This is a genomic window from Gluconobacter sp. Dm-73 (assembly GCF_018256215.1).
Lineage (GTDB): Bacteria > Pseudomonadota > Alphaproteobacteria > Acetobacterales > Acetobacteraceae > Gluconobacter > Gluconobacter cadivus.
In genome coordinates, this window is sequence record NZ_JAERLW010000003.1 from 286,757 (window position 1) to 399,475 (window position 112,719).

The 112,719-nt window shown below is 61.5% G+C and carries 104 protein-coding genes, 2 tRNA genes and 1 pseudogene (1 of these 107 running past the window's edge); 50 read left to right on the forward strand and 57 right to left on the reverse strand.

Annotated elements, in window-relative coordinates:
• A protein-coding gene (locus tag JK176_RS04710; protein ID WP_211586652.1) for a UrcA family protein crosses the window boundary here: on the forward strand, positions 1-61 show its 3' portion. The gene continues 299 nt to the left of window position 1, outside the view; only the last 61 of its 360 coding nucleotides appear in the window; its start codon lies off the left edge, out of view; the stop codon is at positions 59-61.
• Positions 62-195: 134 nt separating this feature from the next.
• On the opposite strand, the gene JK176_RS04715 is transcribed toward JK176_RS04710, so the two are convergent.
• Together JK176_RS04715 and JK176_RS04720 are read right to left on the reverse strand one after the other, a co-directional pair.
• Positions 196-2,046: a stimulus-sensing domain-containing protein gene (locus JK176_RS04715; protein WP_211586655.1), complete on the reverse strand. Its 1,851-nt coding sequence runs from the start codon at positions 2,044-2,046 to the stop codon at positions 196-198.
• Between the two features lie 6 nt (positions 2,047-2,052).
• On the reverse strand, positions 2,053-2,823 hold the full coding sequence (locus JK176_RS04720; RefSeq protein WP_062031216.1) for a response regulator transcription factor: 771 nt from the start codon (positions 2,821-2,823) through the stop codon (positions 2,053-2,055).
• 162 nt (positions 2,824-2,985) lie between these two features.
• Here JK176_RS04720 and JK176_RS04725 point away from each other — a divergent pair, with 162 nt between their 5' ends.
• The 5 genes from JK176_RS04725 (at position 2,986) to infC (ending at position 8,430) form a co-directional block, all read left to right on the forward strand.
• The gene (locus tag JK176_RS04725) at positions 2,986-3,651 is read left to right on the forward strand and encodes a nucleotide exchange factor GrpE (RefSeq protein ID WP_194261172.1); all 666 of its coding nucleotides are present in this window, start codon (positions 2,986-2,988) and stop codon (positions 3,649-3,651) included.
• 80 nt (positions 3,652-3,731) lie between these two features.
• Positions 3,732-4,652: a glycosyltransferase family 9 protein gene (locus JK176_RS04730; RefSeq protein ID WP_211586661.1), complete on the forward strand. Its 921-nt coding sequence runs from the start codon at positions 3,732-3,734 to the stop codon at positions 4,650-4,652.
• Positions 4,649-5,704 (forward strand): glycosyltransferase family 2 protein, encoded by a 1,056-nt coding sequence (locus JK176_RS04735; RefSeq protein ID WP_211586665.1) that lies wholly within the window; start codon positions 4,649-4,651, stop codon positions 5,702-5,704. The genes JK176_RS04730 and JK176_RS04735 overlap by 4 nt, the downstream gene beginning before the upstream one ends.
• A gap of 113 nt (positions 5,705-5,817) precedes the next feature.
• Complete coding sequence (thrS, locus tag JK176_RS04740; protein WP_211586666.1) at positions 5,818-7,755, forward strand: threonine--tRNA ligase; 1,938 nt, start codon at positions 5,818-5,820, stop codon at positions 7,753-7,755.
• Between the two features lie 153 nt (positions 7,756-7,908).
• Positions 7,909-8,430, forward strand: a complete 522-nt coding sequence (gene infC / locus JK176_RS04745) for a translation initiation factor IF-3 (protein ID WP_099285755.1) — start codon at positions 7,909-7,911, stop codon at positions 8,428-8,430.
• Between the two features lie 74 nt (positions 8,431-8,504).
• Here infC and JK176_RS04750 read toward each other — a convergent pair whose 3' ends face one another.
• The 14 genes from JK176_RS04750 to JK176_RS04815 all read right to left on the reverse strand — a co-directional run bounded on the left by JK176_RS04750 (position 8,505) and on the right by JK176_RS04815 (position 21,522).
• Positions 8,505-8,813, reverse strand: a complete 309-nt coding sequence (locus JK176_RS04750) for a hypothetical protein (RefSeq protein WP_211586668.1) — start codon at positions 8,811-8,813, stop codon at positions 8,505-8,507.
• Entirely contained in the window at positions 8,810-10,024 is a 1,215-nt protein-coding gene (locus JK176_RS04755; protein WP_211586670.1) for a tetratricopeptide repeat protein, read from the reverse strand. Before JK176_RS04755 ends, JK176_RS04750 begins: the two co-directional genes overlap by 4 nt.
• 99 nt (positions 10,025-10,123) lie before the next feature.
• Positions 10,124-10,861: an SIMPL domain-containing protein gene (locus tag JK176_RS04760; RefSeq protein ID WP_211575122.1), complete on the reverse strand. Its 738-nt coding sequence runs from the start codon at positions 10,859-10,861 to the stop codon at positions 10,124-10,126.
• A 73-nt stretch (positions 10,862-10,934) separates the two neighbouring features.
• Positions 10,935-11,279, reverse strand: a complete 345-nt coding sequence (locus tag JK176_RS04765; RefSeq protein WP_194261166.1) for a hypothetical protein — start codon at positions 11,277-11,279, stop codon at positions 10,935-10,937.
• Positions 11,280-11,337: 58 nt separating this feature from the next.
• On the reverse strand, positions 11,338-12,756 hold the full coding sequence (locus tag JK176_RS04770) for an ATP-binding protein (RefSeq protein ID WP_211586675.1): 1,419 nt from the start codon (positions 12,754-12,756) through the stop codon (positions 11,338-11,340).
• A 6-nt stretch (positions 12,757-12,762) separates the two neighbouring features.
• Positions 12,763-13,443, reverse strand: a complete 681-nt coding sequence (locus tag JK176_RS04775; protein ID WP_011252400.1) for a response regulator transcription factor — start codon at positions 13,441-13,443, stop codon at positions 12,763-12,765.
• 101 nt (positions 13,444-13,544) lie between these two features.
• Positions 13,545-13,754: a hypothetical protein gene (locus JK176_RS04780; RefSeq protein ID WP_194267035.1), complete on the reverse strand. Its 210-nt coding sequence runs from the start codon at positions 13,752-13,754 to the stop codon at positions 13,545-13,547.
• Positions 13,747-14,991: a S1C family serine protease gene (locus tag JK176_RS04785; protein ID WP_211586678.1), complete on the reverse strand. Its 1,245-nt coding sequence runs from the start codon at positions 14,989-14,991 to the stop codon at positions 13,747-13,749. The genes JK176_RS04780 and JK176_RS04785 overlap by 8 nt, the downstream gene beginning before the upstream one ends.
• A gap of 75 nt (positions 14,992-15,066) precedes the next feature.
• Complete coding sequence (gene hrpB, locus JK176_RS04790; RefSeq protein WP_211586848.1) at positions 15,067-17,565, reverse strand: ATP-dependent helicase HrpB; 2,499 nt, start codon at positions 17,563-17,565, stop codon at positions 15,067-15,069.
• A 130-nt stretch (positions 17,566-17,695) separates the two neighbouring features.
• Positions 17,696-18,526: an NADPH-dependent oxidoreductase gene (locus JK176_RS04795; protein ID WP_211586680.1), complete on the reverse strand. Its 831-nt coding sequence runs from the start codon at positions 18,524-18,526 to the stop codon at positions 17,696-17,698.
• Positions 18,527-18,537: 11 nt separating this feature from the next.
• A complete protein-coding gene (locus JK176_RS04800) occupies positions 18,538-19,077 on the reverse strand; it encodes an adenine phosphoribosyltransferase (RefSeq protein ID WP_146861550.1) in 540 nt (179 codons plus the stop codon).
• A 64-nt stretch (positions 19,078-19,141) separates the two neighbouring features.
• A complete protein-coding gene (locus tag JK176_RS04805; protein WP_211586682.1) occupies positions 19,142-19,492 on the reverse strand; it encodes a response regulator in 351 nt (116 codons plus the stop codon).
• 13 nt (positions 19,493-19,505) lie between these two features.
• Positions 19,506-20,774, reverse strand: a complete 1,269-nt coding sequence (locus JK176_RS04810) for a multidrug effflux MFS transporter (protein WP_211586685.1) — start codon at positions 20,772-20,774, stop codon at positions 19,506-19,508.
• A gap of 52 nt (positions 20,775-20,826) precedes the next feature.
• Complete coding sequence (locus JK176_RS04815) at positions 20,827-21,522, reverse strand: TVP38/TMEM64 family protein (RefSeq protein WP_249194197.1); 696 nt, start codon at positions 21,520-21,522, stop codon at positions 20,827-20,829.
• A 190-nt stretch (positions 21,523-21,712) separates the two neighbouring features.
• On the opposite strand from JK176_RS04815, the gene JK176_RS04820 reads away from it, so the two are divergent.
• The 3 genes from JK176_RS04820 (at position 21,713) to JK176_RS04830 (ending at position 23,335) form a co-directional block, all read left to right on the forward strand.
• Positions 21,713-22,531: a PadR family transcriptional regulator gene (locus tag JK176_RS04820; RefSeq protein ID WP_211586687.1), complete on the forward strand. Its 819-nt coding sequence runs from the start codon at positions 21,713-21,715 to the stop codon at positions 22,529-22,531.
• Positions 22,532-22,582: 51 nt separating this feature from the next.
• Positions 22,583-22,960 carry a hypothetical protein gene (locus JK176_RS04825; protein ID WP_211586690.1) on the forward strand — a complete coding sequence of 126 codons (378 nt, stop codon included), beginning with the start codon at positions 22,583-22,585 and terminating at the stop codon, positions 22,958-22,960.
• An 81-nt stretch (positions 22,961-23,041) separates the two neighbouring features.
• Complete coding sequence (locus JK176_RS04830) at positions 23,042-23,335, forward strand: putative quinol monooxygenase (RefSeq protein WP_194261158.1); 294 nt, start codon at positions 23,042-23,044, stop codon at positions 23,333-23,335.
• 3 nt (positions 23,336-23,338) lie between these two features.
• Here the strand turns inward: JK176_RS04830 and JK176_RS04835 are convergent, their stop codons facing one another.
• Entirely contained in the window at positions 23,339-23,851 is a 513-nt protein-coding gene (locus JK176_RS04835; RefSeq protein ID WP_194261157.1) for a hypothetical protein, read from the reverse strand.
• 78 nt (positions 23,852-23,929) lie between these two features.
• Positions 23,930-24,508, reverse strand: a complete 579-nt coding sequence (locus JK176_RS04840; protein ID WP_211586692.1) for an NUDIX hydrolase — start codon at positions 24,506-24,508, stop codon at positions 23,930-23,932.
• Positions 24,509-24,558: 50 nt separating this feature from the next.
• On the opposite strand from JK176_RS04840, the gene dinB reads away from it, so the two are divergent.
• The 3 genes from dinB to JK176_RS04855 all read left to right on the forward strand — a co-directional run bounded on the left by dinB (position 24,559) and on the right by JK176_RS04855 (position 27,547).
• On the forward strand, positions 24,559-25,650 hold the full coding sequence (gene dinB / locus JK176_RS04845; RefSeq protein WP_249194199.1) for a DNA polymerase IV: 1,092 nt from the start codon (positions 24,559-24,561) through the stop codon (positions 25,648-25,650).
• Positions 25,651-25,766: 116 nt separating this feature from the next.
• Positions 25,767-26,960: an MFS transporter gene (locus tag JK176_RS04850; protein WP_211586850.1), complete on the forward strand. Its 1,194-nt coding sequence runs from the start codon at positions 25,767-25,769 to the stop codon at positions 26,958-26,960.
• 32 nt (positions 26,961-26,992) lie between these two features.
• The gene (locus JK176_RS04855) at positions 26,993-27,547 is read left to right on the forward strand and encodes a TIGR00730 family Rossman fold protein (RefSeq protein ID WP_062107559.1); all 555 of its coding nucleotides are present in this window, start codon (positions 26,993-26,995) and stop codon (positions 27,545-27,547) included.
• A gap of 25 nt (positions 27,548-27,572) precedes the next feature.
• Here JK176_RS04855 and JK176_RS04860 read toward each other — a convergent pair whose 3' ends face one another.
• Positions 27,573-28,049 (reverse strand): GAF domain-containing protein, encoded by a 477-nt coding sequence (locus JK176_RS04860; protein ID WP_211586695.1) that lies wholly within the window; start codon positions 28,047-28,049, stop codon positions 27,573-27,575.
• Positions 28,050-28,270: 221 nt separating this feature from the next.
• On the opposite strand from JK176_RS04860, the gene JK176_RS04865 reads away from it, so the two are divergent.
• Complete coding sequence (locus tag JK176_RS04865; protein WP_211586697.1) at positions 28,271-29,746, forward strand: mannitol dehydrogenase family protein; 1,476 nt, start codon at positions 28,271-28,273, stop codon at positions 29,744-29,746.
• A gap of 85 nt (positions 29,747-29,831) precedes the next feature.
• Here JK176_RS04865 and murA read toward each other — a convergent pair whose 3' ends face one another.
• The 8 genes from murA to JK176_RS04905 all read right to left on the reverse strand — a co-directional run bounded on the left by murA (position 29,832) and on the right by JK176_RS04905 (position 38,140).
• Complete coding sequence (gene murA / locus JK176_RS04870) at positions 29,832-31,088, reverse strand: UDP-N-acetylglucosamine 1-carboxyvinyltransferase (RefSeq protein ID WP_211586702.1); 1,257 nt, start codon at positions 31,086-31,088, stop codon at positions 29,832-29,834.
• Between the two features lie 39 nt (positions 31,089-31,127).
• On the reverse strand, positions 31,128-31,679 hold the full coding sequence (dcd, locus tag JK176_RS04875; protein WP_099285777.1) for a dCTP deaminase: 552 nt from the start codon (positions 31,677-31,679) through the stop codon (positions 31,128-31,130).
• 89 nt (positions 31,680-31,768) lie between these two features.
• Positions 31,769-32,665: a DMT family transporter gene (locus JK176_RS04880; RefSeq protein WP_211586851.1), complete on the reverse strand. Its 897-nt coding sequence runs from the start codon at positions 32,663-32,665 to the stop codon at positions 31,769-31,771.
• 24 nt (positions 32,666-32,689) lie between these two features.
• On the reverse strand, positions 32,690-32,869 hold the full coding sequence (locus JK176_RS04885) for a hypothetical protein (RefSeq protein ID WP_194261151.1): 180 nt from the start codon (positions 32,867-32,869) through the stop codon (positions 32,690-32,692).
• Positions 32,859-34,043, reverse strand: a complete 1,185-nt coding sequence (locus JK176_RS04890; protein ID WP_211586705.1) for a glycosyltransferase family 4 protein — start codon at positions 34,041-34,043, stop codon at positions 32,859-32,861. Before JK176_RS04890 ends, JK176_RS04885 begins: the two co-directional genes overlap by 11 nt.
• A 191-nt stretch (positions 34,044-34,234) precedes the next feature.
• Positions 34,235-36,454, reverse strand: coding sequence for a pyrroloquinoline quinone-dependent dehydrogenase (locus JK176_RS04895; RefSeq protein WP_211575108.1), 2,220 nt, complete (start codon positions 36,452-36,454; stop codon positions 34,235-34,237).
• Positions 36,454-36,834, reverse strand: coding sequence for a glycerol dehydrogenase (locus JK176_RS04900; protein ID WP_194261148.1), 381 nt, complete (start codon positions 36,832-36,834; stop codon positions 36,454-36,456). The genes JK176_RS04895 and JK176_RS04900 overlap by 1 nt, the downstream gene beginning before the upstream one ends.
• 151 nt (positions 36,835-36,985) lie before the next feature.
• Complete coding sequence (locus JK176_RS04905; protein WP_211586707.1) at positions 36,986-38,140, reverse strand: hypothetical protein; 1,155 nt, start codon at positions 38,138-38,140, stop codon at positions 36,986-36,988.
• Between the two features lie 270 nt (positions 38,141-38,410).
• On the opposite strand from JK176_RS04905, the gene dnaK reads away from it, so the two are divergent.
• Together dnaK and dnaJ are read left to right on the forward strand one after the other, a co-directional pair.
• A complete protein-coding gene (gene dnaK, locus JK176_RS04910) occupies positions 38,411-40,315 on the forward strand; it encodes a molecular chaperone DnaK (RefSeq protein ID WP_211586710.1) in 1,905 nt (634 codons plus the stop codon).
• A gap of 145 nt (positions 40,316-40,460) precedes the next feature.
• A complete protein-coding gene (gene dnaJ / locus JK176_RS04915; protein WP_211575106.1) occupies positions 40,461-41,603 on the forward strand; it encodes a molecular chaperone DnaJ in 1,143 nt (380 codons plus the stop codon).
• Between the two features lie 74 nt (positions 41,604-41,677).
• Here the strand turns inward: dnaJ and aroE are convergent, their stop codons facing one another.
• Together aroE and JK176_RS04925 are read right to left on the reverse strand one after the other, a co-directional pair.
• Entirely contained in the window at positions 41,678-42,532 is an 855-nt protein-coding gene (gene aroE / locus JK176_RS04920) for a shikimate dehydrogenase (RefSeq protein ID WP_211586712.1), read from the reverse strand.
• A gap of 99 nt (positions 42,533-42,631) precedes the next feature.
• Positions 42,632-43,099 carry an Rrf2 family transcriptional regulator gene (locus JK176_RS04925; protein WP_194267057.1) on the reverse strand — a complete coding sequence of 156 codons (468 nt, stop codon included), beginning with the start codon at positions 43,097-43,099 and terminating at the stop codon, positions 42,632-42,634.
• Positions 43,100-43,179: 80 nt separating this feature from the next.
• On the opposite strand from JK176_RS04925, the gene hmpA reads away from it, so the two are divergent.
• Positions 43,180-44,361: an NO-inducible flavohemoprotein gene (gene hmpA / locus JK176_RS04930; protein ID WP_211586714.1), complete on the forward strand. Its 1,182-nt coding sequence runs from the start codon at positions 43,180-43,182 to the stop codon at positions 44,359-44,361.
• A gap of 2 nt (positions 44,362-44,363) precedes the next feature.
• Here hmpA and JK176_RS04935 read toward each other — a convergent pair whose 3' ends face one another.
• Complete coding sequence (locus JK176_RS04935; RefSeq protein ID WP_211575103.1) at positions 44,364-44,969, reverse strand: FMN-dependent NADH-azoreductase; 606 nt, start codon at positions 44,967-44,969, stop codon at positions 44,364-44,366.
• 91 nt (positions 44,970-45,060) lie between these two features.
• Between JK176_RS04935 and JK176_RS04940 the strand changes: the two genes are divergently transcribed.
• Positions 45,061-45,498, forward strand: a complete 438-nt coding sequence (locus JK176_RS04940) for a helix-turn-helix domain-containing protein (RefSeq protein ID WP_211586716.1) — start codon at positions 45,061-45,063, stop codon at positions 45,496-45,498.
• Between the two features lie 25 nt (positions 45,499-45,523).
• Positions 45,524-46,270 (forward strand): 4-hydroxy-tetrahydrodipicolinate reductase, encoded by a 747-nt coding sequence (gene dapB, locus JK176_RS04945; protein WP_211586856.1) that lies wholly within the window; start codon positions 45,524-45,526, stop codon positions 46,268-46,270.
• Positions 46,271-46,335: 65 nt separating this feature from the next.
• Here the strand turns inward: dapB and JK176_RS04950 are convergent, their stop codons facing one another.
• Positions 46,336-47,124 carry an SDR family NAD(P)-dependent oxidoreductase gene (locus JK176_RS04950; protein WP_211586717.1) on the reverse strand — a complete coding sequence of 263 codons (789 nt, stop codon included), beginning with the start codon at positions 47,122-47,124 and terminating at the stop codon, positions 46,336-46,338.
• Between the two features lie 337 nt (positions 47,125-47,461).
• Here JK176_RS04950 and metK point away from each other — a divergent pair, with 337 nt between their 5' ends.
• The 7 genes from metK (at position 47,462) to JK176_RS04985 (ending at position 53,791) form a co-directional block, all read left to right on the forward strand.
• Entirely contained in the window at positions 47,462-48,646 is a 1,185-nt protein-coding gene (metK, locus tag JK176_RS04955; protein ID WP_099285788.1) for a methionine adenosyltransferase, read from the forward strand.
• Positions 48,647-48,674: 28 nt separating this feature from the next.
• Positions 48,675-49,370: a tRNA (guanosine(46)-N(7))-methyltransferase TrmB gene (locus JK176_RS04960; protein ID WP_194261330.1), complete on the forward strand. Its 696-nt coding sequence runs from the start codon at positions 48,675-48,677 to the stop codon at positions 49,368-49,370.
• Positions 49,371-49,408: 38 nt separating this feature from the next.
• On the forward strand, positions 49,409-51,049 hold the full coding sequence (locus JK176_RS04965) for an electron transfer flavoprotein-ubiquinone oxidoreductase (protein ID WP_194261137.1): 1,641 nt from the start codon (positions 49,409-49,411) through the stop codon (positions 51,047-51,049).
• 106 nt (positions 51,050-51,155) lie between these two features.
• Entirely contained in the window at positions 51,156-51,905 is a 750-nt protein-coding gene (locus JK176_RS04970; protein WP_211586858.1) for an electron transfer flavoprotein subunit beta/FixA family protein, read from the forward strand.
• On the forward strand, positions 51,905-52,810 hold the full coding sequence (locus tag JK176_RS04975) for an FAD-binding protein (RefSeq protein ID WP_211586718.1): 906 nt from the start codon (positions 51,905-51,907) through the stop codon (positions 52,808-52,810). The genes JK176_RS04970 and JK176_RS04975 overlap by 1 nt, the downstream gene beginning before the upstream one ends.
• A gap of 136 nt (positions 52,811-52,946) precedes the next feature.
• Entirely contained in the window at positions 52,947-53,654 is a 708-nt protein-coding gene (lepB, locus tag JK176_RS04980; RefSeq protein WP_211586719.1) for a signal peptidase I, read from the forward strand.
• 60 nt (positions 53,655-53,714) lie between these two features.
• Positions 53,715-53,791: transfer RNA gene (locus JK176_RS04985), tRNA-Pro, on the forward strand.
• A 129-nt stretch (positions 53,792-53,920) separates the two neighbouring features.
• Here the strand turns inward: JK176_RS04985 and JK176_RS04990 are convergent.
• The gene (locus tag JK176_RS04990) at positions 53,921-55,231 is read right to left on the reverse strand and encodes a glycoside hydrolase family 68 protein (RefSeq protein WP_211586720.1); all 1,311 of its coding nucleotides are present in this window, start codon (positions 55,229-55,231) and stop codon (positions 53,921-53,923) included.
• A gap of 353 nt (positions 55,232-55,584) precedes the next feature.
• Positions 55,585-56,616 (reverse strand): ferrochelatase, encoded by a 1,032-nt coding sequence (gene hemH, locus JK176_RS04995; RefSeq protein ID WP_211586722.1) that lies wholly within the window; start codon positions 56,614-56,616, stop codon positions 55,585-55,587.
• A 458-nt stretch (positions 56,617-57,074) separates the two neighbouring features.
• Between hemH and JK176_RS05000 the strand changes: the two genes are divergently transcribed.
• The gene (locus JK176_RS05000; protein ID WP_211586725.1) at positions 57,075-57,497 is read left to right on the forward strand and encodes a host attachment protein; all 423 of its coding nucleotides are present in this window, start codon (positions 57,075-57,077) and stop codon (positions 57,495-57,497) included.
• Between the two features lie 26 nt (positions 57,498-57,523).
• Here JK176_RS05000 and JK176_RS05005 read toward each other — a convergent pair whose 3' ends face one another.
• From JK176_RS05005 to JK176_RS05025, 5 genes are all read right to left on the reverse strand, one after another.
• A complete protein-coding gene (locus JK176_RS05005) occupies positions 57,524-58,609 on the reverse strand; it encodes an anhydro-N-acetylmuramic acid kinase (RefSeq protein ID WP_211586860.1) in 1,086 nt (361 codons plus the stop codon).
• Positions 58,610-58,638: 29 nt separating this feature from the next.
• Positions 58,639-59,526 carry an N-acetylmuramic acid 6-phosphate etherase gene (locus JK176_RS05010; RefSeq protein ID WP_211586732.1) on the reverse strand — a complete coding sequence of 296 codons (888 nt, stop codon included), beginning with the start codon at positions 59,524-59,526 and terminating at the stop codon, positions 58,639-58,641.
• The gene (locus JK176_RS05015) at positions 59,523-60,590 is read right to left on the reverse strand and encodes an aspartate-semialdehyde dehydrogenase (protein WP_211586734.1); all 1,068 of its coding nucleotides are present in this window, start codon (positions 60,588-60,590) and stop codon (positions 59,523-59,525) included. The genes JK176_RS05010 and JK176_RS05015 overlap by 4 nt, the downstream gene beginning before the upstream one ends.
• A gap of 23 nt (positions 60,591-60,613) precedes the next feature.
• Positions 60,614-61,252 carry a 2OG-Fe(II) oxygenase gene (locus JK176_RS05020; protein WP_086649239.1) on the reverse strand — a complete coding sequence of 213 codons (639 nt, stop codon included), beginning with the start codon at positions 61,250-61,252 and terminating at the stop codon, positions 60,614-60,616.
• An 80-nt stretch (positions 61,253-61,332) separates the two neighbouring features.
• Complete coding sequence (locus JK176_RS05025; protein ID WP_194267084.1) at positions 61,333-61,656, reverse strand: hypothetical protein; 324 nt, start codon at positions 61,654-61,656, stop codon at positions 61,333-61,335.
• A gap of 175 nt (positions 61,657-61,831) precedes the next feature.
• On the opposite strand from JK176_RS05025, the gene JK176_RS05030 reads away from it, so the two are divergent.
• Together JK176_RS05030 and JK176_RS05035 are read left to right on the forward strand one after the other, a co-directional pair.
• On the forward strand, positions 61,832-62,794 hold the full coding sequence (locus JK176_RS05030; RefSeq protein WP_211586735.1) for an alpha/beta hydrolase: 963 nt from the start codon (positions 61,832-61,834) through the stop codon (positions 62,792-62,794).
• Positions 62,795-62,867: 73 nt separating this feature from the next.
• Positions 62,868-65,522, forward strand: coding sequence for a 2-oxoglutarate dehydrogenase E1 component (locus JK176_RS05035; RefSeq protein ID WP_211586738.1), 2,655 nt, complete (start codon positions 62,868-62,870; stop codon positions 65,520-65,522).
• Positions 65,523-65,544: 22 nt separating this feature from the next.
• On the opposite strand, the gene JK176_RS05040 is transcribed toward JK176_RS05035, so the two are convergent.
• Both JK176_RS05040 and JK176_RS05045 read right to left on the reverse strand, forming a co-directional pair.
• The gene (locus tag JK176_RS05040) at positions 65,545-65,706 is read right to left on the reverse strand and encodes a hypothetical protein (RefSeq protein WP_167383417.1); all 162 of its coding nucleotides are present in this window, start codon (positions 65,704-65,706) and stop codon (positions 65,545-65,547) included.
• A gap of 111 nt (positions 65,707-65,817) precedes the next feature.
• Positions 65,818-65,893: transfer RNA gene (locus JK176_RS05045), tRNA-Lys, on the reverse strand.
• Positions 65,894-66,043: 150 nt separating this feature from the next.
• Here JK176_RS05045 and arfB point away from each other — a divergent pair.
• Positions 66,044-66,466, forward strand: a complete 423-nt coding sequence (arfB, locus tag JK176_RS05050) for an alternative ribosome rescue aminoacyl-tRNA hydrolase ArfB (protein ID WP_062031087.1) — start codon at positions 66,044-66,046, stop codon at positions 66,464-66,466.
• Between the two features lie 65 nt (positions 66,467-66,531).
• Here the strand turns inward: arfB and JK176_RS05055 are convergent, their stop codons facing one another.
• Complete coding sequence (locus tag JK176_RS05055; RefSeq protein WP_211586742.1) at positions 66,532-66,714, reverse strand: hypothetical protein; 183 nt, start codon at positions 66,712-66,714, stop codon at positions 66,532-66,534.
• Positions 66,715-66,809: 95 nt separating this feature from the next.
• Here JK176_RS05055 and JK176_RS05060 point away from each other — a divergent pair, with 95 nt between their 5' ends.
• On the forward strand, positions 66,810-69,452 hold the full coding sequence (locus JK176_RS05060; protein WP_211575090.1) for a TonB-dependent siderophore receptor: 2,643 nt from the start codon (positions 66,810-66,812) through the stop codon (positions 69,450-69,452).
• Positions 69,453-69,589: 137 nt separating this feature from the next.
• On the opposite strand, the gene JK176_RS05065 is transcribed toward JK176_RS05060, so the two are convergent.
• From JK176_RS05065 to gyrA, 3 genes are read right to left on the reverse strand one after another with little or no spacing between them, the layout of a single operon-like run.
• Entirely contained in the window at positions 69,590-70,075 is a 486-nt protein-coding gene (locus JK176_RS05065; protein WP_141354517.1) for a peptidylprolyl isomerase, read from the reverse strand.
• Positions 70,076-70,106: 31 nt separating this feature from the next.
• The gene (coaD, locus tag JK176_RS05070) at positions 70,107-70,637 is read right to left on the reverse strand and encodes a pantetheine-phosphate adenylyltransferase (RefSeq protein ID WP_211586862.1); all 531 of its coding nucleotides are present in this window, start codon (positions 70,635-70,637) and stop codon (positions 70,107-70,109) included.
• Positions 70,618-73,407, reverse strand: coding sequence for a DNA gyrase subunit A (gene gyrA, locus JK176_RS05075; RefSeq protein WP_408874181.1), 2,790 nt, complete (start codon positions 73,405-73,407; stop codon positions 70,618-70,620). The genes coaD and gyrA overlap by 20 nt, the downstream gene beginning before the upstream one ends.
• A gap of 293 nt (positions 73,408-73,700) precedes the next feature.
• On the opposite strand from gyrA, the gene JK176_RS05080 reads away from it, so the two are divergent.
• On the forward strand, positions 73,701-76,733 hold the full coding sequence (locus JK176_RS05080; RefSeq protein ID WP_211586748.1) for a Hint domain-containing protein: 3,033 nt from the start codon (positions 73,701-73,703) through the stop codon (positions 76,731-76,733).
• 139 nt (positions 76,734-76,872) lie between these two features.
• Here JK176_RS05080 and ssb read toward each other — a convergent pair whose 3' ends face one another.
• Positions 76,873-77,457, reverse strand: a complete 585-nt coding sequence (ssb, locus tag JK176_RS05085) for a single-stranded DNA-binding protein (protein ID WP_194261122.1) — start codon at positions 77,455-77,457, stop codon at positions 76,873-76,875.
• A gap of 132 nt (positions 77,458-77,589) precedes the next feature.
• Here ssb and uvrA point away from each other — a divergent pair, with 132 nt between their 5' ends.
• The gene (gene uvrA, locus JK176_RS05090) at positions 77,590-80,634 is read left to right on the forward strand and encodes an excinuclease ABC subunit UvrA (protein ID WP_211586753.1); all 3,045 of its coding nucleotides are present in this window, start codon (positions 77,590-77,592) and stop codon (positions 80,632-80,634) included.
• A 151-nt stretch (positions 80,635-80,785) separates the two neighbouring features.
• Positions 80,786-81,436, forward strand: coding sequence for an RNA methyltransferase (locus tag JK176_RS05095; RefSeq protein ID WP_211586757.1), 651 nt, complete (start codon positions 80,786-80,788; stop codon positions 81,434-81,436).
• Between the two features lie 45 nt (positions 81,437-81,481).
• On the opposite strand, the gene JK176_RS05100 is transcribed toward JK176_RS05095, so the two are convergent.
• On the reverse strand, positions 81,482-82,423 hold the full coding sequence (locus tag JK176_RS05100; protein WP_211586759.1) for a rhodanese-related sulfurtransferase: 942 nt from the start codon (positions 82,421-82,423) through the stop codon (positions 81,482-81,484).
• Between the two features lie 167 nt (positions 82,424-82,590).
• Here JK176_RS05100 and JK176_RS05105 point away from each other — a divergent pair, with 167 nt between their 5' ends.
• From JK176_RS05105 to JK176_RS05120, 4 genes are all read left to right on the forward strand, one after another.
• Positions 82,591-83,076: a hypothetical protein gene (locus JK176_RS05105; RefSeq protein WP_211586762.1), complete on the forward strand. Its 486-nt coding sequence runs from the start codon at positions 82,591-82,593 to the stop codon at positions 83,074-83,076.
• Positions 83,060-84,289 (forward strand): DUF6056 family protein, encoded by a 1,230-nt coding sequence (locus tag JK176_RS05110; protein ID WP_211586764.1) that lies wholly within the window; start codon positions 83,060-83,062, stop codon positions 84,287-84,289. The genes JK176_RS05105 and JK176_RS05110 overlap by 17 nt, the downstream gene beginning before the upstream one ends.
• Before the next feature lie 10 nt (positions 84,290-84,299).
• Positions 84,300-85,640 carry a guanine deaminase gene (guaD, locus tag JK176_RS05115; protein ID WP_194267110.1) on the forward strand — a complete coding sequence of 447 codons (1,341 nt, stop codon included), beginning with the start codon at positions 84,300-84,302 and terminating at the stop codon, positions 85,638-85,640.
• Between the two features lie 178 nt (positions 85,641-85,818).
• Positions 85,819-86,796, forward strand: coding sequence for a DUF3034 family protein (locus JK176_RS05120; protein WP_211586766.1), 978 nt, complete (start codon positions 85,819-85,821; stop codon positions 86,794-86,796).
• A gap of 119 nt (positions 86,797-86,915) precedes the next feature.
• Here the strand turns inward: JK176_RS05120 and JK176_RS05125 are convergent, their stop codons facing one another.
• From JK176_RS05125 to JK176_RS05145, 5 genes are read right to left on the reverse strand one after another with little or no spacing between them, the layout of a single operon-like run.
• A complete protein-coding gene (locus JK176_RS05125; protein ID WP_211575070.1) occupies positions 86,916-88,319 on the reverse strand; it encodes a nucleobase:cation symporter-2 family protein in 1,404 nt (467 codons plus the stop codon).
• A gap of 9 nt (positions 88,320-88,328) precedes the next feature.
• Positions 88,329-88,661 (reverse strand): hydroxyisourate hydrolase, encoded by a 333-nt coding sequence (gene uraH, locus JK176_RS05130; RefSeq protein WP_211586768.1) that lies wholly within the window; start codon positions 88,659-88,661, stop codon positions 88,329-88,331.
• On the reverse strand, positions 88,658-89,182 hold the full coding sequence (gene uraD, locus JK176_RS05135; protein ID WP_211586770.1) for a 2-oxo-4-hydroxy-4-carboxy-5-ureidoimidazoline decarboxylase: 525 nt from the start codon (positions 89,180-89,182) through the stop codon (positions 88,658-88,660). Before uraD ends, uraH begins: the two co-directional genes overlap by 4 nt.
• A complete protein-coding gene (puuE, locus tag JK176_RS05140; protein WP_211586772.1) occupies positions 89,179-90,078 on the reverse strand; it encodes an allantoinase PuuE in 900 nt (299 codons plus the stop codon). Before puuE ends, uraD begins: the two co-directional genes overlap by 4 nt.
• Before the next feature lie 14 nt (positions 90,079-90,092).
• Positions 90,093-91,553: a SidA/IucD/PvdA family monooxygenase gene (locus JK176_RS05145; RefSeq protein WP_211586773.1), complete on the reverse strand. Its 1,461-nt coding sequence runs from the start codon at positions 91,551-91,553 to the stop codon at positions 90,093-90,095.
• Between the two features lie 174 nt (positions 91,554-91,727).
• Between JK176_RS05145 and JK176_RS05150 the strand changes: the two genes are divergently transcribed.
• From JK176_RS05150 to JK176_RS05160, 3 genes are all read left to right on the forward strand, one after another.
• Positions 91,728-92,651: a LysR family transcriptional regulator gene (locus JK176_RS05150; protein WP_211586775.1), complete on the forward strand. Its 924-nt coding sequence runs from the start codon at positions 91,728-91,730 to the stop codon at positions 92,649-92,651.
• Positions 92,652-92,844: 193 nt separating this feature from the next.
• On the forward strand, positions 92,845-95,202 hold the full coding sequence (locus JK176_RS05155; RefSeq protein WP_211586777.1) for a TonB-dependent receptor: 2,358 nt from the start codon (positions 92,845-92,847) through the stop codon (positions 95,200-95,202).
• Between the two features lie 101 nt (positions 95,203-95,303).
• On the forward strand, positions 95,304-95,834 hold the full coding sequence (locus JK176_RS05160; protein ID WP_249194201.1) for a cupin domain-containing protein: 531 nt from the start codon (positions 95,304-95,306) through the stop codon (positions 95,832-95,834).
• 30 nt (positions 95,835-95,864) lie between these two features.
• Here JK176_RS05160 and JK176_RS05165 read toward each other — a convergent pair whose 3' ends face one another.
• Together JK176_RS05165 and JK176_RS05170 are read right to left on the reverse strand one after the other, a co-directional pair.
• The gene (locus JK176_RS05165; protein WP_249194203.1) at positions 95,865-97,961 is read right to left on the reverse strand and encodes a protein-disulfide reductase DsbD; all 2,097 of its coding nucleotides are present in this window, start codon (positions 97,959-97,961) and stop codon (positions 95,865-95,867) included.
• Between the two features lie 126 nt (positions 97,962-98,087).
• Positions 98,088-99,185 carry an SDR family oxidoreductase gene (locus tag JK176_RS05170; protein WP_249194204.1) on the reverse strand — a complete coding sequence of 366 codons (1,098 nt, stop codon included), beginning with the start codon at positions 99,183-99,185 and terminating at the stop codon, positions 98,088-98,090.
• Between the two features lie 109 nt (positions 99,186-99,294).
• On the opposite strand from JK176_RS05170, the gene JK176_RS05175 reads away from it, so the two are divergent.
• The 5 genes from JK176_RS05175 (at position 99,295) to JK176_RS05195 (ending at position 103,754) form a co-directional block, all read left to right on the forward strand.
• Entirely contained in the window at positions 99,295-99,684 is a 390-nt protein-coding gene (locus JK176_RS05175) for a helix-turn-helix domain-containing protein (protein ID WP_211586781.1), read from the forward strand.
• Between the two features lie 138 nt (positions 99,685-99,822).
• Complete coding sequence (locus JK176_RS05180; protein ID WP_211586789.1) at positions 99,823-102,231, forward strand: mechanosensitive ion channel family protein; 2,409 nt, start codon at positions 99,823-99,825, stop codon at positions 102,229-102,231.
• 220 nt (positions 102,232-102,451) lie between these two features.
• Positions 102,452-102,757: a hypothetical protein gene (locus JK176_RS05185; RefSeq protein ID WP_211586790.1), complete on the forward strand. Its 306-nt coding sequence runs from the start codon at positions 102,452-102,454 to the stop codon at positions 102,755-102,757.
• Between the two features lie 15 nt (positions 102,758-102,772).
• Positions 102,773-102,997 carry a hypothetical protein gene (locus JK176_RS05190; protein ID WP_211586791.1) on the forward strand — a complete coding sequence of 75 codons (225 nt, stop codon included), beginning with the start codon at positions 102,773-102,775 and terminating at the stop codon, positions 102,995-102,997.
• Between the two features lie 16 nt (positions 102,998-103,013).
• Positions 103,014-103,754 carry an RNase A-like domain-containing protein gene (locus JK176_RS05195; RefSeq protein WP_211586792.1) on the forward strand — a complete coding sequence of 247 codons (741 nt, stop codon included), beginning with the start codon at positions 103,014-103,016 and terminating at the stop codon, positions 103,752-103,754.
• Positions 103,755-103,797: 43 nt separating this feature from the next.
• On the opposite strand, the gene JK176_RS05200 is transcribed toward JK176_RS05195, so the two are convergent.
• A complete protein-coding gene (locus JK176_RS05200) occupies positions 103,798-105,027 on the reverse strand; it encodes a YncE family protein (RefSeq protein ID WP_211563833.1) in 1,230 nt (409 codons plus the stop codon).
• On the reverse strand, positions 105,024-105,881 hold the full coding sequence (locus JK176_RS05205; RefSeq protein ID WP_211586793.1) for a creatininase family protein: 858 nt from the start codon (positions 105,879-105,881) through the stop codon (positions 105,024-105,026). The genes JK176_RS05200 and JK176_RS05205 overlap by 4 nt, the downstream gene beginning before the upstream one ends.
• Positions 105,882-106,019: 138 nt before the next feature.
• On the opposite strand from JK176_RS05205, the gene JK176_RS05210 reads away from it, so the two are divergent.
• On the forward strand, positions 106,020-106,517 hold the full coding sequence (locus JK176_RS05210) for a DUF2721 domain-containing protein (protein WP_194261100.1): 498 nt from the start codon (positions 106,020-106,022) through the stop codon (positions 106,515-106,517).
• Between the two features lie 283 nt (positions 106,518-106,800).
• A complete protein-coding gene (locus JK176_RS05215) occupies positions 106,801-106,938 on the forward strand; it encodes a hypothetical protein (protein WP_156474507.1) in 138 nt (45 codons plus the stop codon).
• Positions 106,939-106,992: 54 nt separating this feature from the next.
• Here the strand turns inward: JK176_RS05215 and JK176_RS05220 are convergent, their stop codons facing one another.
• Complete coding sequence (locus JK176_RS05220) at positions 106,993-108,240, reverse strand: multidrug effflux MFS transporter (RefSeq protein ID WP_211586794.1); 1,248 nt, start codon at positions 108,238-108,240, stop codon at positions 106,993-106,995.
• A 148-nt stretch (positions 108,241-108,388) separates the two neighbouring features.
• Complete coding sequence (gene pstS / locus JK176_RS05225; RefSeq protein WP_194261098.1) at positions 108,389-109,417, reverse strand: phosphate ABC transporter substrate-binding protein PstS; 1,029 nt, start codon at positions 109,415-109,417, stop codon at positions 108,389-108,391.
• A gap of 332 nt (positions 109,418-109,749) precedes the next feature.
• On the opposite strand from pstS, the gene JK176_RS05230 reads away from it, so the two are divergent.
• The 3 genes and pseudogenes from JK176_RS05230 to JK176_RS05240 form a co-directional block, all read left to right on the forward strand.
• On the forward strand, positions 109,750-111,477 hold the full coding sequence (locus JK176_RS05230) for an OprO/OprP family phosphate-selective porin (protein WP_194261097.1): 1,728 nt from the start codon (positions 109,750-109,752) through the stop codon (positions 111,475-111,477).
• A gap of 148 nt (positions 111,478-111,625) precedes the next feature.
• Entirely contained in the window at positions 111,626-112,159 is a 534-nt protein-coding gene (locus JK176_RS05235; RefSeq protein WP_211586795.1) for a heme-binding protein, read from the forward strand.
• A 162-nt stretch (positions 112,160-112,321) separates the two neighbouring features.
• Positions 112,322-112,719: pseudogene (locus JK176_RS05240) on the forward strand (hypothetical protein); the annotation flags it as partial.

The following is a 112,719-nucleotide window of genomic DNA, read 5'->3' on the forward strand; positions in this document are numbered from 1 at the left end:
CCAACAGCGCGCGCGCCACCAGACCGGTCATGTGCTCCTCGCCCTTTCCTCCGGGAAGTGACGGCCATGTCCCGACCCGCTTTTGCGGCCCTGATTCTGGCGCTGCCTGTCGCGGCAGCCCTTGTTCCGGGCGCGATTGCGGGTCTGTCCCCGGAGACCGCCATTACGGTGCAGGGAACAGGCCGGATGGCAGCGTCAGGACGCGCGGGGGAGCCGCACCACGAAACAGGCACCCCGGATCGCGCCGGACGCATCCATCCGGTTCTCGGCAAACAGGTTGCCGCGCAGGGCATGAATGATCTGTCGGCTGATCGCGAGCCCGAGGCCGGAATGCTGGCCGAAGTTCTCGGTTTGGGGGCGTTCTGAATAGAAGCGGTCGAAAATGCTTTCCAGCTTTCCGGGAGGAATGCCGGGGCCCTGATCGGTGATGGTGATTTCCACCACGCTGCCCGTTCCCGGCCCGCTACCCGCGATGTCGCGTGCGCTGGCATGGAGCGCGATGATGCCTTTCGGCGGCGAGAACGAGACTGCATTTCCAATCAGGTTCCGCAGCACCTGAACCAGACGATCCTCCACGGCCAGCGCCTTGAGCGGCGGGTCCTGATCGCGGACATCCAGACGCAGCACGGGATCGTTTTCCCGACGGGTGGTCTGATGCATTTCCGCAAGAATGGCGAGGAGGGCAACGACCGAAACGGGTTCGGGACGCACGCGGGAGAGTTCGGCATCAATCCGGCTGGCATCGGAAATATCGGTAATCAGGCGATCCAGCCGTTTGACGTCGCTGTTGATGATCCCCATCAGCCGTTCGCGCCGCTCGGCAATCTGGATGCGCGGCAGCGTCTCGATGGCGGAGCGGATGGACGAGAGCGGGTTCTTGATTTCATGACTGACATCGGCGGCGAAGCGTTCGATATCGTCCATCCGCGCCCAGAGCGCGAGCGCACTGCCCCGAAGCGAACGGGCCAGAACGCCGATCTCGTCCCGGCGGACCAGTAGCCGTTCAGGCACCAGATCCTTGCGCCCATCCGCCTCGCGCATGTCGTTGGACGCCCGCGCCAGCGTCAGGAGCGGACGGGCAATTGTGAGCGACAGGTACCAGGACAGCAGCACCGTCACGACAAGCGCCGCCAGAACCAGCGACAGGATTGAGGACCGGACGGCAAACAGCGTCCGATCCACTTCCGGCGCATGGCGGGTCAGCTGGATTTCCCCGACCGTCACACCATCGCGCACGACCGGCTCCACCACCGTCACGACAAGCTGATGGTCCTTGGTGCGTCGGATGAAGGGGGGCAGTTCAGCCTGCGACTGGAGCGGCCGGGCATCATGCGGACCGTCCATGGCGGTATCGTTGGTATCGAGCGTGACTTCCTCGCTGGAGGTCAGCGGCAGGAGCGACAGCAGCCAGTCATAGAAACTTTCCAGAATATTGTTGCGCGGCGGCTGCCACGGCGTACCGTCGGCAGGATCGGGGGGCGCATGATCCTGCTTGCGGCGCGAGGCCGTGCGGCTGTCCACCACCAGCTTGCCGTCCGGATCGAACAGCAGGGCGTGAGCATTCGGACTCGGCTCGGTCAGGCTGGCCAGAAGCGGACGGGCCTGCGCGACGTCCAGTTCAAGATTACCACCGGGCGCGGGATGGCCCGACCCATGCGCGTTCACCCGGACGGCGGACTGCCCGAGCGCGCCAGCATAGATATGGGCCTGTTCGCGCAGGGCGTTGACGTCGGTTTCCAGCAGCCCGTTCTGGAACTGGTCCAGAAACAGCAGGGTAACGGCCAGCAGTGCGAGCGGCAGGGCGTTGAGCAGCAGAATCCGCACCAGAAGCGGCGACGCCAGACGCCGCCGCGACAGCGAGATTTCCGTAGCCCGGCGCGGACGCAGGCGCTTCAGGATCTTTGCGCCGATCCTTCGCAGGGACTCGCCCAGCCCCGCTCGCAGAGCAGCCCGGGCCGATTCGGCACGCCGCCGGTCCCGGCCCTGTTCCAGCCGGTCGGCATCGAGAATATGGCCTGTCGGAAAAGCCCCCGAATCATCATCCACGCGCGCTTACTCGTCCCGGTAGCGGTAGCCGATGCCGTACAGCGTCTCGATCTGGTTGAACTCGTCGTCCACCTGCCGGAACTTCTTGCGGACGCGCTTGATATGGCTGTCGATCGTGCGGTCATCGACATAGATGTTGTCGCCATAGGCAGCATCAATGAGCTGATCGCGCGACTTCACCATCCCCGGACGCAGGGCCAGAGCCTTGACCAGCAGGAACTCCGTGACCGTAAGCGCAATATCCTGCCCGTCCCACAGGCACTGATGGCGCGTCTCGTCCAGCGAGAGCTTGCCCCGCACGATGGCGGAGCCGACGGCTGCCACCCCCGTGGCCTCGGCCCGACTGGCATCCTGACGGCGCAGCAAAGCGCGGATGCGCTCGATCAGCAGACGCTGGGAGAAGGGCTTGGTGATGTAATCATCGGCCCCCAGACGCAGGCCCATGAGCTGGTCCAGCTCCTCGTCCTTGGACGTCAGGAAAATGACCGGCAGGTTCGAGCGCGAGCGCAGGCGCTGGAGCAGTTCCATGCCGTCCATGCGCGGCATTTTCACATCCAGAACGGCGAGGCTGACCGGGCGCGACGTGATGCCCTGCAACGCGCTTTCACCGTCGGTATAGGTGTGGACGGTAAATCCTTCGGCTTCGAGCGTCATCTGGACCGACGCGAGAATGTTCCGGTCATCGTCCACCAGCGCGATAATCGGCGCGGCGGAAGCTCCGGGCGGCGTCTGCGAGGCAGGCGCGGGCGGCGCGTAGGGGGTTCGGGGCGTCTCCATAAGGGGTCCGTCTGCTGAGAACTGTTGCGGCTTTTTACCTATAACCCATGATCCATGATGGCGGAAAATAGGCTTTTCAATGACATGATGCGTCGTTATGCGACGGCGCAACCCTTGTCTTTAGGACAATCAGCGTTATCTCCTGAAGAAGAACGGGGCCGCATGATGGCCCGTCCCACCAAAGAAGGTCGTGACATGACAGACCACAACGCCTCGCCGGAAACGGCCCATGACGTGCCTGAACAGGGCGTCGAGACCTCCGGACACGAGACACCGGGCATGAACGAAACCGGCGGTGAAACGCTGGAAGAGACGACTCCCGAAGCCCGCATCGAGGCGCTTGAAGCCGAGGTTGCGGAACTCAAGGACCGCTGGGTTCGGTCCGAAGCCGAAAGCCAGAACATCCGCGCCCGCGCCAAGCGTGACATTGAGGATGCCCGCCAGTACGCCATCCAGAAATTCGCCCGCGATGTGGTGGAAGCCGCTGACAATCTTGAGCGCGGTCTGGCCTCCCTACCCGCCAAGACGGAAGGCGAAGACGTCCTCATCACGAAGCTGCGTGAGGGAATCGAAGGCACGCAGCGCTCGTTCCTCGGCATTCTCGAACGCAACGGCATCACCTGCGAAGACCCGACCGGCAAGCCGTTCGACGCCAACCTGCATCAGGCGATGGCGGAACAGCCATCCGACCAGCACCCGTCTGGCCATGTCATGCAGGCCTGGACGCCGGCATGGCTGCTCAAGGGGCGCCTGCTGAAGCCGGCCATGGTCGTGGTCGCCAAGGGCGAACCGGCTGCGGCACCGCAGGGCGTCGACACCACGGCCTAATCGGCCACAGGGCAGATTTTCTTTGCGGAACGGCAGCCGGGAAAGGTTGGCGTTCCGCAACACCCTGCTAAAGTCGGCTCATGAGTCGCATACTTGTCATAAAACTCGGCGCGCTGGGCGATTTCGTTCAGGCTTTCGGCGCTTTCGCGTCCATTCGGGCCGCCTTCCCCCACGCCACGCTGACCCTTCTGACGACCGCGCCTTTCGTGGATCTGGCCCGCGCCGCGCCGTGGTTTGACCAGATCCTGACGGATGACCGCCCGTCGATGCGGAACCTGCCGGGACTATGGCGCCTGTCGCGCAAGCTGCGCGGCTATGACCGGGTGTTCGATCTTCAGACTTCGGGACGGTCCAAAACCTATTTCCGCCTCGCAGGACAGCCTGCAAACTGGTCGGGCATCTCCGACGGCTGTTGCCATCCGCACGGCAATCCGTCGCGCAACGCCATGCACACGCTGGCCCGGCTGGACGATCAGCTCCATGACGCCGGGGTCACGCCCTTGCCGCGCAGTGTTCCGCGCTGGCTTCAGGGCCATGGGCCGGACATTGCTGCCCCCTATGCCGTTCTGGTACCGGGCGCAGCCCCTCACCGCCCTCAGAAACGCTGGCCCGCGCCCCGCTTTGCCGAAATCGCAAAATCCCTTGCCGCGAAGGGCATCCGTCCGGTCATCGTCGGAACCCGGACCGAAGCCCCACTGGCTCAGGACATCCTGCACGTCTGCCCAACCGCCCTCGACCTGACGGGCCAGACCACGATGGTCGAACTCGCGGGCGTGCTCGACCGTGCCTCCTTCGTGATCGGCAACGACACCGGTCCGATGCATCTGGCGGCCGCGATGGACACACCCTGCCTCACGCTTTTCGGCCCAGACAGCGATCCGCGCCTGACGGCACCCCTCACCCCCACGGCAGGCCGGACGGAGTTGATCGTGGTGCCCGATCTGGCAATGCTGTCCGTAAAACGGGTCGAGGCCTGCATGGACACCCTGCTGTCCCGATGACCCGAATCCGCTGCGTCATGATGCAGAAGAACGAGGCAACCCTTCTGGAGCCTTGGATTCTGTGGCACGCAGCGATTTTCGGCTTTCCCGGCCTGACCGTGATCGACAATGGTTCGACTGACCCCGCCGTTCTGGAGATCCAGACCCGCTATGAGGAAAAAGGCGTACGGATCATCCGCGATCACGCATCGCACAGCGATTTCCTGCATAAAGGCGAGATCATCGCGAACATCATCCGCCAGTGGGATGCAGAAGAGTTCTACGATTTTGCCATCCCGCTGGACTGTGACGAATTCCTGACGGTTTTTCTGGACCAGCTTTCGCTCGACCCTGACGTCATTCGGCGCCAGTTCGACTATCTGAAGCAGGAAAACGCGACCTTCATTACCGAACGCCTGCTACTGAACGTGCCGGAAGCGCCGGATTACTACCGGCCCCAGATCGTCCGGCGTGGTCTGTTCCGGGCGCAGACGATCGTCAGTCTGGACCGGGGCTTTCATAACCCGCAGAGCCTTTACCCCAACCGTTATGTCCGCACGCCTTTCGTGTATCTGCATCTTCACAACCGACCGGACTACGAAGACATCCGCCGTTTCGCCCGCCAGAAACTGACCGCCACGGACACCGGCGCGCAGCCGGAACATCCCAAAGACGGCACGCATCTGCATTATTATTTCAACGCCAGCTATCAGGACTTCCTCGCCAGCTACAGCCTGACGCCGGACCTATATGCCCCCATAATCGCGCAGCGCTTCCGCGATCTTGGCGTCGATCCGGACATCCTGTTGGGCACGGGAGAGAGCGTTCCACACCCTCCACTCAGCATCCCGTCCGGCTTTGTGGCCCATCGGGCACGGAACGACGGGCAGCAGCACGAATATCGGGTTTTCGATCCGCTATATTATGCCCGGAGCAACCCGGATGTGACGCAGGACCCCTATTACGGGATCTGGCCCCTCATCCATTATGTCACGCTCGGATGGGACGAAGGGCGGCAGTCCGATCCTTATGATGGGTCACCTCTGCTGCTCCAGATGGACAAAGCAACCTGAAAACAATCCGTCTGCCTGTCTGGGGGTTGCGGCCTGACGGGGATTGAGGCCATTTACCGGTTCATTTTTCGGCAGAGCGATCTGCCGTTCCCACTCGCACAGGAGCGATCTCCATGCCCGCCATCACACTCCCCGACGGAAGCGTCCGCACATTCGACGGGACGGTGACGGGCACGACGATCGCGGCCTCCATCGGGCCAGGTCTCGCCAAGGCCGCCATGGCGATGGAAGTGGACGGCAACCCCGTCGATATCAGCACCGAAATCAGCACCGATGCGTCCGTGAAGTTCGTCACCCGCAAGGATGAGGACGCGCTGGAAATGATCCGACATGACGCGGCCCATGTTCTGGCCGAAGCCGTGCAGGCCCTGTGGCCTGAAACGCAGGTCACGATCGGGCCGAGCATCAAAGACGGGTTCTACTACGATTTCTCCCGCGAGAAGCCGTTCACGCCTGAAGACTTCCCGGCCATCGAAGAGAAAATGCGCGAGATCGTGGCGGCCAATACGCCGTTCGTCCGCGAAGTGTGGGACCGTGACGAGGCCATCCGCTTCTTCGAAGAGAAGGGCGAGGACTTCAAGGCGCAACTCATTCAGGACCTGCCGGAAACCGAGCAGATCTCGATTTACCGTCAGGGCGAATGGCTTGATCTGTGTCGTGGCCCGCATCTGCGCACCACCGGCGATGTCGGTACGGCGTTCAAGCTGATGCGCGTGGCCGGAGCCTACTGGCGCGGTGACCACCGCAACCCCATGCTGACCCGCATTTACGGCACCGCATGGCGCGACAAGAAGGAGCTGGACGCCCATATCCTGCGCCTTGAGGAAGCTGAAAAACGCGACCATCGCCGCATCGGCCGCGAGATGGACCTCTTTCACATCCAAGAAGAAGCCGTCGGCCAGATCTTCTGGCACCGCAAGGGCTGGCGCCTGTACACGGTCCTGCAGGACTACATGCGCCGCGCGCAGGAGCGGAACGACTACGAGGAAGTCCGCACCCCGCAGCTCGTGGACCGCGCTCTGTGGGAAGCCTCGGGTCACTGGGACAAGTATCGCGAGAACATGTTCATCGCGACCGTCGAGGACGAGGACAAGACCCTCGCGCTGAAGCCCATGAACTGCCCGTGCCATGTGCAGATCTTCCGCCATGGCCTGCGCTCCTATCGCGAGCTGCCGCTGCGGATGGCGGAATTCGGCGCGTGTCACCGTTACGAGCCGTCGGGTGCCCTGCACGGCATCATGCGCGTACGCGGCTTCACGCAGGACGACGCCCATATTTTCTGCACGGACGAGCAGATCGCGGACGAAACCGCGAAGTTCGTGAAAATGCTGGCCGAAGTTTACACGGATCTCGGATTCGAGAGCTTCCGCGTAAAGTTCTCGGACCGCCCGGAAACGCGGGCGGGTTCGGACGAGGTCTGGGATCGGGCGGAAGGCTCGCTCAAGAAAGCCTGTGAGATCGCGGGCGTCGAGTACGAATACAATCCGGGCGAAGGCGCGTTCTACGGTCCGAAGCTCGAATTCGTGCTGACGGATGCCATCGGTCGTGACTGGCAGTGCGGCACGCTTCAGGTGGATTACGTTCTGCCGGAGCGTCTGGACGCCTCTTACATCGGCGAGGACAGCAACCGTCATCGCCCGGTCATGCTGCACCGCGCGATTCTCGGCAGTTTCGAGCGCTTCATCGGCATCCTGATCGAGCAGTATGCCGGCAAGTTCCCACTCTGGCTGGCACCGACGCAGGTTGTTGTGGCGTCCATCGTCTCCGACGCTGGCGATTATGCCAATGAAGTCGCCGCAACGCTGAAAGCTGCGGGACTCCAGGTCGAGACCGACACGAGAAGCGACAAGATCAACGCCAAAATCCGCGAACACAGCCTTGCGCGCGTTCCGGTCATTCTGGTCGTTGGTCGTCGCGAAGCCGAGGAACGCAAGGTCGCCATGCGGCGTCTGGGGGGCGCGACGCAGGAAATCCTGTCGCTCGACGAGGCCGTTGCGGCTCTTGCGAAAGAGGCTCAGGCCCCTGACATCGCGCGTGCGACAAAGGATTGAACGTAATCCCCTTGCACCGCGCGTAAGGCAGGACTATGTGCAGAAGGAACGGGATCGGAAATGGCCGTATCCCGCCTTTCTGCGTGAAGGCGGATACAGGCTGCCGGACCCGAACGAAACTGATGACAGGAGCTGACCATAGCTAGACCGCCGATGCAGGCCGCGCCCACCCGTGAAGGACCGCGCGTCAACGAGGAAATCCGTGTTCCGCAGGTTCGTCTGATTGACGAAGAAGGCGAAATGCAGGGCATCATGACGACCCGGGATGCCATGATGCGCGCTTTTTCGGTGGGTCTCGATCTGCTGGAAATCAGCCCGACCGCTGTTCCTCCTGTCGTGAAGATTCTCGACTACGGCAAGTTCAAGTATGAGCAGCAGAAGAAGAAGAACGAAGCCCGCAAGAAGCAGAAGGTCGTTGAGATCAAGGAAGTGAAGGTCCGTCCGGGTACGGGCGAGCACGACTTCCAGACGAAGCTCAAGGCCATTCACAGCTTTCTTGACGAAGGCGACAAGGTCAAGATTTCCCTGCGCTTCAAGGGTCGCGAAATGGCCCATCAGGAGCTCGGCATCAAGATGCTTGAGCGTATCCGGCTGGAAGTCGAGGAAAAGGCGAAGGTGGAGCAGATGCCCCGCCTTGAAAACCGCCAGATGCTGATGGTGATCGCCCCCCGCTAAGGGAGGGGTCATCCAGAGACTAAAAAACCGGCCTCTCCTGAAAAGGAGGTGGCCGGTTTTTTATGACCTGCGACTTAAGCCGCTTCGGCCGCGAGATTCGTCCGATACAGCGCGACGAACTGCCGCAACAGACCCGCAATTTCGGCCACGGGGGTCTCCCAGTCTCCTGAACGTGGCTGACGGAAAATCCGCATACTGGGATACCACGGCGTCGTGGACGCGGTTTCGCCCCAGCGCCAGCAGGCGTCACTCCGCGAAATCATCCAGACCGGCAAACCGAGTCCACCCGCCAGATGCACCATGGATGTATCGACGCTGATCAGCAGATCCACGCCATAAAGCCGGGCCGCAGTATCGGCGAAATCCACAATCCCGTCCGTCACGTCACGTCAATCACGGGCAGTCCGGTTTCAGCAATCTGGTTTTTCGCGGCACCAAGCTGAAAACTGACGAAGCGGATTCCCTCCACACCCATCAGAGGGGCAAGCTTCTCCAGAGGCACACTTCGGCGGCGGTCCACCTGCGTGGCGACGGAATCATGAGGGCGCGGATCACCATTCCAGACCAGCCCAACGATCAACTCGGGCTGGTCTGGCGTCTGCATCACGCTCTGTCGCAGCGCACCACCAACGCGTTCCTGTTCTTCAAAGGGTACGGACAGATACGGACAGTCTGGAGCCGTGTCTGGTGTCAGGCCCAGACGCATCGGCAGACCGACCAGCGGACAATGCAGATCCAGAGGCAGTGACGGCTCAAGAACCGAGATGACCCCGTCAATGTCGTCCATCCGCTCCAGAAGCCGGACCAGCGTAGGCGGAACCTGCACTATGGTCGTCGCTCCAAGCGCCTTGAGCAGGGGCACGAAACGGATGAACTGAAGCGTATCGCCATAGCCCTGTTCGTGATGGATCAGGATGGTTTTGCCTGTCAGATCCTCTCCTTCCCAATGCGGGATGGAAAGATCCGTGCGCGGCGTCTGGCTGCATCGCCAGCGCCATTCATATTCCCGCCATCCGGCTTCGAAACTGCCGATTTTCAGAAGACTGACAGCCCGTCCGAAACGACAGACGCCATTTTCCGGTGCCAGAGCAATCGCCCGATCATAATAGGGAAGCGACTCTTCACTCCGGCCAAGGCACTGGAGCGCGTGAGCAATATTATTGATGGCCGGGACATGATCCGCACAAAGGGAATCGCCGGTTATGGCGTTCTCCAGAGCCTCGTCGAACACGCCTTTACGAGCCTGAACCAGACTCAGATCGACGTAATAAGGCGCTTCGGACGGTTTTTGCTGAATGGCGACCTTCAGCGCCCGCTCCGCTCCGTCCAGATCGCCCCCTTCCAGACAGACAATTCCCAGACGATGCCAGATCCTCGGAGCGTTGACGTCCAGATGCAGGCTCTGGAGATAGAAGCGCCGCGCCTGCTGCCAGTCCTTGAGGCGTTCATACAGACATCCCGCCAGAAAAGCGGAATGCGGTTCCTCAGGGAGGGTCTGAACACCCTCGTTCAGCTTTTCGAATGCAGCAGATACGTCGCCCGCATCCGCCAGAGCGAGAATATCCTGTGCCAGCAAACGGAAAGAATTGGGCATGAGGGCTCCTTTTTTTCCGTGGTAGCGAAAGCCCCCTAAGAAACCCTTAAAATCCTTCTCTTTTACGCCCTGACAAATGCCCTACCGGCAGACAAGCCATTACTGCGACAGCTCTGCCTTGACGAAAACATTCACACGGACAGTCTGTTCATCAGGGCTGCGCTGCGGGGGCGCGGAATCGGCCATACGGGCCGCCATGAGCATGACAGGGCGCGGACCCGGCTCCTGCGAGGAAATACGGATTTCACTCAGACGCACAAGGTGCAGACCGAGCGTCTGTGCGCTCTGCTCCGCCTGGTCGCGGACCTGTTTGAGAGCCGCCGTCCGGGCATCTTTGAGAAGCTGTTCGCGGGTGGCATCGTCCAAGGACCAGTCCATCCCCTCCAGCATCAGAGACTGCGACTGGAGCTGCCCGGCCAGAGCGAGAAGCTGCACGGAATCCTTGCCGCTTAACTCAAGCTCCTGTTGGGCCGTCCAGCTTTTCGGCGCGTGCTCGGGCGTGTTCTCGTAAATGGAGTATCCCCCCGCCTTTGCTTCGATTCCCGCCTGACCGCCCGCGAGTTTGAGGGCTGCGGCCATCCGGGTGTTTACGTCCTTCTGCGCCGTCGCGGCAGACGGGCTGTCGGCGCGGACGGACAGGCGGATCGTCAGTTCCGTTGGCGCGGCATGGGCAGTACCGGTCACGTTGAAATCAAGCTGGGTTGTGGCTTGGGTTGTCGTCTGGGGCATGTCAGCGGCCTGTGCTGTGGAGAACATCCCGGAAAGGGGAAGCGGAGACACAGCCAGAGCGGCCACCAGAAGCGGGGCTGGCCGGATCAGGGAGGAAAGACGGGTCATCGGATCTCCTGAAGGCAGGTATCGTGTGGAACGCTCCGAAAAGACCGGCAGCCAGACGCGTTAGCGCGGCTCGTCAGCGCGGCTCGGGAGCATGTTTCAGCAGGACCAACGCCCGACGCAGGCGTTCGATCCCTGCCCGGACATGCCCCTGTGTGCACAGCAGGTTTCCCTGCGCACGCAAATGACGCGCATCTTCCATCATCCCCAATGCAATCGCCCCGGAAGGAGCGGCCAGTTCTGCATCCACGCTTTTACGTAGCCGGGCGCAGTATTCCGCCGTTTCGGACGTGACCGAAATCGCATCGTCCGACCGGCCGGACGGCTGGTGCTGCGCCGGATGCAGGACCGGCGACGCGGCCAGACAGCCGAGCAGACAGAAAGCCGGGAGGATCACCGGCGAAGGGAGGGAAAGGCGCATTCAGGACTGTCTAACCCATTCCAGCTAAGCGCAGAGTGGGGCTGGCATGAAACTTCCGTCATCCAGCTTTCAAAGCAGGCGCCACAACCGGCAGAAGCAGTGTCGCGGAAAGACCCTGATCCCCGTTTTTCAGTTCAAGCGCACCGCCATGCAGGCTCATGACAGCCTGGACAAGCGACAGGCCAAGCCCGGCCCCCGGCGTATTGCGAGCCGCTTCGGCACGGAAAAAGCGCTCGGAAGCGCGGCCAAGATCGTCCTCGCTCATTCCCGGCCCCTGATCCGCAACGGTAATGGCCAGCCGATCATCCCGCATGTCCACCGACAGGGTAATGGCCGTGTCGGGCGGTGCGAACTTGATGGCGTTGTCCAGCAGATTGGCGACGGCCTGTTGCAGCAGATGCGGATCGCCATTCACGGGCCGCACGGTCCCGGCCCTGAAGACAAGTCGTAATCCGGCATCCTCGACGGACGCCTCATAAAGCTCGCTCAGCCCTTCCAGAAGGGAGCGCACATCCAGAATCGTGAAAGCCGCCCGTCTCGCCCCCGCCTCAAGCTGTGCGATTCGCAGCAGAGCCTCGAAAATCGACGTCACCCTGTCGAGATCCATAACCGCGCGGTCGATCGCGGCGTGAAGTTCCTCGGCAGAGGTGGCGGTGCGGTTGGCGTCTTCAAGACGGGCGCGAGCACGGGCGATAGGGGTTCGCAGGTCGTGGGCAATGGCGTTGGAAACCTGTTTGACGCCGTCCATCAGGCGGTTGATCCGCTCCAGCATGGTGTTGACGGTCTGGGCCACCAGATCGGTTTCGTTGCCCGTCAAAGGGATGCGCTGGCTCAGATCGCCCTGCGCCACCGCCGCCGTCGTGCGCGCGATGGAGCGGACGACCTGCCGGAAGATCCTGCGGATCGCCAGCGCCCCGCCTGCCGCCAGAAGCGACACCATGACCCAGGCCCAGATCAGCGTATCGGTCAGCACACGCCGGACGAGCGGACGCCCACGGACATCGCGCCCCACGATCATCCGGAAGCCCTGCGTCAGGGCATAGGCGTGCATCTTGGCATTAGTGCGAAAGCCGTCGCGCTTGATGGCCAGCTCATAAAACTGGTCCATCTGGCTGATGACGACCGGCCATCCGGGCAGGTTTCCGGCATATTTACGACCATCAGGACCGACCAGAAGATAGAGCTCGTCATCATCGACATTCTGGTCCAGCCGGTCCTGAATGGCGAGGCTGAGCGCGGGCGGCCCACCCTGCGTCCAGCGATGGGAGAGATCAGCCGCATCGACCTGCACCGCCAGTTCTACCTGACGGTCGAGCTGCCCGGTCGTGTTCCACCAGATGAAGGACAGGAACGCCCCGGCCGAAATCACGAACACCAGTCCATAGGCCAGAGCAAAGTTCAGCCCGGCCGAACGGACCGGCCAGCGCAGGCGCCGTTTCAGGAGCAGCCAGAAACAGCGGACCTTACGCAGGAGCATTCCCAATCAGTCCGCCCGCAGGATGTAGCCCGCATTGCGGATCGTGTGGATCATCGGCTTGTCGAACGGCTTGTCCACCTTCTGGCGCAGGCGCGAGACATGCACGTCGATCACGTTGGTCTGCGGGTCGAAATGATAGTCCCAGACGCGCTCGAGCAGCATGGTGCGGGTCACGACCTGTCCCGCATGGCGGATCAGGAACTCCAGAAGGCGGAACTCGCGCGGCTGAAGATCAATCTTCTCGCCGCCCCGTTTGACGGTCCGCGACAGCAGATCCATCTCCAGATCACCCACGACCAGCCGCGTCTGCGGCGCGCTTTCGGGGCGGCCACGACGGCCCAGCGCCTCGACACGCGCCAAAAGTTCGGAGAAGGCGAAGGGTTTGGTCATGTAGTCGTCGCCGCCGGCCTTGAGGCCCGCAACGCGCTCGTCCACATCCGCCAGCGCCGACAGCAGCAGGACCGGCGTTGCATTCTTCTGACCACGCAGGGTTTCGAGAATCCGCAGACCGTCGATGCCACCCGGCAGCATCCGGTCCAGGATCACGACGTCATAGTTCTCACTGACGGCCAGAAACAGGCCGTCCTTGCCGTTATCCGCCTCGTCAACGACATGCCCGGCTTCCCGAAGCCCCTTGAGCACGAAAGCACGGACCGTCGGATCATCCTCGACCAGCAGGATACGCATCGTTGTCTCTCTTCCTTCCGAACGCAGTCTCGCCGTTCCTTGCCAGAAAGAATACCGGCTTGAAGGGCGCCGTCAAACGCCGTTGTTACAGAACAGACTGCCTAGCGGGGAATTGCGTTGTCAAACGCATCCTGCTGCGCGTCTCGCAGGGATGAGGCGCTGATCGGGCCCCATGAGAATGGGGAAGCCTCCGAAAGCCCGTCGCGATAACCGCTCTGCCCCCGCGACGGCGGCACGGCACTGCACCCGGCAAGCCCGGCCATCAGGACCAGAGCCCACAGACTGACTGAACTGCGAGATGGCTCAGTCATCCGCATCCTGCGGACGCGGACCGATATGGATAGGCAGCGTCAGGGACTGTTTGCCGCGCCGGATGCGGAAACTCAGGACTACACCCGGACGCGCCGCCGCGATACTCCGCAGAAGCATCCGCGCGCTGGTGACGGGAACATTGTCCACCTGCGTCACGATATCGCCCCGCCGAAGGCCGCCTTTCTGGGCCGGGCCACCATTATCGACACCGGCAATCCCGATCGCCGTGTCGCCATCATCGAGCGTAATGCCGAGCCAGCCATGCTCGGCATGGCCCGTCGCCTCGATTTCCGCGACGATCGGGGCCACGATTTCGGACGGAATGCCGAAGCCGATCCCCACAGACCCGCCCGCAGGCGTTACGATGGCGGCATTCACGGCCACGACCTGCCCGCGCATGTTGAAGGCCGGGCCACCTGAATTGCCGGGATTGATCGGAGCATCAAGCTGAATGAAGTCGTCAAGCGACCCGATCCCCAGATCGCGCCCGACCGCCGAGACAATCCCCGCCGTAACGGACGATCCGAACCCGAACGGATTGCCCGCAACAAGAATCCAGTCCCCGATATCGGTCTGCTGGCTGTCGCCCCAAGTGACATGCGGAAGCGGCTCGGGACTATCGACCTTGATGACGGCAATATCCGTCAGTGGATCGGCCCCCAGCAGGCGCGCTGGCATTTCATGCCCGTTGGACAGAGAGACCACGACCTTGTCCGCCCCGCCCACGACATGGCGGTTGGTCACGATGATCCCGGACGGATCGACGATGAAGCCCGATCCCGCGCCGACCATTTCTTCCTGCTGGCGTTTCATCCGGTCCCGGTAGCGCTTTTCCAGCGGGGTGCCGCGGATCTGGGGCGGAATATGATCGTGGCCGTCGGGGCTGTTCTGGGTGATGGCGATGTTGACGACGGCCGGGATCACCTGCCGCACCAGCGGGGCGAAACTTAAGGGGCCATATTTAACCAGAAGCGGCGGCAAAGCGGGGGCCGGAGCCGGGACGACGGCGGGCTGTGTGGGGATGCCATGCGCGTCCGTGTTTTCGCCTGCGACGGTGCGGTCGGGAATGATGGTCGGGAGCAGTTTCGGCGCGGGAGCCGACTTCTGCGGCTGTTCCACGGGATGTGCAACGCTCTGCGGGCTGTTGCCATGACCGCGCAGGGCCAGCATCAGCCCCACCGTCACCACAGTGGCCGTTCCGGCACCGATCGCAGCAGCCTGCAGGGTGCGGTTCATGGGAAACAGGACAAGAACATCGTCATACCGAATCTGCTAACACAGAATTGTTCCACATCCCAAGATCCTGACGATTCAGCGCCCCTGCTGAGATTTCGAACGCGGTTTTGGCGGCTCTGCCGTTGCGGGGTCCTCAGGCCAGTCATGGCGCGGATAACGCCCCCGCATGTCCCGGCGCATATCGGCCCAGCTGCCTTTCCAGAAGCCTTCCAGATCCGCCGTGATCGCCTGCGGACGCCCGGCGGGAGACAGCAGCGCGCATTGCAGGGCCAACTGTCCATCCGCGAGTTCCGGCGTCCGGGCCGTCCCGTAAAAGGCCTGCGCGCGGGCGGAAACCGTAGGAACCGCGCCGGTATAGTCGATGTCGTGCGTGCTGGCCTTCAGCGTCAGACGCGGCGGGAGCTTGCGGTCCAGCGTGGACAAATCGGCATAGTCCAGCCGCGCGCGCAGGATGGACAGCAGGTCCAGCGCCCTGACCTGCGCGAGCCGGTCACATCCCGCAAGATATGGCTCCAGCCATTCCAGAGACGCCGCCAGCCTGCCGTCGGACATATCCGGCAGATGCGGCGCATAGGTCGCGCGGGCATGGGCCACGCGGGCCTGAAACTGACGCCCGGCCTCCGTCCATGTCAGAGCCTGCGCCGGAGTCGCGGCGATCTGCTGCAAGAGAAGGCTCTGCGCCTCCTCGGGGCTAATCTCGCCGTTGCGGTCACGCAGGACCAACGCCCCCAGACGGAGCCTACGACGGGCGATAATGCGGCCGGATGTACCGTCCAGCGTCGTCTCGACCTGCTCGCGGGTCCGGTCCAGAAGGGTCTGGGGCAGGTTTTCAGCATCCAGCGGGGCTGCGAGCGTGATTTCCGTTGAGGTGCGCGTATGGAACGCCGCCCCGGCCAGCAGCTTCTCGCGGGCCAGCGGATCATTGGCTGAGACGCGGGCACTGCCTCCGCCTGCCAGACGGAAACGTCCAAGCTCGCCCGCCGCCTGCGCCACACGATCCGGAAAACCTGCGGCCAGCAGCGCGCCCGCATGATCCGGCAGCGGGATAAGCGGCACGTCCCGCTCTCCCATCCGACGCAGGAAGCGTTTGGCGGACTGACGCATATGGAACAGGCTGGCCCGGTCCGCGCGCGGGTCATCGCGCTCGAACAGGGCGAAGCGAACGCGGATATCAGCGCCCGGCGCAGGGCCAGAAGGGCGGTTCGGGCGTGGACGGAGCGGATCGCGTTCTTCCAGCAACGCCGCCAGACAGGCTGCTGTCACGCGCTCAGGCAGGGTCCGGGCCGCGCACAGCATTGCGGCCAGACGCGGATGCGTGCCGAGGGACGCCATGCGCTTGCCAAGCACCGTAATGCGGTTGGCATCATCCAGCGCGCCGAGTTCCCGCAGCAGTTCGCGCCCGCCCGCCAGAACGCCGGAAGGGGGCGTGTCCAACAGCGGCAGGCTGTCCGGAGCCGTTCCCATGACCTCCTGCCAGGCGGCGGTGACGAGCGCGAAATCCGTCAGATCGGCCACGAGAATTTCCGGCGCGTCCTGCGGGCGCAGGCTGCGCTGCGTCATCTCCGACCACAGGCGGATGGCAATGCCCGGAGACTGCCGCCCCGCACGGCCTGCGCGCTGGGTAGCGGTGGCACGCGATATTTTCAGCGTTTCCAGCCGCGACAGGCCCGTATTCGGATCCAGCCGCGGAGCCCGTCGCAGGCCACCATCCACGACAATCCGCACACCGGAGACCGTGACGGACGTCTCGGCAATGGACGTCGCCAGCACGACGCGACGCGTGTCGGACGGTGCAATGGCGCGATCCTGATCTTCGGTCGTCTGTTCGCCGTGCAGCGGGAAGACCGGAACCGTACCGTCCAGCAGCGCCTGAGTGCGGCGGATTTCACCGACGCCGGGCAGGAACGCGAGAATGTCGCCGTCTTCTTCCGCCAGCGCCTGACGGATCGCGCGGGCACAGGCTTCGGGCAGGTCCCGCATATGGGGAATGTCGCGGGTATGGCGGATGTCGATGGGGAACTGGCGGCCTTCGCTCTCGATCAGCGGGGCGTTCATCAGCGTCGTGAACGCGCGGCCATCCGGTGTGGCCGACATGGCCAGAATCCGCAGATCGGGCCGCATTTCGCGCTGCATGTCCAGACAGAACGCCAATGCCGCATCCAGATCCAGCGAGCGCTCATGCACTTCATCGAACAGCACCGCGCCCACACCATCCAGCAGCGGATCGGTCAGCAGACGGCGCAGGAGCAAACCCTCGGTCACGACTTCGATGCGCGTTCTGACGGACATGGCGGAATCAGTGCGCGTGCGGAACCCCACGATCCCGCCCGGCTTCTCACCCAGCGACGACGCCATGCGCGAGGCCGCCCCACGCACCGCCACGCGACGTGGCTCCACGAGGATCAGACGCTGCGTGCCGAGCCACGGTGCATCCAGAAGGGCGAGCGGCGTCAGCGTCGTCTTGCCCGCACCCGGAGGCGCGACGAGAACGGCGTTGGGCTGCGTCTGCAACGTCGCCAGAAGCTCCGGCAGAATCGCCGTAACGGGAAGTTCGGGAGGAAGAATGAAGGTCAGAACGCAGCCCCCGCACCGGCAACACCAGCCAGCAGTTTAAAAGTTTTTGGTGAAGCTTTTTTCAAAAAGCTTCGACGCTCTCCGCCTTTTTAAAAAAAGGCGGAACCCAAAAACTTTTCTCTGTATCTTCTTACCGCAATGGGAAGCCGAGTTTGTGCAGCACTGTGCGCATGACGTGCCGTCCGCTCAGGCCCTTGAAGCTGTCCACACGTTTGGCGACCGTTTCCGACCAGGCGCGCGACGTCAGGCCCTGTTCTTTCTGGTAGTCGTCCGCGATCCGGTCATAGGCCGCGATGCCTGCGGGTTCGTTTTCGATGCTGTAGCGCTCGCGATGCAGGACCACGTCCTGACCCAGACGCGGTTTGTGGCCGTTCTGGGCTGCGGGATCGGGTTGCCCGACACACAGCCCCACAACCGCAACAGACCGCGGCGGCAGGGACAGGAGGCGTGCAACTTCTTCGGGATGGTTCCGCAAGCCGCCGATATAGACCGTACCCAGTCCGAGGGATTCGAACGCGGTCACGGCATTCTGGGCCGCAATACCGGTATCGAGCGTCGCCATGAGGAAGATTTCTTCATAGTCGAGCGCTTCGTGTCCCGTCCCTGCCCGCTCTGCGATCCGCTCCAGCCGGGACAGATCCACGATCCATGCGAGGAACAGAGGCGCGACTTCGATATGCTTCTGGCCACCGCACAGTTCAGCCAACTTTGCCCGCGTTTCCGGGTTTTCGACGGCAACGACGGACCAGACCTGAAGATTGCTGGAGGTCGCAGCCGAGGACGCCGCCGCAATTCCGGCTTCCAGCGTGCCTTCAGGCAGGGCATCCGGCAGATAGGCCCGGACCGAATGGTGCGACAGCAGCAGGTCGAGCACCGCATTGTCCGGCAGGGTTTCCGGCGCCGACGTGCGGTACCGTGTCTGCCACAGTGCGGAAATCCGTTCGGAAGAGGTGCCCGACATATCGTGTTCCCTTATTCGTCGTACGTCATCAGAGCGTTCAGCGGAACGTCCAGTTTGTCACGGCCTTTCAGATCCGCAAGCTCGATCAGCACGGATGCACCCACGACTTCCGCGCCCACCTTGCGCAGCAGATCGATAGAGGCAGCGAGCGTGCCACCCGTCGCCAGCAGATCGTCCAGCACCACGACGCGCTGGCCCGGCTTGATGGCGTCTGCCTGAATGTGCAGCTCGTCTTCGCCGTATTCGAGGCCGTATTTCAGGGAAATGGTCTTGCCCGGCAGCTTGCCCGGCTTACGCAGCATCGTAAAACCACAGCCCAGACGCAGCGCGAGCGGAGCGGCGGTCAGGAAGCCGCGGCTCTCGATTCCGGCCAGCATATCGGGCTGCCAGGCGGCGATCGCACGGGCCAGACGGGCGGTGGCGACCTGCCAGGCGTCGGGCGAGCGGATCAGCGTCGAGATGTCATAGAACAGGATGCCCGGCTTCGGAAAATCCGGAATTTCGCGGATGTAACTCTTGAGATCGAGCGGCTGGGGATCCTGAAACGACATGGTGGCACGGCTTTCATCTGGTCATGGCAAACAGCGCGGCATGTAGGGGAGTCTCCCCCCCAACTCAAGTCCGGATCACGGCTGCCGCCTGTTCGATGGCAGCCAGAAGCCCGGCCCTGCGGAACGGTTTGGGCAGAACAGCCATACCATGCGGGGCCGTGTCACGGTCTTCATAATCGCCGGACATGAGCACGACGGCCATCTGCGGATGACGCTCGCGCAGCAGATGCGCGATCTCCAGCCCGTTATGCGATCCCGGCAGGTTGAGATCCGTCACCAGAAGATCAGGGGCGTCCTTCCCCTCCAGCGCGGCCTCCCCGTCCAGCACATGCCGGACACTCCAGCCTTCCCGCTGGAGAACCGTCTCGACCACCAGCGCAATGGCGGCGTCATCTTCGACAAGCAGAGCTTTCATGACGGATGTTTCCTCAGGAATGGCGCGGAGGTTCTGCAATGACCGGCAGGCGGGGCCGCAGCAGGGCGAAGCCCATCGCGGCAACGAAAGCAAACGCCATGAAAAGCGCCATCGGAACGGCCGTCCCGGACGGCATCAGCCCGAACAGTGCGCTCGCCACAGCGCCAAAAAGATACTGCATCGTGCCCGCCAATGCCGAGGCCGAACCGGCGCGATCGGACTGTTCGGACAGCGCACCCACCATAGAATTGGGCCCGATAACGCCCGTGGGGGCCATGGTGATGAGAAGGGCGATGATGAGCGGCCACAGGAACATCGCCTTGATATGGCCCTGCGCGTCGAGATCGTAGTTCGACACCAGCGCCAGCAGAAGCAGGACCGCACAGCCCGCCAGACTGACACCCAGCGCGGAAAACAGCATCCTGCCCGTACTGACGCGCCCCACAAGCTGCCCGTTGATGGCAGACGCCCCGATCATGCAGATCGCGAACAGCCCGAACAGCATGCCGTAATGGAAGGGCGACATCCCGAACACGTCCTCGAACAGCATGGGGGCTGCGGTCAGGTAGGTGAAGGTTACGAAGCCTAGAAAACTCCAGACCAGACCATTCGTGATGAAGCTGCGGGTCCGCAGAATATAGGTGTAGCGTTCGATGATGGAGATCGGGCGTAGATCCCGGCGGTCCTGTGGAGCGAGCGTTTCTGGAAAGACCGTCATCAGCAGAAGGGTACAGAGCCCGCCATAGACGGCCGTGGCCCAGAAGATCATGCGCCAGTCCACGAATTTCAGCGCAAAACCGCCCAGCATGGGCGCGAGGATCGGCACGGTGCCCTGAATGACGATCAGCCGGGACATCATTTTTGACGACTCATCCCCTTCCGTCAGATCGCGGATGCACGCATTCGGCACCACGAGCCCGGCGGACGCCATAATGGCGGAAAAGACGCGGCAGATGCACAGAAACGTCATGCTGGGCGCCATCGCGCAGCCGATTTCACCCAGCGTATAGCCCAGCATCCCGATCAGCAGCGGCCAGCGACGACCAAAGCGGTCCGAGATCGGGCCGATGCTGATCTGCCCGATGGCCAGCCCGATCACCCAGGCCGCCATGGTCGCACTGCCCGCACCGGGTGAGGTGTGAAGCTGGCGCTCCATTTCGGGGAGAGCCGGAAGATAGACATCCGTCGAAACCGGCCCGACAGCCGTGAAAATTCCCAGCAGAACCGGAAGCCATGCGGGCAGGGAATCTCCCCGTCTGAATCTCATGGTCTGGTCTGTCATGCGCGTCTGCCTGTTCACTTCAGGTTGCGGATTGATGGTTCTGATAGCGTGGTCAGGGTGCATTATGTTCCCGGCCATGCTGACGCAGCAGGACAGCGCCCAGCACACCCGACACGACGAATAGGATTCCCGCAAGCCCCAACTGAAGGACATGCCCGATCCGCGTCCCGGAGCCGACCAGAACGAAAATCAGCGTCTGCGGTAATCCGCCCAGAAACGTCGCAACCGAGAACGGCAGCAGCGGCAGCTCGAACAGCCCCGCCGCCGTCGAAACCAGCAGGGCGGACCCCACCGGCATCAGCCGCAGCGTCAGCACAGCCCGAAAGGGCTTTGCATGGAGCGTGCGGGCCAGGGCGGCATAATCTGCTTCCAGCCTGTCATGCAGCCGCGCCCGGAACGCCGCCGGGGCCAGAACCCGCGCCCAGCCATACGCCAGAACCGCCCCCAGCATATAGGCCAGCGAACACAGGACAAGCCCGCCCCATAATCCAAAGGCGAGGCCTGCCGCCACGCACAGCGCCTGACGCGGCAGACCGCACGCGCTGTAGGGCACAGCCAGCAACAGAAACCACAGCGGCGCGCCCGGCGTCTCATGCCAGTGCGGAGCGTTTTCCAGCAGATGATGAATGAACGGCAGCCGCTGGAGTGCTGCCACCAGCACCAGCATCGCGCCGATCGTCAGCGCGGCACGCCACGGCACGATCTGCCGCAATGTGCGGCGCAGGTCCGGATCGGGGGGGAGAGACATCGGGCTACCCATTCCTGCCCGATACCAGCAGCAGGCCGCCGCGGCTATGGGCCGGACCGTAAACACGTGTTCATGCTGGCGCACCCACCTTTGAAGAATGGGCATCCGAAAAAATCATCCGGCCACATTTTCCTCTTGAAGATATATCGTAAGATACTATATCGTTCGATATATCGAATAGGAGAACATCATGTTCAGACGTAAAATGGATTTTTTCAACACGGACCGTCATGGCCATCATCACCGCGGCGGTTTCTTCGGCAGGGGCCGCCCCGTCGCGGAAGGCGACGACCAGAAAGAGGGTCGCAACAGTGACAGCCGAGGCGGCGAAAATCGGGGCGCTCGTCACCAGGGCATGGGCCGCGGCGAAGGCGGCTTCGGACACCGGCATGGCGGCCGTGGTGGCGGGATGGGCGGCGGCATGGGAGGTGGACGTTTTGGCGGGCGCTTCGGAAGAGGCTTTGGCGGCGATCTCGGCGGCGAAGACTTCACACGCGGTCGCAAGCTGACGGCCGATGAGCTTCAGCTCGTTATTCTGGCTTTGCTCGCGGAAGCTCCTGCCCACGGCTATGAGCTGATCCGGCGCCTCGAAGAGCGGTCGGGCGGATTCTACAAGCCCAGCCCCGGCGTGATCTATCCCTCTCTCACCTATCTAGAAGAAGCCGGCCTCGCCGCCGTCGCGCAGGAAGGCAACCGCAAGCTCTACAGCCTGACAGACGAGGGAAAAGACCACCACGAGGCCCGCAGTGAGGAAGCAGCCCGCATCCTCGACGTCCTGAGCCGCATCGGCGCCCGCATGGCGGATGTCCGCGAGGCTTTCACTGGCGTCAACGACCTTGATCCCACACTGGGGCAGGCTTTTCACGATGCGCGTTTTGCCCTGAAATCCGCTCTGAAATCCCGCCGAGGCGCGGGTGCAGACGAACTGCGGCGGATCGTGGCGATCCTCAACCGTGCGGCAGCAGAGATCGCAAACCCGGCTTCCGATCAAAAGACATCGGACGAATAAGGCAGGACGCGCCTCTCCCAACGCCTGCACCGATGCCGTAAAGGATGGTCCATGATCGTTCAGGACCATCCCAATTTCTGCAACATGCCCGAGGACATGCGTTATTACCGGCCGGAGCATTTCGGGACGGGATTCATCGAAAAATCGATGGTCTTCCTCCTACCGGAACGACTGAGGAAATTCCGGCGCAATCTGTGGCATGTCCGGCGCAATCCCGGCGACGATGCGGTCTATATGCCGCTGTTCCGCGTCAACTGCGTCCTGCCGTCGGAACCTGCACCCATCGGGCTTCAGGGACCGTTCGACGTCTATCCCTTCTATACCCGCACCACAAAAACCCGCAGCCGCGAGCTGGATTATTACGTCCTGTTCGTCTTCCGGGACCGCATGTCGTGGATGCGCTGCAAGGCGCTGCTGGAAAAGCCCTGACCCTCACGCAGCTTTGCCTTTGCGGAGTGGCTCCGGCGGGTCAATGATGCACCATTCTCAACCACCACAAGGCTCTCCGCCATGCCCAAGACCCTTTACGCCACGCTCAAGGCCCTTCCCGGACAGCGCGAAACCCTGCGCGGCCTGCTGACGGCGCTGGCAAAAGACGTCCGCGCCGAACCCGGCTGCGAGCGCTTCAAGGTCTATACGCTCGCCTCGGACCCCGACCTGTTCCATGTGGAAGAAACCTACCGGGACGACGCGGCCTTCGCCGCCCATATGGCCACCGAACACGGTAAGGTCTTCAACCAGACGATCACGCCGCTGGTCGAAGGCGGCGGATCGGAGGTTGTGTTTCTGGACGCGGTGATCTGACCGCTATTTCAGATACAGATAGAACGGGATGAACCCGAAAATCGCCCAGGCGATCATGAAAATGAACGGGGCCTGATGGGCGAACAGGGCCCCACGCTGGGCGCGGCGCATCATGTCGCGGGTCTCGTCCTCGTTCGGAGCCAACGTAAAATCGGTCAGCCCCGGGCTTCGGGTGTGGAGATGGCGCTGCTTGCCCTCCCATTTTCCGATCGCGGCATAAGCCGCGCGGATGCCCGGCAGAGCCATCAGCGCCAGCACGAATCCCAGTAGCGAAAACAGGGGCGGCAGCAGAAGCACCATGCTGTCGCCCCATCGTTTTGTGGAGCCGGTCATGGCCGTCGCATAAGCGATGACCAGAAACGCCTGCGACCCCAAAAGGGCCTGAAGACGCCCATTCACGACTTCGGTCTCGAACCGGATTTCCGAGCGGTAAAAAGCCAGAAGCTCGTTATCGGTCGGATGTCCCTGCGCGACGATCTGACTGGTATCGGGGGACGGTGATGCGGTGTCGTCCATCGGGACCTTCGTAATATTCTCGGTCTCCGATAGCGCCCCAGAGATGTCTCAAGTTCCGTAATTTCCGGGCAGGTTGCCTCAGATCAGGCCTTTTGCCCGGATCAGAGCAAACGCGGCCAGCGAGACCATGCATTTCAGTTCGCCTTCACGAATCATGGTCTCGAACGCCTCCAGCGTCATGTCGTGGCAGGTGATGTCCTCTTCCGTCGCCTCAAGCTCCGTCTCGCCACGCGTCAGATTGCGGGCCAGAAAGACATGTCCCTTCTGGTTCGAGTACCCGGCGCCCTGATACATCGTACCGACATGGATCATCTCGCCGGCGCGCAGTCCGGTTTCCTCGCGAAGCTCGCCGAGCGCAAGTTCGACCGGATCGACGTTCTCTTTCGTCTCCCACATGCCCATCGGCAGCTCCAGAAGCCGCTCGCCCACCGGGTAGCGGAACTGCTGGATCAGCGTGACCTTCCCGTCAGCATGCAGCGGAAGGATCACGACGAACTCGCCCCGCTCCACGATGCCATACAGGCCCTGCTTTCCGTTGGGATGGACGATGATATCCTCACGCAACGCGGTCCAGGGATTGCTGTAGGCAAGCCGGGTCGAAAGCGTCTGGAAACCGGCGTCCCTGCGGGCGTCTTCGATGGTCTTATCGGTGCTCATGGACGGCTCCTGATCTTGTTTCGTTCTTTCGAATCGGCGACACTCACATCATGGAGCAACGCCGGATCGTGCATATCGACATGGACGCATTTTACGCGTCTGTCGAACAGCGGGACGACCCCTCCCTGCGCGGCCGTCCGCTCGCGGTTGGGCGGGGCGAAGCGCGGGGCGTGGTCGCAGCCGCAAGCTATGAGGCAAGGCGCTTCGGCGTCCGATCGGCCATGCCATCGGTTACGGCCAAACGCCTCTGCCCGGAGCTTGTGTTCGTCCCGGGACGCTTTGATGTCTATCGGGCTGTTTCGGCCCAGATTCATGACATTTTCTCTCGCTACACACCGCTGATCCAGCCGCTGTCGCTCGATGAAGCCTATCTGGACCTGACGGACCATCTGGGCGCTTATGGCTCGGCCACATTGGTCGCGGACCGCATCCGCGCGGATATCCACGCCGAAACCGGCCTGACCGCCTCGGCTGGCGTGTCCTACAACCGGTTTCTGGCCAAGCTGGCCTCGGATTACCGCAAGCCCGACGGGCTGTTCGTGATTACGCCCGCCATGGGGCCGGAGTTCGTCGCAGCGCTGCCCGTGGATGCGTTTCACGGTATCGGTCCGGCCACCGCCCGGAAAATGCGTGCCCTCGGGATCGAGACAGGCGCGGACCTGCGGACACACGACATCGAAACCCTGACCCGGCATTTCGGCAAGGCGGCGGCGTTCTATTACGGCATCTCACGCGGCATTGATCATCGTCCCGTCGTTGTGAACCGGGAGCGCAAATCCCTCGGAACCGAGCAGACCTATCTTCAGGATCTGACCTCCGAACCCGACGCACACATGGCCCTGACGCAGATCGCCGCCAAGCTGTGGGGCAGCCTCCAACGGCGCCAGCTTCAGGCCCGGACCGTAACGCTGAAGGTCAAATACGCCGATTTCCGCCAGATTACCCGCGCCCGCACCCTGCCTGCGCCGGTTCCGTCCGAAGAGGTCCTGCTGCAAACGGGCCAGAGCCTCATGATGCCGCTGTTTCCTTTTGTGCCGGGCGTCCGTCTGCTGGGCCTGACCCTTTCGGGCTTTCATGCCCCCGCCCCCACGTCGTCCGACCAGATGGAACTGCTGTTCCGAGACGCGCCCGACCCCTCATAAGCGCCCTCCACGCGGAATTTATGACCCAAAGACAGGGCCGCCCTCGTGACGGCACCCGTCATCTGGCCTATGCCATGGGGGATCTTTTCACAGACAAGCCTCAGGAGAGCAGAGCCATGACCGCGCAGGAAACGTCGGCGGCCTCACCGACGAAACGCGTTCTTGCCGTCGTCCTGTTCAATCTGCTGGTCTATATCGTGATCGGCCTGCCTAATGCTGTTCTGGCGATTTTCGTCCATCAACGGCTGGGCTACAGTACCACCGTCGCAGGCATCACGTTCTCGCTCCAGTATTTCGCGACCTTCGCCGCACGCCCCTCCGCCGGACGACTGGTGGACCGGATCGGCCCCAAACCCGTCGTCATCGGCGGACTTGTCACCTGCGTTCTGTCGGGCCTGCTGCTTGCAGGGTCCGGGCTGTTGGCCGCAACGCCGCTGCTGTCTCTGGGAGTGCTGCTCTCCAGCCGCCTGATGCTGGGCTGGGCGGAAAGCTGGGCCGCGACCGGGGTGATCGTCTGGAACATTCGCCGCGCCGGGGCCGAAAACACCGCCATCGCCATTTCATGGAACGGCATCTGCTCCTATGGCGGAATCGCGCTGGGCGCACCGGTTGGCGCGAAACTGTCTTTGCTGGCCGCGCCTTATGGCGGGCTGGTCTCGGTCGGTATCCTCTCGGCGGCGCTGCCCCTGTTCGGCCTTGCGATCATCGGATTTTATCCCGCCGTCGAACCCCTTCCCGCGACCAGCAAGCCCATCGCTTTTTCGCGCGCCCTCAGACTCGTTCTGCCGCATGGATCGGCGCTGGCAGCAGGGTCCATCGGATTTGGCGCCATCTCGTCGTTTCTGGCCCTTTATTACTCCGTCCTGCACTGGGAGGGCGCGGCAACCGCACTGGCGGTTTTCGGGTTCATTTTCGTCGTCATCCGGTTTTTCTTCGCCTCACAGATTGCGATCCGTGGCGGCGTGTTCGTAGCGATCGTCTCGCTGCTGGTGGAAGCGCTGGGACTCGCCACGCTCGGCCTGTTCCAGACGCCGTTCGCAGCCCTCGTCGGGGCCGCGCTGACGGGAGCAGGCTTCTCCCTGCTCTTCCCCGCACTCGGCGTTCTGGCCGTCAATAGTGCCGGTCCGGAGAACCGCGGGGCGGCACTGGGCGCCTATTCCATCTTCATTGATCTTGCCATCGCGTTCTCGGGGCTGTTTCTTGGACAGGTCATCGAGTTCGCGGGCTACAGAACGATGTTCGCCACCACCGCAGTCTGCTGTCTGGGCGGTGTGCTGATCAGCCGTTCGCTGGGCCGCCGGATTTCCTGACAGATCCTTGCTTCAACTGACACGGACCCGACATGATCATTCGTTCCTGCGCCGTTTTCTGTGGTTCCCGCTTCGGCAACTCCCCCGCTTACGCTGAAGGGGCAACAGAGATCGGAACGGCTCTGGCGCAACACGGAATCACGCTGGTCTATGGCGGCGGGCATGTCGGGCTGATGGGCACGGTTGCGGATGCAGCACTCAAAGCAGGTGGCAAGGTCATCGGCGTCATCCCCGAATTCCTCCATGCCCGTGAAGTCATGCATAAAGGCGTCACGCAGCTTGAAGTTACACCCGACATGCACACCCGCAAGGCCCGCATGTTCGAACTCTCCGACGCCTACGCCATTATTCCCGGCGGCCTCGGCACCTTCGACGAACTCATGGAAATCATGACCTGGAAGCAGCTCGGCCTGCATCAGGAGCCGATCTATATCGTCAATATCGGCGGCTGGGCCACATCACTGGTCGACACGCTGAATGCGGCCGTCGATCAGGGTTTTGCCGACCCGTCCGCCCGCCGTCTGTTCACGGTTGTGCAGGACGTGCCGGAACTGATGGAACACCTCTCCGTCAACGTCCCGGCCTAAGTTTTGGAGCGGGGCGCGTCCCCGCTCACCCTTCCAGCGTTGCCACCAGCAGCGCGACAACCTCTTCCAGCCGCACACGGTCCGCGTCTGAAAACCGGTCCTTCACTGGGCTGTCGATGTCCAGCACGCCCACAAGCGCGCCACCCACCACGACCGGCAGCACGATTTCCGACTCCGATGCCGCATCACAGGCGATATGGCCGGGAAACGCATGGACGTCCGGAACCACGAGCGTCTCGCGGTTCTGCGCAACCGTCCCGCACACGCCCCGGCCCAGCGGAATCCGCGTGCAGGCCAGCCGCCCCTGAAACGGCCCCAATACAAGCTGCTGTTCCGCCTCTTTCCAGAGATAGAATCCTGACCAGTTGATCTGCGGCAGGGCCTCGAACAGCAGGGCCGCGATATTGGCCATGTTGGCGATCATGTCCGTCTCGGTCGACACGACGGACCGCACCATCGGAACAAGCTCGTCAACGCTCAGGCGATGGATGGGAGCACTCATAAAAAGACAGTCCTGCAAAAACAGAAGATTAGGACCGCCGATCATAGGTCAGATCGGAAAAAACGCGAAAGGACGCCATTTTTAATAGAAAAGCGTTCGTTTCCCGTAATGCTCCCGGGTCTGCGAGAATTATTAGAAATTATTCACAAAATAAAAAACAGTTTCTTCAAATGAAGAGACTTCTAAAAGAAGCCGGTCCTTTCGTCTGAAAGATCCTTTCCATGATCCTGACATCCCAGACCCTTCCGACTCTGCCGGACTCCATCCTGACCTCGCCCTATGATCGGGCAAACGTCACACCCGGAATTGTTCATCTCAGTGTCGGCAACTTCCACCGTGCCCATCAGGCCGTCTATACAGACCGCGCTCTGGCCCTTCCGGGGCAGTCCGACTGGGGCATCGTGGGCATGGGCCTGATGGACCTTCCCGGCGAAGTGGCAAAGGCCGAGGCCCTGCACGCACAGGACGGCCTCTACACCCTGCGCGCCTGCCCGCCGAACCGTCCCGATACGGTCCGCGTCGTCAAGTCGCTGGTCGAATACATCCATGCCCCCGCCGACCGCGAGGCCGCTCTGAAGCGCCTGACGGACCCCGCCATCCGCATCGTCAGCCTGACCATCACCGAAGGCGGCTATTACATGGACGAGGCGGGCCGATTCATGACCGAACACCCCACCATCGCCGAAGACCTGCACCGCCCGGTCCCGCAGACGGCCTTCGGTATGATGACCGAAGCCCTGCGCCAGCGCCGGGACGCCGGAATCGCGCCCTTCACCATCCTGTCCTGCGACAACGTGCCTGCGAATGGCGATGTCGCCCGCAATGCCGTGCTGTCCTTCGCGCGCCTGCGGGACGCGGAATTGGCGGCGTGGATCGAAGCCGAAGTGGCGTTCCCGTCCTGCATGGTCGATCGCATCACCCCGGCCGTTCATCCCGCCGACGTGGCGCGCCTCAATGCCCAGAGCGGCATCGAAGACCGCGTTCCGGTGTTCTGCGAAGACTTCATCCAGTGGGTCGTGGAAGACAACTTCCCCGCCGGACGCCCGGCCTGGGAACAGGTCGGCGTTCTGTTCACGGACGATGTCGAGCCTTACGAACAGGTCAAACTGCGGATGCTGAACGCATCCCATTCCATGCTGGCGCTGCCCGGCGTGCTGATGGGATACCGGCTGGTCGATGAAGCCATGGGCGACGAGCATCTCGCTGCCCTGCTGGAGCAGTTCCTGCGCCACGACGTCGCACCACAACTGACGGCCCCTCCGGGCATCGGCCTGTCGGACTATGCCGCCCAGCTTCTGGAGCGGTTCCGCAACCATGCCGTCAGCGACCAGCTTCTGCGTATCACGTCCGACAGCACATCTAAGCTGCCGGTCTTCCTGCGCGCCACGGCGGAGGACGTTCTGAAAAACGCGCAGGACCCGCGCCGCATCGCCTTTGGCCTCGCCTGCTACTGTGCCTATCTGGTAGGCCGCGATGACGTACAGGCCAGCTTTGCCGTCACCGAACCCCGCCTGAGCGCCGACGACCGTGCTCTGGCGCTGGACCCGAACCCGGCCAAGGCGCTGGAGATGAGCGTGTTCGCCGGATGGGGCCTTGAAGACTCCGCCGAGTTCCTCACGCGCTTCATCCAGACCCGCGAAGACCTGAAAACACGCGGCACAGCAGCCGTCCTGAAGGATCTGGTCACAAACGGATAAAAGTTTTTGGTGAAGCTTTTTTCAAAAAGCTTCAAAGATCTCCGCCTTTTTGAAAAAAGGCGGAACCCAAAAACTTTTATCCAAATCAGTCCGAGACGCGGGCGATATCGGCACCGCAGGCGGCGAGCTTGCGGTCCACGCCTTCATAGCCCCGGTCCAGATGATAGATGCGGCTGAGCTGCGTCTCGCCTTCCGCTGCCAGACCCGCGAGGATCAGCGAGAAGGACGCCCGCAGATCGGTCGCCATCACTGGCGCACCCGACAGCTTCGACACGCCACGGATAATGGCGGAGCGGCCATGCACGTTCACGCGCGCACCCATGCGGTTGAGTTCGGGAACATGCATGAAGCGGTTCTCAAAGATCGTCTCGGTAATCATGGACGCCCCTTCCGCCACGGACAGCATCGCCATGAACTGCGCCTGCATATCCGTCGGGAAACCGGGATACGGCTCGGTCATGATGTCCACACCCTGAAGCGTACCGTTGCGACGCACGCGCAGACCACGCGCCTCTTCAACGACCTCGACGCCCGTTTCCTCAAGCGTGCGGATCACGGCCCCCAGATCATCGGCCCGTCCGCCCACGAGCAGCAGATCACCACCTGTAATGCCAGCCGCGCAGGCATAGGTGCCGCACTCGATGCGGTCCGGCATGACGGCATAATGCGCGCCGTGCAGCTTCTCCACACCGTCAATAACCAGCGTGCCCGAGCCTTCGCCCGTGATCTGCGCGCCCATGGCGTTGAGACAATGCACCAGATCGCTGATTTCCGGCTCACGCGCGGCGTTGACGATATGGGTGCGCCCCTTCGCCAGCGTTGCGGCCATCAGCAGGTTCTCGGTCGCGCCTACGCTGGCGAACGACAGGATGATCCTGTCACCCTTCAGCCCGTCCGGCGCGGTCGCATTGATATAGCCGTTTTCCAGACGGATCACGGCCCCCAGCGTCTCAAGCCCCTTGAGATGCATATCCACAGGACGCGTACCAATGGCGCAGCCACCGGGCAGCGAGACCTTAGCTTCCCGCGCCCGCGCCAGAAGCGGCCCCAGCACCAGAATGGAAGCCCGCATCTTGGAGACGATGTCATACGGCGCCTCGACGGAGCCGATCTCGCCACCAATGGACAGCGTGCGCGGCCCGACGTCTTCAACCGCAATGCCCAGCCCCAGCAGCAGGTCGCGCATCGTCTGGATATCCGCGATGCCCGGAACATTGGACAGCACCAGCCGCTCGGACGTCAGAAGCCCCGCAACCATGAGCTTGAGGCCAGAGTTCTTGGCCCCCCCGATCTCGATTTCGCCTGTCAGGCGGCGGCCACCGCGAATGATGAAACGGTCCATGGTGCGATCCTTGAGAAACGGGCCTTGAGAAGCGGAGGGTTAGAGGCGGGGCGTGGTGACGCCGGACTGGCGCATGTATTTTCCGGCACGGTCGGCATAGCTGACCTCACAGGGGCTGGCGCCCTGAAAGAACAGGAACTGGCAGATGCCTTCGTTCGCATAGATCCGCGCGGGCAGCGGCGTGGTGTTGCTGATCTCGATCGTGACCTGCCCCTCCCATTCCGGCTCCAGCGGCGTGACGTTCACGATGATGCCGCAGCGCGCATAGGTGGACTTGCCGAGACACACCACCAACGTGTCACGCGGGATGCGGAAATACTCGACCGTATGCGCCAGCGCGAAGCTGTTGGGCGGGATGGTGATGTCCCCTGTACGGGTCACGAAACTGTTGGAGGCAAAATTCTTCGGATCGACGATGGCGCTGTCCACATCCGTAAAAATCTTGAATTCATCGGCCACGCGCGCATCATAGCCATAGGATGACAGGCCGTAGGAAATGACGCCCTCGCGCTTCTGGGCCTCCACGAACGGCTCGATCATGCCTTTTTCCCGGGCCATCTGGCGAATCCATGTGTCGGGCATGATGGGCATGAAAGCACTCCTGAGCGGGGCGACAGAAATCGCCGTGCGTCTAACCCACCTGCTCTAGCGAGCGACGCCCAATCACGCAATGTGTCAGATCAGTCATTTTTCGTGAGCACCTGTGACGAACGGCCCAGCAGGGCTTCCAGCCACTGCGGACGCAACTCACTGGTCAGCACGCCACCCACGATCAGCACAGCTCCCAGCAGCGTCGCAGGAGGCAGATGATCGCCTGCCATCCATCCCACAAGCCCGCCCCAGACGGGCTCTCCGGCATAGATCACGGCTGCTTTTGTGGGAGAAACGGATTTCTGCGCCCAGTTCATCACGACCTGCACCAGCGCACTCAACCCACCCAGAGCCAGCGCACAGGCGATCCAGACCCATGAAAAGGCCGGAAGCACTTCCCCTGAAACCGGGACCATCAGCCCGGCAAACAGACTACCCGCGAAAAGCTGCATGACCGTTATGCGCAGACTGTCCACACCTCGCGCATAAAGGCTGATCAGGACAATCTCGATCGCAATCGCAATCGCGGCACACAGTGTCAGCAGATCACCGCGCCCAAAAGACAGCGACAGCGCCGCCGGTCCGGCCAGACAGACCAATCCTGCGAATGCCAGACCGATCCCGAGCCAACTCATGAGATGCGGCGCCCGGCGCAGGAACGCCCATTGAAAGATCGGCACCAGCGGAACGTAGAGCGCCGTAATAAAGGCAGAACGACTGCTGGTGATGTCGTGCAATCCCGCACTTTGCAACACATAGCCGGTCGCCAGAGTAACGCCGATCAAGGTTCCGGCCCAGATTTCCCGCCGGTTGAAATCCAGCAGTTTCCGCCCGGCCAGAAGGCCGACGAAAACTGCGGCCATCATGAACCGGACAAAAACGAAAAACCGCGGTCCGCAATGCTGCATGGCGGTATGCAGCACGAGGAAGGTCCCACCCCACAATACTGTCACGCCCGTCAGCGCCAGCTCCTCTGGGGACGGCATGGGAAACTTGCGTTTCACGGGCTCTCAGCGCTCGTCGGGAGCGGATGAGGGAGCCTCATCCTGCGGACGCGCACGCTGCTGCTGTTTGCGGCGCATCAGATTGGCCCGTAGCGCCTTGGCCTCGCGGCTTTCCCGCTCTTCCTTTGCGGCCGCAGCGCGGTCACGGATGATCTGCTCCGTGGGTTTTGCGTCCTTACCGGTCATGGTTCTGTTCCTCGAATGTCGTCCGCAGACGGGTGCCCAGAAGCTCGTCATACACACCGAGCGTGCGGGACTGCATCAGCGCTGTCGTATAATGGGCGACGGCATGGGTGCGGGCCTTGTCCATCATCCGGTCCTGCATGTCCCAGTCCATGAGCAGGATGGTTTTAAGGGCCTCGGCCAACGCCTCCGCATCACCGGGCGGCACGACCAGACCCGTCTCCCCGGGCAGGATCGTTTCCATCATGGCCCCCTGCGCCGTGCCGATCACCGGACGGCCCATCATCTGCGCTTCCACCAACGTCCGCCCGAACGGTTCTGGCCGAAGCGAGGGCGCTACGACAACAGTCGCCAGATCACAGGCCGCAGGCATGTCCGTACAGGTTCCGGCAAACCGGACACGATCCTCAAGACCAAGTTCCCGCACGCGCTGCTGCAATCGACGCGAGAACTTCCGGTCACCCTCCGGCCCCGCCAGAACGCAGATCCATCCTGTATCCGCCCGATCCCGCAAGAGCGCCAGCGCCTCAATCAGAACGCCCTGCCCTTTCCACTCCGTCAACCGGGCGGGCATGAAAATGACGTCTTCACCATGCAACACACCCCAGGCTTCAGCAAGTTTCTGCACGCGCTCACCGGAAATCACGCCGGGTTCGAACTCCTGCGGGTCTGCCCCACGCGGAATGACACGAAGACGGCTTTCCGGCACGCCGTATTCGCTCCGCAAACGGTTCGCAATGAACTCCGAAATGGCGATGACGCGCACGCCCCGCGCCAGCACGGAATTATAGAGTTTCTTGCCCCACCATGTCGCCTCATGCACGCCGTGCCACGTCGTCACGAGCGGGATATTCTCTCGGCGGCACGCGATCCACGCTGCCCAGGCCGGAATCCGCGAGCGCGCATGGACCAGATCCACGCCTTCACGCCGGATAATCGCCTGAAGATCCCGCGCCCGACGCAGAACGGCGAAAGGGGATTTTTTCTTCAGATCAAGCGCGATATGCCGCCCGCCCGCATGACGGAGCTGCACCAGAAGACGCCCCGGACGCGAAGCCACAATCGCGGTCCCGCCTCCTTGAGTGATGGCGGCGGCAACCTCAACAGCCCCGCGCTCCAGACCGCCGGTGCCCAGCGCCGGAAGAACCTGAAGGATGACGGGAGAGCGGTCGGTCATGAGGGTTCTGCGGAGCCTGTTCCGGAAGGGTATTTTCAGATGAAAACAGCCTGTAGCCGGGTCTGCCTCCCCTTCCCACCCGAAAAATGAAAAACGATCGCCCTGAACGACAAAAGGGGCGGCCTCCGTGCCATTTCCGGCACGAAAACCACCCCTTCCGCCTGTATCGGGAGCCGCAGCTCCCGGTTTTATCAGCCCTTGTGATCGGGCAGGGCGTAAACCACGAGCTGGTCGCTAACCGGCGTCATCATGAAGTGATGTCCACCCGCCATGATGGCGACGTACTGGTGACCATTGGCCTCGTAGGTCATCGGGTTGGCCTGTCCGCCGCCCGGCAGAACCGCGCTCCAGACCACCTTGCCGGTGTGTTCGTCGATGGCGCGGATCTGGTTATCCGTAGCCGCACCGATGAACACCAGACCACCAGCCGTCACGACCGAACCACCATTGTTCGGTGTGCCGATTTCCCATGGCAGACCTGTCGGCAGACCCCAAGGACCATTGGCGCGGGCCGTTCCCAGCGGGTGCTGCCACAGCACCTTCTGACCATGCTTCATGTCGATGGCCGTGATCATGCCGTAGGGCGGACGGTTGCACATCATGCCCGTGTACTGGTTCCAGAACGGGGTCACGACGATGCCATAAGGCGTGCCGTCCATGGCGCCGTTACCTTCGGCTCCACCACCACCCGGCTTGTAGTTCGGGTCGTCGATCGGCATCAGGCCAAGCTGGTCAGCCTTCTTGCGGGTCACGAGCTGGTCGTACATCGGGGTGATGTTCCAGTTCGCGATCAGGATGCCGCTCTGCGGATCATAGGACATGGAGCCCCAGTCACTGCCGCCGTTATAGCCCGGATATTCGATCCACGGCTTGTCGACGCTCGGCGGGGTGAACTCGCCCGTATAGTTCGCACGGCGGAACTTGATACGGCAGAAGAGCTGGTCAAGCGGAGACATGCCCCACATGTCCGTCTCTTTCAGATCCGGCACGCGCAGGGCGGGCATTCCCGTGGACCAGGGCTGCGTCGGCGTACGCGGATCGCCCGGAATCACACCCGGAGACGGAGCAGGACGCTCCTCGACCGGCAGGATGGGTTTGCCGTCACGACGATCGAGCACGAAGGTCTGACCGCGCTTGGTCGGCATGATCAGCGCCGGAACGGTCTGGCCATCCGGGCCAGGCATGTCCATCAGCGTCGCCTGCGAGCCGATGTCATAGTCCCAGACATCTTTGTGAGCCGTCTGGAAGACCCAGCGCGGCGCGCCTGTCTTCACGTCGATGGCAACAACTGCCGAGGACACCTTGTTTTCTTCAGGGCTACGCAGCGCACTGTAATAGTCCGAAGCCGAGTTTCCGGTCGGGACGTAAACGAGGCCGAGCGCATTGTCGCCGGTCATCGCAGCCCAAGAGTTCGGCGTACCACGGCTGTAATGGTTGTTGCCCGTCGGCTGGCTGTGATCGTTGGGATTGTTCACATCCCAGGCCCACAGGAATTTTCCGCTTTCGGCGTCATAGCCACGGATTACACCCGACGGCGCCCAGCGACGCTGACCGTCGAGGACTTCGTGGTTGACCACAACCACACCATTCACAACCGGCGGCGGCGTCGTCATGGACACGAAGCCGGGGACGGACTCGCCCATGCCCTGCATCAGGTTGACCTGACCGCCATGCCCGAAGCCTTCGCACAGATTGCCGGTCGCGGCGTCAACCGCGATCAGACGCATATCGAGCGTGCCTTCGAGAATACGATTGTGGCAGGGCTGGCCTTCCGGCACCTGCGAGGACGTGAAATACGTCACACCCTTACACGCGGCGGTGTAGGGAATGGCTTCATATTTCTCGTTGATGTTGTGACGCCAGATCTCCTTACCCGTCGCCGGGTCGAGCTTCATGATGTCGTTCTGTGCCGAACACATGTAGAGGCCATCACCCACCTTGATCGGCGTGGTTTCGGCAGCCCATTTGTTCGTCTGTCCCGGACGCGGATAGCTGCCCGTGTGATAGACGAAAGCAACCTTGAGCTGGTCGGCGTTCTGCGGCGTGATTTCCGACAGCGGCGAATAGCGCGTCTGGCTGTCATCACGGCCATAGGCAGACCAGTCTCCCTGCGCGGGAGCAGCACTCTGCTGCGGCACCATCTGCGGAACGTCGTTCGGGTCCATGGACCCGATATCCGGCAGATTGGCAGCATTCACGCCCGCAGCCTGCGGCGCATAGGGAGACGGACCGGAGAAGCGGCTCGTACTGGCAGGAGTCGTTGCCGTCGGCTCGTCGGCATTGCCGGGGCCGGGAACGGAAGCCGTGGGCGAACCGCCACTTCCGGCAGGAGCAAACTGGGCGTTGGCAGCCAGGGGAGCACAGGCCAGCGTGACGCAGGCTGCGGTGGCGAGAAGATGGGATCTGCGCATCAGACGGCTCCCCTCAGGGTGCGGCGGGTTTCCAGTCGGCGAAGAACAGGAATGGTGAGAACGACGAGGATACCCAGCAGCGTGGGGCCAAAATCGCGTGGCAGAAGATCAACCGGGCTGAAACCCACTTCCCACAGCGACCAGACCCATGTGTAAGCCAGCGCGCCCAGATAAAGGAAGGCGCCAAGCGTACGGCCCAGAACCATGAACACGCCGCTGGCAACCAGCACGACGCCACAGATCAGATAATAGACGGAGCCGCCCAGCATCGCGAGTTGAGCCCCGCCGATAACAAAGAACAGCCCCACCAGAACGATAACAACCCCGAGCACGAGCGTGAGCCACTCGGTCAGGGTTCTGTTGCCATAAGTATTTGGCATCGGTGAAAGCCTCCTGCACTGATACCCCGGACGGTAATTCCGGACTTTCAGGAAAGCTACGGCTCTTTTGCAATATTCCCCTGTTTTATTCTAACAAAACCGTGTGCGAATACAGTTTCATTATGGTGAATTCAAATAAACGTTATTCCAATTACCCAGCCGGAATCGTGACAACCGCGCCACCCGTATGATTGGTCGCCGCAAGGGCCGCCAGAACCTGCACCATCGTAAAGGCCAGTTTGCTCTGGAAATCCCGGTCACTGATCCAGAACCACGCATTGTGATAACTGACGGCGGCATAAGGGCCGTCCGGCTCGTCCTTGCTCGAATGGATCACGACTTCCGGCCGGTTTTCAATTCCGACCTGCCCGATCGTTGGCGGGGTGCGACCGGCCTTGATATCGCCTTCCGGAACCTCGACCTCATAGGCAAGCTGCGTGAGCATCGCGAGCATCGAACGCGTCAGAATCGCAATCTGGCCCGGATGCTTGGGATAAGGCCCATAAACGATTTCGGCCTCTTCCGCCGTCGGATCGAGATGCAGCAGACGACGCACTTCGGCCTGAATCGCGAGCAGATTGCTTTCCGAGGTGGACGTCAGAACCAGATAGGACCGCTCAGGACCCGGGCCGCCGCCATTACCACCACCATTATTATCTGACTTGCCACCGTTCTTCTTGCTGTCCGTCGGCGTCGCCGGATCGGTCGTGATGCGGATGGTCATGGCCCCCGCAACCTGAAGCTGCCTCAGATCATGCAGCAGCAGATAGAACCGTACGGACCCGCCGCCAAACGGTCCCGCGCCGAGGCCCCGCACATTGGACAGGCCATCAATGGACTGCGCCGTCAGACGCAGCAGCGTGTCGATCGGCAGCCCGCCAAGGCTGAGCGGCATAATGACGGTCGGCGAGATCGGCCGGACCACGTTTTCGGCGTATTGCTGCCCGGTGACGGGCTGATAGGTGAAAGTCGGACTTTCCCCCAGCGACATCGTCCCTGTGCCGAACAGATAGTTCCCAACCGCCGTTGCCGGATAGGCATAGAAACCGCCGCTGACGCTCTTGGAGACGCTGTAGCCCGCAATCACCTGTGTTGTATCGAGGAAGGTCGGCGGATCGGCATAGCGTAGTCGCACGATGTTGAGCAGCATCTCGTGCTTCTGGGTATCCCCCAGCGCGCGGGAGTATTCGAGCTGGTCGTTACGCAGCTTTCCCGGGCCCATCGGACCACAGGCAGAGAGCCCGATTGCGGAAAGACAGGTCAGGGCAGCCAGCAGCGTGGCACGAAAATAGGAAGGATTCGGCATGGCTGTGTGAAGACTGTCCCATTGGCAGGCAAAGCGGAAGGCCCGACCTTACTAAAGGGCGATGCGCATATCTGAAACCGCCATCTTTCCTTTCAGGACCCGGCGAGACAAGATTCTCGACGAAATGTGTCGTCGAAGTGCTTGAAACACCTTCCAGCCTTGCCTAGATCAGTAGTCGAAACACAGGCCCGTGAGGGTCTGGGGACGTCAATAGGGTTCGATCCGGTGCCTGACAGGGCCGGGACGGACCGCTGAGAGGACTGATTTTACATGAGCAAAGTCATTGGCATTGACCTTGGTACCACCAACTCCTGCGTCGCCGTACGCGAGGGTGACGAAACCAAGGTGATCGAAAACAGCGAAGGCGCTCGCACGACGCCGTCCATGGTCGCTTTCACCGACAAGGGTGAGCGTCTCGTCGGACAGGCCGCGAAGCGTCAGGCTGTCACCAACCCCGCCAACACACTGTATGCCGTCAAGCGCCTGATCGGCCGTCGTTACGACGATCCGACCGTCCAGAAGGACAAGGAAATGGTGCCGTACGGCATCGTCCGTGGCGACAATGGCGATGCATGGGTCGAAGCCCGCGGCGAGAAGTATGCCCCGTCGCAGATCGCAGCCTATGTTCTGGGCAAGATGAAGGAAACCGCCGAAAGCTATCTCGGCGAGACCGTCTCGCAGGCCGTCATCACGGTTCCGGCCTACTTCAACGACGCCCAGCGTCAGGCCACCCGTGACGCTGGCAAGATCGCCGGCCTCGAAGTCCTGCGTATCATCAACGAGCCGACCGCAGCAGCCCTCGCCTATGGCCTTGGCAAGCGTGATTCCGGCACGGTGGCCGTTTATGACCTTGGCGGTGGCACGTTCGACGTCTCCATCCTCGAGATCTCCGACGGCGTGATCGAAGTGAAGTCCACGAACGGCGACACGTTCCTGGGCGGTGAAGACTTCGACAACCGCATCATCGGCTTCCTCGCCGACGAGTTCAAGAAAGAGCAGGGCATCGACCTGCGTGGCGACAAACTCGCCCTGCAGCGCCTCAAGGAAGCCGCCGAAAAGGCTAAGATCGAGCTGTCTTCTTCCAAGGAGACCGAGATCAACCTGCCGTTCATCACGGCCGATGCCTCCGGCCCGAAGCACCTCGTCGTCAAGCTGTCCCGCGCCAAGCTGGAAAGCCTCGTCGATGATCTGGTGCAGCGCACACTCGGCCCGTGCCGCGCAGCCATCAAGGATGCGTCCGTCTCCCCGAGCGAGATCGACGAAGTCATTCTCGTTGGCGGCATGACGCGTATGCCGAAGGTCATCGAGACGGTTAAGGAATTCTTCGGTAAGGAACCGGCCCGCAACGTCAATCCTGACGAAGTGGTCGCTATCGGTGCTGCCGTTCAGGGGGCTGTCTTGAAGGGTGACGTCAAGGACGTTCTGCTCCTCGACGTGACGCCGCTGTCGCTGGGTATCGAAACGCTGGGTGGCGTGTTCACCCGTCTGATCGACCGCAACACGACGATCCCGACCAAGAAGAGCCAGACCTTCTCCACGGCCGAAGACAACCAGAACGCCGTGACCATCAAGGTCTATCAGGGCGAGCGTGAGATGGCGGCTGACAACAAGCTGCTGGGCAACTTCGACCTTCAGGGCATTGCGCCTGCGCCGCGTGGCGTGCCGCAGATCGAAGTCACGTTCGACATCGACGCCAACGGCATCGTGAACGTGTCCGCCAAGGACAAGGCCACGAACAAGGAACAGCAGATCAAGATCCAGGCCTCTGGCGGTCTGTCTGACTCCGACATCGACCGCATGGTCAAGGACGCGGAAGCCAACGCAACCGCCGACAAGGCCAAGCGCGAACTGGTCGAGCTGCGCAACAGCACGGAAAGCCTCATTCACCAGACCGAGAAGTCCATCACCGAAGGTGGAGACAAGGTTCCGGCGACTGATAAGTCCGAAGCGGAAGCCGCTATTGCCGAAGCCCGCGACGCTCTGGGTGGCGAAAATCTCGACGCCCTGAAGGCTGCCAGCGAGAAGCTGACGCAGGCTGCCATGAAGGTTGGTCAGGCTGTCTATCAGGCCGGTCAGGGTGCTGAAGGCGCTGCTGCTCCGGAAGCTGAAAAGAAAGACGACAACGTCGTCGATGCCGACTTCGAAGACCTCGAAGACGACCACAAGAAGCACTGATCGGGTGACTTTCCCGGATGGAGCGCAACGCTCCGTCCGGCCCTGTTTTCCGAGGGCGCCCGTTCCCGCAAGGGGGTGGGCGCCATTCTTGTTTTTCCGGCCCATAACAGGGACCGCCTTCCGGAACGCCCCCTAAGGACCGAACATGGCCATCAAAATCGACTATTACGAATCCCTTGAAGTCTCCCGCACAGCCTCGCCGGACGAGCTGAAAAAAGCCTTCCGCAAGCAGGCCATGCGTTACCACCCCGATCGCAATCCGGGTGATGACGCCGCCGAGCAGAAGTTCAAGGAAATCAACGAAGCCTATGATGTCCTGAAGGACTCGCAGAAGCGCGCGGCCTATGACCAGTACGGCCATGATGCCTTCGAAGGTGGCATGGGCGGAATGGGGGGCGGCTTCGGCGGCGGTTTTGCCGGTGCGGGCGGTCTGGGCGACATCTTCGACCAGATGTTCGGAGACATGATGGGCGGCCGTCGGGGTGGTGGACGCCGGACCGGGGCGGATGTCCAGGTTCAGGTCGAAATCACGTTGATGGAAGCCTTCACGGGCGTGAAGAAGGATGTCGAGGTCCGCACCCGCGTGGCCTGTGAATCCTGCCACGGTTCGGGTTCGGCTGATCCCAAGGCGGGCAGCACCACCTGCCCGACCTGTCACGGCGCGGGCAAGGTCCGGGCGCAGCAGGGCTTTTTCCTCGTCGAGCGCCCCTGCCCGACCTGTCATGGTTCGGGACGGACCGTCGCCAATCCGTGCAAGGTCTGTCACGGCACGGGAACGCAGGCGAAGACCGAGACCATCAGCATCGACATCCCGGCCGGTGTCGAGGACGGCACCCGCATCCGCATGGCGGGCAAGGGCGAAGCTGGCGGCGAAGGCGTGCAGCCGGGCGATCTGTATGTCCACATTTCCGTCCTGTCGCATGACATTTTCCAGCGCGACGGTGCGAACATCTATTGCCGCGTTCCGCTGCGCATGACACAGGCGGCTCTGGGTACGGAAGTGGAAGTGCCGGTTGTGGATGGTGGTCGAAGCAAGGTCCGCATTCCTGCCGGAACCCAGACGGGTGAGACATTCCGTCTGCGCGGCAAGGGTTTCTCGGTCCTGCGGTCTTCAGCACGCGGCGACATGTATATTCAGGTCTCGGTCGAAACGCCGAGCCATCTGACGAAGCGCCAGCGCGAACTTCTTGAAGAATTCGAGAAGGAAGCCGGGGACGACCACGCCAAGGGTAGCCCTGAAAGCAGCGGTTTCTTCGCCAAGGTCCGCGACTTCTTCGACGGCCGCTGATCCTCGGCAGGCTTACAAAAAAACCCCGGTGCCCTTCCTGAAGGCACCGGGGTTTTTTATGTCAGTTTTTTATATCAGGCCGCGCCGAAAATATCCTTCAGGGTCTTTTCCATCACCCCGGCATCCAGCGTCTTGCCCAGCCAGTGTTCCACGCAGATCACGCCCTGATTGACCAGCATGCCAAGCCCGTCCAGCGCGGTGCAACCTTTGCCTTCCGCTTCGCGCAGCAGACGCGTTCTGGGCGGGTTCGGGATCACATCCGCGACGATCAGGCCCTTACGCAGAGTTTCGACCTTCAGAGGCGGCATGGTTTCGGAATCGCCCAGACCGATGGATGTCGCATTGATCAGAATGTCCACGTCTTCCGGCACGCTGGCATCACCGTCCCAGGCCTGAACATCCGACTTGGCCGACGTATTGTCCCGGACGAGGGCGGCGATGGTCTCGGCTTTCTTCGGATCGCGGTTCATGACGGTGATATGGGCGGCAGAGGCCAGACCCAGTTCCACGGCAATGGCGCGTGCGGCCCCACCTGCTCCCAGAAGCAGGACCTTCTTGCCGGACGGGTCGGTGACCTTTTTGAGAGAGGCCAGAAAGCCCTTGCCGTCCGTATTGTCGCCGATCAGACGGCCATCGCGGATGGAGACGCAGTTCACGGCCCCGATGATCCGGGCGGATTCGGCCACTTCGTCCAGATGCTCGATCACCTTGACCTTGTGCGGCAGGGAACAATTGAACCCGACCCATTCCATGGCCCGCGCGCCTGCTACGGCCTCCTTCAGACCCTCGGCCTTGACGTCACAGTTGATGTAGCGGGCATCGATGTCGTGGTGCTGATAGGCGGCCTCGATCATGGCGACGGTCGGGTTGTCGTCGCAGGGTGTCGAGAACGATCCCGTCAGGATGCTGCGGAAATTCTGCTGGCTCATGAGAGGCTCCTCGGATCTGTGCAGTCTTGCGTTCACACGACATGACGCACGAGAGCGCAGAAGGTCCATTCACATTCCGGAAATCCCCAATTTTCTGTCTCAGTCGTCGACGGGCACAATCAGACCCAGAAGGGCCGCCTCCCGTCCCGTCAGCAGATCGGCGAGCGTATAGCCGTCCAGAACCGCCAGGAACGCGCCCAGCGCATCGCCCAGTACGCTCCGCAGCACACAGGCCGGAGACAGCACGCAGGGCCGTCCATCCGTGCTGTTACGGCCTTCGCAGTCCACCAGCGCCATGTCGTCTTCGGTAAAGCGCACGACTGCGCCCACGTTGATTTCCGCAGCCGGCCGCGCGAGTTCCAGCCCGCCGCCCCGTCCACGGACGGTGGTGACGAAACCGCCCTGCCCCAGACGATGGACCACCTTCACCAAATGGTTTTCAGAAATACGATAAGCCTGCGCGATCTCACGGATGGAAACACGGCGTGAGGCATGGGCGCCCGGATGGTGAATCCCCAGATGGATCAGCACGCGCAGGGCGTAGTCAGTGTGCAGTGTCAGACGCATGGCGACTCCTCTGCCAGATTGACAGGATCAGGTCACGTTTATAAAGATGTATTTTATATACACCTTTTAGGGGACCGCTCATGTCCACTTCCGCCGACCGCAGCCTCACGCCAGAGGTCATCGCCATCATCAAGGCCACCATCCCGGCACTTGAAGCGCATGGTGTGGCCATCACATCCGAAATGTATCGTCGTCTTCTGGCCGATCCGGCGATTGCGGAAATGTTCGATCCGACCCATCAGTCGACAGGAATGCAGCCCCGCGCGCTGGCCATGGCCGTGCTGGCCTATGCGAAAAATATCGACAATCTGGGCGTGCTGGGCGGGGCGGTCGAACGGATCGCCCAGAAACATGTCAGCCTCGAAATCCAGCCCGAACACTATCCGCATGTCGCAACAGCTCTGCTCGGCGCGATTTCAGCCGTTCTGGGCGATGCCGCAACGCCGGAAATCCTTGATGCCTGGGGCAGGGCCTACTGGGCACTGGCCGATATCCTGATCGGTCGCGAGCATCAGCTTTACGACAGCAGCGCCCATACCGAAGGAGGCTGGACGGGTTGGCGGGCTTTCCGCATCGCGCGCGCCACGGCAGAATGCGCGACCGTCACGTCACTCGAACTTGAGCCTGTGGACGGAAAGCCGGTCATCAGCGCCGTTCCGGGTCAGTATCTGGGTGTTGATCTGGACATTCCGGGCCATGGCCGGACCCGCCGCAATTACAGCATTACTTCCAGTCCCAACCGGACGGGCTATCGCATCAGCGTGCGTCATGTTCAGAACGGCGTTGTTTCAGGCTGGCTGAACAGCAACGCCTGCGTCGGCACGGAACTCCTGCTTTCACCGCCTGCGGGCAATTTCGTCCTGCCGGAAAAAATCGAAGGACCGCTGGGCTTCATCTGCGCCGGGATCGGCATCACACCCATGATCGGAATGCTGGAAACACTGGCCGGACCAGACGTCACGACGCCTGTTCAGGTCGTACAGGTGGCCCACTCCACCGAAACCGCGCCCTTCGCGGCGCGTCTGGCAGAACTGTCCCACAACACGGCAGGGCGCATCCGGGTCGTGACGCGTCTGACTTCAGAAGACGGACACCCGACCGCCGCCTGGGTCGCAGAGCAGCTGCCGGATGGCGTCTCGGCCTATCTCTGCGGCCCGACAGGCTTCATGCGCGACATGGTGCAGGGCCTGCCGGGCGCCGGAGTTCCGGCCAACCGCCTGCGTTACGAGACGTTTGGACCGGATACCGGCGTAACGGACTGACTTTAGAGCGCGCTGGCCTTCTGTTCCGCGTCCGACAGGATGCGGGCACGGTCAGCGCCGCCATTGGTGGCGAGACCTTCGGCTTCAATCACGGTGATGTCCGTAATGCCGATCATGGTGAAAACGGATTTCAGGTAGCTGAGCTGATGCTCGAAGGAGGCTGCGGGCGAGCCTTCACCATACAGGCCGCCACGCGCCACGGCGAGCACGACTGTCTTACCCTTGGCCAGACCTTCAATGCCGGACGGGCCATAGCGGAAGGTCTGGCCCGCCACCATGATACGGTCGACCCAGGATTTGAGCTGGCTGGGAATCGACAGGTTGTACATCGGCACACCGATGACGACGACATCCGCAGCTTTGAAGTCGCTCAGAGCCTTGGCGCTGGCAACCAGTTCGGGACGGGCCGACACATCCGGCGTCAGTTCCTTGCCGAGCCATGACAGGGCTTCGACGTCGAGATGCGGCAGCGGATCGCTGGCGAGATCGAGGGAAATGACCTCGACGGACGGATCTTTCTTGCGAAACTGGGCGACGGCAGCAGCGCTGACCTGACGGCTGGCGGAGCTGTCACCAAGAATGCTGGAATCGATGTGAAGAAGTTTCATTTTGATCTTTCCGGTTCCTGATCGTAACCAGCACCAGATAAGGAACCTTTGAACCCCGCCGCAAGAAGGCACATTCCGGAGCCATAGGCACATGGATGTTCGCGTCAGTGACACCACCCTTCCCCCGAAACTGTCCGTAAAGCCGGGTACGACGCCTCTGGATTGCGCGCAGGACAGCAGTGCCTGTGCCGTCATCCGCTCCATTCTCGCCCGCACGACGGACAAATGGAGCATCCTGATCGTCAAATCGCTCGGACGTGGACCGCACCGTTTCAGCGAACTGCGCCGCGCGATCGACGGAATTTCGCAGCGAATGCTGACGCTCACCCTCCGCAATCTGGAACGCGACGGCCTCGTCCTGCGGACCGTCACCCCCACGACTCCGCCGCGCGTGGATTATGAACTCACGACGCTCGGGGAATCGCTCTGGACGCTGACGGAGGCCTTCGGTCAGTGGGCCATGTCGAACCGCCCCGAAATCGAGGCGGCCCGCGCCCGCTTTGACGCCCGGCTTGACGCCGATCTCTGATATTTTCGCACGCAAGGCCCCCATCATGACCCTGATTTCCACCCCCCGTATCGGTATTGCCGGCATCACGGGCCGACTTGGCACCCTTTGCGCCGAGGAAGCCGGAAACGCCCTCGCAGGCGGCCTCTCCCGCACGGCAGATGCCTCACGCAACATCACGACCGATCCTGCCACGCTCGCCAGAAACTGCGATGTCGTGATTGACGTCAGCCACGCCACCACTGTCCCGGCCCATGCGGCGGCCTTCGCGCAGAGCGGATGTGCGTGGGTTCTGGGAACGACGGGCCTTGATCGTGGCGCGCAGGATGCCGTGAACGCAGCGGCGCAGCATATTCCCGTGCTTCAGGCCGCCAATTTCTCCCCGGCGCTGACGCTGTTTCTGGAACTGGCCCGGCAGCTTGGCGCGGGCCTGCCGGATTATGATGCGGAAATTCTGGAAGTCCATCACCGCCAGAAGCTGGACGCACCCTCCGGCACAGCGCTGGCGATCGGTAAGGCTGTGGCGGAGGGGCGCGGAGTCGCATTCGAGGATGTGGCCCGAACCGACCAGAACGGTCTGCGTCCGGCCGGGGCAATCGGATTCGCGTCCCTGCGCGGCGGGCAGATCGTGGGCGAACATGATCTCGTCCTGATGGCGGCGGACGAACAGATCACCCTGTCTCATCGCGCGCTGGACCGGAGGGTCTTCGCCAGAGGCGCCCTGCTCGCCGCAAAATGGCTCGCCGGACGCCCCGCAGGCCTCTACACAATGGCAGACGCGCTCAAACCCTGAACCTCAATCAGGGTGCAGGGATCAAGATCCCTGCCGGGCCCGGGCAGAGCCCGGACTGCCCCCGTTCAGCCACCGGCAATCGGCAGATTCACACCCGTCATAAAGCTGGAATCATCCCCCAGCAGAAACGCCACGACGCCGGGGATTTCATTGATGTCGCCATAGCGGCGCATCGGCACGCTGCCGATCATCTGCTCGGCGACGATTTTGGGGTCGGTGGAGAAATACTGACTTCCGACCTGAGCCTGAAGCTCGACCTGACGCTCCCACATGAAGCCGGGGCCCATATAACCAGGGCTGATGGCATTCACGCGGATGTTGTAGGGCGCAAGATCCAGCGCCGCCGTTTCGGTCAGGGCGATGATGGCCCCCTTGGACGCACCATAGGCGGCCATGTTCGGCGGCCCCTTCACGCCCGCCATGCTGGCGGTGTTCACCACACGACCGTAATTCTGCGCGATCATATGCCGCACGACGGCCTTGAGGACGTGAAATGCACCTGTGACGTTGATCGTCAGCACACGCGCGAAATCTTCGGACGGGTAATCCTGCACCGGGGCGAAAGCGCCCTGATATCCGGCATTGTTGAACAGGAAGTCGATCTTCCCAAAATCCCGCACCACGGCCTCCACGGTCTCGGTCACGGCCTCTTCGGACGTGACATTACAGACATAGGACCGGGCTTCGACACCCTTTTCCCGCACGGCGGCTTCGGCTTTCTCAAGAGCCTCCCGGTTCATGTCGAGCAGGGCGATGGCCGTCCCTTCCCCGGCCAGACGGAGGGCGGTCGCAAGACCGATATTGCCACCGGCACCAGTGACGAGACAGACTTTACCGCTAAAGTGATTCGACATTTCAAATGCCTCAAATTCTCTGTTTTTCCCGGACTCGACCGTGGGCGGCGCCTTTAACGGGCCATGACGGTCACGGGAACACAAACGCAGCATGACCGGTGTCGTTGAAAAATGAAACGGGGGCCAGCGCTCTCTTTTTCGTAATATCCGTCTGGTTTTTTTTGCAATTTCAGGACGGCTTTCCGGACTTTTCCGCAGAAAACCGCGTTCAGACCTCACACGGCCCCTTGACCCTTGCGCCCAATTCCGCCAAGCCGTCCCCTCCCTGAATGCCACAGACCGCCTGCCAAGGCACACTGTGGCCCTTCTCACCACTCATTCCCTGCGAGGTCCCTGAGTGCGCAATCACGGCGATTTCCTTTTCACATCCGAGTCCGTTTCCGAAGGCCATCCCGACAAGGTGGCGGACCGCATTTCCGATACCGTTCTGGACGCCTATCTGCAGGCCGATCCGGAAGCGCGTGTTGCCTGTGAGACGCTGGTCACCACCAACCGCGTCGTCCTGGCCGGTGAAGTCCGCGGCCCCAAAGAGGTCGAGGACACGCTGATCGACCGCGCCCGTGAAGCGATCAAGGACATCGGCTACGACCAGGAAGGTTTCTCCTGGAAGAAAGCCGAAATCACCTCCTACCTGCACGCACAGTCCGCCGACATCGCTCAGGGCGTCGACAGTGCCGGTGACAAGGACGAAGGTGCTGGCGATCAGGGCATCATGTTCGGCTACGCCACGCGCGAGACCGAACACCTGATGCCTGCGCCGCTGTTCTATGCGCAGACGATCCTCGAGCGCATCCGCGACTACCGCAAGAGCGGCGACGCCCGTGGCGTTGGCCTTCTGCCGGATGCCAAGAGCCAGGTCACACTGCGTTATGTTGACGGCAAGCCCGTTGGCGTCACGTCCGTCGTGATTTCCACGCAGCATGTCGAAGGCATGAGCCAGCACACGATCCGTGAGACGCTGCGCGACGTGGTCAATGGTATCCTGCCCGAAGGCTGGAACTGCCCGGAAGACGAGTTCTATGTGAACCCGACCGGCAACTTCGTCATCGGCGGACCGGACGGCGACGCAGGCCTCACGGGCCGCAAGATCATCGTCGACACCTATGGTGGCGCAGCCCCGCATGGTGGTGGCGCATTCTCCGGCAAGGACCCCACGAAGGTGGACCGTTCGGCAGCCTATGCCGCGCGTTACCTCGCCAAGAACGTCGTGGCCGCCGGTCTGGCCGACCGCTGCACGATCCAGCTCAGCTACGCCATCGGCGTGTCTAAGCCGCTCTCGGTCTATGTTGACCTCGACGGCACGGGCAAGGACGTGGACGAAGCCCGTCTGGGTGCGATCCTCAACGACGTTGTGGACCTCTCCCCGCGCGGCATCCGCAAGCATCTGCGCCTGAACCGTCCGATCTACGTTCCGACCTCCGCTTACGGCCATTTCGGCCGTGCGCCGGATCCGGTTCTGGACAACTTCACCTGGGAACAGACGGATCTGGTCACCACGCTGCGTGGCGCCCTGAACCGCTAAGTCTCACCGGTAATCTGGCAGAAAACCCCTGGTCGAGTCTCTCAAACCCCAGCCGGAGCGGCTTTACGGCCGTCAACGCGGCCATCCGCTCCGGGCCCGGCAGCAGCATCTTCTTGAGAAGGCGCTGCCCCGGCTTTCCTTTACCTCACCGGAAAATCCCGCCGCGGGATTCTCCGATGCGGTCTCGCGCGTCTTTCTCGAAATCGGTTTTGGCGGTGGCGAACATGCCGTTGGCCAGTCCGAACTGAACCCGGATGTCGGCTATATCGCCTCCGAGGTCTTCGAGAACGGCCTATGCTCCCTGCTGTCGCGCCTCGTGCCCGAGGGCGAGGAAGACACGGCCACGCCGCCTCCCCATTTCCGCATCTGGGCCGAAGACGCCCGCCTGCTGCTCAAGGACATGCCCGACGCATGCCTCGACCGGGCCTATCTGATGTTCCCTGACCCGTGGCCCAAGGCCCGGCACGCCAAGCGCCGCTTCGTGCATCCGGAAAACATCAAGCAGATGCACCGCGTCCTGAAACCCGGCGCCATCTGGCGCGTCGCCAGTGACCATCCCGTCTATCAGGAATGGGTCACAGAAGTGATGGGCAAGCAGGACCTGTTCGATGCGCCTCCCCCGGCGAAGGAACGTCCCGAAGGCTGGTCGCCCACACGCTACGAGGCCAAGGCCTTCCGCGAAGGGCGCGTGCCGTTCTACTGGACTTTCACCCGCCGTCCCTGAAACCCTTATCCTAGTTATTCAGCGAGTTTCCTGACATCATGACCCAGATCGAACGCGAAGAAATGGAATTCGATGTCGTGGTGGTCGGTGGTGGTCCCGCCGGTCTGTCCGCCGCGATCCGCCTGAAACAGCTGATGCCGGATGCGGGCGTCTGCCTGATCGAAAAAGGCAGCGAGATCGGCGCCCATATCGTTTCGGGCGCCGTCATCGAGCCCCGCACGCTCGATGAACTTCTGCCGAACTGGCGCGATCTGGACGCCCCGCTGCGGACGCAGGTGACGGAAGAGCGGATGCTGTTCCTGACCGAAACGCGCTCCTTCGCGGTTCCGTATCTGGATCGCGTGATGCCGCAGATGGCCAATCACGGAAATTACGTCGTCTCGCTCGGCGAAGTCTGCCGCTGGCTCGGCGAGCAGGCTGAGGCTCTGGGCGTTGAGATCTATCCGGGCTTCTCGGGTGCGGAACTGTTCATCGAAAATGACCACGTCGCTGGCGTCATCACGGGCGACATGGGCATCGAGCGCAACGGCGAACACGGGCCGAACTTCACGCCCGGCATGATCCTGCGCGCGAAGCAGACCATCCTGACCGAAGGTGCGCGCGGCTCCCTCACCGGCCACGCCATGAAGCGTTTCGGCCTGCGCAAGGGCGTGGAGCCGCAAACCTATGGCCTCGGCATCAAGGAAGTCTGGGAAATACCGGCAGAAAAGCACCGTCCCGGCCTCGTACAACACAGCTTCGGCTGGCCGCTCGACGACAACACTTATGGCGGGGCGTGGCTCTATCATTTCGGGGAAAATCTGGTCAGCTTCGGCTTCGTGACCGGCCTCGATTACGCCAACACCTATCTGTCCCCCTTCGAGGAAATGCAGCGCACCAAGTTGCACCCGGCCTTCCGGGAGCATTTCGAAGGCGGCAAGCGCCTGATTTACGGCGCACGTGCCCTATCGGAAGGCGGATTCCAGTCCATTCCGCGCCTGACTTTCCCCGGCGGCGTTCTGGCTGGCGATTCGGCAGGCTTCCTGAACGTGCCCAAGATCAAGGGCACGCATACGGCCATGAAGTCCGGCATGATCGCGGCTGAGGCCGTGGCCGAGGCTCTGGAAAAGGACAAGAAGGAAGCCGCCAGCATGACGGCGCGCGTCCAGCAGTCCTGGCTGTGGTCCGAACTGCGCGACGTCCGCAACATCCGCCCGGCCTTTGCGAAATGGGGCATGAAGCTCGGCGCGCTCTATTCCGGGATCGACAGCATGATCCTGCGGGGTCGTGCGCCCTGGACGCTGCATCACCCGCACGCCGATAACGAGACGCTGCGTCCGGCCTCGGTATGCACGAAAATCGACTATCCCAAACCCGACGGGAAGATCACCTTCGATCGCGTCAGCTCGGTCTTCCTGAGCAGCACGAATCACGAGGAGAATCAGCCGGTTCACCTCAAACTCCGCAACGAGACCGTCTGGCAGACCGTCAATCACGACGTGTTCGATTCGCCGGAGAGTCGCTACTGCCCGGCAGGCGTGTATGAACAGGAACAGACGGGCGAAAACGCCTGGCAGCTTCGGATCAACGCCCAGAACTGCGTGCATTGCAAAACCTGTGACATCAAGGACCCGACGCAGAACATCGACTGGTGCACGCCCGAAGGCGGCGGCGGTCCGAATTATCCGGTCGGGATGTAATTTTCTTCCCGCAAGAGGGCACCGCCAGAGCGGAATGTGACTTTTCCGGTCAGTCCCGCTACGGTGACGCCCGTTTTTGTGGCGGCGACAGCAGCGAAAGATGACGATGAAAGTTCTGGTCCCAGTCAAACGGGTGGTCGATTACAACGTCAAGGTACGTGTAGCGGCTGATGGCAGCGGTGTCGAAACGCAGGGCGTGAAAATGTCCATGAATCCGTTCGACGAAATCGCAGTCGAAGAAGCAGTGCGCCTGCGTGAAAAAGGCTCGGCCAAGGAAGTCGTGGTCGTGACCGTCGGCGCACAGGCTGCGCAGGACGTGCTGCGTACGGCTATGGCGATGGGTGCGGACCGCGCCATCCTTGTCCGCACGGACGACACGCTTGAGCCGCGCGCCGTGGCCAACGTGCTCAAGGCGATTGCTACGCGCGAAGAAGCCGGTCTGATCTGCATGGGCAAGCAGGCGATCGACGACGACATGAACGCTACGGGCCAGATCCTGGCCGCGAAGCTCGGCTGGCCGCAGGGCACATTCGCCAGCGCTGTGACGGTTGCCGATGGCCGCATCGAAGTTGCCCGCGAGATTGATGGCGGCACGGAAGTTGTATCCCTCACGCTCCCGGCTGTGGTGACGGCGGATCTGCGCCTCAACGAACCGCGCTATGCGTCCCTTCCGAACATCATGAAGGCCCGCAAGAAGCCGCTTGAGACGGTCGAAATCGACAGCCTCGGCGTTGATACGGCGTCGCGCCTGACGGTGGTCTCTGTGGCCGAGCCCGCCGAGCGCAAGGAAGGCGTGAAGGTAAACAGCGCGGCCGAACTGGTCGAGAAGCTCAAGACAGAAGCGAAGGTGATCTGATGACCGCTCTTGTTCTGGTTGAAGTCGAAAACGGCGCGGTCCGTCAGGCTTCCCGTTCGGCTGTTGCCGCTGCCTCCCGCTTTGGTGCGGTCGATGCCATCGTTTTTGGTGAGGGTGCGGAAGCCGCTGCTGCCCTGCCGGGTGTGACGCGCGTCCTCAGCGTTCCGGGTCTGGTCAACGATCTGGCCGAGCCCGCCGCCGACCTGCTGGCTGCCCGCGCGAAAGACTACAGCCACATCGTGGCCGCAGCCTCCGCCACCGGTAAGAACATCCTGCCGCGTCTGGCGGGCCTTCTGGACGTGCAGCCCATCCCCGATGTGGTCGAGATCAAGGACGCCGACACGTTCGTGCGCCCCATCTATGCCGGTAACGCGCTGGCAACGGTCCGTTCCGCCGACAGCATCAAGGTGCTGACGGTCCGCGGCTCCAATTTCGATCCGGTTGCTGCCGAAGGTGGGTCCGCCACGGTTGAGACAATCGAAGCTCCGGCCAGCGAGAAGTCTGTTTTCGTGAAGGTCGAGCTTTCGGCATCCGATCGTCCGGAACTGGAATCCGCCCGCGTGGTGATTTCCGGCGGCAAGGGCCTGAAGGACGCTGCAAACTTCAAGCTGCTCGAACCCATCGCCGACAAGCTGAACGCCGCCATCGGCGCATCCCGTGCGGCCGTGGATTCCGGCTTTGCTCCGAACGAAATGCAGGTCGGCCAGACCGGCAAGATCGTGGCGCCGGAACTCTACATCGCCGTCGGCCTGTCCGGTGCGATCCAGCATCTGGCTGGCATGAAGGACAGCCGCGTCATCGTGGCCATCAACACCGATCCGGAAGCGCCGATTTTCAAGGTCGCCGATTACGGCATCGTAGGCGATCTGTTCGAGGTCCTCCCGACGCTCGAAAAAGCGCTGTAAGGCACCGTTCGCCTGAAACGACATAAAAGGGGCGCCCCATGACGGGACGCCCCTTTTTTCATGACAGGATCTGACGCAGGTTTAACTGGCACTCCGGTCCCCATGAGGCACTCTGTCGGGCACGGAGACCCTCATCATGATCCTGCGCCAATTCATCCGCGACATCCTGTCCTGCCTGCCCGTTCTTTTGGTCTTCCTCACCATTCACAGCGCCCTCGCCGCCGCTTACATCGTGCCGTCGGCCTCCATGGAGCCGACACTGCGGATCGGCGACCAGATCGGCGTTATCGTCCCATCCTATGGTCTCAGCACGGCCAATCTGCCGTTCGGCGATGCCCTGAAACCTTCTTCCGAAACGGAAAGCCGCCTGTTCGGGCATCTGCCCCATCGCGGCGATGTGGTCGTGTTCCGCGCACCCGCCAACCTGCACCAGACCTGGATCAAGCGCGTGATCGGCCTGCCGGGCGACACGGTGGCCCTGGTACATGGTCGGGTCATCCTGAACGGAACGGTGCTTCCATGGAAAGACATGGGGCCAACCCGCGAGGAAAGCCGGAAGAACGTCTGGCGTGCGGCAGAACGCTATGAAGAAACCCTGCCGGGAAACATCCACCACAACATTCTCAAAATGTCGCAGGACGGAGAGCTAGATAATGTCGCGCCCTTCACCATTCCCGCCAACCGTCTGTTCGTTATGGGCGACAACCGGGATAACTCCGCCGACTCGCGCGTCAGCGTCGCGGATGGGGGCGTCGGGCTTCTTCCCGTCTGGAACCTTCAGGGGCAGGCCCGCGCCGTCCTGTGGTCATGGCGGGATATCGGCAGAACGGCGCTCGTTCTCTGATTTTTCGCCCTAACCCTCTTGCAGGAAAGCATTAACCCCTGTAGGAGAAGCGCCGTCGGCCGGAGTGTAGCTCAGCCTGGTAGAGCACTGTGTTCGGGACGCAGGGGCCGGAGGTTCGAATCCTCTCACTCCGACCAGCCGATAATTTTTTCCGAAAATCGCTAAAACAGTTTCAGGCCCACAGGCCAGCGCATTTCTGCGTCTGAAATGCAGACCCTGAAAACGCAAAAAATGCCCTCCCCCTTTCGGGAGAGGGCAAAACGGCTTCAGGAACGCTTGTCAAAGGCCGAAGAGGTCGGCCAGACGCCTTGGGCATAAACCTGCCCGTAAGCGTGGACTTCCGTCAGATAGGTCCGCTCACCTTCGAGGACGATCTTCACGGTCGGGGCCAGCGTACCACCGATGCGATAGGTCGTCGGGTTCTGCGGGTCAGCCGAACCGGGCTGCGGCAGGGTGTCGATGAAGGACTGCACGTAACCGGCAGGATCGACGAAGTGCGAGTAGGTCTCGTACGGCGCAGCAGACGGATTGCCGAGCACGAGGCCCGAACCGTTCAGCGGGGCATACGGACCAAAAATACCGTTTCGGGACACGAAACCATACACACCATCCGGACCCGTGCTATTGCCGGTGAAGGTGGAGTGATGAGAGATCGTGAACAGATAGGTCAGACCATCCTGGAACACGACATGCGGGCGCTCCGTCTGGTCATTGACGCCAAGCGCCGTGACGAGGGCCGGCAGCATTTCCCATTTGGAGAAATCACCCCGCGTGGAGTCGGATGTCAGGCGGGCAATGCCGATGGCCGCAGCGCCATACTGCGCGCCAGCCGGAACGGTCGTGGCGGGCGGAACCGGACCCATCTCGTCGGAACCGATGGTGAAGTTCCCGCGCATGCCCGGAACATTGCCTTCAAACAGGGCATAGATCTGGTTGTCGTCAGGATTACGGAAGATATGCGGATCGCGGAAATCCCAGTAGGCATCTTCGACGATGTTGGCGTAGTTCACGCCGTCTGCCTGGAACATGTCCGTGCAGACATCGAAGCCCTCGAACCAGACACCGGTGGCATCTGCCAGAATGCGGCCCGTCGTGTAGGACGGAACAGACTCGGACGGCGTATCGTTGACGGAAGTATAGAACAGATCGACCGTATTGGCGCTGTTCTCGCGCATGACGGCACAACCGGACCATTCCCAGCTGCGGGAGTTGGCACCTGCCTTGATGACGCGGCCACCGAACTTCCAGTCCGCGCCATTGCCGGTGCGGCTGTAGTAGTAGCCGATATAGGAATAGTTGTTGCGGCTGTGCCAGCCCTCGGTCGTATCGCCCGTGGCGGCACGATCGGCAACGAGGGCGAACATGACGTACCAGCCCTTGAAGGTGACGGTCTTGCCGTGAATATCGCGCAGCAACCAGGTGTCCCACTGCCACACATCGGAATCGATGACGGGGAACGCATAGTCGATGACCGGCATGGTTGTGGTCGGATCATCGGTACGGATCTTCATCGCATCAGCGATCGTCCAACGCGAACCCGACTGGACTGCGCTCTGCGTGCTGGAAACAGCGTTCATGAGTTTTCCTGTAGCTGAAAAGAGAAAAGCCAGACGCACGCCAGCATCCGAACCCTTATTTCAGGCCCGGATGCTAGAGAAACGTCCGAATAAAAAGATCAAGTCCTGTACTGAGCCGTAATTTTCACGCAGAAAAACATGTCTTGTTTCTGAAATGCGCAACAAAAAAGGCCGCTTCTTGTGGAAGCAGCCTTTCTAAAATTTTTTGACCTGAAATTATTTTTTGAACCAGTAATCAATAACGTTTAATGGCTCAGTGCCACAGTTATAGGAAAAAGCTGCGTGCGATGCAAGCAAAAAAAAACCCACCCGTCATCGGGTGGGTTTTCAGAAGGTTCAGAAGTCCGCAAGCCTCAACGGCGCTGAAAACCCGCCAAAGCAGAACGCGAGAGCTCTTCCAGAAGATCAATCGCGCCTTTCGAGTCGTTCAGGCAGGGCACGAGAGCAAACTCTTCACCCCCTGCTTCCATGAATTCTTCCCGAAGCTCATTCCCGATTTCATCCAGCGTTTCGATGCAGTCCGTCATGAAACCCGGCATGATGACGGCAATCTTCGTAATGCCCTGTGACGGAAGAGCTTTGACGAAGGGCGCCGTATAGGGCTGGATCCATTCAAGCGGCCCAAAGCGGGACTGGAACGTTAGAGGCATTTCCGCCTCACTCAACCCAAGAGCCTTACGCAGTCCAGCGATCGTCCGCTCACATTCGTCGCGGTACGTATCACCCTTTTCGATGCAGGTTTTGGGAAGGCCATGAAACGACGCAACAATCTGCTGCGGCTTGAAGGACAGTTCCGCCAGAGTATCCTGGACAGACGTTTCAAGCGCGCGGATGAAAGCCGGATGATCTGGAAAAGACGGGACCGTCAGGACGGCCGGTTGGCGTCGTAGGCGCATGAGCGCACGGAAAAGCTGGTCATTGGCCGTGGCGGTCGTGGTTGCGGAATACTGCGGATAAAGCGCAATGCTGACGATCCGGTCACAGCCCTGATCCATCAGGCTTTCCAGCGCTTTTGCAACGGAAGGGCGACCGTAACGCATCCCCCATTCCACCGGCACACCATCAGCCCTCAGCCGCTCAGCAAGCCCTTCGGCCTGCCTGCGCGTATAAACACGCAACGGAGAAGCATTTTCGTCCCGATCCCAGATCCGCGCATAATTCGCGCCGCTGGCGAAAGGACGTTTTGTGAGGATGATGCCCTGAAGAATGGGCTGCCAGATCAGAGGAGGACTCTCGATGACGCGACGGTCAGAGAGAAATTCGCTGAGATATCTTCTGACTGAGAAATAGCCTGTATCGTCAGGCGTCCCCAGATTGATCAGAAGGACACCCGCCCTGCCTTCTGGCGGAGGGGTGATGCGGGGGGTTTTATGTAAAAAAGCCATGGTGCCCTCTACTGTGGAACCGGGCACGCATTCAGGTAAAGAGGGAAAACGTCTGGAGATACGCGTCCCTTGCGGGACGCTATCGTCGGTGCCTTACTTTCGCATAGGAAACATCCGGTTTCCGCACCTCGTGCAGGAGAGTATAGGCACACACCGCAACTGCGGCAGCCATCGGACCAACATACGGCAGAAGAGTATTCGTCAGAGCCATACTTGCCTCCTTTGAGCCTTTGGAAAAGATTTTCCGGTAAGCTCAATTCAGAGATTGAGCACATCTCTTCTGCATTTCAAGAAAAAAATCGAAATTCTTCAAAAAACATTCAAAAAAATGAAATAATCTCCTTTTTTCAATACCTTAAGCGCATACGACTCTGCATCACCTTGGCAGCTTTACGCAACCATCCCATCTCAGAGGGGTTACAGACGCATCGTCCGATTTTGATTAAGGATTTCCAGACATGGCTACACAGGACCCCGTCATTTACGTTGTTGCTGACGGCGAAAAAGCCCGTTTTCTGCGCCTTGAAGGCTCACAGCTCCGGACCATCGAAACCTTTGACCTGCATAAAGGCTCCAGTGCGGAAAAGGACGTTGCGTCCATCAAAGCTCCGCATGAAAACCCGCGGGAGCAGCTCAAGGTGCATTTCACCCGCGATCTGGCCGCCCATATCAACAAGGCCGCACAGAGCAACGATGTCGAAGGTATTCTACTTGTCGCTCCTCCGCAGGCTTCACACGAGATCAGCGAACATCTCGACAAGCCGACCACCAAGAAGCTCTTCAAGACGCTGGTCAAGGATCTCGTCAATACGCCGGACCACGACCTGCTGAAGCACCTCGACCGCCCGGAAACAGGCTGGTCCGAACTCGCTTCCGTCTGATTGCCATCAGACCGTGGGAAGGGCCGTCAGACAGTCCTTCCTGCAAGACAGGGCTGCCTCACCCCGGTCGTCCCCGGCCACGATGACGGCAGCCCGCGCAGACAGCGCACGGCCAAAAGCCCGAAACATTGTGCTTCCAGAGCATCCCCGTCCCACCCCAGATTGTCCACGGATGCCACAGGCCCTAGCCGCCGGTTCAGTCCATCCATCAGGACCGGATTGTGACGGCCGCCTCCCGCCACAAACCACAGTTCCGGCCTCACCGGAAACGCCGTTCGGGCCACGGATTCGACCGTAAACTCCGCCAGAGTCGCTGCACCATCTTCCGCGGAAAGATCTCGCACAAGCGCCATGGCTTCGGGATGAAAACTCAACCTGTCGAGTGATTTTGGCATAGGACGCGCAAAATATGGCATCGCCAGAAGCGCCTCCAGAACATCCTGACAGACCGTTCCCGCAGCCGCCAGTGCGCCACCAAAATCACAGGGTCGGCCCGTATGCTGGAGCGCCCAGTCATCCAGAAGCGCGTTTCCCGGCCCGGTATCACAGGCCCACACGCCTCGCTCCCCGGCCGGGTCCTGCGCTCCCAGAGCCGTCACATTGGCGACGCCACCAATATTGAGAACCGCAACAGGACGACTTTCCTGCTCAAGCAGAGCGACGTGAAACACCGGAACCAGCGGCGCGCCCTCCCCGCCATTTTCCAGATCCCGCGTCCGGAAATCATACACGACCGGAACGTTGCACCGCTCCTGAAGGAGCCGAGCATCCCCAATCTGCCAGCTTCGGCCCAGTTCAGGCTGATGCAGGATGGTTTGACCATGAAACCCGATCACCGCAGGTTCCAGATTCGGTGCCTGCTCCCGCAGCAGACGCACCGCCTCCACATGCTGCACCGTCAGGTCCCGGGCGATCGCCAGAACGTCGGGATCATCCTCCGCCAGACCCGCCGCACGATCCAGCAGAGCCCGCGTTTTGGCCCGGAGTTCCGGGCTGTAGGGCAATGTCAAAGACGGCCCGGTGCGCCAGATTCGCACGCCATCCGTTTCGATCAGAGCGGCATCCACCCCGTCCAGAGACGTCCCGCTCATCAATCCAAGCGCCCAGACCATTCCGGTCGCGCCCGCGTTGGCCGCAGCGTTCAAAGCCCGGCGAGGGCCAGATGCAGATTGCCCTGACACCGCTCCAGAAGCGGCTCGATCTCCGCCAGAGCCACACCATTCCGCAGCAGAACGGCCCGTTTCGTGTTTCCTTGCACGAGTTTCAGAGCCTCACGCGCCTCTTCGGCTGTTCCTCCGGCCAGTTCCATGACCATACGTTCCGCGCGCACCTGAAGCTTGTCGTTGCTAATGCGCATATCCACCATGCGCCCACGATAGACATGCCCCAGACGCGTCATCAACGCGGTGGAAAACAGGTTCAGCGTCACTTTCTGCGCCGTTCCAGCGGCCATCCGTGTCGAACCCGCCAGAACCTCAGCTCCGGTCGGAATGCAGATCCCGAACTCCGCTTCCCGCAACAGACGCGACTCCGGATTGCCACTCACACCGATCGTCAGGGCTCCGACTTCCCGTCCGAGTTGGACAACCGCACAGGTGTAAGGCGTGTTGCCGCTGGCCGCGACACCGATCACTACGTCATGTTCGGTCGGGTGATAATCCAGCAGATCAAGCCGCGCCTGATCCTCCCGGTCTTCCGCACCTTCCGCCGCCTGTGTCGTCGCCCCGGCGCCACCCGCCAGCAGCAGAACCAGCTTTTCGGGCGCGACACCAAAGGTCGGCGTCAACTCCACGCCATCCTGCAAGCCGATCCGCCCCGACGTCCCGGCTCCCGCATAAACCAACCGCCCCCCGGCCTGAAGCCGGGGCACAGCCGCCTCGACGGCGCGTTCGATGGACGGCAATGCCTCACCAACCCGATCCAGCGCCGCCTTCTGCGACGTCAGAAGCCGGTCCAGAAGAGCATCGAGCGGCAGACGCTCGATATCCTCATTGATCGCAAGAACCGTCTCTGTGCGGGACGTTGTCATTCGGCTTCGTCTTCGTCCGGAATTTCATTGCGACGGAAAAGCTGCCCGTCCTTCAAAAGCCCCTGCTCCACAATGCTTTCCGCAATCTGAACCGCATTGAGGGCTGCACCCTTGCGCAGATTGTCGGACACACACCACAGCGCCAGACCGTTCTCGACCGACGGATCAATCCGCAGGCGGGACACATACGTCGCATCCTCGCCCACACATTCCATCGGCGTGACGTAACCGCCGTCTTCGCGCTCGTCCCGCAGAATCACACCCGGCGCCTTACGCAGTGCCTCACGCGCCTTCTTCAGATCGACCGGCTTTTCGCACTCGATGCTGATGGCTTCCGAATGCCCGATAAACACCGGAACGCGCACGCAGGTCGCCAGAACCTTGATGTCCGGGTCCATGATCTTGCGGGTTTCGACGGCCATCTTCCATTCTTCCTTGGTCGCACCGTCGTCCATGAAACGGTCGATATGGGGAATGACATTGAAGGCAATCTGCTTGGTGAACTGAGCGACCGTCGGCGGATCGTTGACGAAAGTGCCCTTGGTCTGGGCGAACAGCTCGTCCATCCCGTCCTTGCCCGCGCCTGAAACGGCCTGATAGGTCGAGACCACGATACGCTTGATCCGGAACAGGTCATGCAGCGGCTTGAGCGCAACGAGCATCTGCGCGGTGGAGCAGTTCGGATTGGCGATGATGCCCCGGCTCGCCTTGCCGATGGCGGCGGCGTTCACTTCCGGCACGATCAACGGGATCCCCGGCTCCATACGGAAATGGGACGTGTTGTCGATCACCACGCATCCGGCAGCCGCAGCCTTGGGCGCATAAACGGCCGAAACCGAACCGCCCGGCGAGAACAGCGCAATATCCCAGCCCTTGAAATCGAACGTCTCAAGGTTCTGAACCTTCAGGACCGTCTTGTCCCCGAAGGAAATCTCGCGCCCTGCCGAACGCGGCGAGGCCAGCGCCACAACCTCATCGACCGGAAATTCCCGCTCCGCCAGAATTCGCAGCAGTTCACGCCCCACCGCACCCGTGGCGCCAACAACCGCAACCCGATAACCCATGATCTTTTCCCGTTCCCTGAAAATCAGCCCGAAAAGGGCAGACGCTTTAAAAGCGCCGACAGACGGTGCCGCCGCAGTTCGTAGCGGGCCTTGCGCCCCGTCGCCATATAGTTGAGCTGGATCGCATAGCGCGTTCCGACAAACTGCCGATGTCCGTGCCAGGTGGCCGGACCGTTCGGAAACACCAGAAGCGTCCCTTCCGCGGGTGTCACCTCAACATCGAAATCCTCGACATCATCCGGCCCGTTCAGCAACCGCAAACAGCCATCGCGCGAGGCCCAGTCCTCGCCGCGCGGATTGAGATACAGCAGGATCGTGACCAGCTTGGCCTCCGAATCCCGATGGATCCGCCCGTCCTTTTCCCGCGTGCGCCCGCGCACCGTCAGCATGGTCGGCGCATCCGCCAGATCCAGCCCGAATTTCTCCGCCACCAGCGCCTTGAGCTTCGGCCCCTGCAATTCCGCAATCATGCCCGCAACACGCGGCGTCAGCTTCAGGGCTTCCGGCGGAAAGGAGCCACCGGATTTCATTTCCGGCAGATCGGAGACAACCGCCTTCAGATCATCGTTACCGATGAAATGCGGCACCACCAGATGCGGAAACGGTTTTTCCGCAACGGGTGCGCTCTCGAACGCATCATAATCAAGAGAAATCCTGCTCATGGCGCGGAAGGCTAGACGCGGCCCACGCCGGCGACAAGGCCTATTCCACACATGTGAGACCTGCCTTTTACGAAAGAATATTACCCCCGCAGCGGCTTATGCGCCCTTACCATCCGGCTCGTCGCAAGATAGCGGACATATCCTGCCCCCAGACGGTTCGCCCCGCCCGTGCAGACATGTGGTCCCGGCAGAGACGAAATCCTCCCGTCCCACACGGTATGAAGCAGACGCGGATCCGTTCGGCATTCCAACGTCCGGTGATCCACTCCCGACTGCCCCACATCATCCGCCAGAACAGAGTGCGCGGAAAGATCATTCCGACGCGGCTCCTGTGCTCCCGCCGACAGATCCGTCAGCGCCAGACCACTTCCCGTCAGAACTGCAAGCAACAGCAGAGCACGCATCAGCGAAACTCCCATCCAACAAGGCCGGCTCAGGACCGGTCGGTTAACAAGACGACTCTCGGGCATTAAAAGTTGCGGCAACTTTGTGGCGGGGCGAACAGATTTTTGCCTTCAAGCCGTCCGACCACTGGGCGTACAGATGGTTTTCCTGCCTCCCCAGTGCAAGGTGACACTCATGAACACCCGGCCCCTCGTCCTCCCTGAACTCCTCCCGCTCCTTGAAGAGATCCCCACCGTCGATCTCTCGCCCGACTCCCTCCCCGCCTTTCGCGACGGGCTGGAACAGGCCGCCGGACAGTCTTTCCTTCAGGCCGAAGACTATCCCGTCATCCTTGAGCGACTCACCATTCCCGCCACGGACACCGCGCCCGCCCTCCGCCTCCTGAGCGTCCGCCCTCGTAAGAACGCCGCTGCCCCACGCCCGGTCCTTCTGCACCTGCATGGCGGCGGCTATTTCGCAGGCCAGCCCGAACTCACAGCCACCCAGCTCTGCCAGTTCGCACAGGATCTGGACTGCGTGGTCATTTCCCCGGATTACCGCCTCACGCCGGAACATCCCTTCCCGGCAGCGATCGAGGATGCCTACACGACACTCTGCTGGATCACGCGCAACGCCGACACACTCGGAATCGACGCCTCCCGCATCGGCCTGACCGGTGAAAGCGCGGGCGGCGGGCTCGCAGCCGGACTGGCCCTCCTGACCCGTGACCGCGAAGGCCCGACCCTCCTGTTCCAGAATCTCGTCTACCCCGTGCTCGACGACCGCACGACGACAGGTCAGCCCGATGCCTCCCCGGTCGGGGGCGAGTTCCTGTGGACCCGCACCAGCAACACCTTCATGTGGACTTCCCTCCTCAACCCCGTAGCGCCCGGCTCGGCTGACGTCTCGCCCTACGCCGCGCCCGCCCGCGCCACCGACCTGTCCGATCTGCCCCCGACCTATCTGTCCGTGGGCGCGCTGGACCTGTTTCTGGACGAAGACCTCGCCTACGCGCGGCGCCTGATCCATCAGGGCGTTTCGGTAGAACTGGAAATCGTGCCCGGCGCCTGCCATATCTTCGACCAGACAGACACCCCGGTCGCCACCCGCTCCATCGCACGCCGTATCGACGCCATGAAACGCGGATTCGGTCTCTGAAGAGTGCGCGGCCAAAAGACAGGCCCCGGTTCCCATCACGTCACAGGAGCCGGGGAGACAGGAGAACGAGTTCATGGGCGACCATCGCGATGACCGGGACGCCATCAACGGCGAGAACACCGTCTATCTGGCGGAGCTGCACACACGCTGGCAGCACGACCCGTCATCCGTGGACACGGCTTTCGCTGCCCTGTTCGAAACCCTCGGCTCCGACCGCCTGCCCACAGACGCCGCCGAACAGACCGACGCCAGCACCGAGAGCCTGAAATTCGCCTATCGCCTGCGCGGCCATACCATCGCAAAGCTGGACCCGCTCGGTCTTGCCCCCGTCCCCGACATTGCCGAACTGAGCCCGCCCGGAGCCGACCGGGACCTGATCGCCCGCCTGCGCCGTGCCTATTGCGGCACCACAGCCGCCGAGTTCATGCATCTTCAGGACCCCGCCCAGCGCCAGTGGTGGATCGACCGTCTTGAAAACTCTGTTCCCGGCCCGTCGCTGGACCAGAAGCGCCTCCTCCTCGCCCTCACCCGCGCCGAAGCCTTCGAGCAGTTCTGCCAGAAGCGCTTCATGGGTATGCGCCGCTTCGGCCTTGAAGGCGGCGAGAGTGTCATCGTCGCCCTGCGCACCCTGATTGATGCTGCCGCACAGGACGACGTGCGCTCTGTCTCGCTCGGCATGCCCCATCGCGGCCGTCTGAACGTAATGGCCAACATCCTGCGCAAGCCGTTTGCCGCCATTTTCAGCGAATTCGCAGGCACCGCCTTCAAGCCCGACACCATTCAGGGTTCGGGCGATGTCAAATACCATCTCGGCACCGCCACAACGCTCGAACATGCGGGCCATACCGTCCGCATTTCGCTCCTGCCCAACCCCTCGCATCTGGAAGCGGTGGACCCTGTTGTGCTGGGCCGCGTCCGCGCCGATCAGGACCGTGAAAAAGACCACGACCGCCAGCACCATCTGGGCATTCTCGTCCACGGAGACGCCGCCTTCGCCGGTCAGGGCGTCGTGTACGAAACCCTGAGCCTGTCCAAGCTGGAAGGCTACCGGACAGGCGGCACGGTTCACGTCATCATCAACAACCAGATCGGCTTCACCACCGTCCAGTCCGACGCCCATTCGGGCATCCACAATACCGACATCGCCAAATCCGTTCAGGCCCCGATCCTACACGTCAATGGCGATGACCCCGAAGCCGTCTCCCGCTGCGCTTTTCTGGCGCATGAATGGCGCCGCACCTTCCAGTCGGACATCGTGCTGGATGTGGTCTGCTATCGCCGTCACGGCCATAACGAAGCCGACGAACCCGCCTTCACACAGCCAGCGATGGTCCACGCCATCCAGTCCCGCGCCACGACACGCAGCCTCTACGCCCAGCACCTGATCCGCACGGGCGTCATGACCGAGGCCGAGGTCGAGGAGATGTGGAACCACTTCCAGAACCGTCTGGAAGAACAGTTCGAAAAATCCAAGACCTATCACCCCGACGGCACGGACTGGCTGGACGGCCCCGAAGACCCCACGCGCCTGCAGGACGAGCAGGATCGTATCCAGCCCATGACCGGCGTGCCTCTCCGGCGCCTGCGAGATGTCGGAGAGGCCATCGGGACGATCCCCGAAAGTCTGGCCGTCCACCCCCGTCTGGCCCGTCAGATCACCGCGCGCGGCAAGGCGGTGGCTGATAGTGGTCCACTCGACTGGGCCACGGCGGAAGCCCTCGCTTTCGGCACCCTGTCCATGGACGGCCACCCCGTCCGCCTGTCAGGTCAGGATAGCCGTCGCGGCACGTTCAGCCAGCGTCACGCCGTGCTGTTCGATCAGGACACAGGCCGCGAAGACACGCCCCTGACCCATATCGCCCCCCATCAGGCCCCGCTGAATATCTGGAATTCGCCGCTCTCGGAATATGCCGTTCTCGGCTTCGAATACGGCTATTCCCTCGGCGATCCGGAAGCCCTGGTTCTGTGGGAAGCGCAGTTCGGCGATTTCGCCAACGGCGCGCAGATCATCCTCGACCAGTTCATCGCCTCGGGCGAAACCAAATGGCTGCGGACCTCCGGCCTGACCCTGCTTCTGCCGCACGGCTATGAAGGCGGCGGCCCGGAACATTCTTCCGCCCGCCCCGAGCGCATTCTTCAGCTCTGCGCCGAAAACAACATGCGCGTGTGCAACATCACCACACCCGCCAACTACTTCCACGCCCTGCGCCGCCAGATCGCGCGACGCTGCCGCAAGCCGCTGGTCGTTTTCACACCCAAATCCCTGCTTCGTAACAAGGATGCGGTGTCCATGCTGGACGACATGGGACCGCACACCCGTTTCCAGCCTGTCATCGCGGACCCGGCCAAAGAAGAAGGCGCACGCCGCGTCATTCTGTGTACTGGCAAGGTCTATTACGATCTGGTTGCCGAACGCGCGCGCCAGAGCCGCAACGACGTCGCCATCATCCGTATAGAACAGCTCTATCCCTTCCCACACCATGCACTCATGGAACAGCTCGCCCGCCACCCGGACGCAGAACAGGTCGTGTGGTGTCAGGAAGAACCCCTCAATAACGGGGCCTGGATTTTCGTAGACCGTCGCATCGAACGCGCCCTGCGCGCCTGCGATCATCGGGTCCAGCGCCCGAATTATGCAGGCCGCGACAGTGCCGCCTCTCCCGCAACCGGACTACCGGGCGTTCACGCCGCCCAGCAGGAAAAACTGGTTCAGGACGCTCTGTCCTGAACCACCCCGAACAGAAAAAACCTCAGGTCGGGCCGCCCTGATAGCCATAGCTGCTGCGGCCCGCGCCCACATTGCCATAATCATCGCCCCGAAATTGCCGAGACCCCTGCCCGCCATAATCCGGCCCGCATGCCGCCAGCGCCGCCAGAAGTCCAAGCGCTATCCCAATCCGAACCCGCGTCATCAGTATTTTCCTTGCGTATCAGCCTGTTGCGACATCATAGGCCGCAAAATCCCGGCAGACCACCAGCAGGTCGCTGTTGGATATAGGGGCATCTGCTCTTTTCGGAAAAAATGGTGAACCGGCTGGGACTCGAACCCAGGACCATTCGATTAAAAGTCGAATGCTCTACCAACTGAGCTACCGGTTCATCCGCACGCTGGCTACCCCACAACCTATAGGGCGTCAACCTCACAACCGCGAAAAACAGGCCCAGCGCCTCTCCAGACATGGTCTCTCCTCTCAAAAGAGGCTATGGGCGCCACACACTTCGTCTTTCAGACCCGAAAGGAAGAAACAGATGCCCATCCAGATTCTTCCCGGTCTCGCACTCGAAGACGACGAACTGAAGGTGACCTATATTCTGGCGTCAGGCCCCGGCGGTCAGAACGTCAACAAGGTGGCGACGGCCGCACAGCTCCGCTTCGACGCCGCACGATCTCCCGCCCTGCCAGACCGGATCAGAACCCGCCTGATCGAACTGGCAGGGAGCCGGGCCACGCAGAATGGCGAAATCATCATCACTGCACGTCGCTTCCGGACACAACAGCGCAACCGCGAAGACGCCATCGAGCGTCTGGCCGAACTGATCCGGAAAGCGGCCCATCGTCCGGCGTTCCGCGTCGCCACACGCCCCGGAAAAGCCGCCAGACAGCGGCGTCTGGATGGGAAGTCCCACCGGGCGGGAATCAAGCGCAACCGGACAGTACGTCTGGACGACTGATTGAGGCCATCGGCGATATCCATGCCGAACAGGACCGGCCACAGCTTTTTTCTTCCCCCATGATCTCATCCGATACGGTCAAATAACATAAATTCGGACCCAAAACCGGTCCCTATAAACACCACCGAAACGAACAATTCTATATTTCTCCAGAAAACACCAATCTGGAATTTAATTTCCCCAACTCGAACCGTAAAATCTTTTTGTTGCCAACCTGCAACAGGAAGAAAAACAGTTTCAAAAATCATTTTTGCTACTTTCCCGTAACAAGTTTTTGTCATTACTCTTTCTAACCCCCCGCTGAACCCAAGGGCGGTGTCTTATGGAGGTACAAAGAGTAATAATGAAATCCCGGCACCGCATCTCCCTGCTCGTGACAACAGCCTTTTCTGTCATGCCGTGTCTGTCCGCTTTCGCCGCGACGACAACCCCTCATCCTGTCCGTCACCACAGCACCAAGACCGGCAGCAGCACGCACGCAACTGCACATCCCGCCAATACTCCAGTCGCGAAGACTGCAACTGCCGCACCGCGCAAGAAAAAGACCGACGTCAACTTCGCGGGTGAAGCCGAGACGATCAACGTCACCACCGGCACCCACGCGACGAACCGCAAGGCCCGTGAAAGCACGTCCCCCGTCACGGTGGTCTCTGCCGCGACCCTCCGCCGCTCTGGCATGCTGAACCTCTCGGACGCCCTGACCCGGACCTATGCTTCCATCAACGTGGTGGCGATGGGCGCGGATTCCGCAGCTCTGACATCCTCCATCCAGATGCGCGGCCTCGGCCCGAACGAAGTGCTGGTTCTGGTGGACGGCAAGCGCCGCCACAATACGGCGAACATCACCGCCGATGCAGGCCCGCAGTTCGGCTCCACGGGCGCCGATCTGAACACAATCCCCGCAAACGCCATCGACCATATCGAAGTGCTCGAAGACGGCGCGGCTGCGATGTACGGCTCGGACGCCATTGCCGGTGTGGTGAACATCATCACCAAAAAGCAGGCCCACGGCATGCAGACCTCCGTGCAGACCGGCGCAAATGCCTATAACGGCGACGGCTGGCAGTACAAGGTCGGCGCCGATGGCGGTGTAAAATGGGGCAGCGACGGCTACCTGCATCTCAGCGGCGAAGTCTATCACACAGATCACATGGTCGTCGGCGCGCGGGACCACCGCCTGATTGGTAGTTGGCCCACAAACGCCACAACCACGGGATACTATAACGGTATCGTTCCGAATGCGATGAACGTACCGACCAATTCCAACAAGATCATGAGCACGCCCGAAGAAACCCGCGAAAGCCTCGCCATCGACTTCGGCAAAACCATTACCGAAGGCGTGAATTTCTACGGCCTCATCACCTATATGCACCGCCACGGCGAAGCGTATGAAAACTACCGCACGCCCGTCATCGCGCCCACCATGTATCCGGCCGGTTTCTCTCCGCTCGAAACATCGGAAGAGAACGACTACGCCGCCACGCTGGGCCTCAAGGGCGACAACTTTCTGGGCTTCGATTGGGATCTGAGCACCACATACGGCGCCGATGGCAACAAAATCGGCAACAAAAACACCGTCAATACCGGTATGCTGGCCAGCACATGCTCCACAGTTCCGGGCTCGGCCTATTATTCCACCGATGGTTGCGGCTGGTCCCCCAACACGACGCGTGCTGAAACCTATCGTATGGCGCAGTGGACCAACAATCTGGACTTCCGCCGCCACTTCAATATCGCCAACGTCGTGCCCATGACGCTGGCCTTCGGTGGCGAACACCGCCTCGAAACCTATGAGATCAAGGCAGGCACCCCGCCCTCCTATGAACTGGGCGGCACGCAGGGCTATGCCGGTCTCGGCCCCAACAGCGCCGGCAACTGGAGCCGTGACATCTGGGCCGCCTATGTCGATGGCGACTTTCACCCGCTCCCGCACTGGGATCTCGATTTCGCAGGGCGCTTCGAGCACTACACGGATGTCGGCAACACGGAAAACGGCAAGGTCTCGACCCGCTACGACGTGAGCAAACGCATCGCGATCCGTGGCACGATCAGCACCGGCTTCCGCGCGCCGACGCTGGCCGAACAGCACTATAGCGCCATGAACGTGGACCCGACCGGCGCCTCCGGCCTGCTGCCCGTCAACTCAACAGCCGCCCGCATTCTGGGTGCGAGCGCCCTGAAGCCGGAACGTTCCGTCAGCGCAAGCGGCGGCATCGTCCTGGAGCCCGTAAAGAACTTCCACGTCGAGACAGATGTCTATCAGATCAATCTGCGTGACCGCATCGTGGGCGGTGGTACCGTCAACGGTCAACCCGCCGTCGATGCCATCGAAGCCATGGGATATTCCCTGCCTCTGAACAGCATCACGCTCGACAACGTCTCCGCCTACTACATGACCAACGGCGCCAGCACCCGCACGCAAGGCCTCGACATCAAGGCGGACTACATGTTCCGCTTCCACAATGCCGGCAACCTGAACCTCAGTATGGCGCTGGACCTGAACCGGACGCGTCTGCACCACAACGGAACAGATACCAACGGCAATCCGTTGCTGAACGCGCAGAACATCGGCTACATCACGACCGCCTATCCGCGCAGCAAGATCATCCTGAACGCGTTTTATACGATCGGAAAATGGGACCTCAACGTGCGTCAGACCCGTTACGGTGAGACCACGGACATGCTGACCTACTCTGACTGGACGGACAAGACGCTCACCTGCCCGAGCGGCGGCAAGCTGGCCTATTCCAACAGCTGCTTTGCGCAGTTCAAGAATACGCCGCGCTGGCTGACCGATATCGAAGTCGGCTACCGCTTCAACAGCCACTGGCATCTGGCGATCGGTGCGAACAACGTCTTCAACGTCCGCCCCCGTCGTGTTCCGCAGATCAACAACTCCCGCGGCGCCCAGATCTACGACCAGTTCTCGCTGCAGGTTCCCATCACCGGCGGCTACTATTACGGCCGTATCAACGCCAGCTTCTGAAATCGTCCTACAGGAAAGGCGCCCCGTTACAGGGCGTCTTTTTCTTTAGAAAACACCCCCTGCACACCGAAGATCGCAACAAAAAAAGCCGGCGCATCACTGCACCGGCTTTCGTAAAATCCGCTTTCAGGCAGGATTCAGGCTTCGACATAGGCCTTGACGATGATGTCGGGGTCCTTGACCACGCCACCTGCGCCGGAACCGCGCTTGAGCTGGTCCACATATTCCATGCCTTCCGTGACCTGACCGACGATCGTGTACTGACCGTTCAGATGCGGGCTGGCGGCGAACATGATAAAGAACTGGCTATTGGCGGAGTTCGGGGCCATCGTGCGGGCCATACCGACCGTGCCACGCTCGAACTTGGCGGCATTCGTGAACTCGGCCTTGAGGTCCGGATAGGAGCTGCCGCTCGTGCCGGTTCCCGTCGGATCGCCGCCCTGCGCCATGAAGCCTTCGATCACGCGATGGAACTTTACGCCATCATAGAAGCCTTCGGTAGCCAGCAGCTTGAGGCGCTCGGCAGCCAGAGGCGCCAGATCGGGGCGCAGCTCGATGACCACCTTGCCAGTCTTGAGTTCGAAAACCAGCTTGTTGCCGTCGGGCACTGCAGTATCGGACATCTTGGAACCTTCCAGAAATCGTTGAAGGTTCCTATGTCGGCCCTCGGCCCAGTTTCGACAAGACGATATGTGCAACATCTTCGCTGACGAAGGGGGAAATATCGCCTCCCAGCCGCGCGATTTCCTTCACGATGCGACTGGCCGTGCTGCGATGTTCTTCGGAAGAGAGCAAGAAAACCGTCTCGATTTCCGGGGCCAGACGACGCAAAGCGCCAGAGAGCTGGCTTTCGTAATCGAAATCCCCGCCGGATCGAAGGCCGCGTACAACCGTACCAGCGCCCGCCTGACGCACGGCATCCACCAAAAGCGTATCGAAACCAACAACCCCGATCCGCTCCCCATGCGGCAGCTTGTCCACCTCATGCCGCAGAGCCGAGAGCCGCGCTTCCAGATCCAGAAGTGGTTGTTTGCCTTCATTGACCGCCACCCCGACCAGCAGCCGGTCGAATAGCGCAGACGCCCGGTGGATGATGTCCAGATGCCCGAACGTGACCGGATCGAACGTGCCGGGATAAAACCCGACACGCGGATCCGTCCGCGCCTCAGGCGTCAGGTGCAGCATCATCACCTGCGGCGGGAGCTTCAGAGACCACAGTCTCGTCGGTATCGCCCTCTTCCGTGTCGTCTTCCAGAACCGGGAAGACACAGATGACGGTTTCGCTGTCATTCAGGCGGAACAGTGTCACGCCGCTGGCCTGACGCGCCATGACGCGGACCTGCGAGACCGGAAGACGGATCAGACGCCCCGTATCTGTAACCAGCATAACGTCCGTGCCATCAAGCGTCGGCAGCGTGCCCACCACTTCCTTGCCGCGACGGTTCGCGGAGAAGGTCATGTTGGTGATGCCCTGACCGCCACGGCCCGACACACGGTAATCATAGGCCGAGGAGCGACGGCCAAAGCCGCCATCCGTTACGGTCAGGAGGATTTCTTCCTGCTGTTCCAGTTCCTCGAAACGCTCCTGCGTCAGATCGCCCGTGATCTCGACGATTTCCTCGTCACCGGACACGGCTTCGTCTTCAGCACTGTCCTCCAGAGCCGCATTTTCAGCACGGCGCTTGGCATTGGCCATCCGCAGATAGGCAGACCGTTCCTCGACGCTGGCGTCCACATGATTGAGGATACACAGCGAAATCACCGCATCCCCGTCGCCCAGACGGATGCCCCGCACGCCCGTGCTGCCACGACCGGCAAACACACGCAGTGTCTCGTCCGTAATCTGGAAGCGGATGCAGCGCGCATTCTTCGTTGCGAGGAACACGTCCTGACCTTCACGACAGGTCGCCACACCGATGAGGGAATCCCCCTCGTCGAGCTTCATAGCAATCAGGCCAGACGCACGGATATTGCGGAAATCGCTCAGACGGTTGCGGCGCACATTGCCGCTGGCCGTCGCGAAAGCGAGGTGCAGATCGTCCCACAGTTCCTCGTCCTGCGGCAGCGGCAGGACGGCCGTGATGGAATCCGTTCCCAGTTCCGGCAGCAGGTTGACCAGCGCACGGCCCTTGGCGGTCGGCGCGGCTTCCGGCAGATGCCAGACCTTCATCCGGTAGGCCTTGCCGCCCGAGGAGAAGAACATCACCCATTGATGCGTGTGCGCGTTGAAGCTGCGGATAATCACGTCATCGCCGCGACGCCCCGAGGCCGTCCGACCACGACCACCCCGGTTCTGCGACCGGAAAACTTCCAGCGGGGTCCGCTTGATAAAGCCATCACGCGTGATGGTCACGACCATCTGCCCCGGCTCGATCAGGCTTTCATCCGTCTGGTCGCCGAGTGAATCGGAAATTTCCGTCGCACGCGGGGTCGCGACTTCCGCACGGGCCGCCAGAAGCTCCTCGCGCATGACTTCCATCCGGCGCGGACGGCTCTCAATGATCTGAAGCAGCTCACCGATCTTGACGGCAACGTCTCCCAACTCACCCTGGATCTTCTCGCGCTCCAGACCCGTCAGGCGTTGCAGACGCAGCTCAAGAATACCGCGCGCCTGCGCTTCCGTCAGACGAACCTTGCCATCGATGATAACATTGCCTTCGTCGTGGATCAGTTCCAGCAGCGGGATGACTTCCGAGGCATCCCATTCCCGCGCCATCAGCGACTCACGCGCCGTTGCAGCATCCGGGGCCGCACGGATTAGTGCGATCACCGCATCAATATTGGCAACCGCCAGCACCAGACCGACTAGCAGATGCCCGCGGTCACGGGCCTTGTTCAGATCGAACCGGGCGCGGCGGAGAATGACTTCTTCGCGGAAACGCAGAAAGGCTTCCAGAATGTCCTTCAACCCCATCGTCCGCGGCTTGCCGTCATCGAGCGCCAGCATGTTGGCGCTGAAGGACGTCTGAAGCTGCGTGAAACGATAGAGCTGGTTCAGCACCACATCCGGCGTCGCATCGCGCTTGAGTTCGATGACAACGCGCATTCCCGAGCGGTCGGACTCGTCGCGGATGTCGGAAATGCCTTCGATTTCCTTGGCCCGGACCAGATCGGCGATCTTTTCCTGCAACGTGGCCTTGTTCACCTGATACGGGATCTCGGTGATGATGATGGCCTGACGGTCCTTGCGGATTTCCTCGATCTCGGCCCGCGCCCGCACCGGAATGGACCCACGACCCGTCTCATAGGCACGGCGGATGCCGCTGCGCCCCATGATGATGCTACCCGTCGGGAAATCCGGCCCCGGGATGATCTGCATCAGTTCGTCGAGTTCAATGGCCGGGTTGGCAATCATCGCCAGTGTGGCATCAATGACTTCACCCGGATTATGGGGCGGAATATTGGTCGCCATACCAACGGCAATACCGGCCGCACCATTGACGAGCAGGTTCGGGAAAACCGCTGGCAGAACCTTCGGCTCGTTCTCGCTTTCGTCGTAGTTCGGCTGGAAATCAACGGTATCACGGTCGATATCGTCCAGCAGGAACGACGACGCCTTGGCCAGACGCGCTTCAGTATAACGCATGGCCGCCGGGCTATCGCCATCGACCGACCCGAAATTGCCCTGGCCGTCGATCAGCTTGACGCGCATCGACCAGTGCTGCGCCATCCGGACCATGGCGTCATAAATCGAGCTGTCACCATGCGGATGGTATTTACCCATCACGTCACCGACAGCACGCGCGGACTTGCGGTAAGGCTTGTCTGCCGTAAAGCCGCTTTCACGCATGGCGTAGAGAATACGGCGATGAACCGGCTTCAGACCGTCCCGTACATCTGGCAGCGCGCGCGATACGATCACGGACATCGCGTAGGCCAGATAGGAGGAGCGCATTTCCTCCTCAATCGTCACAGGAAGACGACCGGAAGGGGTCAGATCAGTCGGCTCGGTCAGCTCGGTCAAGACAGGTCACCACGCTAGAATTCAGTTTTTCCAGCATACCGCATGCGTCGCCATCACGCCACACCCGGCACTCCGGAACGGATTTACGCCATTCCGGCCTCTGCTTCCGCAGAGCGGGTTTCCACATGTCTGACAAAAAACCATTAAACAAAGAAAGACGAAATTGATCAAATGGGCTACTTCGATTCACGACTTATTAACTTGCGGACAGTAAGTGAACCCGTTAGCAATTCTCAAACACACTCCGGCGAGTCCGTGCCGGAAATTTTCGGAAAGATTCCATCATGGCCGATACGACCACGCCCGCCGGCAGTGACAACGCCAGCTACAACACCACCGAAACCAGCTATCATCAGCACGATTATGCCTGGCGCTGGGTTGGCCCCGCAACGGGCGGCGACTGGACTGACCCCAGCAACTGGGTTCTGACCGATGCCGGCAATCCGGTTGATACGTCCTCCAGCGCCTTCAGCGGCTATCCCATTCCCCAGAGCGAGCAGAATGCTGACGTCAATGTCGGCTATTACGGAAACGAGACGCCGAGCGTCGTCGTGTCCAATGCCGTCCTGTACAACCAGATCCGCAGCCTCAGCGTCTGGCAGAACAGCACCCTGAAGATCACCGCACAGGGTGGAAACGGCAACGTTTTCGCAACGGCCGGTCTGCAGAACAACGGCACCATCATCATCGACACCCCGTCCAAGGTCGAACTCGGCGGCGTTACGTCGGGCAACGGCACCCTGACGATCCTGAACAACGACGGGAATGTGTCGTTTGACGACTCGTATCTGAACAACGGTACGCTCAATCTCGTCAATTCGACGCTCGGCACTCTTGCAACGCCGATCACCATTGCTGGCGGCACGATTAACCTTCAGCAGAACAGCACGCTCATTGCGAACCTGTATGGCGAAGGCTCCACGATCAACGTTGACCCGGAATCCACCAACACGCTGTATGTCAACGACCGCTTCTCCAACAGCAGCGGCTCCCTGCAGAACACCGTCATCAACGGCGTTTCCGAGAACACCCATTTCGGCATCCTGAGCGGCTCCTCCAAGCCGGTCTCCGCAACGTATGAAGCCAATGCCGACGGCTCCTACAAGCTGACGATCACCCTCGATAACGGCCACGCCATCACCTACCCGACGGTCAATGTCGCAGACGGCTACACGCCTGCTGCCCAGGCCACGATCGTGCAGGACGGCTCGAACGGCTGGCTCATCGAAGACGCAGGCACCTCGACGGCTCCGGCCTCCTACGGCAACAGCGACCTGCACCAACAGCTTGCCGCCACAGCCAGCGCAGCAGCCGCAGCCGGTGGCGACACGTCGCAGTACAGCAGCAACGCCGTCAGCTACCATAACCATGGCAACACATGGCGCTGGAGCGGCTCCGCAACCGGCGGTGACTGGTACGACCCCAAAAACTGGACGCTCTATGACGGCCACGGCAATGTCGTGGATACGTCAGGCGATTCCTTCAGCGGCAACGCCGTGCCGCAGAGCGAGCAGAATGCTGATGTCAATGTCGGCTACAACGGCAACACCACGCCGAACGTCGTCGTCGCCGATGCGCCGTCCTACAACCAGCTCCGCAGCCTCAGCGTCTGGCAGAACACCACGCTGGAAATCACCGCACAGGGCAGCAGCACCTATAACGGCTACGTTTTCACAACGGCTGGTTTTGAAAACAGCGGCACGATCCTGATTAACACCCCGTCCAAGGTTGAACTCGGCGGCATCGGGGTCAACCGTGAAGACGGCACGATCACGATCATGAACAACGACAACAACGTCGTGTTCGATACAAACAACGTCAACAACGCCGGCACGATCAACCTGATCAACGCCACGCTGGGTTCTGCCACCAACGCACTTGCGATCAACGGCGGCACGGTCAACCTGTCGCAGGACAGCAGCCTGTTCCTGTATCCGGGCGAAAACATCAACACCATCAATGTCGATCCGAACACGGTCAACACGGTGTATGTTGAAGCCAACGGCTTCCTGCATAACGACTCTTCGAATGCCCAGGGCGTCGTGATCAACGGCGTCTCCGCTAACACGCATTTCGGCATCTCCGGTGTGTCTTCCGCTCCGACGGCTGCCACCTACACGCCGAACGCCGATGGCTCCTATACGCTTCAGGTCACGCTGGCTGATGGCCGCCTGCTGACCTTCGGCAACATCCACACGGCAGACGGCTTCGTTCCCGCCACCAACGCCTCCATCGTTCAGGACGGCACCAATGGCTGGGTCGTTGAAGACAACGGCAATGCTCCCTGCTTCCTCGCAGGCAGCATGATCCGCACGCCGGAAGGCGATGTGGCCGTCGAGACCCTGCGCCTCGGCAGCACGGTTCTGGCTTTCGTGAACGGCGAAACCGTCGAGCGCAAAGTCACCTGGGCCGGCCGCTCCCACATGATCGCCAAGGCCGGTCTGGCCGACGCGGAAGCCGGTTATCCGGTCCGCATCATGCAGGGCGCACTCGCCGAGGGCGTGCCTTACAAGGACATGCTGGTCACGCCGGAACACTGCCTGTTCATCAATGGCGGTTTCATCCCGGCCCGTATGCTCGTGAACGGCCGCTCTGTGGTCTATGACCGCACGATCGCCGTCTATGACTACTTCCATGTGGAAACGGCCGAACACTCGGTCATCATGGCAGACGGCATGCTGACGGAAAGCTACCTCGACACCGGCAACCGCCAGTCCTTCCGTCAGGACGGCAGCGTTGTTGCTCTGGGTGGCCGCGAGCGCAACTGGAATGACGACGCAGCAGCCCCGCTGTCCGTCAGCCGGGACGTGGTCGAGCCGATCTTCCGTGAGATCGAAGCCCGCGCCATTGCAGCTGGCCTTGAGAACACGGTTGCCGCTCCGGCTCTGACCGAAGACGCCAACCTGTACCTCGTCGCCAGCACGGGCCAGACCATCCATCAGGTCCGCACCGCCAATGGCCGCGCGATGTTCATGATCCCGTCCGACGTGACAGGCGTTCGCATCGTGTCCCGTACCTCCAGCCCGAGCGAAACGGTCGGACCGTTCGTGGACGACCGTCGTCAGCTCGGTGTTCTGGTGGGTGAAGTCACACTGTTCGACTCGGGCAACACGATCCGCATCGATCAGCACCTGACGGACGCAGACCTGAACGGCTGGGATGTTCAGGAAAACACCCCAGTCCGCTGGACGAACGGCAACGCCATGCTGCCGCTGACGGCCCGTCAGCCAAACAGCCTCGGCATGCTCGCCATCCAGATCCTGGCCGCCGGCCCCTATCTGGCAACGTCGGAAGCAGACGTCGCCCTGACCGCCTGAAATCCGCCGGTCTGAAACGAAAAAGCCTCACCCTTTCGGGGGTGAGGCTTTTTTTGGTCTACACGACGATCAAAAAAAACCCCGGAGGCCTGAGCCTCCGGGGTTTTTCAGTCTTCAGAAACCGTATGCGGCTCTGAACTCAGAACGGAATTTCATCGTCGAGATCATTGTCCGGCGGAGCATCCCAGCCGCCATTGCCGCCACCCGAACGACCGCCAGAAGCCCCGCCGGAATTCCCACGCGAACCGCCGCCAAAGCCGCCGCCCGAACCACCAGCAGAGCCACCACGGCTGCCACCGCCGAAGCCGCCGCCATTGCCCCCGCCATAGCCGCCACCATTGTCAAAACCGCCATCATCGCCGCCACCGCTGCGATTGCTGTCGATCAGCACCAGATCGCCACGGAACCGGTCAATCACGACTTCGGTCGTGTATTTTTCCTGACCGGACTGATCGGTCCACTTCCGTGTACGCAGCTCGCCTTCAATATAGACCTTGCGCCCCTTGCGCAGGAACCGCTCGGCCACATCCGCCGTCCGCTCGTTGAAGATCACCACACGATGCCACTCGGTGCGCTCCTTGCGCTCCCCGGACTGACGATCGTTCCAGGTGTCCGACGTCGCAACGGTCAGGTTGACGATCTTAGACCCCGACTGCGTGTTGCGGACTTCCGGATCCTTGCCCAGATTTCCGACCAGAATCACCTTGTTGACGCTGCCTGCCATTCCCGTCCCAACCAATTTTCTCGAATTGTTCTTTTCATACGTGCGTAAGTTCCCATCTAATGGGGAACAATCCAACGCCATTCAAGCGCGTTCGATCTCACAACTGCCTTTTCTCCACATTCCGGGGTCTCCGTGAGCTTTCCAGACAATCATTCGATCCGTGTTCGTGGGGCCCGTGCCCATAATCTCAAGAATATCGACGCCACGATCCCGCGGGATTCCCTGACGATCATCACGGGCCTTTCAGGCTCCGGAAAATCCTCTCTGGCTTTTGACACGATCTATGCCGAGGGTCAGCGACGCTATGTGGAAAGCCTGTCCGCCTATGCCCGCCAGTTCCTTGAGCTGATGGGCAAGCCAGACGTGGATTCCATCGAGGGTCTTTCCCCGGCCATCTCGATCGAGCAGAAAACCACGTCCAAAAACCCGCGCTCGACCGTCGGCACGATCACGGAAATCCACGACTACATGCGGCTGCTCTGGGCGCGCGTGGGAATCCCCTATTCCCCCGCGACCGGCCTGCCGATCGAGGCGCAGACCGTCAGCCAGATGGTGGACCGCATCATGGCAATGCCCGATGGCATGCGCCTGATGTTGCTCGCCCCCGTCGTGCGAGACCGCAAGGGCGACTGCAAGCGTGAACTTGCCGAACTGACGCGCAAGGGCTTCACCCGCGTCAAGATCGATGGCGAACTCTACGAAATCGCCGAGGCCCCGGAGCTGAACCGCAAGACGCGCCATACCGTCGAAGTCGTCGTGGACCGGATCGTCGTCAAGGAAGGGCTCGAATCCCGCCTCGCCGACAGCTTCGAGACCGCACTCGAACTCTCGGATGGCCTGGCCTACGCCGAGGAGGTCAAACGTGCAGGCGAGAAGGAAGCCCCGGCGCATGTCGTGTTCTCGTCGCGCTTCGCCTGCCCGGTCTCCGGCTTCACGATTGAGGAGATCGAGCCGCGCCTGTTCTCCTTCAACGCCCCGATGGGCGCCTGCCCGGTCTGTGACGGTATCGGCACCGAAACCCATTTCGACGAAAACCTGATCGTCCCGGATGACAGCCTGACGCTGGCCGAAGGCGCCATTGCCCCTTGGAAGGGGGCGAGCACGGACTGGTATGACCAGACGCTCGCTGCCCTCGCCCGCCATTGCGGCGATGATATGCACACGCCCTGGTCTGACCTCCAGCCCGCCACGCGCGACCTCATCATCAACGGGTCGAAAGAGCCAATCGACATTCCCTATACCGATGGCGGGAAGGTCCATATCGTCACCAAACCGTTCGAAGGCGTGCTGAAAAACCTGCGCCGCCGCATGGCCCAGACCGACAGCATGTGGGTGCGCGAAGAACTGTCGCGCTATCAGTCCGAAAAACCCTGCCATGCCTGCCACGGCGCGCGCCTCAAACCCGAAGCCCTGTGCGTGAAGGTCAAGGACCTCAACATCGCCGAAGCCTCGGACATGCCAATCCGTAAGGCGCTCGACTGGTTCTCCGGCGTGGAAGCGACCCTCACGCCCCAGCGCGCCGAGATCGCCCGCCGCATCCTGCGCGAAATCACGGACCGACTGCACTTCCTCGACGATGTCGGGCTGGACTACCTCACCCTGTCGCGCGGCTCCGCAACCCTGTCGGGCGGCGAAAGCCAGCGTATCCGTCTGGCGTCGCAGATCGGCTCGGGCCTGACCGGCGTGCTGTATGTGCTGGACGAACCCTCCATCGGCCTGCACCAGCGCGACAACGAACGCCTGCTCGGCACGCTTGAACGCCTCAAGCGCCTCGGCAACACCGTCATCGTCGTCGAACATGACGAAGACGCCATCCGCGCCGCCGATTATCTGATCGATATGGGCCCGGGTGCGGGCAAGCTTGGCGGACAGGTCATCGCTGTCGGCACTCCCGCAGAAGTCGCCAAAAACCCCAACAGCATCACCGGCGCCTATCTGTCAGGCCGCAAGGTCATTCCCGTCCCGACCGAACGCCGCAAGCCCAGCGGCATGCTCACCCTGCACGGCGCACGCGGCAACAACCTCAAGGATCTGACGGTCGATTTTCCGCTCGGCACCTTCATCGCCGTCACGGGCGTTTCGGGTGGCGGCAAATCCACGCTCGTCATCGATACGCTCTATAAGGCGCTGTCCCGCCAGCTCATGAAATCGAGCCAGACGCCGCTCCCCTATGACCGTCTGGAAGGCGTGGACAATCTCGACAAGATCATCGAGATCGACCAATCCCCGATCGGCCGGACCCCGCGCTCCAACCCCGCAACCTATACGGACCTGTTCGCCCCGATCCGCGACTGGTTCGCCGAACTCCCCGAGTCCAAGGCGCGCGGCTACAAGCCGGGACGCTTCTCCTTCAATGTGAAAGGCGGTCGCTGCGAAGCCTGTCAGGGCGACGGTGTTCTCAAGATCGAAATGCACTTCCTGCCGGACGTGTACGTGACCTGCGACACCTGCAAAGGCGCACGCTATAACCGCGAAACGCTGGAAGTGAAGTTCCGCGGCAAATCCATCGCAGACGTCCTGTCCATGACCGTGGACGAGGCCCTGCCGTTCTTTCAGGCCGCCCCGAAAATCCGCGACCGTCTCGCCATCCTGCAACAGGTCGGGCTGGGCTATGTCGCCCTCGGCCAGCAGGCCACCACCCTCTCGGGCGGCGAAGCCCAGCGCGTCAAACTGTCAAAGGAGCTGGCCAAGCGCGCCACCGGCCGCACGGTCTATATCCTCGACGAACCCACAACCGGCCTGCACACCGAAGACGTCCGTAAGCTGCTCGAAGTGCTGCACACCCTCGTCGATCAGGGCAACACGGTGTTGGTGATCGAGCACAATCTCGAAGTCATCAAAACGGCCGACTGGCTGATCGATATTGGCCCCGAAGGCGGTGACGGCGGCGGTCAGGTCGTAGCAGCCGGAACACCGGAAGACATCGCCGCGTGCAAAGCCAGCCATACCGGCCGCTTCCTCGCCCCGCTGCTGGACGCACCGGGCGCCAGACAGCCGCGAAAAGTCACAACCACCAAAATCACACAGGCCATGCTCGCCGCCAGTCTGCCACCCCCAAAAGCCGAACGCACAGCCGCGAAAAAGGCAAAGGCCGCCAAAGAAAAAGCAGCGGAAAAAGCTACCGAAAAGAAGCCCAGAGGCCGGCCCATCGGCTCCCGGAACAAAACCAAAGCCTGAACCCGATTACGTCTTTCAGAATACGCTGAAAAGACAACAGATCATGATGCATGGCCTTTCCTCACTGAAGAGGCCACGCATCTGATCCCGACTTTGGACAGCAACCAACATCGTCGCTAGGTATGGTGCCCGGACGGTAGAGGGCTTAAGTGTGACGATCGAACGCAAACAGACAGACAAACCAACCGCCCGGAAACGGGCGGACGCGATACGAGACTTCCGGTGCAAAAACCTCATCGTTGTCATCGAAGACCCAGAAAACCCACGAAATATAGGAACTGTCATCCGGAACGTGAACGCTTTCGGCGCAGAAAAAGTATACGTCATTGACCCTCGTGGAGTTCTTTCGGACGACTGGAATGAATTGCGTACCGAACCAAAACTCTCGAAGCTATCAGTTTCCGCCGTCAAATGGACATTCGTAAAGCGCTTTGACAGCACAGAAGAGTGCCTCGCACATTTGGAAAAAAACCACTTCGTCTCGATCGTCACGTCACCCCATCGAAAGGGCATGTCCAATGTTTTGTTGGACGAAGGCGATTTTACCGAACATGCCAAACTGGCAGTCTGGTTCGGAAGTGAAACCAAAGGAATTAGCGACATTGCCGCCCAACGAAGCAGGCAATGTGTATCCATTCCCATGTTTGGAATGATCGAAAGTCTCAATCTGGGAACAAGTTCAGGAATTGTTTTGTATGAAATAACAAAACAACGTCGACAATATCAATCCCACAACAGGCTCCGCGCCTCTCGGGAAAATCTTAAAAACCCTACTCCCGCTTTGATCGTCGAGGAAAGTTAGGAGCCCTTTCAGCGAGAGTATCTTCTCTTCCCCGCCCGGCCACACTTACTTCTGCCGAACACCCAGATGCCCAACCTTTCGCGCCTGAGCCAGTGCTTCCTGACGCTCACGCTCGGCATAACGATGGCGCTGCTCTTCCGTCCGTTCGTTGTGGCAATGCGGGCACGACACACCCTGCACGAACAGCGGCGAGGCCTTGTCGTGCGCGTTCAGCGGACGACGGCAGGCATGGCAGACATCATGCGTCCCGATCTCCAACCCATGCTTCACCGACACACGCTGGTCAAACACGAAACACTCGCCTTCCCACAGGCTCTCTTCCTCAGGCACGGTCTCCAGATATTTCAGAATACCGCCCTTGAGATGATAGACCTCGTCCACACCCTCCGCCCGCGCAAAGGACGTTGATTTTTCGCAGCGGATGCCGCCCGTGCAGAACATGGCAATCTTCGGCAGACGGCCTTCCGCTTCCAGTTCCTGCCGCCGTTTGCGAAACCATTCAGGAAATTCGCGGAAGGATTTCGTTTTGGGGTCTTCCGCGCCTTTGAACGTCCCGATCGCCACTTCATAATCATTGCGCGTATCAATCAGGATCGTATCGGGGTCGGAAATCAGCGCGTTCCAATCTTCCGGTGCCACATACCGCCCCACGCCCTGAAGCGGGTCGATATCCGGCTCGCCCATCGTGACGATTTCCTTTTTCAGCCGCACCTTCATGCGGCGAAACGGCAGTTCAGGCGCACGGGAGTCCTTGCTTTCCAGATCCGCACAGCCCGGAAGTGCGCGGATATGCGCCATCACGCGCTCCATGCCCTCATCCGTCCCGGCAATCGTGCCGTTGATCCCTTCACGAGCCAACAGCAGGATCCCCCTGATCCCCTCACGCTCGCACAGCTCCAGCAGCGGCTGCCGCAATGCGGCAGGATCGGCGAACGGCGTGAAATGATACAGCGCGACAATACGGATCGGCTCGAGACTATCGGACATGAGGCAGGCATCCGGCGACCGGGACCGCAGACACAGCCGCGATCGGATGAAAAAGACAGCCCCGGAAATATCAGGGCCAAAGCCTCGATACCAGCCCGAAAGGCCGCATGGACAGGCTGCTGCCCGAATGGCAGACAGGAACTCTCCCGAACGGCCAAAGCAGACCGATGAAGATACCCGATGCCCTGCATCAGAGCCTCATGCTTCTGAAGAACCATGCCTTTTTACTCGGGATAAGCCTCTCACTTCTTCTGACGCTGGCCATCGGCCATGCCTGGACGGCACACAGAGCCTTCAGTCCGGACAGTTTCACCTCCGCAGACGACCCCTCCATGAAAGCCCGCGTGGAGACCTGTCACATCACCCCGAAATTCATCTCCGTTTCCGGCTGGGTTCTGTCAGATCTCTGGCCCGGACCCAAAGCGTCTTTCCTTCTCACGGCCGGAGACGGAGCACAGGAAGTGTCCATTCCCTACAGGCTTCAGGAGCGACCCGATATCGCACACGCCACCCATACGGACGGCAATGCGTTTCACAACCGGTACGGCTTCACCGCCATCGCCCGCATTCCTGAGGGACTAACCCCAGACGTGCACCTGAACATCATTGCAGGACACACGCTCTACAGGATGTCGCATGTCTGCCGCACTTAAGCGCAACGGCGCCTTTATCGCCTTCCTTCTGATCGCGACCTTCTGGATCGACGCCCACATCAACCGGTCGATCTTCATCGACAACGACATGTTCCGCCATGCCCTCGATCACCGGAGCCTGCTGTCCTTCCTGCACATGCGCTACATGACATGGTCCGGCAGGGTCGTCATTGAGGCCGCACTGGCGGAAACCATCCACTACACGCTCTTCTGGAAACTCCTTATCCCGTTCTGCACGGTTCTTCTGGCCTATGCCATCTGGTCCTGCACCCTGCGGTCGTCCCTGAGACCCGCTTTCGGAATCCCGCTCGTCATGGGGCTGTTCCTGCTCCTCCCGCACGAGGTCACGGAAGAGTCCGTTTACTGGCTTTCGGGCTTCTACAATTACCTGCTCCCGGTCTCCTTCGCCTTTTTCTCGATCAGCGTGTTCCTGCGCCAGCATGAGACAGGAAACACGATGCGTTTCCTGTCGCTCGCAGCCCTGCCCATCGGCTGCTCGATCGAACAGTCCTCCCTGCTCCTGCTGTTCTGCACAGCCATGTCCACAGCCCTGTCCGCCTTGGGCCGCCGAACGGTTTCTCTTTACAGCGCCCTCTACCTGACGCTCGCCGCCATCCTCTCGGCGATCGTCCTCGCCGCCCCCGGAAACGGTCGCCGCTATGTCGCGGAAATCGGCAACTGGCTGCCAGAATTCCCCCAATACGACATCCTTCAGAAACTCTCCCTCGCCCTCGACCGCATCCACCGCACCAGCATCAGCCCGGACAACCACATCCTGCTCGCAGCCATCGTGCTGTCCCTCTGCTTTCTGGCGTTCGTCAAACAGAACCGGGGTTTTCAGGATATGGCCGCCATAGGCGTGATGCTGCTGGGCCTCCTGCTCATGCTTCCCACACATGTGCTCGGGGCCGTGCGCTGCGACCGGTTCCTTTATGATCTGAACTGGGTCTCTCTCAACACCTATGTCGCGTTTTTCCTCACGCTGTGCCTGTTCGTCTCGATCCTGTGGTGCGCCCTGTCCCTGAAAAACGCCGCCACTCTCCTGTCCTTCCTGACCGGAGGGTTCATCATCACGCTCCTGACGGGCCTGTCCCCCACAATCTACGCTTCCAGCCACCGCATCCTCCTCGTGCTGGACCTGACGCTGCTCCTCTATACCTGCGGCCTGATCCACACCCTTCTGACGCAGACACGGGCGCGTTCCCTGCGGTAAAGGATTTTCCATGACCGAGAGCAGCACTCCCCACACCATTTCCCAAAAGGCCATTCGCGGCCCCTTCCTGACCTTCCATGCGGATCCCTTCACCACCGATCCCATGGACGCCCTGCATTACGAGTCCGACGGCCTGATCTTGATCGAAAACGGCCGCATCACCGCTGCCGGTCCCTGGGACAGTCTGCGCGACACAATCCCCACAGGCACACCCATCGACCACTACCCCGACATGCTCATTTCCGCCGGCATGATCGACACGCACGTCCATTACCCGCAGCTCCCGGTCATCGCATCCTATGGCGAGCAGCTTCTGGAATGGCTGGAACACTATGTTTTCCCCGCCGAAGCCCGCTACGCGGATCTGACTTATGCCCGCACTGTCGCGCGGCAGTTCCTGAACGAACTCCTGCGCGTCGGCACCACGACGGCCGCCGTGTACTGCACGGTCCACCCCCAGTCCGTAGACGCCTTCTTCGAGGAATCCGAACGCCTCAACACCTGCATGATTGCAGGGAAGGTCCTGATGGACCGTAACGCGCCGGAAAACCTGCGCGACACCGCCCAGAGCGGCTACGACCAGTCCGCGGACCTCATCGCACGCTGGCACAATCGCGGACGCCAGCTTTACGCCGTCACCCCCCGCTTCGCCCCCACCAGCACCCCCGAACAGCTCGATCTCGCAGGCGCCCTCCTCGCCACGAAACCCGACCTGTTCATGCAGACGCATCTGCTCGAAAACCGCTCCGAAATCGCCTGGGTCCGCGAACTTTTCCCCGATCGCAACTCCTATCTGAACGTGTACGACAAGGCCGGTCTCCTGCGCCCCCGCGCCATCCTCGCCCACGCCGTCCATGCCGAAGAAGCCGATTTCCAGCGCTGTCACGACACCGGCTGCTCCATCGCGCACTGTCCCGGCTCAAACCAGTTCCTCGGCAGCGGATCTTTCCCGCTTTTTGAAGCCCTCAAACCCGAACGCCGCGTGCGCGTCGGCATCGGCAGCGACATCGGCGCCGGGCCGTCCCTGTCGCTGCTTCAGGTTCTCTCCGACGCCTACAAGGTCGCACAAGGCCTCCAGACCAAACTCCATCCCGCACAGGGGCTCTGGCTCGCCACGGCGGGAGGCGCACAGTCCCTCGGCCTTCAGGACAGGATCGGCAGCATCCGGCCCGGCCTCTATGCCGATCTCTGCGTCTTCGATCCCGCCGCCACACCTCTGGGCCGCATCCGCGCGCAGACAGCCGAAACCCTCGCCGACCGCCTGTTCGCCCTCACCATGCTGGGCGACGACCGCAGCGTCGCCGCCACCTATGTCGCCGGGGAACTCCGCCACCAGCGCAACGCAACCTGACGCCACAAGCCCACACATTACAGAAGGAGCGATGTCATCTTTTGACACTGAATTTTTTCAAAATCGCGCGGCCATCTTAATTATTTATCAGTATTTCCACAGTCATACTGACGGCAGTATTTAACCTGCGAGAATACTCCTGGCTCACCCTCGGGCTCGCGACCTAAAAGCAGGACCCATGCACCGCTTCTCCTCATCCGCACAGGCCGTCCGATCCCTGATGTCCCTGACTGCGGTCCTGTCCCTCAGCACCTTTCTTCCAGACCACACCGCACACGCCGCAGACAGCACGGCAGAGACGCCGCAGGTCACGCTCGGCAATGACGGCAACAGCAAATCCCTGTTCCGCACCCTCTTTGACGGACAGCGCGCAATCGGCACCGGTGGCATGACGTCTCTTGAAGGTTCAAGCGGCGGCGGCCTCGCAACCTGGGCCACCATCAGCGGCTATGGCAGCGACAAGAGCGCAGGCATGGCCTTTCACTACAGCTACGTGAACGTCACCAATTACTGGGACCAGAACGTCGGCGCCTCAATCGGCCTTTTCGACCGCATTGAGCTTTCCTACACCCATAATTTCTTCCAGACCCGCGCCACAGGCGCCAAGCTCGGCATCGGCAACGGCTACCAATTTGACCTCGACGTCGCAGGCGCGAAAGTCCGCCTTTTCGGCCATGTCGCCGACAATACCCTGATCCCACAGGTCGCCATCGGCGCCATGTACAAACATGATAGCGACAGCCGCATCATTCACATGGTCGGCTCAAAACACACCGATGGCGCAGACGCCTATCTCGCCGTCACCAAGCTGTTTCCGAAAGTTGGCATCCTGATCGACACCACCGTCCGCTTCACCAAGGCCAATCAGTGGGGCATCATCGGCTTCGGCGGCGACCTCGACAACAATTACCACGCGCAGTTCGAAGGTTCCCTCGGCTATCTGCCGCCCTTCCTCCCCGGCCTCATCGTCGGCGTGGAATACCGCACCAAGCCCCGTAACCAGCGCTTCACCGACGAAAGCAACTGGTTCGACGTCTACACCAGCTATTTCATCAACAAGCACCTGAACATCACGCTCGCCTATGTGTCACTTGGCACGATCGCGACGTTCAAAAACCAGACGGGCTTTTATTTTTCCGCCCAAACGGGATTCTGACGTGACAATCCGGGCTCTGCCCGGACCCGGCAGGGATCTCGATCCCTGCACCCTGATTACATGAATCGGTGTCCAGAGGCCCCCGGCCTTTGGCGGGTTTCAGGGCAGCGCCCTGAGCCTCACCCTTCGCGGATACGCTCATCAATCAACGACTCACGCGGAACATCCGTCGCATGCGTTGCCTCGTGAATCGTCCGCTTCACATTGAAAATCAGATGCAGCGAAATTGCTGACAGCGATCCAAGCGTAATCCCGCTCCCGAAGACAATCTTCGCCCACATCGGAAACGTATCGGAGATATGCGGCTGCGCCGTCGCCAACATACTCAGTCCAATACTGGTGCCCACGATAATCACATTGCTCTGTCGGTTGAAATCCACCCGTGACAGCGTCTGCACACCCACGACCGCCACGGTCGCAAACATTGCCAGCGCAGCACCACCCAGAACCGGCAGCGGCACCGCAGCCACCAGCGCGCCCAGACGCGGCAGACACCCCAGCAGCATCATGATGACCGCCGCAGCCGCCACAACCCAGCGGCTCTTCACTGCCGTCATCCTCACCAGCCCGACATTTTCAGCAAAACACGTATAGGGAAACGAGTTCAGCACCCCGCCCAGCATGGTCGCGATGCCATCGGCCCGAAGCGTGCGGGCGATGTCTTCGGACGTGATCGGCTTGTCCACGATTTCACCCGTCGCATAGACGTTGCCGATCGTCTCGATCATGGAAATCGTCATGACGATCACCATCGACAGGATCGAGACCGGATGAAATGTCGGCATCCCGAAATAGAACGGATGCGTGATGGACAGGAGCGGCGCGGACGACACTTCTCCGAAATTCGCATCGCCCAGTATCCAGGCCACCAGCGTTCCCAGAACCAGTCCGATCAGCACGGCAATCGTGGCAATAAACCCGCGAAACAGCCGCTGGATCACCAGAATGGATGCCAGCGTCCCCAACCCGTACCAGATGCTCCGCAACGGAACATGATCCTGCATGACGGACGGACTGGCTCCCGAGACAATATCATTCGCCGCCACCGGCAGCAGCGCCAGACCGATGATGAGAATGATGGACCCGGTCACGACCGGCGGAAAAAACCGCACCAGCCCGGCGAAATGCCGCGCCATCAGCAACGTCACGAACCCCGCCACGATGACCGACCCGTAGATGGACAGCAGCCCCGGCGTCCCCCCGCCCACAGCAGAGCCAATGGCGATCATCGGCCCCACGGCGGTGAACGTCACACCCTGCAACAGCGGTAGCCGAACCCCGACCGGGCCAAACCCCACCGCCTGAAGCAGTGAAGCAATCCCGCAGGTGAACAGATCCGCATCAATCAGATGGATCAGCGTCTCGCGCGGCAGATGCAGCGCCCCTGCCACGAGGATCGGGACGATGACCGCCGCCGAATAGAACGCCAGCACATGCTGCAACCCGTAGGCCCCAAGCCGCCAGACCGGCAGTTTCTCGTCAACGGGATGCAGACCGGTCATCGCGGCATTCTCGGCAGTCATGAAAAGCCCTCAGCTTCCGCGATAGGTGGAATATCCGAACGGCGCCGCCAGCAGCGGCACATGCGCATGGGCTTCCGCCGCCAGCCCGAACACGATCGGCACCACATCCAGAAACGGCGGATCAGACAGAACCTGCTCGCTTTTGCGAAAATAATCGCCAATCCGGAACTCCAGACAATACGTCCCTTTCGAAACCGCAACATCCCGCAGCTCCGGGCAACGCCCATCTGCATTCGTCTGGCCTTCAAACAGAACCCGGTCCCCCTGCAACAGACGCAGGCTCACACCCGCGGCAGGCTTTCCGGACACCGTATCGAGAACATGCGTGGACAGAGAACTCATGCCGTCACCAGATCTTTCAGACGAAGCCCTGCAATCGCATCAATCTGCGTCAGCGCCTCGGTCAGTTCCTGTTCGGGAGTGCCAGAAAGACGGCGCTCCATTTCATCCATAATCACGGTCTTCGCCGCTTTTCCGGGTGCAGCGACCTTGCGCACGCAGATCACGAACGGCATGGAAAACCGCGCGCGATACGCGTCATTGAGCCCCCGGAACCGCTCATATTCCGCAGGCGTCAGACGATCCAGCCCGACCGAAGCCTGTTCCGAGGCGGAATGTTCCGTCAGATCCGGATCAATCCCCGCCCGGTGCCCAAGTTCCGGATGCGCCCGCACCAGCGCAAGCTGCGCCTCCACGCCCGCAGACCGCACAATCTGCGCAAACGCGGATAGCATCGCATCCCCATTCTCAAAAGGCCGTGCCTTCAGCGCTCCTTCCGCCACCCAGGGCGAATGTTCGTAAAGCCCACCGAACTGCGTCACAAACGCGTCATCCGGCAGTGCATTGACGTCTGAAATCTTCATGCCGGATGCACAGACTGCCAGTGTCGCGCGATATCCAGCCGCGTCGCCACCCACACGCCTTCGCGCTTCTGAATATGCTCCAGAAACTTCAGCAACCCCAGCGCCCGCGCCGGCTTGCCCGCCAGACGGCAATGCAGCCCGATCGACATCATCCGGCCGCCCTCGCGATACAGCATATCGAACGCATCGCGCAGATAAGTGAAGAACTGCTCGCCTTCCGTAAAACCGTTCAGCGCCGCGAACTTCATGTCATTCGCGTCCAGCGTATAGGGCACGATCAGCTGCGCCCGACCATTGGTCCGATCGTAATACGGCAGGTCATCCGCATAGGAATCGGCGTCGTAAACAAACCCGCCTTCCTCCGCGACCAGACGCGCCGTGTTCGGGCTCGTGCGCCCCTGATACCAGCCCAGCGGCCGCTCTCCCGTCACTTCGGTATGCAGCGCAATGGCCTCGCGGATATGCGCCCGCTCCACATCCTCAGGAAAATCCTGATAATCAATCCAGCGCAGACCGTGAGACGCAATCTCCCAGCCGCTCTCCTTCATGGCCGCCACCGCATCCGGATTACGGGCCAGCGCCTTCGCCACACCAAACACCGTCACCGGCATCCCGGCGTCATCGAACAGACGCCGCAGCCGCCAGAACCCGGCCCGGCTGCCATATTCGTACAGGCTCTCCATCTGCGCACAGCGCGCCCCGATAATGGATTTCGTGCCCACCATTTCGGACAGGAATGCTTCGGACCCCGCATCCCCATGCAGAACCGAATTCTCCGCCCCTTCCTCGTAATTGATGACGAACTGCACGGCGATACGCGCGCCATTCGGCCATTTCGGATTAGGCGGCGTACGGCCATAACCGATCATGTCCCGCGGGTAGCTGTCCTGCGTCATGGGCGTCTCCCTTCTCAAAGAACCGGCGGATCGAGGCTGACGAGTTCTTCCGTGTCATAAGCCAGCAGGCTCGCCAGATGCCTGTCGCCATCCTCGACGAACAGATCACGCGCAATGCCCCGCGCCAGCTTCTCCACGCCAAAACGCATCCCGCTGATGGACGCACCAGAAAGCCCCATGCTCGGCATGGCCCCGAACGTGAAATTGTAAATTGCCGCCAGCATCGGCGCCTTCGGATCAGCCTTGTCTTTCGGCAGGAACTGGAACCGCGCACCCAGATAGGGATGGCTCCCCAGAAGCGCACTGTCTTCCCCGGCAGGAGGCGTGAAATGATCGCGCCACAGCAGAACAGACGACGCAAAATCCCGCGTTTCCGGACGCTGCGACAGGTCGATCGTGAACCCCGTCCCGATAATCAGGAAATCGAACCGCATCTCGCCCTGCGGCGTCGTCACCACGATCTCGTCGCCGTCCATCCGCGTTGCCGTCCAGGGCGTTCCGGGATGGAAGGCGAAGTTCTCATGACGGCGGCAGCGCCAGAACGTGTCCTGCGGCGGTGGCTGGTTCAGGCTGTAAATCTGCCGCATGAAACGCCAGCGCGTCAGGTCCGGCAGTTCCGAGAAATGCGCCAGAAAGCCCGCATTTTCCATCCAGCGATACGGATTGATGGCCGGGATTTTCGCCCGACGCAGGCACAAATCCACCCGACCCGCGCCCTTTTCCAGCGCCGTCGCCGCATTGTCGAACGCGGAGGCCCCGGCCCCCAGAACACCGATCCGCTTGCCCTTCAGTGCCTCGAAATCAATGTCTTCATGCGTATGGGCATAAACGGATTTCGGCAGTGTGTCGGAAATGAAGAACGGCACATGCCACGTCCCGCCGCCGTCGATGCCCGTCGCCAGCACCATCCGCCGCGCCAGACGCGCCGTTTCCTGACCGGCCGCATTGCGGAACGTCAGCCGCAGCAGGCCGTCGTCCCAGCCGACATGCACCAGTTCCTGATCGTTCACGACCGGGATGTCGAGCGTCTGCCGCACCCAGTCCAGATAGGCCTGCCAGTCATGGCGGGAAATCTTGTCCAGATCCTCCCACGCCTGCGCGCCGTAACGCGCCTCGAACCAGGATTGCGGCGTGAGGCTCGGAATTCCCAGATCCGGCCCCGTCACATGCCGGGGCGTGCGCAGCGTAATCATGCGCGCAAACGTCACCCACGGACCTTCGCCGCCTTTCGCTGCTTTTTCAAAGACCTGCACATTGGTCACACCCTGCCGGCGCAACCCAAAGCACGACGTAATGCCCCCCTGCCCCGCGCCGATGATCGCCACATCCAGAACCGCTTCCCCGTCCCGGTCCTGCGTCAGGCTCCAGTTGCCCGTCGCATAGCGGATTTTCGCCAGATCCTCCCGCACACGCCCCGAAAGCGCAGCCAAAGCCTCCAGAACCGGAGCATCGACGGGAGAAACGGTGGATGTCATGTGGTCAAACCCCAAAGAACCGGCACGGACAGGGCAGTCTCCGGAGGGCGCCGGAGTGTCTTTCCGCATCAAAAACGACAGGTCACCTGTCGGGCGGGATAGTTTCACACCGCCTCAAGGTCGTATACTCCATAAAAACGCTCCTCCCGTTCGCAAAAAGAGAGCAGTTCTTCCATGCCTGTCTTCTCACGCTTCCTGCGCTACTTCCTCGCCGTCGCCCAGCACGGTTCCATCCGTCGCGCCTCCGAACATCTGCGCATCGCCGCCTCCGCCATTGACCGGCAGATCCTTCAGGGCGAGGAATCCCTCGGTACGCCCCTGTTCGAGCGCCTGCCCACCGGCCTGCGCCTGACCGCCACAGGCGAACTGCTTTATGCACACGGCAAGCAGTGGTCGCGGGACCTGACCAATATGTGCGTCCAGATCGAAGACATGCGCGGCCTGCGCCGTGGGCAGGTGGATATCGCCGTCCCCGACGCCCTGACCCGCGGCTTCCTGCCCCGCCTGCTCCGCGCCATGCGCACGACCCATCCCGGCATCACCATCTGCACCCATGTCCTCGACAACAGCCGCATCCAGAACACCCTGATCGACGGTTCGGTCGATCTCGCTCTACTGCTCAACCCGACCCATGCCCGCGGCCTTCTGGTTCGCGCGCACAAGGATTTTCCGCTCGGCTTCGTCTGCCTGCCGAACCATCCCGTCGCCGAACGCAAAAGCGCCCGTTTCAGTCTGGCGATGAATTATCCCATGATTATGCCCGAGCCCCCGCTTGCCCTGCACCGCCAGATCGACATTCTTCAGATCGACAGCAATCTCAACATCCATGCCGCTGCGTCCTCCGACAATATCCAGATGATCAAGTCTCTGGTCCGCGAGGGCATCGGCCTCGGAATCCTCAGCGCGCTCGACGTCATGGAAGAGGTCACACGCGGCGAACTGGCCTTCATTCCGATTTCCAACCACGACCTCGCCCCTCTGACGCTCGCCCTGTGCGTGGACCACTCCCGCCAGCTTTCCGGTGCCGCCCGACTGGTGATTTCCGAACTCGAAAAAGAGTTCCTCTCCCCCACCACACAGCCCCAGCCCACGGCCTGATTTCCCGCCCCGAAAAACCGCGTCATACGGGAGACATAGACTGTCACATTTTTGCACCACCCTAAAAACGGCAATGCCCCGGCCTTCATTTTATCTTTGATGGAGATAGGCCATCCGTTTTACATCCACGTTTCGAATAAATACCGTTTCCAAAGTGCACCTTTTGGTGCGACAGACGCAGGAGCCCGGCAGCATGAAAGACAACCATCAGTCCCGCGGCTCCGGATCACGCTCCGGCTCACTGGGCTACAGACGTCAGCTTCTCGCCGTCACCTGTCTCGCCGGCAGCGTGCTCGCCGCTTTCGCAACGCCAGCCCGCGCCGCACAGCCAGCGAAACACCACACCCCGCGCCATCAGACCTCCAGCCGCAACGCTCCGAAAGCGGCCCGGCCCCCGTCACGCACAGCCGCTGCACCGCGCGCACCCCATGCGCTTGATGCGTCTGCTGCCGAAACGGTTTCTGTCACGTCCTCGCGCCGCGCGCTGAACGGCGGCGGCGGTATGATGCGCGTCGAAACCGCCCCCCACGCCGTGCAGACCGTCACCAAGGAATTCATCGACATGCGCGCGCCGACCAGCACGGCGCTCGACCTGATCCAGAACCTGCCAAGCCTCAACGTTACGACGCCGGATTCGTCGGGCATGCAAGGCGGCCAGATCCAGTCCCGCGGCCTGACGGATCTCGATATGGGCCTTCTGGTGGACGGTGCCCCGGCAGCTGCGGCAAAATATCTGAGCGAGAACGTCGACTCCGAAAACGTCGAGAGTGTCAGCGTCACGCCCGGTTCCTCTGCCACGGATCTACCCGTCATGTCCGCCGCCGGTGGCGTCATGAACGAGGAAACACGCACCCCGTCGCAAAAACGCGGCGGCCTGATCGACTTTTCCTACGGCACCAACAACCTCTCGCGCGAGTTCCTCCGTCTGGAGTCCGGCGAAATCGGCCATAGCGGCGTGCGCGGTTATTTCTCGTTTTCCAACACCCATGCCCGCTCTTGGATGGGTGCTGGCACCAACCAGCGCAAACACATCGATTTCGGCCTCCAGAAAGACTGGCATAACGGCTCCAACGCCAAGTTCTTCCTGTCCTGGAACTCCGCCGACTTCGTCATCGACAACTACCCCACCTCCGACCAGTTCTTCCGCTACAAACACACCGGACAGGGTTATGGCCGGACGGATGATCGCAAGAGCAACAACTACTGGGGCAACAACAACGACCACTGGAACCAGATTTTCATCTCGGCCCCGGTTCATATCGTTCTCCCCTCGCACCTGTCGTTCGACATCCATCCCTATTTCAGCTTCGGGCAGGGCTGGGACGCCTCTCCGGGCGGCACGACGACCGATGCCGCAGGTGTAACACGCGGCCTGACGAACTACTTCCTGCAGAACGAATACCGTTCGGTCGGAACGATCACGAAACTCAACTGGGAAATCGACCGGCACAACACGTTCTCGGTCGGCTACTGGTATGAAAACACCCAGACGATCCAGTCCTACCCCAGCAGCTATCAGATGGCGGACGGCAACGCACCAAGCCCCAACTGGGCCGCGTACCAGATTTCCGCTGGCGACAAACAGACGGCGGGTTACGAAATCCAGTCCCTGTTCGTGCATGACACGGCCAAGTATTTCAACGATCACCTGACGGTGGACGCCGGGTTCAAGTTCGTCATGACGAACATCTGGAACAAGGATTATTACGGCCGTCAGGAAGCCAACCGCACAGCCCCGCTGCCGCAGCTTTCAATCGGCTACCGCATCAACAACCACCATCAGGTCTATCTGAACGTGGAAGGCGACTACCGCCAGCCCAGCGCGGTCGATCTCGGCTGGCTCTACACCAGCGTCGCCATTCCCAAGAACCAGTATTCCATCAAGGAAGAACTCGGCTACCGCTACCACGACGATTACATCGTCGCCGATGTCGCGTTCTTCAACTACAACCTCACCAACCGCATCGTAGACCAGTATGTCGGCATGAACAGCTACAAGCCGTTCAATATCGGCAGCCAGCAGATGCGCGGCTTTGACGTCATGATCGCCGGACGCCCGATCCACGGCTTCAGTCCTTACGCCTCCGTCGAATATCTGCATGCCTCACAGGACAGCAACGTCTTCGATCCGTATCTGAACACGATGCTGCATTCCAAGGGCACGCAGGCCGTCATGGCTCCGCATGTCATCGCGAATTTCGGCCTGACCTACACCTACAAGGGCTTCTTCGCGAACGGCACCGTCCACTATACCGGCCCGCAATCCGTCAGTATCGCCGGCGACCAGCGCATTCCGGGCTACGTCACCGACACGCTCTCGATGGGCTATCACTTCAAGCCCTTCATGTTCGCGCAGTCCCCGACCTTCCGCCTGAACTTCACCAACCTCACCGGCTCGATCGTCCGCACCGGCGCCATGGGCGCGGTCTATAGCGCCAAGGACCCGAGCACGGTCCATAGCGGCAATCTGGCGCCCTATACCGGCTACGGAAACTCTTTCATGGTTTCTCCGCGCTTTTCCATGACCGGAACAATCTCCACCGCGTTCTGACCGGAAGGGACGGGGCACGCGCCTCGTCCCAAAACCACGTCTCCTCCGCTGCGTTCCCGCAACACGGCCCCACATCCCTGTGGAACGGAGGAGACCCCCCAATGCCCTTCGGCATGATTTCCAGAAAACAGTCCGCCAGCTCAGCCCTACTTTTCGGCACAGCGCTCGCATTATTCTCGGCAGCACAGGCTGCCCCGATCCCGACCGAACCCGCGCAGGACAACTCTGGCGTTACGATCATCGAAGATTCAGACGCCGTGGCATGGCAGCCCGCGCCTGCCATGTTCCCTCACGGAACGAAAATCGCCATCCTGACAGGCGACACCACAAAACCCGGCCCCTTCACCCTGCGCGTCATGATGCCCGCCGGATCGTTCATCCCGCCCCACACCCATAATCTGGACGAAATGCTGACCGTCATCAGCGGCAACATCCAGCACTTCGTAGGGCAGAACATCGACACAACACAGCAGCGCGCGCTCGGCCCGGGCGGCTTCGTCCATCTGCCGGTCAACGTCCCGCACGCCATCAAGGCCGGACGTCAGGGCGCCGTCCTTCAGGTTTCAGGAACGGGCCCGTTCAGCATGGCCTACGTCAATCCGCAGGACGACCCGCGCAATACGGGCCGTTGAATCGTTCCAGACGGCCCGAATATCGCAACGTCATTTCCCGATTGTCGAGAGCACAATACCCGGCGTCAGGATCTGCGGCAGCACAACGCCATCCTGATGCGGCGCATAATAGATGTAGAACGGCACACCATCACGCCCATGCGCCTTGAGGAACGCGCCGATCGCCGCATTGCGGTTCGTCCAGTCCCCTTTGAGGAACACGATCTTGTGGTCCCGGAAAGCCTGCTGAACGGATGGCACATCCAGCGCCACACGCTCATTGACCATGCAGGTGATGCACCATGACGCCGTCATGTCGATGAACACCGGCTTGCCCTGCGCCCGAAGCTCGGCCAGACGCGCCTCGGAGAATGGTTCGATCCCAGAGTCCGAGGCACCCACGACCACAGGAACCGGCGCGGCCCGCAGCCCCTGCGCCAGCGCGGCTCCACACACCACAACACACAGCACAGCCACGATCCGGCAGAACGCCACTGTCCCACGGCCGCCTTCCAGCATGGACCGACGCTGCCCAACACCATAAATCCAGCCCGCAAAGCCCAGAAGCACAACGCCCCCGGCCGTCAGCGCCACAAACGTCACGCCCCGCTGGATTGCCGCCACCCAGAGCAGCCACACACAGGTCGCAAACAGCGGAAACGCCAGAACCTGCTTGAGAATACCCATCCATGCCCCCGGCTTCGGCATTTGCGACGCCACACCCGGAACCCCGGCCACAAGAATATACGGAAACGCCAGCCCCAGCCCCATCGACAGGAACACCAGAACCCCCATCACCGGCGGCCCACCCAGAGCCCCGGCAATGGCGACCCCCATGAACGGCGCCGTGCAGGGCGTCGCCACAATGACCGCCAGCAGGCCCGTCATCATGTCCCCACTCCGACCGCCCCCAGTCTGGACCTGACCCAGACGCCCGGCGCTGACTTCAAACACACCCAGCAGGTTCAGCCCCATCAGAAACAGCAACCAGCACACGCCGACCACAAATCCCGGCGACTGGAACTGAAAGCCCCATCCCGCCGCAGACCCGGCCAGACGTAGTCCGATCATGACAATGCCCAGCGCCGCAAAAGCCCCGGTCACGCCCAGCGTATAGAACAGCGCACTCTGAAGCTGCGCCCCCCGTCCAGCACCGCCCATTTTCGCCAGAGACAGCGCCTTCATCGCCAGAACCGGAAACACACACGGCATCAGGTTCAGAATCAGGCCGCCCACAAAAGCAAACAGCAGAACCCGCAGCCAACCCGCGCCCGTCGGCACATCCGAAGCCGGTGCCGCATCCGCCTGCACAGGAGCCGCAGCAGACGCCCCACCAACCGGGCGGGCCTCAATCTGCAACGGGCTTTCCTGCCCCGCCGCATCCTTGAGCACGACCACACCCAGCAGCGGCTTATCCCGATGCGCCGATTTCAGGAATTTCAATCCAAGCGTGAGCTGGCCGTCCGAAACATGCAGAGGTTGTTCCGCGACCTGATCGATCACGCCCCCATCCTGCGGCAGGAACCACGCCTGCGACACGGATGCCGCAGACAGCCCCTTGCCTGAAAGCGTCAACACACCATCGCCCGACACACTGGCCGCAAACGGCGACGCCACTGGCGTGGCAGCCTCGGCCTTGCGGAACAGATCCGCCTGCACCCCGCCTTCCGGCACATCAGCCGCCGAAGCAGGAAGCATCAGCGTGAAATCGCCGCTCTCTGGAATGCAGACCTGCGCGCAGACAAGCCATTCCGCGTGGGCGTGAAGCGTCGTCCCGCCGACCCCCTTGAGAACCAGATCCTCCGGCAGCGTCACTTCATTAATATAAGCGTAGGACATGAGGCCGCCCTCGCTGATCCGCACGGGCACCGGCCAGTGGATCGGACCACCCTTGCCCGTCGCAGCGCCGTCCGCCGTCACATCCAGCGTCGGGGTGTCTCCGGCGTCGCCCGGATTGATCCAGTAAGTATGCCAGCCCGGCTTGAGCTGAAGCCGCAGCCCAACCCGAAGATGCTGGTCCGGCCCGACCGCATCGCGATCCGTGACAAGAGTCGCGGTGTCGTTCGCAGACGCAACCGGCGCACTTTCCGCCGCCCGTGCGGACACGGAACCCAGACCCAGAACCCCTGCCAAGAGCAGGGCCGACATGCTGAACATTCGATGCAAGACAGGCTCATTCCACGTTTTCAGAAAACAGCCCTCACCATATCACTGACTGAAACGAAAAGCAGGACCCTTCCGGTCGTGAAACCGGAAGGCCCTGAAAACCCCGTGTTACGGGATCAGCTTCTCAGCCCGCAGCCGCGTGAACAGATCGGTGAAAGAGTCCGGCGTGTACTGATATCCCGCAAACCCCGCGAGGCGGCTTTTGCTAATATCCGTCACACATTCGACCGGTCGCCCCAGATCGGCATCCGTATGCCAGGCCGAAGCCAGCCGTTCGATCCGGCTCTCCGCAAGCCCGTACTTCGTGGCAATCCGCTCCCAGAGCTCCGCATCCCCCGCAAGCGTCTCTTCAAGGGACGTCGCATGGCCGGGATATGGTGCAGCCTCAATTCCGAACAATTCCGCCAGACGCGGCCAGAGCCATTTCCAGCGGAACACATCCCCGTTCACGATATTGAACGCCTGATTGCGTCCCCCCGCCTCGGTCGAGGCCCAGAAAAGCTGCCGCGCCAGTTGCCGCGCATCGGTCAGATCCGTCAGGGCGTTCCACTGCACGGGAGATCCCGGAAACACGAAAGGCCGTCCGGTCTCGCGGCAGATTGTCGCATAGACCGCCAGCGTGCTGCCCATGTTCATCGCATTGCCAACCGCATAGCCGATCACGGTATGCGGACGATGCACACTCCACGAAAACCCGTGTCGTGCGGCGGCTTCATAAAGCGCGTCTTCCTGATCGTAATAGAAATTGGGCAGATCCAGTCGGGGCGCATCTTCGCGGAACGGCGTCACCGGCGGCTCACCGGACGCATAGGATTCGAACGGACCAAGATAATGCTTCATGCCCGTCGTCAGCGCCGCATGAACCAGAAGCCCCGACTCCGGCAGAGCGGCGAACACATTGCGGATCATCGCGGAATTGACGCGGCAGTTCTCTTCCTCCGTCTCCTGACGCAGCCAAGAGCAGAAAAACACATGGCTCGGCCGCAGATCCCGCAGCGCATGCGTCAGCGCTGGCAGATCCAGCAGATCGGCCTCAACCGGCAGCACGCCCGCCATGTCATGACGCGGTCTGCGCGCCAGACCATGCACGGTCCAGCCTTCGGCCACGAGACGCGCCGCAATATTCTGGCCAACAATACCGGTCACCCCGACGACCAGCGCGGTCCGGGCTGAAGCTCCAGCAGGGGCAGGAACAGAAGATGTCATGGGATTTTTCCTTTGCAGAAAACAGGGTCTGCTCCACATCTTGGAGACGATCCGCATTTCCACCAGACGGCACCTTTTCGTGCCCTGGTGACCAAAAGGTGCCCACTTCATGACCCCGCCGCTGCCCGAACAGTACCGTCAGGCACCCTTCGCCGAAGACTGTGCGCCCCGCCGGATCCTGAGGCTTTTCAGCGGAAAATGGACCACCATGATCCTGCACACGCTGCATCTTCTGGGCGGCACGGCACGCCCCGGAAAGCTCCAGCGCAGCATCCCCGGCCTGTCGAAAAAAATGATGACCCAGACCCTGCGCGAACTCGAAACACAGGGCCTCATCCGCCGCAACGTCCGGCAGATCATGCCGCCCCATGTCGATTACAGCCTGACGGATCTGGGGCAGACCTTCGTGGAACCGGTGGAGCTTCTCTACCACTGGGCCATCAGAAACGCCGAGGCCCTCGACCGGCTGATGCCCGACGACAGACCCCTTTCCGAATAAAACACCCACAGGAAGAGGGGTAGGACAGAGCCACCCCCCTGTGCCATGTTTGCACATAACAACCGCCCTCGGCGGACCACCCGGTGCGGATATCAGACCGCAGCCCAGAACGCGTAATCTCAAGGACCCAACAGACCGATGCCGTCGATCCCCCGTCCCGATCCGTCCGCCTCACCCCGCCCGCGAACCGGACGTGCCGTCCTCGGCCTCTTCCTCTTTCTGCTCCTCGGTTTTCTGGCGCCCGCCCTTCCGGCAAAAGCCGCCGACAGCACCCATCCCCTCAGCCAGCAGGAAGCCCAGCAGCTCCTCAACGTCCTGAACAACCCCAAGGAACGGGACGCCTTCACCCACACCCTTGACCTGATGGCCCGCGGCCTTCCGGTCGCAGCCTCAACCCCTGCCGCAGCCCCCGCAAAAGCCGCACCCGCCAAAACCGTCGCCGATGTACCGCCCGACATCCATACCGGCCTGAGCAGCATCCGCCTTCAGGCTCTTGGCTATCTGCATAATTTCCTCGATCTGTTCAGCGACCTCGGAATCGTTGGCCGATGGGCCCACACGACCCTTGCCTCCCCCGATACCCGCAGCACGATCCTGCATGCCTTCGCAGGCGGCATCGTGGTCATGCTCTGCGGCGTGGCTCTGGAGCGGATCGTCGCCCTGAGCCTGCACAAACCGCTGGTTCAACTCACGCAGAACGCCGAAAACCGGGAACAGCGCAACACCGTCGCGAACGAAGACGCCGCAGCGCATGACCCCATCGTCGATGGCTCCAGCGAAACCCGCGCCGCCGACCAGCGGCGTCAGGTCGAAACCCTGCGCTTCCTGTCCCGCGTCCCCTATGCGCTCGGACATTTCGCGCTAAAAGCCATCCCGGTCCTCGTTTTTCTGGCCGTCGCCTATCTGGCCGTTCTGGTCCTCCCCTGGAGCGCCAAGACCGACAACGTCATCATGACGCTCGCCAACTGCTACGCCGCCGCCCGGATTCTCTATCTTTTCGTCGAAACCGGATTCGCGCCCCGCTCCCCCACGATCCGCCTCCTGCCCGCCACGGACGCCACCGCCTTCCTGCTGACCCGCTGGTGGAACGTGCTGGTCGCAGCCCCCGCCATCGTCTTCTGCCTGTCCACACTGGGCAGCCAGTTCAATCTCTCGCCGCGCGGCACGGATGCGATGATCCGCGGCATCATCCTGATCGAACACATCCTGATCGCCGTCTTCATCTGGCGGGTCCGACACCTCGTTAGCAGCGCGCTTCAGCCGCGCGCCGTCCCCAACACCGCGATGTGGACCTTCATTGTCGCCATCACGCGCCTGTGGTGGGTCCCGGCCATGTTCCTCGACGCCTCCCTCTGGATCGTCTGGGCCGCCCATCTTCCAGGGGGCTATCGCTGGATTCTCGACACCACGGGCATTACGATCGGCATTCTCGTCGCATCCCGTCTGATCGCCGTGCTCGCCTACGGCCTTCAGGACCGCTTCTTCCGCATCAACCCCGTCCTGACCGAACGCTTCCCCGACATCCAGAAACGCGCCGACCGCTACTACCCCTTCGCCCGGCGTATCCTGACTGGCGCCATCCTCTTCCTGACCCTGATCGCCATGACGGAAGCCTGGGGTCTGCCCACGTTCGGCTTCTTCATCAAAAATGCCGTCGGACGCCATCTGCTCGACGCCGTCCTGACCATGCTGGTCGCCCTGAGCATCGCGGTCACGATCTGGGAAATCATCAACGCTTTCCTCAGCCAGCAGCTCACCCGTTTCGAAAATTCGGACCAGTTCGCCCGCGCAACCCGCCTGCGCACGGTGCTGCCCATCATCCGCACCGTCCTGCTGGCCATCATCATCATCATCGTCGCCGTCACAACGCTCTCGCAGATCGGCATCAACGTCACCCCGCTGCTCACCGGCGCAGGCATCATGGGTGCGGCCATCGCCTTCGGTTCGCAAAGTCTGGTCAAGGACTTCATCACGGGCTTCTTCATGCTCGTCGAAGACGCCATTCAGGTCGGTGACTGGGTCACGACCGGCGGCGTTTCAGGAACGGTGGAAAACCTCTCGATCCGCACCGTGAAGGTTCGCGACATCAACGGGGACCTTCACATCATCCCGTTCTCGTCCGTCTCCTCGATCGCCAACACCGCGCGCGGCTACAATCAGGTCATCGTCAAACAGCAGCTCGACCTGTCCGAAGACTTGCCGCGCGTGACAGCCATCATGACGAAAACCCTCAAGGAAATGCGCGAAGATGCGGTCTTCGGCCCCATGATCCTGTCGGACTATAACGATCTGGGCGTGGACAACAGCGACAGCGGCGGCGCCACCCTGCTCGGCAGCTTCCGCACGGCACCGATGATGAAATGGAAGGTCAAACGCGAGTTCTACCGCCGCATCACCAACCAGCTCGCCGCCGCCAGCATCAAGTTCTACACCGGCACATCCTACTTCACGACGCCGCCCGGCAACGCCATGCGCATCACCACGGACGCCCCGCTTCCCATCCCGGCCAACGACGCCCCCGAAAACAACGCCCCCGGTCAGGCCTGACCCCGAACCGGCTCCTCTCAGGAGCCGGTTTTTTATTGCCGGGAAGCCTAACCCTTAATCATTTAAATAAAGTCTTGCATTGCCGTGCGGACAGGCTCATTCTGCCCACACATTATCGAGAACCTTCCTCCCGGTTCCCCGCAGACGATTTCCCGGCCCGATCTTCCCGCGGCCCCGCATCGCCCGCCGATCGGCGAGGATCACGCCAAGGAATTCAGCGATGTCTCTTGTCCTGGTCTCACCAGAGCCGTCAGCCGCCGACCCGAAAACCACGCCCTCCGCCGAAACTCCAATGGAGCGCCCTGACCCGACCGTCCTCGCCGAAAAGAACCGTCAGGAAGAGCAGGTTCTGAAAAAGCGCTTCATCGGCATGGTCCTCGGCCTCGTCTTCGCGCATGTCTACGTCGCACTCGCGCTGGCCTATTCCTACATGGACAGCCACAACCACCTGCACACCTGCTGGCTGCCGCTGTTCGGCGCCTTCATCTGCGGGATGATCTTCGTCTTCCACGTCTCGATCTCGTAAGCCGGAGAGACCCGCATGTCCCGCACAGTCCGCCACGCCTGGCTCCAGCCTTTCCTGTCCACAACGCTGTGGACCCTCGTCCTGATCGACATCGCCGTCATGACCTATCTGGAAAATCAGGATTTCTTCAAGGATTACGCCGGCTGGGCCTGGCCCTCCGTCCTGATCACCGGAATCATCGGCTACTTCATCGGCCCTGCGATCGACCGCCTGTTCACCAGAAAATCCCCAAGCCAATAAGCCCGAGCTCATAAAAATGACTATCCCATCAGACCTGCCGGATCAGGAATACCGCCGCCTCTTTCCACAACTGGCCAGCTACGGCGCCGGTCCGTTCGGGGAGGATGTCGACACATTCGGCGAAACCCTGATGGACGTCATTCAGGACGTGACGGAAACCCGGACTTTCCTCACCCGGGCCGCAGCCATCCGCGAACTCGAAATCCTGCTGGCCTGCAACGAGACCGATCTGGCCCGGATCACATGGGCCCTGATCGCTTTCGATCCGGTTGCGCGGTTCAATGATCAGACTGCCTGGCTCCCGGAACACTCGGCTCCGTTTCCCAGCCTCCACGACTTCTGGACAGCCCTGTTACAGAGCCTCGAAATCGGACCTCCTCCCTGGCCGGACACTTCAGCCCGCCAGCTCGGAGGCTGCGTTATGGAGCGTCATATCGCCCTGACAGACTCGGATATCGAAGAGCGGTTTGACCGCGAAAAACTCCGCTCCGTTTCTTTCTTCCACACAAAGGAAGACGCAGAACGTGCCATTCTCCAGACGCTTCAGAGCAACGGGGACGCAATCGACGCATGGCTTTCCGAAACGCCTAACGGTATGCGCGAGAGCTTCGAACAGGATTTTCCCGAAGGCGTCGGCATTGTCATCACGGAACAGGATCGCCGCCCGACACCCGGCAAAACACTGTCCGTCACCCTGACCAAGCGCGAACTCCGCGGAATGGCCTATTATATCGAGACCATCAGGATCTACGCCTGACAAAAAAAGGGGGAGAGCAGAACGCTCCCCCCCTTTTCAGACCTTACCGCAAAATCCCCGTATGCCCGACGCTGTAGCGTCCCGGCTGCGGCCAGACCGTCAGACCATGCGGCTCCGCGCCAACCGGGATCTTGCGCATCGCCCCCGTATCGGTGTCGATCGCATAAACCACATCGTCGAACCGGCCCGACAGCCAGAGCAGCTTGCCGTCCGCGCTGACATTGCCCATGTCCGGGCTACCGCCACCGGGGATCATCCAGGTCTTGACGACCTTGTCCGTCGCAAAATCGATGACCGAAACGCCACCCGGCCCATGCTTCGGACCATGAATGCGGTGTGACCCACGATTGGCGACATACATCATCTTGCCGTCACGGCTCGGATACAGGCCATGCGTACCGATACCCGTCGGAATGAAGCCGGTTTCCTTGAAGGAATCCCCGTCCACGACGAACACACCGTCCGCCATCATGTCCGCGACATAGAACTTATGACCATCCGGCGCCGTCAGGATGTCCTGCGGCATCCCGCCCTTGGACAGCTTCAGCATCCCGATCATCTTCAGGTTCACCGTATCGACCTTGGCAACATAACCGCCGAACTCGCAGGTGAAGATCGCGTATTTCCCGTCGATGGAAAAATCGGCGTGATTGACGCCCTTGCATTCCGGCGTCTCGACCGAGCCTTTCAGCTCCATCGTATGCGGATCGCGGAAGTCCAGACGCTTGTGCGCCTCGGCCACCGTGATCGCGTATTTTCCGTCCGGCGTGAAATACATGTTGTACGGATCATCCACGGCAATGGACGGACCCGGCTTGGCCGTCGCCGGATTGATCGGCGTGAGCGACCCGTCCGGACGGCCTTCGCTGTTATTCGTCACCCACAGCGTCCGCAGGTCCCAGGACGGCACAACATGCTGCGGCGAATGCCCGACCGGGAACGTGTCCACGACCTGAAAAGACGCCGGATCAATGACGGAAACGCTGTCTCCGCGCAGGTTCGGCACATAAACGCGGGCCGGGTCCTGCGCGATTGCGGGCGAAATATGGGACGGGGTCGTCTCGCTATAGATGTTCTTCGGATCGATCACAGGCGGCATCCCCGGAATCGTCTGGATGCCGGACGCCGCAACCGGGGCGACCGGCGCGGACGCATCGGCCGGAACCGGAACCATCGGCGCGCTCGGAGAATAGTCCTGCGCATGGGCCGCGGCAGCTCCCAAGGTAGTTCCCAGCAGCGTCATCGCCACCAGAAGAGGAGTCTTGAAGGTCATGGATGGCTCCTTTGGAAAGACTGGATTGCCGCAACCGCGGTCCGGATCTGCATCTCCGTGCCGATCCTGCCGAGTTCGGCCGATGCCCGCCGCGGATCGCCACCATAGACGCCCTCGGCCACACCCGGTTTCGAAGCCTTGCGCAACGCCTCCTTATGCACAAGCGACGGATCAACCGCCAGCATCAGCGACGTATCGCTCAGCTCCGCATGAAGCCCCACTTCCGCGCCATAACCCTGCGCACGCAGGGCATCGGCATACTGATGGGGCACGACTTCATAATAATCCCGCACATAAAGCACGGCGGCCTGACCCTTCCAGGCCCGGTTCAGCTCCTGCGCCACCTGCGCCATGAAAGACTGGTATCCCCCATGGTCGCCCAGCAGCACGATCCGCCTGAACCCCTGAACGCGAAAACTCTCCGCAGCGCCCTTGAGCAGCCCCTCGAACACGGCAGGCGGCACGGAAATCGTGCCCGGAAACTTCATGTGAGACGTGCGCGGGCTGGTCGAGCCCTCCGGCACATAGGCCACAACAGGCGCCACCAGCGTATGCCCGGCCTGAACGGCAATCGTATCCGCCAGAACCTGAGCCCGTACATTATGCTTGCCGACCGCGATATAAGGCCCGCTCTGCTCGGTCCCGCCGACAGGGATGATGACGGTATCGGTCCCTGCCTTCACATCCTGCGCCACCTCGGTCCAGCTCCGGCACGCAAATTCCGCCTGAAGCGCCAGTCCGGTGCAGTGTGCGCCGCCCTCGTCCAACCCCTGCGCCTGCGCGAAACCCGCAGACAGCCCGATCCCCGCACAGAACAGGGCAGAACGACACGACAGACGAAGCAGGTTGAACATCAGGGCCGGAACACCTCTGGCAATGGCTGCCCTTCCCTACCCCATCTTCCCCTTCCTGTTCCAGAGGCCGCGTTTCCAAACCGGCCCTTTCAGAAGACGCCGGTCTTTTCGCAAACGCATCATGCAGTATAAGACATCATGCCTTTTCCGATTTCCTACGACCCCGATCCTGTCGACAGCGCCGCCCACCTGATTCAGGTCGCGCTTACGCCGGTTTTCATGCTCTCCGGCATCGGCACCCTCATCAACGTCTTCAACACCCGTCTGGCCCGCGTCACGGACCATCTTGAAGACGTCCGCAAGAAACTCGGCACTCCGAAAACGGACGATACACCCGTCGATCCCATCGACACGCCCGCCCGCCTGCGAAACCAGCAGGCCCGACTGCATCGCCGCGTCTTCGTTCTGGACGCCGCGATTCTCCTGAACGGGATCGGAGGCGCTTCAACCTGCGGCGCGGCCATGGCGCTGTTCGTAGGCTCTCTGCGCGATGCTTCGACTTCGGCATGGCTGCTGGCGTTTTTTGGCATAGCTCTCGCCTGCACCGTCGGATCGCTCATGTTCTTCCTCGCCGACACCCTCCTGAGCTGGCACGGCCTGCGCCATGACAGCGATCTGAGCCTCAACGCGGAATAAGCCGTCGCGCAATTTTATTTCAAAAACCACCGGGAACGGTACTGTTTTCCGAAAGAAATCCGGGCAATTCCCCTGATCGCGTTTTACTTCATCCTTGATGAAATAATCGCATCTTCGTAACGGAAACCTCCGTTCCACAAAGACGGCGAAAGTTTAAAAAGCATTTATGCAGGAAATGCAGGTCTGACCCTGCATCTGTATTTGTTGCTTCGAACATCGATTCTGGAGTTTCTCCCGCTGCACGCCGCAAAACGGCAGACAGATCCACACGGAGATTTTCCAGATGACGTCCATGACCCTGATCCACCTGATCGGCCTTCCCACCAGCCTTCTCGCACAGTTCTCGATGGTTGCCTTCGTTCCGATGATCGGCGCCCTGATGATTGCTACGGTTGCTGCTGACCGCGTTTCCGAGAGCTGATCACAGTCTTCTCGGGACAAGCCCGGCCTCGCGCCGGGCGTCCCGCTCCGGCCCTTATTGCCGAACAGACAGATAGGATTGCGGATCCAGCCGGCGGCGCCACAGATCGCACAGCCAGCAGAAACTGATCCCCACCAGCATTCCGACCGATGTTGACCCGACCCAGTCCGGCGGCAGAAACGACATCATTACCCCCGCCAGACCAGCAATCGTCCAGTTCAGCGTTCCCATCAGCGCCGCAGCCGCGCCCGCCTGATGCCCGTGATGCGTCAGCGCCAGAATGCCCGCATTCGGCCCGATAAAGCCCAGCGAAAATGTGGTGCACCAGATCAGCGCGCACAGGATCCACGGATTCTGCGGCCCCGCAAATCCGCTCAGACACACCACCACCGCCAGCGCACAGAATAGCAGAACCGCCAGCATTGCGGTCTCCATCACCCGCGTGAACAGGAAACGGTTTGCCAGCTTGGCATTCACCTGCGAACCAATGATAAAGCCGATTCCGTTCAGTCCGAAGAAAATGGCGAACAGATGCGGCGAGAAGTGCAGAATGTTCTCAAACAGCGCAGGCGCATTCGACAGATAGGCAAACATCGTGAAGGTCGCAAAGCTCACGACCATGACCGCAGAACAGAACAGCGGCTCACGCAACAGGTCCCGGTAACGCGCCACCATCCCGCTGACCGGCAGCGCAAAACGCCGGTCCAGGGGCAGCGTCTCGGGCAGCAGAAACAGCGTGCAGAAAAACATCACGACGCCGAAGACCACATTCGCCCAGAAAATCAGCCGCCAGCTTCCCCAGTCCAGCAGAAAACTCCCGATCGACGGCGCCAGCAGAGGCCCCAGACCGAAAATCAGCATCAGCTGGGACATGAGCTTCACGCCCGCCGACCCAGTCGCCACATCCCGCACCATTGCCCGCGGCGCCACGGAACTGATCGCCCCACCCAGAGCCGCCACAAAGCGCAGCGTGCAGAACATGTGAAAACTGGTCGTCAGCGCCAGCCCGACCGAGGCAAGGGCATACACCACAAGCCCGAACAGGAGCGGCAGCTTGCGCCCATACCGGTCGCAGAGCGGCCCCAGCGTGAATTGCCCGATCGCCAGCCCCGCCAGCCACGCCGTCAGCGTGAGCTGCGCCGAACCGGCCCCATGCCCCAGATCGTGCTCCAGCTCCGGAAAGGCCGGAAGATACATGTCCGTCGAAACAGGCCCCAGAATGAAGATCACACCGATCAGCACACGGGTCAGGCCATTCATCCCCTGTGGGGATGTCTGTTCGGAAAGCGACGTAACGGACACGCGGGCACCACGACTCAACAGAGCAAAAAACAGAAAACGGGCTTCTCCCACACAGGAGAAGCCCGTTCCATACTCAACGCCTTTTTATCCTGACTGACCAGCCCTGAAATTCAGGTCCAGCCCGTCATTGCGGAGACAGACGCAGGACTTACTTCGGCCAGTTGGCCAGAATGTCCGTGCGCACGCTCTGCGGCAGACCGACATAGTCGAGGCGGGCATTGTCTGCATCGCCGTGCTGGAAACCCCAGGTAAAGAAGTCACGAACAGCCTTGCCGGACTCCTTCTGCGCCGCATCGACCGGCACCAGAACGAACGTCGCCGTCACGATCGGCCAGGAAGACGCACCATCCGTGTCCAGCAGGTTCACGGCATAATGATCGGCATGAACCCAGTCAGCAGCCTTGGCGGCTTCCGTGAAGCTGGCCAGCGTCGGCGCGACGAACGCACCGCTGTGGTTCTTCATCTGGGCAATGTTCAGGTGGTTCTGCGCGGCATAGGCGTACTCGACATACCCCAGACCACCTTCCGTCTGACGCACCAGAGCGGCCACACCGTCATTGCCACGCGCACCCGAACCGCCCGGCCAGGCGATGGACGTACCGGCACCGAGCTTCTGCTTCCAAGTCGGGGAGACCTGCGACAGATAGGACGTGAACACAAAGCTCGTGCCCGAGCCATCGGCACGGTGAATCGGAGCCACATCCGTATCCGGCAGCTTCAGACCCGGGTTCAGGGCCTTGATGCGATCGTCATCCCAGGTCGTGATCTCACCGTCATACAGCGCAGCCAGTGTCGGACCATCCAGACGGAGCTGGCCCGGAGCCAGACCCGGCACATTCGCCACAACCACGATGCCGCTCATGACGGTCGGGAACTGGTACAGCTTTTCCTTGGCCAGACGCTCACCGTTCATTGGCTTGTCGGACGCACCGAAATCAACCGTACGGGCGATAACCTGATCCTGACCGGCGCTGGAGCCCACGCTCTGGTAGTTCACGGAAATACCGGCCTGGCTCTTTGCAGCCGTGCCCCATGCACCATAGATCGGTGCGGCGAAGCTGGACCCTGCGCCAGTGATGTCCGCAGCCTGCGCCGACGACACGAACGGGGTCATGGCAACAGTGCCAAGGGCCGTGGCGACGAGAAGACCGAATAGCGGAGCTCTGCTCTTGATCATGGGAATCCCTTATGGGGCGTGAAAACTGCCTCTTAGTAACGCTGGCACGGACACAGAAACAGTAGGGCCTACGTGATAGTTTCATGACAGCCATCACACACCCCCCAAGTGCCGAAATGTCACACTCCTCCCACCCCGACCCGCCGGTCAGCGCTTCCTTCGCAACAAAACTGACATATGAAATCCGGAACTCCCTGTTTTCCGGGGCTTTTCGCGCCTTCTGTCATGGAACTGTCATGTTCCCGTCATGAAACCTTCCCATTATTTCAAAAAGCGAATCAGATACCTGAACTGCGGAACACACGCCCTCCCCAGAAGGACGCACCGCAGCAATGGCTTTCTCTTTCCGTCGGACCACAGGTCTTCCCAAGGCCCTTTTGGCCACAACGACCCTGGTTTCCCTCCTCCCGCTTTGTGGCCACGCCCGGGCCGCCGACCAGATGCAGATCATGGAACGGCAGATCCAGGCCATGCAGGCCCAGCTCACCAGCATGAAGAAAGAACATGCTGAAGAAGTGAAGCGCGCCCGTGCCGTTCTGGCCCGCCAGCGGGAAGAAGCCGAAAACAACCCCTACGCCCAGCGTGGCCGTTATATCGGACAGCCACGCACGGCCGCACAGCCTCTGATCAGCGTTCGCCCGGCCAAGCCCGGCGCCGATGATGGTCGTCCGCCGTCAGACCGCGCTGACGTCTCCTCCTGGGCCGACTTCCAGCGCGCAACCGCCCAGGACGAAGAAGTCAGCGTCGGCGGCATCAAGGTCGGCTTCCCGGGCGGTCGCCCAACGATCCAGTCTTCGGACGGCGCCTATGCCCTCTCGATTGGCCTCGCCTATCATGAAGACTTCGGCGGCTTCTTCAATTCCGGACCTCGCGGCAACGACACCCGTGGTGCTTTCAACAGCTTCACCACCAACCAGCGCCGCCTGCGTATTCCGTTCATGTTCCGCTACAAGAACTGGGTCGCGGCCGTCACGCCTGATTTCGGCGCCAACCATAACGATGGTTATGTCGGCCTCTACGAAGGCAACCTGAACTACACCGGCTTCCGCAACACCATCCTGACGGTCGGCTATTTCCAGCCCCGCGTGACGGAAGAGGACGCCGAAAGCTCCAACGACTTCATGACGCTGGAACGTCCCAGCATCACGGATATGGTCCGTAACATCGCAGCGGGTGATGCCCGCTTCGTGGTCGGCGGCCTGCATTACGAGAAGCGCTGGTGGGTTGCCGGTTACTTCACCGGCCAGGAATGGGGTCACCGCAACGCCTCTGACATGAGCTCCACCTATTACGGTGGTGGCAGCGGATCCACGATAGACAGTCAGACGGGCGGTATGCTCCGCGCCGCCGGCCGTCCAATCGCCACCAAGGATGTGGATCTTCACGTCGGTGTATCGGCGATTGCCGCTTTCCGCCTCGCCTGCAACACCGGAGCTAACGCCAATTACTGCTCCCGTACGACGTCCTTTGGGCAGCGTCCGGAATTTGATATTGGTGAAGCCAGCCTCGTAGCGACGGGTTCAATCACCAAGGCTGCCCAGGTCTGGGCCGCAGGCCCGGAACTCGGGTTCCGCTGGGACCGCTTCCTCGTGAAGGGCGAATACTATCACGTTGGCGTTCAGCGTTCGCAGGCCAACCTGCCCGCGTTCAACTTCCAGGGCTGGTATGGTGCCGCTGCCTACACGATTTTCGGCAAGCCCCGTATGTATAACATCAAGGAAGGCGCATTCGGTGCACCTGGTGTCGGTGCGGATCAGGAATTCAACCCTGCGCTCAACCACTGGGGTGCCCTCGAAGCCGTGGCCCAGTACAGCGGCCTGGACCTGAACAGCAACATCAATGCCGCAACGGCCGGGATCACGAGCCAGAACGGCGTCAGCTACGTCCGGGGCGGCATGCAGAATGTCTATACCGGCGGCCTGAACTGGTACCCGAACCGCCATTTCCGCTTCATGGTGGACTACAGCCACTTCGTCACGTCTCGTAGCGTAGCCTCTGCCACCAACGTTTCCGGTCGCTCTGGCAACTCTTTCGCAGCCCGTATTCAGGCTGCGTTCTAAAACAGACCCGTTCCCCTCTCCCGGACTCCGGTCCGGGAGAGACCCCCAGCCCCCCACCAAACACCATTGCGTGCACCCCCGCATTCCCGATTGCGATCCACGCCCCGCACACAGCATGCTTCTGGTTCCACAACGAGAGAACCGGCTGATGCTCCCCAACGCAAAAACAGTTCTGCCCGCAGCAGCGCTCATCGCAGCCCTTCTGAGCCCCACCGCCCGCGCGCAAACACCCTCCCATATCGTCACCAGTCAGAAACTCGACTGGGAAACCGCCGCTGCCCTCGCCGCCGAAGCCGTGCGCCTCTGCGCCGCACAGGGCTATTCCGTCACCGCCACCGTCGTGGACACAACCGGTCATGAACAGGCCGTCGTCAAAGGCGATACGGTCCCGCTGCAATCGCTCTCCGTCTCCTACCGCAAAGCCTATACGGCCTATTCCTACGGTCTGGCCTTCAATAAAAACACAACCAGCGAACTGATTGCCGCAGGCGTCACCGGCCCCGCAAACGGCGCCCTGAACACCATCCCCGAAGTCCTGTTCGTGCCCGGCGGCGTCACCCTGCGCAGCGCAACCGATCATGCCATTCTCGGCGGCCTCGGCGTCTCCGGCGCACCCGGCGGCGACAAGGACGAAGCCTGCGCCCTGCGCGCCGTCGAAAAATTCCGCAGCGTCTTTCAGTAACGCGGCCATCAACCACACAATCAAAAAACCGTGGTCTTTTTATTGCAGCAGAATTTTCAGAAATATTCCGTGTATCCCCCCGGCCTTTACCGTGGAGTTCCCCTTTGCAGAACTTCCCGGTATTGTCCGGCTTCATTGAATACGTCCTGAAAGACTATCCTCTTGCTGCGCTGGTTTCTGGTTTCCATCCTGTCCCTTATCGTGCTCCTTCTGGCCCTGTTCGGCGCAGGATGGATCTGGATCGACCATCGGGACCTCGCCGCTTTCGCCACGCCACGGCTGGAAAAAAAGCTCGGCCGCGCCGTCCATATCGGCGCCCTGCACGTCCATCCGGGCACATGGCTGACCATCGACGCCGACGACGTCTCCGTCGCCAATATCGCCAACGGCACCCGCCCGCAGATGATGACGCTCGGCCATTTCGCCGCCCAGATCCGCCTGACCTCCCTGATCTGGGGTCCGCCTGAAGCGCGCAATATCGTTATTTCAAAGTTCTCCGGCCTGTTCGAGCGCACCCCCGCCCATCTGCCCAACTGGCGCTTCGGCCCCCACCAGAACGA

Coding starts and splice junctions, on each gene's coding strand:
- JK176_RS04720 (WP_062031216.1), bottom strand. CDS start 2,823: ATGGAGACGCCCCGAACCCCCTACGCGCCGCCCGCGCCTGCCTCGCAG.
- JK176_RS04725 (WP_194261172.1), top strand. CDS start 2,986: ATGATGGCCCGTCCCACCAAAGAAGGTCGTGACATGACAGACCACAAC.
- JK176_RS04730 (WP_211586661.1), top strand. CDS start 3,732: ATGAGTCGCATACTTGTCATAAAACTCGGCGCGCTGGGCGATTTCGTT.
- JK176_RS04735 (WP_211586665.1), top strand. CDS start 4,649: ATGACCCGAATCCGCTGCGTCATGATGCAGAAGAACGAGGCAACCCTT.
- thrS (WP_211586666.1), top strand. CDS start 5,818: ATGCCCGCCATCACACTCCCCGACGGAAGCGTCCGCACATTCGACGGG.
- infC (WP_099285755.1), top strand. CDS start 7,909: ATGCAGGCCGCGCCCACCCGTGAAGGACCGCGCGTCAACGAGGAAATC.
- JK176_RS04755 (WP_211586670.1), bottom strand. CDS start 10,024: ATGCCCAATTCTTTCCGTTTGCTGGCACAGGATATTCTCGCTCTGGCG.
- JK176_RS04760 (WP_211575122.1), bottom strand. CDS start 10,861: ATGACCCGTCTTTCCTCCCTGATCCGGCCAGCCCCGCTTCTGGTGGCC.
- JK176_RS04765 (WP_194261166.1), bottom strand. CDS start 11,279: ATGCGCCTTTCCCTCCCTTCGCCGGTGATCCTCCCGGCTTTCTGTCTG.
- JK176_RS04770 (WP_211586675.1), bottom strand. CDS start 12,756: ATGCTCCTGCGTAAGGTCCGCTGTTTCTGGCTGCTCCTGAAACGGCGC.
- JK176_RS04775 (WP_011252400.1), bottom strand. CDS start 13,443: ATGCGTATCCTGCTGGTCGAGGATGATCCGACGGTCCGTGCTTTCGTG.
- JK176_RS04780 (WP_194267035.1), bottom strand. CDS start 13,754: ATGACTGAGCCATCTCGCAGTTCAGTCAGTCTGTGGGCTCTGGTCCTG.
- JK176_RS04785 (WP_211586678.1), bottom strand. CDS start 14,991: ATGAACCGCACCCTGCAGGCTGCTGCGATCGGTGCCGGAACGGCCACT.
- JK176_RS04795 (WP_211586680.1), bottom strand. CDS start 18,526: ATGTCGGGCACCTCTTCCGAACGGATTTCCGCACTGTGGCAGACACGG.
- JK176_RS04800 (WP_146861550.1), bottom strand. CDS start 19,077: ATGTCGTTTCAGGATCCCCAGCCGCTCGATCTCAAGAGTTACATCCGC.
- JK176_RS04805 (WP_211586682.1), bottom strand. CDS start 19,492: ATGAAAGCTCTGCTTGTCGAAGATGACGCCGCCATTGCGCTGGTGGTC.
- JK176_RS04810 (WP_211586685.1), bottom strand. CDS start 20,774: ATGACAGACCAGACCATGAGATTCAGACGGGGAGATTCCCTGCCCGCA.
- JK176_RS04815 (WP_249194197.1), bottom strand. CDS start 21,522: ATGTCTCTCCCCCCCGATCCGGACCTGCGCCGCACATTGCGGCAGATC.
- JK176_RS04820 (WP_211586687.1), top strand. CDS start 21,713: ATGTTCAGACGTAAAATGGATTTTTTCAACACGGACCGTCATGGCCAT.
- JK176_RS04825 (WP_211586690.1), top strand. CDS start 22,583: ATGATCGTTCAGGACCATCCCAATTTCTGCAACATGCCCGAGGACATG.
- JK176_RS04830 (WP_194261158.1), top strand. CDS start 23,042: ATGCCCAAGACCCTTTACGCCACGCTCAAGGCCCTTCCCGGACAGCGC.
- JK176_RS04835 (WP_194261157.1), bottom strand. CDS start 23,851: ATGGACGACACCGCATCACCGTCCCCCGATACCAGTCAGATCGTCGCG.
- JK176_RS04840 (WP_211586692.1), bottom strand. CDS start 24,508: ATGAGCACCGATAAGACCATCGAAGACGCCCGCAGGGACGCCGGTTTC.
- dinB (WP_249194199.1), top strand. CDS start 24,559: ATGGAGCAACGCCGGATCGTGCATATCGACATGGACGCATTTTACGCG.
- JK176_RS04850 (WP_211586850.1), top strand. CDS start 25,767: ATGACCGCGCAGGAAACGTCGGCGGCCTCACCGACGAAACGCGTTCTT.
- JK176_RS04855 (WP_062107559.1), top strand. CDS start 26,993: ATGATCATTCGTTCCTGCGCCGTTTTCTGTGGTTCCCGCTTCGGCAAC.
- JK176_RS04860 (WP_211586695.1), bottom strand. CDS start 28,049: ATGAGTGCTCCCATCCATCGCCTGAGCGTTGACGAGCTTGTTCCGATG.
- JK176_RS04865 (WP_211586697.1), top strand. CDS start 28,271: ATGATCCTGACATCCCAGACCCTTCCGACTCTGCCGGACTCCATCCTG.
- murA (WP_211586702.1), bottom strand. CDS start 31,088: ATGGACCGTTTCATCATTCGCGGTGGCCGCCGCCTGACAGGCGAAATC.
- dcd (WP_099285777.1), bottom strand. CDS start 31,679: ATGCCCATCATGCCCGACACATGGATTCGCCAGATGGCCCGGGAAAAA.
- JK176_RS04880 (WP_211586851.1), bottom strand. CDS start 32,665: ATGCCGTCCCCAGAGGAGCTGGCGCTGACGGGCGTGACAGTATTGTGG.
- JK176_RS04885 (WP_194261151.1), bottom strand. CDS start 32,869: ATGACCGGTAAGGACGCAAAACCCACGGAGCAGATCATCCGTGACCGC.
- JK176_RS04890 (WP_211586705.1), bottom strand. CDS start 34,043: ATGACCGACCGCTCTCCCGTCATCCTTCAGGTTCTTCCGGCGCTGGGC.
- JK176_RS04895 (WP_211575108.1), bottom strand. CDS start 36,454: ATGCGCAGATCCCATCTTCTCGCCACCGCAGCCTGCGTCACGCTGGCC.
- JK176_RS04900 (WP_194261148.1), bottom strand. CDS start 36,834: ATGCCAAATACTTATGGCAACAGAACCCTGACCGAGTGGCTCACGCTC.
- JK176_RS04905 (WP_211586707.1), bottom strand. CDS start 38,140: ATGCCGAATCCTTCCTATTTTCGTGCCACGCTGCTGGCTGCCCTGACC.
- dnaK (WP_211586710.1), top strand. CDS start 38,411: ATGAGCAAAGTCATTGGCATTGACCTTGGTACCACCAACTCCTGCGTC.
- dnaJ (WP_211575106.1), top strand. CDS start 40,461: ATGGCCATCAAAATCGACTATTACGAATCCCTTGAAGTCTCCCGCACA.
- aroE (WP_211586712.1), bottom strand. CDS start 42,532: ATGAGCCAGCAGAATTTCCGCAGCATCCTGACGGGATCGTTCTCGACA.
- JK176_RS04925 (WP_194267057.1), bottom strand. CDS start 43,099: ATGCGTCTGACACTGCACACTGACTACGCCCTGCGCGTGCTGATCCAT.
- hmpA (WP_211586714.1), top strand. CDS start 43,180: ATGTCCACTTCCGCCGACCGCAGCCTCACGCCAGAGGTCATCGCCATC.
- JK176_RS04935 (WP_211575103.1), bottom strand. CDS start 44,969: ATGAAACTTCTTCACATCGATTCCAGCATTCTTGGTGACAGCTCCGCC.
- JK176_RS04940 (WP_211586716.1), top strand. CDS start 45,061: ATGGATGTTCGCGTCAGTGACACCACCCTTCCCCCGAAACTGTCCGTA.
- dapB (WP_211586856.1), top strand. CDS start 45,524: ATGACCCTGATTTCCACCCCCCGTATCGGTATTGCCGGCATCACGGGC.
- JK176_RS04950 (WP_211586717.1), bottom strand. CDS start 47,124: ATGTCGAATCACTTTAGCGGTAAAGTCTGTCTCGTCACTGGTGCCGGT.
- JK176_RS04965 (WP_194261137.1), top strand. CDS start 49,409: ATGACCCAGATCGAACGCGAAGAAATGGAATTCGATGTCGTGGTGGTC.
- JK176_RS04970 (WP_211586858.1), top strand. CDS start 51,156: ATGAAAGTTCTGGTCCCAGTCAAACGGGTGGTCGATTACAACGTCAAG.
- JK176_RS04975 (WP_211586718.1), top strand. CDS start 51,905: ATGACCGCTCTTGTTCTGGTTGAAGTCGAAAACGGCGCGGTCCGTCAG.
- lepB (WP_211586719.1), top strand. CDS start 52,947: ATGATCCTGCGCCAATTCATCCGCGACATCCTGTCCTGCCTGCCCGTT.
- JK176_RS04990 (WP_211586720.1), bottom strand. CDS start 55,231: ATGAACGCTGTTTCCAGCACGCAGAGCGCAGTCCAGTCGGGTTCGCGT.
- hemH (WP_211586722.1), bottom strand. CDS start 56,616: ATGGCTTTTTTACATAAAACCCCCCGCATCACCCCTCCGCCAGAAGGC.
- JK176_RS05000 (WP_211586725.1), top strand. CDS start 57,075: ATGGCTACACAGGACCCCGTCATTTACGTTGTTGCTGACGGCGAAAAA.
- JK176_RS05005 (WP_211586860.1), bottom strand. CDS start 58,609: ATGGTCTGGGCGCTTGGATTGATGAGCGGGACGTCTCTGGACGGGGTG.
- JK176_RS05010 (WP_211586732.1), bottom strand. CDS start 59,526: ATGACAACGTCCCGCACAGAGACGGTTCTTGCGATCAATGAGGATATC.
- JK176_RS05015 (WP_211586734.1), bottom strand. CDS start 60,590: ATGGGTTATCGGGTTGCGGTTGTTGGCGCCACGGGTGCGGTGGGGCGT.
- JK176_RS05020 (WP_086649239.1), bottom strand. CDS start 61,252: ATGAGCAGGATTTCTCTTGATTATGATGCGTTCGAGAGCGCACCCGTT.
- JK176_RS05025 (WP_194267084.1), bottom strand. CDS start 61,656: ATGCGTGCTCTGCTGTTGCTTGCAGTTCTGACGGGAAGTGGTCTGGCG.
- JK176_RS05030 (WP_211586735.1), top strand. CDS start 61,832: ATGAACACCCGGCCCCTCGTCCTCCCTGAACTCCTCCCGCTCCTTGAA.
- JK176_RS05035 (WP_211586738.1), top strand. CDS start 62,868: ATGGGCGACCATCGCGATGACCGGGACGCCATCAACGGCGAGAACACC.
- JK176_RS05040 (WP_167383417.1), bottom strand. CDS start 65,706: ATGACGCGGGTTCGGATTGGGATAGCGCTTGGACTTCTGGCGGCGCTG.
- arfB (WP_062031087.1), top strand. CDS start 66,044: ATGCCCATCCAGATTCTTCCCGGTCTCGCACTCGAAGACGACGAACTG.
- JK176_RS05055 (WP_211586742.1), bottom strand. CDS start 66,714: ATGATTTTTGAAACTGTTTTTCTTCCTGTTGCAGGTTGGCAACAAAAA.
- JK176_RS05060 (WP_211575090.1), top strand. CDS start 66,810: ATGAAATCCCGGCACCGCATCTCCCTGCTCGTGACAACAGCCTTTTCT.
- JK176_RS05065 (WP_141354517.1), bottom strand. CDS start 70,075: ATGTCCGATACTGCAGTGCCCGACGGCAACAAGCTGGTTTTCGAACTC.
- coaD (WP_211586862.1), bottom strand. CDS start 70,637: ATGCTGCACCTGACGCCTGAGGCGCGGACGGATCCGCGTGTCGGGTTT.
- JK176_RS05080 (WP_211586748.1), top strand. CDS start 73,701: ATGGCCGATACGACCACGCCCGCCGGCAGTGACAACGCCAGCTACAAC.
- ssb (WP_194261122.1), bottom strand. CDS start 77,457: ATGGCAGGCAGCGTCAACAAGGTGATTCTGGTCGGAAATCTGGGCAAG.
- JK176_RS05100 (WP_211586759.1), bottom strand. CDS start 82,423: ATGTCCGATAGTCTCGAGCCGATCCGTATTGTCGCGCTGTATCATTTC.
- JK176_RS05105 (WP_211586762.1), top strand. CDS start 82,591: ATGAAGATACCCGATGCCCTGCATCAGAGCCTCATGCTTCTGAAGAAC.
- JK176_RS05110 (WP_211586764.1), top strand. CDS start 83,060: ATGTCTGCCGCACTTAAGCGCAACGGCGCCTTTATCGCCTTCCTTCTG.
- guaD (WP_194267110.1), top strand. CDS start 84,300: ATGACCGAGAGCAGCACTCCCCACACCATTTCCCAAAAGGCCATTCGC.
- JK176_RS05120 (WP_211586766.1), top strand. CDS start 85,819: ATGCACCGCTTCTCCTCATCCGCACAGGCCGTCCGATCCCTGATGTCC.
- JK176_RS05125 (WP_211575070.1), bottom strand. CDS start 88,319: ATGACTGCCGAGAATGCCGCGATGACCGGTCTGCATCCCGTTGACGAG.
- uraH (WP_211586768.1), bottom strand. CDS start 88,661: ATGAGTTCTCTGTCCACGCATGTTCTCGATACGGTGTCCGGAAAGCCT.
- uraD (WP_211586770.1), bottom strand. CDS start 89,182: ATGAAGATTTCAGACGTCAATGCACTGCCGGATGACGCGTTTGTGACG.
- puuE (WP_211586772.1), bottom strand. CDS start 90,078: ATGACGCAGGACAGCTACCCGCGGGACATGATCGGTTATGGCCGTACG.
- JK176_RS05145 (WP_211586773.1), bottom strand. CDS start 91,553: ATGACATCCACCGTTTCTCCCGTCGATGCTCCGGTTCTGGAGGCTTTG.
- JK176_RS05150 (WP_211586775.1), top strand. CDS start 91,728: ATGCCTGTCTTCTCACGCTTCCTGCGCTACTTCCTCGCCGTCGCCCAG.
- JK176_RS05155 (WP_211586777.1), top strand. CDS start 92,845: ATGAAAGACAACCATCAGTCCCGCGGCTCCGGATCACGCTCCGGCTCA.
- JK176_RS05160 (WP_249194201.1), top strand. CDS start 95,304: ATGCCCTTCGGCATGATTTCCAGAAAACAGTCCGCCAGCTCAGCCCTA.
- JK176_RS05165 (WP_249194203.1), bottom strand. CDS start 97,961: ATGTCGGCCCTGCTCTTGGCAGGGGTTCTGGGTCTGGGTTCCGTGTCC.
- JK176_RS05170 (WP_249194204.1), bottom strand. CDS start 99,185: ATGACATCTTCTGTTCCTGCCCCTGCTGGAGCTTCAGCCCGGACCGCG.
- JK176_RS05175 (WP_211586781.1), top strand. CDS start 99,295: ATGACCCCGCCGCTGCCCGAACAGTACCGTCAGGCACCCTTCGCCGAA.
- JK176_RS05180 (WP_211586789.1), top strand. CDS start 99,823: ATGCCGTCGATCCCCCGTCCCGATCCGTCCGCCTCACCCCGCCCGCGA.
- JK176_RS05185 (WP_211586790.1), top strand. CDS start 102,452: ATGTCTCTTGTCCTGGTCTCACCAGAGCCGTCAGCCGCCGACCCGAAA.
- JK176_RS05190 (WP_211586791.1), top strand. CDS start 102,773: ATGTCCCGCACAGTCCGCCACGCCTGGCTCCAGCCTTTCCTGTCCACA.
- JK176_RS05195 (WP_211586792.1), top strand. CDS start 103,014: ATGACTATCCCATCAGACCTGCCGGATCAGGAATACCGCCGCCTCTTT.
- JK176_RS05200 (WP_211563833.1), bottom strand. CDS start 105,027: ATGACCTTCAAGACTCCTCTTCTGGTGGCGATGACGCTGCTGGGAACT.
- JK176_RS05205 (WP_211586793.1), bottom strand. CDS start 105,881: ATGTTCAACCTGCTTCGTCTGTCGTGTCGTTCTGCCCTGTTCTGTGCG.
- JK176_RS05210 (WP_194261100.1), top strand. CDS start 106,020: ATGCCTTTTCCGATTTCCTACGACCCCGATCCTGTCGACAGCGCCGCC.
- JK176_RS05215 (WP_156474507.1), top strand. CDS start 106,801: ATGACGTCCATGACCCTGATCCACCTGATCGGCCTTCCCACCAGCCTT.
- pstS (WP_194261098.1), bottom strand. CDS start 109,417: ATGATCAAGAGCAGAGCTCCGCTATTCGGTCTTCTCGTCGCCACGGCC.
- JK176_RS05230 (WP_194261097.1), top strand. CDS start 109,750: ATGGCTTTCTCTTTCCGTCGGACCACAGGTCTTCCCAAGGCCCTTTTG.
- JK176_RS05235 (WP_211586795.1), top strand. CDS start 111,626: ATGCTCCCCAACGCAAAAACAGTTCTGCCCGCAGCAGCGCTCATCGCA.